At 70.4% G+C, this 113008-nt stretch carries 98 protein-coding genes and 1 riboswitch (2 of these 99 running past the window's edge); of the genes, 68 read left to right on the top strand and 30 right to left on the bottom strand.

Going from position 1 to position 113008, the window contains the following annotated elements; genetic code table 11:
* The 14 genes from ACNI65_RS14375 to ACNI65_RS14440 all read left to right on the top strand — a co-directional run.
* Window positions 1–759, top strand: partial view of a hypothetical protein gene (locus ACNI65_RS14375; protein ID WP_416757476.1) — the 3' portion only. It extends 456 nt beyond the left edge of the window; 759 of the gene's 1215 nt are visible here — the last part of the coding sequence; its start codon lies beyond the left edge, outside the window; its stop codon occupies window positions 757–759.
* Between the two features lie 115 nt (window positions 760–874).
* Window positions 875–1381, top strand: a complete 507-nt coding sequence (locus tag ACNI65_RS14380; protein ID WP_416757477.1) for a dihydrofolate reductase — start codon at window positions 875–877, stop codon at window positions 1379–1381.
* Window positions 1382–1408: 27 nt separating this feature from the next.
* A complete protein-coding gene (locus ACNI65_RS14385) occupies window positions 1409–1987 on the top strand; it encodes a DUF4337 domain-containing protein (protein ID WP_416757478.1) in 579 nt (192 codons plus the stop codon).
* A 175-nt stretch (window positions 1988–2162) separates the two neighbouring features.
* A complete protein-coding gene (locus ACNI65_RS14390; protein WP_416757479.1) occupies window positions 2163–3740 on the top strand; it encodes a hypothetical protein in 1578 nt (525 codons plus the stop codon).
* Between the two features lie 117 nt (window positions 3741–3857).
* The gene (locus ACNI65_RS14395) at window positions 3858–4391 is read left to right on the top strand and encodes a sigma-70 family RNA polymerase sigma factor (protein WP_416757481.1); all 534 of its coding nucleotides are present in this window, start codon (window positions 3858–3860) and stop codon (window positions 4389–4391) included.
* Window positions 4388–5377 (top strand): FecR domain-containing protein, encoded by a 990-nt coding sequence (locus ACNI65_RS14400; RefSeq protein ID WP_416757482.1) that lies wholly within the window; start codon window positions 4388–4390, stop codon window positions 5375–5377. The genes ACNI65_RS14395 and ACNI65_RS14400 overlap by 4 nt, the downstream gene beginning before the upstream one ends.
* Window positions 5378–5461: 84 nt before the next feature.
* Window positions 5462–7948 (top strand): TonB-dependent siderophore receptor, encoded by a 2487-nt coding sequence (locus ACNI65_RS14405; protein WP_416757483.1) that lies wholly within the window; start codon window positions 5462–5464, stop codon window positions 7946–7948.
* Window position 7949: 1 nt separating this feature from the next.
* Window positions 7950–8492: a sigma-70 family RNA polymerase sigma factor gene (locus ACNI65_RS14410; protein ID WP_416757484.1), complete on the top strand. Its 543-nt coding sequence runs from the start codon at window positions 7950–7952 to the stop codon at window positions 8490–8492.
* A 169-nt stretch (window positions 8493–8661) separates the two neighbouring features.
* Window positions 8662–10056: a lysine N(6)-hydroxylase/L-ornithine N(5)-oxygenase family protein gene (locus ACNI65_RS14415; protein WP_416757485.1), complete on the top strand. Its 1395-nt coding sequence runs from the start codon at window positions 8662–8664 to the stop codon at window positions 10054–10056.
* Complete coding sequence (locus ACNI65_RS14420) at window positions 10047–11291, top strand: MFS transporter (RefSeq protein WP_416757486.1); 1245 nt, start codon at window positions 10047–10049, stop codon at window positions 11289–11291. The genes ACNI65_RS14415 and ACNI65_RS14420 overlap by 10 nt, the downstream gene beginning before the upstream one ends.
* Window positions 11275–11871 (top strand): GNAT family N-acetyltransferase, encoded by a 597-nt coding sequence (locus ACNI65_RS14425; protein ID WP_416757487.1) that lies wholly within the window; start codon window positions 11275–11277, stop codon window positions 11869–11871. Before ACNI65_RS14420 ends, ACNI65_RS14425 begins: the two co-directional genes overlap by 17 nt.
* The gene (locus ACNI65_RS14430; protein WP_416757488.1) at window positions 11868–13763 is read left to right on the top strand and encodes an IucA/IucC family protein; all 1896 of its coding nucleotides are present in this window, start codon (window positions 11868–11870) and stop codon (window positions 13761–13763) included. Before ACNI65_RS14425 ends, ACNI65_RS14430 begins: the two co-directional genes overlap by 4 nt.
* Window positions 13764–13798: 35 nt before the next feature.
* Complete coding sequence (locus tag ACNI65_RS14435) at window positions 13799–14578, top strand: (2Fe-2S)-binding protein (RefSeq protein ID WP_416757490.1); 780 nt, start codon at window positions 13799–13801, stop codon at window positions 14576–14578.
* On the top strand, window positions 14575–15717 hold the full coding sequence (locus ACNI65_RS14440) for an aromatic ring-hydroxylating oxygenase subunit alpha (RefSeq protein WP_416757491.1): 1143 nt from the start codon (window positions 14575–14577) through the stop codon (window positions 15715–15717). Before ACNI65_RS14435 ends, ACNI65_RS14440 begins: the two co-directional genes overlap by 4 nt.
* A gap of 17 nt (window positions 15718–15734) precedes the next feature.
* Here the strand turns inward: ACNI65_RS14440 and ACNI65_RS14445 are convergent, their stop codons facing one another.
* On the bottom strand, window positions 15735–16634 hold the full coding sequence (locus ACNI65_RS14445; protein WP_416757492.1) for a LysR family transcriptional regulator: 900 nt from the start codon (window positions 16632–16634) through the stop codon (window positions 15735–15737).
* A 92-nt stretch (window positions 16635–16726) separates the two neighbouring features.
* Here ACNI65_RS14445 and ACNI65_RS14450 point away from each other — a divergent pair, with 92 nt between their 5' ends.
* Window positions 16727–18052, top strand: a complete 1326-nt coding sequence (locus ACNI65_RS14450) for an MFS transporter (RefSeq protein ID WP_416757494.1) — start codon at window positions 16727–16729, stop codon at window positions 18050–18052.
* A 64-nt stretch (window positions 18053–18116) separates the two neighbouring features.
* Here the strand turns inward: ACNI65_RS14450 and ACNI65_RS14455 are convergent, their stop codons facing one another.
* Window positions 18117–18914, bottom strand: coding sequence for a substrate-binding domain-containing protein (locus ACNI65_RS14455; RefSeq protein WP_416757496.1), 798 nt, complete (start codon window positions 18912–18914; stop codon window positions 18117–18119).
* A 220-nt stretch (window positions 18915–19134) separates the two neighbouring features.
* On the opposite strand from ACNI65_RS14455, the gene ACNI65_RS14460 reads away from it, so the two are divergent.
* The 3 genes from ACNI65_RS14460 to ACNI65_RS14470 all read left to right on the top strand — a co-directional run bounded on the left by ACNI65_RS14460 (window position 19135) and on the right by ACNI65_RS14470 (window position 22234).
* Entirely contained in the window at window positions 19135–19899 is a 765-nt protein-coding gene (locus ACNI65_RS14460; RefSeq protein WP_416757497.1) for an exodeoxyribonuclease III, read from the top strand.
* Between the two features lie 191 nt (window positions 19900–20090).
* Entirely contained in the window at window positions 20091–21536 is a 1446-nt protein-coding gene (locus tag ACNI65_RS14465) for a methyl-accepting chemotaxis protein (RefSeq protein ID WP_416757499.1), read from the top strand.
* 143 nt (window positions 21537–21679) lie between these two features.
* Window positions 21680–22234: a PaaI family thioesterase gene (locus ACNI65_RS14470; RefSeq protein WP_416757500.1), complete on the top strand. Its 555-nt coding sequence runs from the start codon at window positions 21680–21682 to the stop codon at window positions 22232–22234.
* Here ACNI65_RS14470 and ACNI65_RS14475 read toward each other — a convergent pair whose 3' ends face one another.
* Together ACNI65_RS14475 and edd are read right to left on the bottom strand one after the other, a co-directional pair.
* Window positions 22235–22870 carry a bifunctional 4-hydroxy-2-oxoglutarate aldolase/2-dehydro-3-deoxy-phosphogluconate aldolase gene (locus tag ACNI65_RS14475; RefSeq protein ID WP_416757501.1) on the bottom strand — a complete coding sequence of 212 codons (636 nt, stop codon included), beginning with the start codon at window positions 22868–22870 and terminating at the stop codon, window positions 22235–22237.
* Between the two features lie 49 nt (window positions 22871–22919).
* Window positions 22920–24740, bottom strand: coding sequence for a phosphogluconate dehydratase (edd, locus tag ACNI65_RS14480; protein WP_416757503.1), 1821 nt, complete (start codon window positions 24738–24740; stop codon window positions 22920–22922).
* A gap of 183 nt (window positions 24741–24923) precedes the next feature.
* Between edd and ACNI65_RS14485 the strand changes: the two genes are divergently transcribed.
* Entirely contained in the window at window positions 24924–25547 is a 624-nt protein-coding gene (locus ACNI65_RS14485) for a gamma-glutamylcyclotransferase (protein ID WP_416757504.1), read from the top strand.
* A gap of 148 nt (window positions 25548–25695) precedes the next feature.
* On the opposite strand, the gene ACNI65_RS14490 is transcribed toward ACNI65_RS14485, so the two are convergent.
* Window positions 25696–26340 carry a nucleotidyltransferase family protein gene (locus ACNI65_RS14490; protein WP_416757505.1) on the bottom strand — a complete coding sequence of 215 codons (645 nt, stop codon included), beginning with the start codon at window positions 26338–26340 and terminating at the stop codon, window positions 25696–25698.
* A gap of 156 nt (window positions 26341–26496) precedes the next feature.
* On the opposite strand from ACNI65_RS14490, the gene pdxH reads away from it, so the two are divergent.
* Window positions 26497–27132: a pyridoxamine 5'-phosphate oxidase gene (gene pdxH, locus ACNI65_RS14495; protein ID WP_416757507.1), complete on the top strand. Its 636-nt coding sequence runs from the start codon at window positions 26497–26499 to the stop codon at window positions 27130–27132.
* 18 nt (window positions 27133–27150) lie between these two features.
* Here the strand turns inward: pdxH and ACNI65_RS14500 are convergent, their stop codons facing one another.
* From ACNI65_RS14500 to ACNI65_RS14530, 7 genes are all read right to left on the bottom strand, one after another.
* Window positions 27151–29283, bottom strand: coding sequence for a TonB-dependent receptor (locus ACNI65_RS14500; protein ID WP_416757508.1), 2133 nt, complete (start codon window positions 29281–29283; stop codon window positions 27151–27153).
* A gap of 160 nt (window positions 29284–29443) precedes the next feature.
* Window positions 29444–29851 (bottom strand): hypothetical protein, encoded by a 408-nt coding sequence (locus tag ACNI65_RS14505; protein ID WP_416757510.1) that lies wholly within the window; start codon window positions 29849–29851, stop codon window positions 29444–29446.
* A gap of 30 nt (window positions 29852–29881) precedes the next feature.
* Window positions 29882–30427, bottom strand: coding sequence for a DUF3299 domain-containing protein (locus tag ACNI65_RS14510; RefSeq protein ID WP_416757512.1), 546 nt, complete (start codon window positions 30425–30427; stop codon window positions 29882–29884).
* A gap of 94 nt (window positions 30428–30521) precedes the next feature.
* The gene (locus ACNI65_RS14515) at window positions 30522–31781 is read right to left on the bottom strand and encodes an FtsX-like permease family protein (RefSeq protein ID WP_416757513.1); all 1260 of its coding nucleotides are present in this window, start codon (window positions 31779–31781) and stop codon (window positions 30522–30524) included.
* Window positions 31778–32575: an ABC transporter ATP-binding protein gene (locus tag ACNI65_RS14520; RefSeq protein ID WP_416757514.1), complete on the bottom strand. Its 798-nt coding sequence runs from the start codon at window positions 32573–32575 to the stop codon at window positions 31778–31780. The genes ACNI65_RS14515 and ACNI65_RS14520 overlap by 4 nt, the downstream gene beginning before the upstream one ends.
* The gene (msrA, locus tag ACNI65_RS14525; protein ID WP_416757515.1) at window positions 32575–33150 is read right to left on the bottom strand and encodes a peptide-methionine (S)-S-oxide reductase MsrA; all 576 of its coding nucleotides are present in this window, start codon (window positions 33148–33150) and stop codon (window positions 32575–32577) included. The genes ACNI65_RS14520 and msrA overlap by 1 nt, the downstream gene beginning before the upstream one ends.
* Window positions 33151–33246: 96 nt before the next feature.
* Complete coding sequence (locus tag ACNI65_RS14530; RefSeq protein WP_416757517.1) at window positions 33247–37257, bottom strand: DUF748 domain-containing protein; 4011 nt, start codon at window positions 37255–37257, stop codon at window positions 33247–33249.
* Between the two features lie 88 nt (window positions 37258–37345).
* Between ACNI65_RS14530 and ACNI65_RS14535 the strand changes: the two genes are divergently transcribed.
* On the top strand, window positions 37346–38119 hold the full coding sequence (locus ACNI65_RS14535) for a YdcF family protein (RefSeq protein ID WP_416757519.1): 774 nt from the start codon (window positions 37346–37348) through the stop codon (window positions 38117–38119).
* 235 nt (window positions 38120–38354) lie between these two features.
* Here ACNI65_RS14535 and ACNI65_RS14540 read toward each other — a convergent pair whose 3' ends face one another.
* Window positions 38355–39908 carry a UbiD family decarboxylase gene (locus ACNI65_RS14540; RefSeq protein WP_416757521.1) on the bottom strand — a complete coding sequence of 518 codons (1554 nt, stop codon included), beginning with the start codon at window positions 39906–39908 and terminating at the stop codon, window positions 38355–38357.
* 308 nt (window positions 39909–40216) lie between these two features.
* Here ACNI65_RS14540 and ACNI65_RS14545 point away from each other — a divergent pair, with 308 nt between their 5' ends.
* The 16 genes from ACNI65_RS14545 (at window position 40217) to eutC (ending at window position 56896) form a co-directional block, all read left to right on the top strand.
* A complete protein-coding gene (locus ACNI65_RS14545) occupies window positions 40217–41068 on the top strand; it encodes a transglycosylase SLT domain-containing protein (RefSeq protein WP_416757523.1) in 852 nt (283 codons plus the stop codon).
* Between the two features lie 152 nt (window positions 41069–41220).
* Window positions 41221–41367: riboswitch (ZMP/ZTP riboswitch) on the top strand.
* 84 nt (window positions 41368–41451) lie between these two features.
* On the top strand, window positions 41452–42702 hold the full coding sequence (gene glyA, locus ACNI65_RS14550) for a serine hydroxymethyltransferase (RefSeq protein WP_416757525.1): 1251 nt from the start codon (window positions 41452–41454) through the stop codon (window positions 42700–42702).
* Between the two features lie 16 nt (window positions 42703–42718).
* Window positions 42719–43162: a transcriptional regulator NrdR gene (gene nrdR, locus ACNI65_RS14555; RefSeq protein ID WP_183479216.1), complete on the top strand. Its 444-nt coding sequence runs from the start codon at window positions 42719–42721 to the stop codon at window positions 43160–43162.
* Window positions 43163–43331: 169 nt separating this feature from the next.
* Window positions 43332–43898, top strand: a complete 567-nt coding sequence (locus ACNI65_RS14560) for a pilus assembly FimT family protein (protein WP_416757527.1) — start codon at window positions 43332–43334, stop codon at window positions 43896–43898.
* Entirely contained in the window at window positions 43895–44353 is a 459-nt protein-coding gene (locus ACNI65_RS14565) for a type IV pilin protein (RefSeq protein WP_416757529.1), read from the top strand. The genes ACNI65_RS14560 and ACNI65_RS14565 overlap by 4 nt, the downstream gene beginning before the upstream one ends.
* 11 nt (window positions 44354–44364) lie before the next feature.
* Window positions 44365–45081, top strand: coding sequence for a PilW family protein (locus ACNI65_RS14570; protein WP_416757531.1), 717 nt, complete (start codon window positions 44365–44367; stop codon window positions 45079–45081).
* Window positions 45078–46256, top strand: coding sequence for a PilX N-terminal domain-containing pilus assembly protein (locus tag ACNI65_RS14575; RefSeq protein ID WP_416757533.1), 1179 nt, complete (start codon window positions 45078–45080; stop codon window positions 46254–46256). The genes ACNI65_RS14570 and ACNI65_RS14575 overlap by 4 nt, the downstream gene beginning before the upstream one ends.
* A complete protein-coding gene (locus ACNI65_RS14580; protein WP_416757534.1) occupies window positions 46253–46702 on the top strand; it encodes a prepilin-type N-terminal cleavage/methylation domain-containing protein in 450 nt (149 codons plus the stop codon). Before ACNI65_RS14575 ends, ACNI65_RS14580 begins: the two co-directional genes overlap by 4 nt.
* A gap of 10 nt (window positions 46703–46712) precedes the next feature.
* Window positions 46713–47945: a bifunctional diaminohydroxyphosphoribosylaminopyrimidine deaminase/5-amino-6-(5-phosphoribosylamino)uracil reductase RibD gene (ribD, locus tag ACNI65_RS14585; RefSeq protein WP_416757535.1), complete on the top strand. Its 1233-nt coding sequence runs from the start codon at window positions 46713–46715 to the stop codon at window positions 47943–47945.
* A gap of 47 nt (window positions 47946–47992) precedes the next feature.
* Complete coding sequence (gene ribBA, locus ACNI65_RS14590; RefSeq protein WP_416757537.1) at window positions 47993–49105, top strand: bifunctional 3,4-dihydroxy-2-butanone-4-phosphate synthase/GTP cyclohydrolase II; 1113 nt, start codon at window positions 47993–47995, stop codon at window positions 49103–49105.
* Window positions 49106–49117: 12 nt separating this feature from the next.
* Entirely contained in the window at window positions 49118–49582 is a 465-nt protein-coding gene (gene ribH, locus ACNI65_RS14595) for a 6,7-dimethyl-8-ribityllumazine synthase (RefSeq protein ID WP_416757538.1), read from the top strand.
* Entirely contained in the window at window positions 49579–50091 is a 513-nt protein-coding gene (nusB, locus tag ACNI65_RS14600) for a transcription antitermination factor NusB (RefSeq protein ID WP_416757540.1), read from the top strand. The genes ribH and nusB overlap by 4 nt, the downstream gene beginning before the upstream one ends.
* 326 nt (window positions 50092–50417) lie before the next feature.
* Window positions 50418–53963 (top strand): alpha-1,6-glucosidase domain-containing protein, encoded by a 3546-nt coding sequence (locus tag ACNI65_RS14605; protein ID WP_416757542.1) that lies wholly within the window; start codon window positions 50418–50420, stop codon window positions 53961–53963.
* Window positions 53964–53991: 28 nt separating this feature from the next.
* Window positions 53992–54609 carry a PEP-CTERM sorting domain-containing protein gene (locus tag ACNI65_RS14610; protein WP_416757543.1) on the top strand — a complete coding sequence of 206 codons (618 nt, stop codon included), beginning with the start codon at window positions 53992–53994 and terminating at the stop codon, window positions 54607–54609.
* Window positions 54610–54650: 41 nt separating this feature from the next.
* On the top strand, window positions 54651–56072 hold the full coding sequence (locus tag ACNI65_RS14615; RefSeq protein ID WP_416757544.1) for an ethanolamine ammonia-lyase subunit EutB: 1422 nt from the start codon (window positions 54651–54653) through the stop codon (window positions 56070–56072).
* Window positions 56069–56896: an ethanolamine ammonia-lyase subunit EutC gene (gene eutC, locus ACNI65_RS14620; RefSeq protein WP_416757546.1), complete on the top strand. Its 828-nt coding sequence runs from the start codon at window positions 56069–56071 to the stop codon at window positions 56894–56896. The genes ACNI65_RS14615 and eutC overlap by 4 nt, the downstream gene beginning before the upstream one ends.
* Before the next feature lie 3 nt (window positions 56897–56899).
* Here the strand turns inward: eutC and ACNI65_RS14625 are convergent, their stop codons facing one another.
* Both ACNI65_RS14625 and ACNI65_RS14630 read right to left on the bottom strand, forming a co-directional pair.
* Window positions 56900–57436: a hypothetical protein gene (locus tag ACNI65_RS14625; RefSeq protein ID WP_416757547.1), complete on the bottom strand. Its 537-nt coding sequence runs from the start codon at window positions 57434–57436 to the stop codon at window positions 56900–56902.
* Between the two features lie 3 nt (window positions 57437–57439).
* A complete protein-coding gene (locus ACNI65_RS14630; RefSeq protein WP_416757548.1) occupies window positions 57440–57715 on the bottom strand; it encodes a hypothetical protein in 276 nt (91 codons plus the stop codon).
* Window positions 57716–57833: 118 nt separating this feature from the next.
* Between ACNI65_RS14630 and ACNI65_RS14635 the strand changes: the two genes are divergently transcribed.
* Window positions 57834–58652, top strand: coding sequence for a hypothetical protein (locus ACNI65_RS14635; protein ID WP_416757550.1), 819 nt, complete (start codon window positions 57834–57836; stop codon window positions 58650–58652).
* Between the two features lie 8 nt (window positions 58653–58660).
* On the opposite strand, the gene ACNI65_RS14640 is transcribed toward ACNI65_RS14635, so the two are convergent.
* Window positions 58661–60349, bottom strand: coding sequence for a hypothetical protein (locus ACNI65_RS14640; RefSeq protein WP_416757552.1), 1689 nt, complete (start codon window positions 60347–60349; stop codon window positions 58661–58663).
* 179 nt (window positions 60350–60528) lie between these two features.
* On the opposite strand from ACNI65_RS14640, the gene ACNI65_RS14645 reads away from it, so the two are divergent.
* The 9 genes from ACNI65_RS14645 (at window position 60529) to tolA (ending at window position 66886) form a co-directional block, all read left to right on the top strand.
* Window positions 60529–60879: an ArsR/SmtB family transcription factor gene (locus tag ACNI65_RS14645; RefSeq protein ID WP_416757554.1), complete on the top strand. Its 351-nt coding sequence runs from the start codon at window positions 60529–60531 to the stop codon at window positions 60877–60879.
* A 29-nt stretch (window positions 60880–60908) separates the two neighbouring features.
* Window positions 60909–61412, top strand: coding sequence for an arsenate reductase ArsC (locus tag ACNI65_RS14650; protein ID WP_416757555.1), 504 nt, complete (start codon window positions 60909–60911; stop codon window positions 61410–61412).
* A 4-nt stretch (window positions 61413–61416) separates the two neighbouring features.
* Entirely contained in the window at window positions 61417–62145 is a 729-nt protein-coding gene (locus tag ACNI65_RS14655; RefSeq protein WP_416757556.1) for an aquaporin, read from the top strand.
* Window positions 62138–62920: an arsenical resistance protein ArsH gene (arsH, locus tag ACNI65_RS14660; RefSeq protein ID WP_416757558.1), complete on the top strand. Its 783-nt coding sequence runs from the start codon at window positions 62138–62140 to the stop codon at window positions 62918–62920. Before ACNI65_RS14655 ends, arsH begins: the two co-directional genes overlap by 8 nt.
* Window positions 62921–62993: 73 nt before the next feature.
* Window positions 62994–64196 (top strand): pyridoxal phosphate-dependent aminotransferase, encoded by a 1203-nt coding sequence (locus ACNI65_RS14665; RefSeq protein ID WP_416757559.1) that lies wholly within the window; start codon window positions 62994–62996, stop codon window positions 64194–64196.
* On the top strand, window positions 64193–64645 hold the full coding sequence (ybgC, locus tag ACNI65_RS14670; RefSeq protein ID WP_416757560.1) for a tol-pal system-associated acyl-CoA thioesterase: 453 nt from the start codon (window positions 64193–64195) through the stop codon (window positions 64643–64645). Before ACNI65_RS14665 ends, ybgC begins: the two co-directional genes overlap by 4 nt.
* A 143-nt stretch (window positions 64646–64788) precedes the next feature.
* Window positions 64789–65481 carry a protein TolQ gene (tolQ, locus tag ACNI65_RS14675; RefSeq protein WP_416757562.1) on the top strand — a complete coding sequence of 231 codons (693 nt, stop codon included), beginning with the start codon at window positions 64789–64791 and terminating at the stop codon, window positions 65479–65481.
* 15 nt (window positions 65482–65496) lie between these two features.
* A complete protein-coding gene (gene tolR / locus ACNI65_RS14680; RefSeq protein WP_416757563.1) occupies window positions 65497–65937 on the top strand; it encodes a protein TolR in 441 nt (146 codons plus the stop codon).
* A 22-nt stretch (window positions 65938–65959) separates the two neighbouring features.
* The gene (tolA, locus tag ACNI65_RS14685; protein WP_416757564.1) at window positions 65960–66886 is read left to right on the top strand and encodes a cell envelope integrity protein TolA; all 927 of its coding nucleotides are present in this window, start codon (window positions 65960–65962) and stop codon (window positions 66884–66886) included.
* A 67-nt stretch (window positions 66887–66953) separates the two neighbouring features.
* Here the strand turns inward: tolA and ACNI65_RS14690 are convergent, their stop codons facing one another.
* The 5 genes from ACNI65_RS14690 to pcp form a co-directional block, all read right to left on the bottom strand.
* Window positions 66954–67862, bottom strand: a complete 909-nt coding sequence (locus ACNI65_RS14690) for a hypothetical protein (RefSeq protein ID WP_416757565.1) — start codon at window positions 67860–67862, stop codon at window positions 66954–66956.
* A complete protein-coding gene (locus ACNI65_RS14695) occupies window positions 67849–68886 on the bottom strand; it encodes a DUF692 domain-containing protein (RefSeq protein WP_416757566.1) in 1038 nt (345 codons plus the stop codon). The genes ACNI65_RS14690 and ACNI65_RS14695 overlap by 14 nt, the downstream gene beginning before the upstream one ends.
* Entirely contained in the window at window positions 68883–69083 is a 201-nt protein-coding gene (locus tag ACNI65_RS14700) for a hypothetical protein (RefSeq protein WP_416757567.1), read from the bottom strand. Before ACNI65_RS14700 ends, ACNI65_RS14695 begins: the two co-directional genes overlap by 4 nt.
* Before the next feature lie 244 nt (window positions 69084–69327).
* Window positions 69328–70002, bottom strand: a complete 675-nt coding sequence (locus ACNI65_RS14705) for a LysE family translocator (protein WP_416757568.1) — start codon at window positions 70000–70002, stop codon at window positions 69328–69330.
* 108 nt (window positions 70003–70110) lie between these two features.
* Entirely contained in the window at window positions 70111–70749 is a 639-nt protein-coding gene (gene pcp / locus ACNI65_RS14710) for a pyroglutamyl-peptidase I (RefSeq protein ID WP_416757570.1), read from the bottom strand.
* A 160-nt stretch (window positions 70750–70909) separates the two neighbouring features.
* On the opposite strand from pcp, the gene ACNI65_RS14715 reads away from it, so the two are divergent.
* Complete coding sequence (locus ACNI65_RS14715) at window positions 70910–72889, top strand: M66 family metalloprotease (RefSeq protein WP_416757572.1); 1980 nt, start codon at window positions 70910–70912, stop codon at window positions 72887–72889.
* Between the two features lie 112 nt (window positions 72890–73001).
* A complete protein-coding gene (locus tag ACNI65_RS14720; protein ID WP_416757573.1) occupies window positions 73002–75542 on the top strand; it encodes an ATPase, T2SS/T4P/T4SS family in 2541 nt (846 codons plus the stop codon).
* Between the two features lie 56 nt (window positions 75543–75598).
* Here ACNI65_RS14720 and ACNI65_RS14725 read toward each other — a convergent pair whose 3' ends face one another.
* Together ACNI65_RS14725 and ACNI65_RS14730 are read right to left on the bottom strand one after the other, a co-directional pair.
* The gene (locus ACNI65_RS14725) at window positions 75599–76918 is read right to left on the bottom strand and encodes a 3-deoxy-D-manno-octulosonic acid transferase (RefSeq protein WP_416757574.1); all 1320 of its coding nucleotides are present in this window, start codon (window positions 76916–76918) and stop codon (window positions 75599–75601) included.
* Between the two features lie 7 nt (window positions 76919–76925).
* On the bottom strand, window positions 76926–78314 hold the full coding sequence (locus tag ACNI65_RS14730; protein ID WP_416757577.1) for a phosphomannomutase/phosphoglucomutase: 1389 nt from the start codon (window positions 78312–78314) through the stop codon (window positions 76926–76928).
* 319 nt (window positions 78315–78633) lie between these two features.
* On the opposite strand from ACNI65_RS14730, the gene ACNI65_RS14735 reads away from it, so the two are divergent.
* Genes ACNI65_RS14735 through ACNI65_RS14745 form a run of 3 tightly spaced genes read left to right on the top strand, consistent with a single transcriptional unit; the run spans window position 78634 to window position 81673 of the window.
* Window positions 78634–80211, top strand: coding sequence for a DNA-3-methyladenine glycosylase 2 family protein (locus ACNI65_RS14735; protein WP_416757579.1), 1578 nt, complete (start codon window positions 78634–78636; stop codon window positions 80209–80211).
* Window positions 80208–80789, top strand: a complete 582-nt coding sequence (locus ACNI65_RS14740; protein ID WP_416757580.1) for a methylated-DNA--[protein]-cysteine S-methyltransferase — start codon at window positions 80208–80210, stop codon at window positions 80787–80789. Before ACNI65_RS14735 ends, ACNI65_RS14740 begins: the two co-directional genes overlap by 4 nt.
* Window positions 80786–81673 (top strand): DMT family transporter, encoded by an 888-nt coding sequence (locus tag ACNI65_RS14745; protein ID WP_416757581.1) that lies wholly within the window; start codon window positions 80786–80788, stop codon window positions 81671–81673. The genes ACNI65_RS14740 and ACNI65_RS14745 overlap by 4 nt, the downstream gene beginning before the upstream one ends.
* Here the strand turns inward: ACNI65_RS14745 and ACNI65_RS14750 are convergent.
* Window positions 81639–82226 (bottom strand): TetR/AcrR family transcriptional regulator, encoded by a 588-nt coding sequence (locus ACNI65_RS14750; protein ID WP_416757582.1) that lies wholly within the window; start codon window positions 82224–82226, stop codon window positions 81639–81641. The two genes, ACNI65_RS14745 and ACNI65_RS14750, sit on opposite strands and share 35 nt — an antisense overlap.
* A gap of 149 nt (window positions 82227–82375) precedes the next feature.
* Between ACNI65_RS14750 and ACNI65_RS14755 the strand changes: the two genes are divergently transcribed.
* Complete coding sequence (locus tag ACNI65_RS14755) at window positions 82376–83659, top strand: MFS transporter (RefSeq protein WP_416757584.1); 1284 nt, start codon at window positions 82376–82378, stop codon at window positions 83657–83659.
* A 102-nt stretch (window positions 83660–83761) separates the two neighbouring features.
* Here the strand turns inward: ACNI65_RS14755 and ligA are convergent, their stop codons facing one another.
* On the bottom strand, window positions 83762–85876 hold the full coding sequence (gene ligA / locus ACNI65_RS14760; RefSeq protein ID WP_416757586.1) for an NAD-dependent DNA ligase LigA: 2115 nt from the start codon (window positions 85874–85876) through the stop codon (window positions 83762–83764).
* Between the two features lie 94 nt (window positions 85877–85970).
* Between ligA and ACNI65_RS14765 the strand changes: the two genes are divergently transcribed.
* The 8 genes from ACNI65_RS14765 to ACNI65_RS14800 all read left to right on the top strand — a co-directional run bounded on the left by ACNI65_RS14765 (window position 85971) and on the right by ACNI65_RS14800 (window position 94641).
* Window positions 85971–86603, top strand: coding sequence for a type II secretion system protein (locus ACNI65_RS14765; protein ID WP_416757588.1), 633 nt, complete (start codon window positions 85971–85973; stop codon window positions 86601–86603).
* A 9-nt stretch (window positions 86604–86612) separates the two neighbouring features.
* Complete coding sequence (locus ACNI65_RS14770) at window positions 86613–87032, top strand: toxin co-regulated pilus biosynthesis Q family protein (protein WP_416757589.1); 420 nt, start codon at window positions 86613–86615, stop codon at window positions 87030–87032.
* A gap of 80 nt (window positions 87033–87112) precedes the next feature.
* Window positions 87113–88705: a hypothetical protein gene (locus tag ACNI65_RS14775; protein WP_416757590.1), complete on the top strand. Its 1593-nt coding sequence runs from the start codon at window positions 87113–87115 to the stop codon at window positions 88703–88705.
* Window positions 88702–90285, top strand: a complete 1584-nt coding sequence (locus ACNI65_RS14780) for a hypothetical protein (protein ID WP_416757592.1) — start codon at window positions 88702–88704, stop codon at window positions 90283–90285. Before ACNI65_RS14775 ends, ACNI65_RS14780 begins: the two co-directional genes overlap by 4 nt.
* A 28-nt stretch (window positions 90286–90313) precedes the next feature.
* The gene (locus tag ACNI65_RS14785; RefSeq protein WP_416757594.1) at window positions 90314–91000 is read left to right on the top strand and encodes a hypothetical protein; all 687 of its coding nucleotides are present in this window, start codon (window positions 90314–90316) and stop codon (window positions 90998–91000) included.
* Entirely contained in the window at window positions 90997–92892 is a 1896-nt protein-coding gene (locus ACNI65_RS14790; protein ID WP_416757595.1) for a GspE/PulE family protein, read from the top strand. The genes ACNI65_RS14785 and ACNI65_RS14790 overlap by 4 nt, the downstream gene beginning before the upstream one ends.
* Before the next feature lie 82 nt (window positions 92893–92974).
* Window positions 92975–94051, top strand: a complete 1077-nt coding sequence (locus ACNI65_RS14795) for a hypothetical protein (RefSeq protein WP_416757596.1) — start codon at window positions 92975–92977, stop codon at window positions 94049–94051.
* Window positions 94048–94641, top strand: coding sequence for a lytic transglycosylase domain-containing protein (locus ACNI65_RS14800; protein WP_416757597.1), 594 nt, complete (start codon window positions 94048–94050; stop codon window positions 94639–94641). Before ACNI65_RS14795 ends, ACNI65_RS14800 begins: the two co-directional genes overlap by 4 nt.
* On the opposite strand, the gene ACNI65_RS14805 is transcribed toward ACNI65_RS14800, so the two are convergent.
* Window positions 94583–95911: a hemolysin family protein gene (locus ACNI65_RS14805; protein ID WP_416757599.1), complete on the bottom strand. Its 1329-nt coding sequence runs from the start codon at window positions 95909–95911 to the stop codon at window positions 94583–94585. The genes ACNI65_RS14800 and ACNI65_RS14805 overlap by 59 nt on opposite strands.
* 173 nt (window positions 95912–96084) lie before the next feature.
* Between ACNI65_RS14805 and ACNI65_RS14810 the strand changes: the two genes are divergently transcribed.
* Window positions 96085–99666: an ATP-binding protein gene (locus ACNI65_RS14810; protein WP_416757601.1), complete on the top strand. Its 3582-nt coding sequence runs from the start codon at window positions 96085–96087 to the stop codon at window positions 99664–99666.
* Here the strand turns inward: ACNI65_RS14810 and ligD are convergent.
* Both ligD and ACNI65_RS14820 read right to left on the bottom strand, forming a co-directional pair.
* A complete protein-coding gene (ligD, locus tag ACNI65_RS14815) occupies window positions 99644–102262 on the bottom strand; it encodes a DNA ligase D (protein ID WP_416757602.1) in 2619 nt (872 codons plus the stop codon). The two genes, ACNI65_RS14810 and ligD, sit on opposite strands and share 23 nt — an antisense overlap.
* A gap of 15 nt (window positions 102263–102277) precedes the next feature.
* Window positions 102278–103291, bottom strand: a complete 1014-nt coding sequence (locus ACNI65_RS14820) for a Ku protein (protein ID WP_416757603.1) — start codon at window positions 103289–103291, stop codon at window positions 102278–102280.
* Window positions 103292–103499: 208 nt separating this feature from the next.
* Here ACNI65_RS14820 and ACNI65_RS14825 point away from each other — a divergent pair, with 208 nt between their 5' ends.
* The gene (locus ACNI65_RS14825; protein WP_416763629.1) at window positions 103500–104201 is read left to right on the top strand and encodes a phosphoribosyltransferase; all 702 of its coding nucleotides are present in this window, start codon (window positions 103500–103502) and stop codon (window positions 104199–104201) included.
* 83 nt (window positions 104202–104284) lie between these two features.
* Here the strand turns inward: ACNI65_RS14825 and ACNI65_RS14830 are convergent, their stop codons facing one another.
* Together ACNI65_RS14830 and smc are read right to left on the bottom strand one after the other, a co-directional pair.
* Window positions 104285–105400, bottom strand: a complete 1116-nt coding sequence (locus ACNI65_RS14830) for a cell division protein FtsZ (RefSeq protein WP_416757604.1) — start codon at window positions 105398–105400, stop codon at window positions 104285–104287.
* 76 nt (window positions 105401–105476) lie between these two features.
* Window positions 105477–108989 (bottom strand): chromosome segregation protein SMC, encoded by a 3513-nt coding sequence (gene smc, locus ACNI65_RS14835; RefSeq protein ID WP_416757605.1) that lies wholly within the window; start codon window positions 108987–108989, stop codon window positions 105477–105479.
* Window positions 108990–109289: 300 nt separating this feature from the next.
* On the opposite strand from smc, the gene queF reads away from it, so the two are divergent.
* From queF to ACNI65_RS14860, 5 genes are all read left to right on the top strand, one after another.
* The gene (gene queF, locus ACNI65_RS14840) at window positions 109290–109721 is read left to right on the top strand and encodes a preQ(1) synthase (protein ID WP_067281975.1); all 432 of its coding nucleotides are present in this window, start codon (window positions 109290–109292) and stop codon (window positions 109719–109721) included.
* A 35-nt stretch (window positions 109722–109756) separates the two neighbouring features.
* Complete coding sequence (locus ACNI65_RS14845) at window positions 109757–110182, top strand: SET domain-containing protein (protein WP_416757607.1); 426 nt, start codon at window positions 109757–109759, stop codon at window positions 110180–110182.
* A 103-nt stretch (window positions 110183–110285) separates the two neighbouring features.
* Window positions 110286–111536, top strand: a complete 1251-nt coding sequence (dapC, locus tag ACNI65_RS14850) for a succinyldiaminopimelate transaminase (RefSeq protein WP_416757608.1) — start codon at window positions 110286–110288, stop codon at window positions 111534–111536.
* 95 nt (window positions 111537–111631) lie between these two features.
* Complete coding sequence (gene dapD / locus ACNI65_RS14855; protein ID WP_416757609.1) at window positions 111632–112450, top strand: 2,3,4,5-tetrahydropyridine-2,6-dicarboxylate N-succinyltransferase; 819 nt, start codon at window positions 111632–111634, stop codon at window positions 112448–112450.
* A 74-nt stretch (window positions 112451–112524) separates the two neighbouring features.
* Window positions 112525–113008, top strand: partial view of a PilT/PilU family type 4a pilus ATPase gene (locus ACNI65_RS14860; protein WP_416757611.1) — the start only. Its footprint extends 683 nt past the window's final position; 484 of the gene's 1167 nt are visible here — the first part of the coding sequence; its start codon is at window positions 112525–112527; its stop codon lies beyond the right edge, outside the window.

Here is a 113008-nt window from a genome sequence, read left to right on the forward strand (position 1 = left end):
CACATGGGCCTGTTCGTCAACAAGGACGCCTACGTGCTGTCCTCGCTGGACGATGCGATGGCCCGGCAGACCGCGGACTACGTGACGACGGCACGCGCGCGCATTGAACGGCTGCTGCGCGGCGTGGCGCAGTTCCCCGGTGGCCATCGCAGCATCCTGCTGGTGCTCGACGACGAGGACACCTACTACCGCTACGTCTCGATCTACTACCCGGATGGCGAGTTCTCCGTCTCCAGCGGCATGTTCATCAACGCCGGCTGCCCGCATTTCGTCGTCGTGCGCGGCCATCTCCAGCAGCTCGAGCCGGTCATCGCGCACGAGATGACGCATGCCGCGCTGGCCCACCTGCGCCTGCCGAGATGGCTGGACGAAGGGGTGGCGGTGAACACCGAGCGCCGTGTCGCCGGCGCGCAGGGCTCGCTCTACACGCCGCATGAGCTGCACGAGATGCACCGTCGGCACTGGAGCGCCGCGCGGATCCAGCAACTCTGGTCGGGCGAATCCTTCTTCCGGACCGACGACGGCACGATGCTGTCCTACGAGCTGGCCCGCATCATCGTGGAGCAGATGGCGCGGGATTGGGAAGGCTTCCTCGGTTTCCTGCGCGCGGCCCACGGCGCCGAGGACGCCGGCTTCGCCGCGGCGCGCGACACACTGGGCGTCGATCTCGGCGCCTTCGCTGCGGCGCTCGTGGAGGCCCCCTCCGACGAGGGATGGTCCCCCCAACCGGCGGCCTGGCGATCGCTCGAAACCGTCTGATCGATCCCCCGTTTCGTCACGTCCCTTCACACATCGCTTCACACGTCCTCGGGGCCGCCGCACGTAAACTCCCGCCCCTGCCCTTCTCACCGGCGCCCGCGCCGCGTCGACCGCCATGCCTCACCTCACCCTCATCGCCGCGCTGGACCGCGCGCGCGGCATCGGCCGCGACAACGCCCTGCTCGTGCGACTGCCCGAGGACATGGCGCGTTTCAAGGCGCTGACCCTCGGCCACACGGTCATCATGGGCCGCAAGACCTGGGACTCCATCCCCGAGAAGTTCCGCCCGCTGGTGCAACGCCGCAACCTCGTGCTGTCGCGCCAGCCAGGCCTGACCCTGCCCGGCGCGGAGGTCTTCAAGTCGCTCGACGCCGCGCTGACGGCCTGCTCGCCCGACGAGCGCGTCTTCGTCATGGGCGGCGCGCAGATCTACGCGCTCGCCCTGCCCCGCGCCGACGCGCTGGAACTGACCGAGATCGACGCGAGCTTCGACGCCGACGCCTTCTTCCCCGAGGCCGACGCCCGGGTCTTCGCCGAGGTCTCGCGCGAACACCACCACAGTCCCGCGGAACGCGGCCACGACTGGGGCTACGACTTCGTCCGCTACGAGCGCCTGCGCTGATCCCTTCCAGATTTCATCTTCGTTTCCATGTCCGGCAATCACTTCCACGTCCACGGCCCGCACGACCATGAGCTCGAGCACGCCGCCCATCACGAACCCAAGGGCCTGGCCGGCCAGCTGGCGGTGATCACCGCGGTGCTGGCCACGCTGGGCGCGTTCTTCTCGTACATGGGCGGCGCCACGCAGGCCAACGCGGGGCTCTTCAAGAACAACGCCGCGATCACCAAGACCGAGGCCGCCAACCGCTGGAACTACTTCCAGGCCAAGAGCAGCAAGCAGAACCTCGCGGAACTCGCGCTGGACCTGACGCCCAGCGACGAGCAGAAGGCCAAGTACCGCGAGAAGATCACCCGCTACGAGACCGAGAAGAACGAGATCAAGGCGCAGGCCGAGAAGCTCGAGGCCGAGTCCACCGCCTGGGACCACCGCAGCGACGAGCAGCTGCATCTGCATCACCGCTGGGCGCAGGCCACCACCGCGCTGCAGGTGGGCATCGCGCTCGCCGCCATCGCGCTGCTGACCAAGCGCCGCTGGATGGAATACGCGACGCTGGGCGCCGGCGCCCTGGGCATCGGCCTGGGCATCGCGGCCTGGCTGCATGTCTGAGCGGAGCGCCTGAGCGCCCGAGCGCCTGAACGTCGGCGCGTTTGGGGGGCCCCCTCCCCCTGATTGGGGAATCGCTCCCCTTCCTGGCTCAAGTTCGACCGGCGCCTGCCGATAGGACTGCCATCACCGCACGCCTTCAGAGCACGCGGGATAGGCCGCCAGGGAGGCGCTTCGCATGACCGTCATCACATCGGCAGGTTCCGGCCTGCTGGACCGACTCGCCGCCAGCCGCACGGCGATGAATCCCGCCACGGACCGAGGCCGCACCGGCTCGCGCGGGTATTCCGCGTTCGATGCCGCCGCAGCGGCGTCGGCGAACGCCAGCGCTTCGCCGCCGACACGTCTGACGCTGGGCGCCGGCGCGGCCGCGCCGAGTCCCGCGTATGAGGTCGCCGGGGGGGCCCTCGTCGTCAACCGGACCGACGCCCGCCATGCCCGCATCTGGGCGCAGCCCAAGCTCCAGGACGACGCCATCGGCGCGCTGATGTCGCGCAACCGGGATGCCTTCTCCTACCAATTGGCGGATCAGTGGCGCGGCCTCGGCGGCGCCTTGCTGACGAAGTTCGCCAGTTCGGGGGAGGCCTACACCCAGACGCTGGTGGACTCGATGTCGCTGGTGGGCGACCCGGTCGGACCGCCGCAACCGCCCGAGGAGCAGGCCCGCATCGATGCCGAGATGCAGGCGATGGAAGCCTCGCGCCTCGCCGGGGTCGGCGACTACGCCTCCACCGCCGGGCTCAAGCTCCAGACCCGCACCGGGCAGACGGTGGAGCTCAAGGTCACCGCGAACGCGGTGAGCAGCATCGGGTTGAAGGTCGAGATCGGCAGCACCGGCCAGCTCAGCGCGGCGGAGCGCGCGGCGGTGGCCAAGCTCGCCGACGGACTGGATCGCGCGCTCGAGGGCCTGGGCCAGGACGCCGCGACCGAGCTGGATCTCTCCGGCCTGATGTCCTATGACCGCGGCGTCTTCTCGAGCCTCGAGCTCAAGGCCAGGCATTCCCAGCCGGGGCATGTCGACTTCTCGCTGCGGCTGGACGACAGCAAGCAATCCTTCGCGCTCAAGAGCCAGGCGGGCGATCTCAAGCTCGACGTCGATGTGAAGACGCCGATGGCGTCGGCCAACGCGGCGCAGCGCCAATCGGCGCTCGACAAGGCGCTGCAGCGCATGGAAGCGGCGGGCGATCGCGGTCATGCGAACGCGACCCTGGTCGCGCAGATGAAGACCGCCTTCCAGTTCTTCCAGACACCGCCCGCCGACGATGACGCCAAGCCGGGCAAGAACGACAGGACCACCGCGATCTCCGCGCGCGATGCCGGCGCCGGCGCTCAACTGAGCGGCCTGGCCGATTTCGAAGCGAGCTTCGCCGGCGACACCTATCGGACCAACCGCTTCGGCGCGCACAAGGAGGGCGGTCACGCCGAATACAAGCTCAGCCAGAAGACCGCGCGACAGGACGCCGCCGATGGGGGGATGTCGATGCAGCAGACGGTGAGCGAGTCGCTGGACGCCAGCTACAAGCAGGCCCCCAACGGCGGGATGCTCCGCGTGGACCTGGGCCAGTACAGCAGCACCAGCATCAAGGACCGCAGCACCGTCACGACGCTGATCGATGCGAACTCGGAGCGCCTCACCCGCGTGTTGCGCAAGACCGACGAACAGCAGTTCAAGAGCTTCACCGAGATCGACAACTTCCGGCCGGTCTCGCACCGCGAATGGCCCTCCCAGCGCAGCGTCGTCGAACGCCTGCGCTGACCGCTCCCCCCCGGGCCCACGCAACGTATGACTTTTGATTGACCTGACCCCGCTGCTTGTGCGTAAATGAGAATAGTTTTTATTTATGAAAACCGGTCGCCAGCGTGAGCAGCCCCCATGCATGACACCCAGACCCTCCAACTCAGCGCCATCGGCCACCTCTACCGGGGCCATCACCAGTGGCTGGTGGGTTGGCTTCGTCGACGCCTCGGATGCCCGCATCACGCGGCGGATCTGGCGCAGGACACCTTCGCGCGCGTGCTGGTCCGGCGCGACGCGCTGACCTGGACCTCCGACCTGGGCGGCGGCAAGGCGCTGCTCAGCACGATCGCGCATGGGCTGATGGTCGACCACCTGCGCCGGGCCGCGCTGGAACGGGCCTTCCTGGAGGCCCTCTCCTACCTCTCGGACGATCAGGTGCCGTCGATCGAGCATCAGCAGGTGATGCTCGAGACGCTGGTGGAGGTCGACGCGGTGCTGCGCGACTTGCCGGCCAAGGTGCAGCAGGCCTTCCTGCTGTCGCAGATCGACGGACTCCCGTATCAACAGATCGCCCGCGAGCTGGACGTGTCGGTGAGCTCCGTGCAGCAGTACATGACCCGCGCGTTCAGTGCCTGCTTCCAGGCGAGGCAGGGCATGTCGCTGCAATGACGGGCGGCCGGCTCGCGTCTGACGAGTTGCCGCCCGCCGTCATCGAGGCGGCGGTGGGCTGGATGGTCCGGCTGAACTCCGGCGGCGCCACGCCGCAGGACCACCGCGCCTGCGAGCGCTGGCAGCGCGAACGACCCGAACACGCCCAGGCCTGGGACTCGCTGAACGCCTTCAGCCAACGGATGAAGACGCTGCCGCCCGCGCTCGCGCGCGGCACGCTGGCCGCGGCGCGCGAGTCCGGCCGCACGCCGCGCCGCCGGTCGGTGCTCAAGGGCGTGGCGCTGCTGGTCGGATCGGCGGGCGTCGGGCTCGCGGTGTCGTCCGATGGCGGCTGGTCGGGCCTGACGGCCTCGCATCGCACCGGTGTCGGCGAACGCCGACGCGTGGCACTGGCCGATGGCAGCGTGCTTCAAATGAATACCGCCACCGCGCTGGACGCCCGCATCGATGCGCGGACGCGATGCGTGTCGCTCTTCGCCGGCGAGGTCCTCGTCGAGTGCGCCCGCGACACCGCCACCGCGCCCGCCCGGCCCTTCGTCGTCCGCACGGCCCAAGGCTGGCTGCGGACGGACGTCGGGCGTTTCATCGTGAGACAACTCGCAGGGCGGACGAGCGTCCAGGCGCTCGAGGGCTGGGTGGAAGCGCAGCCGGCGATCGAGGGCAGCCCGCGACGCCGGCTCGGTCCCGGACAGCAATGGGACTTCGATGCCCGAGGCGCCGGCCCGGTCTCGGCGGCCGACGGCGCCGCGGGCGCCTGGGTCGACGGCCTGTTGGTCGCGCGGAACATGCCGCTGTCCGAGCTGGCCGCGGAGCTCTCGCGTTACCGCCGCGGCTGGTTGCGCTGCGACGAGGCCGTGGCCCGGCTGCGCATCTCGGGCGTGTTCCCGGTCGACGACCTGACGCGGGTGGTCGCGGCGATCCAGCGCACGCTGCCGGTGCGGGTCCGCTCGGTCACGCCTTGGTGGCTCACCCTGGAGCCGCGCTGAATCTTTTTTTTCGAGAGGACTGCAGTTTTCGGCGAGTCGTTCGGTTCACAGGAAAGCCCACCATTTTCTGAAGAAAGGTTTTCCATGACTGCCCGACGCCTGCGCGCCGCCGCCGCTTCCTCCCATTCGTCCCATTCCTCTCGCACCTCTTTCCAGCGCACGTCCTCGTCCGCCGCCAGCCTCGCGGCCTGCCTCGCGCTGTCGCTGGCCTGCGGCGCGGTGCTCGCGCAGACCCCCGCCAGCCGGCCCGCGACCCAGGCCACGCGCAGCTTCGACATCCCGCCCGGCCCGCTGGACCTGGCGCTCACCCGCCTGGCGCGCGCCTCGGGCATCCTGCTGTCCTTCGATCCCAAGCTCGTCGAGGGTCGCCAGAGCGCCGGACTGGTCGGCGCCTACACGGTCGAGGCCGGACTGCGCGGCCTGCTCGGCGACGCGCCCTTGAGGGCCGTGCCGCAGGCCGACGGCAGCTACGTCGTCGAACGCGCGCCGGCCGATGAGGCCGCGGCCGCGCCGCTGACCCAGCTCCCGGTGGTGCGCATCAAGGCGCGCACCGACCCGCTGATGACCGAGAAGACCGATCGTTACGGCGTGGTGGCCTCGAACAGCGCCACGCGGCTCGCGCTCTCGCCGCGCGAGACGCCGCAGTCCGTCACCGTCGTGACGCGCGCGCGCATGGACGACTTCGGGCTGCTCAACGCCAACGACGTGCTCGCGAGCACCACCGGCGTCTCGGTCGACGTCGTCGAGACCGACCGGACCTACTTCAACGCCCGGGGCTTCGACATCTCCAACTTCCAGGTGGACGGCGTCGGACTGCCCTTCACCAACGGCGACCAGCTCGGTGACATCGACACCGCGCTCTTCGATCGCGTCGAGGTGCTGCGCGGCGCCAACGGGCTGCTGTCGTCGACCGGCAATCCCGCCGCCACAGTGAACTACGTGCGCAAGCGGCCCACGTCCAGCTTCCAGGGCGCGGTCGGACTCACGCTGGGTTCCTGGAACAAGAAGCGCGTCGAGGGCGACGTATCGGGCCCGCTGAACGACGCCGGCACGCTGCGCGGCCGCGCCATCGTGATGGCCCAGCGCAACGAGTCCTTCATGGACAACTACGCGCTCAGCAAGAACCTGGCGGCCGGGCTGCTCGAGGCCTCGCTGTCGCCGCGCACGACGCTGACGCTCGGCCTGTCGCGCCAGGCCAATCGCCCCGAAGGCACGGCCTGGGGCGGCCTGCCGCTGAACTACGCCGACGGCTCGCCGACCGACTATCCGCGCTCGACCGCCGCGGCGCCGCGCTGGTCCCATTGGGACAACACCGACACGACCGGCTTCGTCGAGCTCGCACATGCGCTGGGCGGCGGCTGGAATGCCAAGGCCATGGCGAGCTACCGCACGCTGAAGGCCGACGGCAAGCTGTTCAGCATCTCGGGCGCGCTGCCCGATCGCACGACGGGCGCCGGCACGGAGAGCTGGCTGTCAACGCAGGTCACCGACGAGACCCAGAAGCTTTTCGACGCCAGCGCCTCCGGGCCCTTCGAGCTGCTCGGACGTCGGCACGACCTGGTCGTCGGCGTCAACACCGCGCGCGTGCACAACGAGGCGTCCTACCAGCGCGGCGCGGGCAACGGCACCGCGATCATCGCCCCCGACGGCTGGGGCAACTACCCCGAACCGGCGTGGAATGGCGGCACCGGCTCGGCGGACTTCGTCAACCGCCGCGAGTCGATCTACGCGCTCGCGCGTTTGAACCTGGCCGATCCGTGGAAGCTGCTGCTGGGTCTGAACCACACGCGCATGCGCAGCGAGGGCCTGGGCTTCCGCGCCGTGCCGCGCGTCTACAAGGAGACCGAGACGGTGCCCTACCTCGGCACCGTCGTCGACCTCGACGCGCATCACTCGCTGTACGCGAGCACCACGACGATCGTGAATCCGCAGACGCAGGTCGACGCCAACCAGGCGCTGCTCGGTCCGATCAAGGGCCGCAACGTCGAGCTCGGCGCCAAGGGCGAATGGATGAACGGCGAGCTCAACGGCTCGTTCGCGGTCTTCCGCACCACGCAGAACAACCTGGCCGAGTACGCCGGCTTCGATGCCGACGGCGGGTTCTCGTACTACCGCCGCATCGACGCGACGGCCAAGGGTTTCGAGCTCGAACTGTCGGGTCGCCTGAGCCCGGACTGGGACCTGAGCGCGGGCTACACGCAGCTGCGCATCGAGGACGCCACCGGTGCCGACGCGCGCACCTTCGTGCCGCGCCGCACGGCGCGCGTGTCCGCGCGTTACCGCGTGCCCGCCCTGCCCGCGCTCAAGCTGGGCGCGACGCTGCGCTGGCAGAGCGACATCCACCGCGTCAACGGCACGCAGACCGCGCCCGACGGTTCGGTCATCATCGCGCGCCAGTCCGCGTATGCCGTGCTGGGGCTGATGGCGCGCTACGACTTCAGCGACCGGCTGAGCGCGCACCTGCTGCTCAACAACGTCACCGACCGCAAGTATCTGGCCAGCCTCTACTGGGACCAGAGTCTGCTGGGCGCCGGGCGGAACGGACAACTCACGCTGAACTGGAAGCTCTGAGATGACGGCGTCGCAGCCGCCGTCCATGCAGCCGCCGTCCGCGCATCCGCTCATTGCCGACTTCATCGCCCACCGCCCGCTGCTCAAGCGCGCGGCGTGGCGCTGGATGGGCGATCGCGATCTCGCCGACGATGTGGTGCAGGAGGCCTACATGAAGCTAATGCAGGCCGCGCCGCCCGGGGGCGTGCAGCAGCCGGTCGCGTACTGCATGCGTGTCGTGCAGCACCTGTGCATCGACCATCTGCGCCGCCGCCAGACCGAGCAGCAACTGCTCGGCGCGGAGGACGAGGGCCTCGACCAGGAGTCCTCGACGGGCACGCCCGAGCACCAGGCCATCGGGCGGCAACTGCTGCAGTGCGTCGATCGATGCCTGCGCGGTCTGCCCGCGCGCACGCGCCAGGCCTTCGTGCTGCATCGCGTGCACGGCCACACGCAACAGGAAGTCGCGCAGCGGCTGGGCGTGTCGATCACGCTCGTGAACTTCATGGTGCAGGACGCCGCGCAGGCGCTGGCGCGTTGCCCGGACCTGCGCGCGAAGACCTGATGGCGTGATCGCGTGATCGCTTGATGTCGTGATGTCGTGATGACGTCCGCAATCCCCCTTCGCGCGGCAGTGCCACTGCCTAAATATTCGGTCGCGGGATTCGTCAGAGAGGGATGAGGCGCGGCCACCGGTCGCGCTCCCCACTCTCAGCGACTGGAAGGCGGCCACGATGCCTGGCAACGATCCCCGATCCAACGACGCCGAGGTCCTTGATGTCATCGGCATCGGCCTCGGTCCCTTCAACCTCAGCCTCGCCTGCCTGATGGCGCCGCTGGCGGACGCGGCCTCGCCGTGCCGCGCGCTGTTCCTCGACGGTCATGCCGAATTCAACTGGCATCCCGGCATGATGATCGAGGAGACCACGCTGCAGAACCCCTGCCTGGCCGATCTGGTCAGCCTCGCCGATCCCACCAGCGCGTACAGCTACCTCAACTACTGCAAGCACAGCGGCGAGATCTACTCGCACTACATCAACGGTCCGCACTTCATCACGCGCGAGGCCTTCAACCGCTATTGCCAGTGGGCCGCGAAGCGCCTGCCCAACGTGCGATTCGGGCATGAGGTCGTGGCCATCTCGCATCAGCCGCACGCCGTGGACACCGCGCCCTATCGCGTCCACGCGCGCCGCGCGGACGGCACGCGGGTCGAGTTCCTCGCGCGCAAGCTGGTGATCGGTGTCGGCGCGCAGCCCAGCCTGCCGGCCTGCTGCGAGGACAGCGCGCATGGCTACCTGCACACCTCGCGCTACCTGGAGCACAAGGCCCAGCTGCTGGACAAGCGCTCCGTGACCATCGTGGGCAGCGGCCAGAGCGCGGCGGAGGTCTGCCATGACCTGCTCAAGGAAGCCGCGCGGCGCGGCACCACGGTCAACTGGATCACGCGCTCGCCCTACTTCTTCCAGATGGAGACGACCCGGCTGACGCTGGAGATGTTCTCGCCGGACTACACCGACTACTTCTACGGTCTGCCCGAGGACCGCAAGGCCGCGGTGCTCGCCCGCCAGGACAGCCTCTACAAGGGCATCAACGCGCGGCTGATGGACGACATCTACCACCAGCTCGAGCGCGCCCGGCAGCGCCAGTCCTTCCAGGCCCACCTCGTGACGCAGTCGGAACTGCGCCACTGCCGATTCGACGCGGCCGCCGATCAGCACGTGCTGGAGTTCCATCGCACCGACACCGGCGAGGTCTTCGAGCACCACACCGACGGACTGATCTTCGCGACCGGCTATCGGCAACGCGTGCCGCGCTTCCTCGGCGGCATCGAGCATCGGCTGCGCTTCGACCGCCAGGGCCGCTACCAGCCCACGCGCGACTACGCGGTCGACGTCACCGGCGGTGAGGTCTTCGTCCAGAACGGCGGCCTGCACAGCCACGGCCTGAGCAACCCCGAGCTGGGCCTGGCCTGCTATCGCAACTCCTGCCTGATCCGCGCGCTGACCGGCGTGGAGCATTACCCCATCGAGACCGGCTTCGCGCTGCAGAGCTTCGGCGTGCCGCGCTCGCCGCTGTTCCGGCCGCTCGCGTCGGGCTCACACGCCACGCAGGACATCGCATGCGCCTGAGACACGGACTGATCCTGATGACGCTCTTCGCCGTCATCAGCGACGCGCTGCTGATCCCGTTCTATCCGCAGTTCTTCGCGGAGCGCTACGGACACGCGAGCCCGTGGCATGTCGGCGCCTACGTGGCCTTCATCTCCATCACGGTGATGTGCGTGTTCCCGCTGTGGGTGCGCGTGGCGCGGCGCTTCGAGACGCTGCACATCCTGCAGGTGACGCAGGGCATCGCGGCCGTGCTGTGCCTGGCCAGCTACTGGGCGCCCGGCCTGGTCAGCTACTGGGCGCTGTCGATGGCGATGTTCGCGTTCAAGAGCAGCTACCTGCTCAACTTCCCCTACCTGATGCGCACCGAGTCCGACGACACGCGCGGCGCCACGATCGGGCTGCTGTCGGTGACGGCGCACCTGGGCGTGGTGCTCGGCGCGGTCGCCGGCGGCGCGGTGATCGAGCAGTGGGGGGTGCGCGAATGCGTGCTGCTGATGGCGCTCGCGGATGTGGTGCAGATGCTGATCTGCACCTGGCTGATCCGCAGCCGGCGCATGGTGCCGGTGCTGGCCCAGGACGACGAGGCCCGCACCGCGCCGCGGCGATTCAGCCTCGCGGGCCATGCGCCCATCCTGAAGCTGGCCGTGGTGATGCTGCTCTTCGACTTCGGCGCGGCGCTGGCGCGTCCGTTCTTCTCGGTCTACTGGTCCGGCGTCAGCCCGTGGGGCGGCGAGATCGTGGCGGGCGCGGCCTTCGCGGTGCCCAAGATCGTGGCCGTGTGCGCGCTGCTCATCCATCGCTGGCTGACGCTGCCCGAGACGCATCCGACGCGCCGCACGCTCGCCAACCTCGTGCTCGGCGGACTGGGGCTGCTGCTGCAGGCCGTGCCCGACATGGCGACGATGCTGATCGGCCGCGTGCTGCTGGGCTGGGCGCTGTACCAGCTGGTCATCAACTTCGACGTGCAGCTCTACCAGCTCAGCACGCCCGATGACTTCGGCCGCGATTACGGCGTCATCAACATCTTCCAGAACTGCGGCGTGCTGCTCGCGTCGTTCACGGCCGGCTCGCTGGTCGCGACGCTGGGGCTGCGGGCGCCGTTCCTGGTGGCCGGCGCGGCCTTCCTGCTCGCGGCCGCGCTGTGGCTCTGGAGCTTCCCCCGCGCCCGCGCCGACGTCCACTCCGACGCCGACAAGCTGTCGACCCCGATCCCATCCGACCCGCAGGAGTCCACCCATGCATCCGTTGCCTGAATCCGCCGCCGTGGCGGCCACGGCCTACACCTCGCCCGGCGGCGTGGCGTTCCGGCGCCTGCGCATCCCGGAGGACATCCCCATGATCCACGGCTGGTTCCAGCAGCCGCAAGCGGCCTTCTGGTGCCTGCAAGGCGCCACCGTGGCGGACGTGCGCGAGCTCTACGTCGCGCTGCTCGAGAGCGGTTTCCGCGACGTGCACATCGGCGAGATCGATGGCGAGCCGGTCGTGCTCGCCGAGTCCTACGACCCGCGCTTCGACCAGCTCGCCGATCATTACGCGGTGCAGCCCGGCGACCTCGGCATGCACATCTGCGTGGCGCCGCCGCGCCGCGTCGTGCATGGCTTCTCGCGCCGCGTCTTCCAGGCCGTGATGGACCTGATGTTCGACGGCCTGGGCGCGACGCGCGTCGTCGTCGAGCCCGACCAGCACAACGAGCGCATCCACACGCTCAACAAGACCTTCGGCTTCGTCTACCGCGGCAACGTGCAGCTGCGCGAGAAGGTGGCGAGCCTCGCGCTGTGCACCCGCGCGGACTACCGCACCGCCCTGCAACACCTCCAGGAGATCCCCGCATGACCTCGACTTCCATTTCTGTGTCCGCTTCTGCTTCCGTCTCTGCCACCGTCGTCGACCATCTGAACCCCGAGGTCTGGCGCCAGGTCAACCGGCTGCTCGTGCGCAAGGCGCTGTCCGAGTACGCGCACGAGCGCATCGTCGAGCCTCGCCTCGATCCCGCGCGCGCCGCGCAGCGTCCGCTGCATCAGAGCTACGCGCTGGCCACGCCCGACGGCCACACGGTCTACCGCTTCGAGGCGCGGATCCTGGCGCTGAGCCATTGGGCCATCGCCGCCGACTCCATCGCCTGCGAGGCCGGCGGCATCAGCCGCGATGTCGACGCGCTGCGCTTCATGACGGACTTCAAGCAGGCCTTGGGCCTCAAGCCCGAGCAGCTGCCGATCTACCTCGACGAAATCTGCAGCACGCTCTACAGCAGCGCGTACAAGCGGATCAACACGACGCACGGCAGCCGCGCGCTGATCGACGAGACCGACTTCCAGGTGATCGAGACCTCGATGACCGAGGGCCATCCGGCCTTCGTCGCCAACAACGGCCGGCTCGGTTTCGATGGCGCTGACTACCGCGCCTACGCACCCGAGGCGGCCTCGCCCTTCCAGATCGTGTGGCTCGCCGTGCATCGTGACCAGGCGGCCTTCCACTGCGTGCCCGACCTCAGCTACGAGCAGCTGCTGCGCGAGGAGCTCGGCGACGAGACGCTCGCCGGCTACGACCGTCAGTTGCGCGCGCAGGGGCTGACGCCGGCGGACTACCTCGTCGTGCCCGCGCATCCCTGGCAATGGGCCAACAAGCTCTCGGTCGCCTTCGCGCCCTACGTCGCCCAGCGGCGCATCGTGTTCCTCGGCCTCAGCGAAGACCAGTACCTCGCGCAGCAATCGATCCGTACGATGTTCAACGTCAGCGCGCGGCACAAGCGCTACGTGAAGACCTCGCTGTCAATCCTGAACATGGGCTTCATGCGCGGGCTGTCGCCGTACTACATGTCGGGCACGCCGGCGATCAACCAGTGGATCAAGGAGCTGCTCGACCGCGACGACGAACTGCGCGCCAACGGCTTCACGATGCTGCGCGAGGTCGCCTCGATGGGCTTCCGCAACCATTACTACGAAGCGGCCATCGAGACGGACACGCCCTACAAGAAGATGTTCTCGGCGCTGTGGCGCGAGAACCCGCTGCCGCTGCTCAAGGACGGCGAGCGGCTCATGACGATGGCCGCGCTGCTGCACGTCGACCGCGACGGCGAAGCGCTGCTGCCAGCGCTGATCGAGGCCTCGGGACTGGGCGCCAAGGTCTGGCTCCAGCGCTACCTGCAGGCCTACCTGACGCCGCTGATCCACTGCTTCTACACGCACGACCTCGTGTTCATGCCGCACGGCGAGAACCTCATCCTCGTGCTGCAGGGCCACGTGCCGGTGCGCGTGCTGATGAAGGACATCGCCGAGGAGGCCGCGATCTTCAACACCGAGGCGCAGCTGCCGGAGAACATCCGGCGCCTGGTGATGGACTTCCCGGAGGACCTCAAGACGCTGGCCGTGTTCATCGACATCTTCGACGGCTTCTTCCGCTACATGAATGAGATCCTCGTCGAGCACGGCGTATGCGGCGAGCAGGACTTCTGGCGCGCGGTGGCGGACAACATCCGTCATTACCAGGACGAGCATCCGCAGCTGCGCGAGAAGTTCGCGCGCTACGACCTCTTCGCGCCGACCTTCCGGCAGTCCTGCCTGAACCGGCTGCAGATGGGCAACAACACGCAGATGATCAATCTGTCCGACCCGGCAGCCAACCTCAAGATCATCGGCACGCTGGACAACCCGCTGGCGCCGTTCGGGCCGAACGCAGCCGCCGCGGCGGCCCAGCCGCGATCAACGGCGATCGAGGTCGCATCCTGACACTCGACGCGTTCTTCGCGCAGGCACGCGCGATCGTGCCGTCGCTGCAGGGGCGGTGCGGAGTCGATGGCTCGGGACGCGCCGAGCGGGGGCTGCCCGCGGGCCTCGCCGCCGAAGAGCTCGTGGCGGCAATGCGGGCGAGCGAGCCCGCCGCTGGTCGCGCGTTCTGGGCGCTGCGCGCGTGGGCACGGCTCGTCTGGCAACCGACCTACGCCAGCGTCTTCGCGGTTGAACTCGCGGGCCGTGTGCTGTCGCTGGACGGGCTGCGATGGGAAGTCGATGTCGACGAGGCGGATGTGAGCGGCTTCATCGTGACAGCTCGCGGCCTCAACGGCATCGGACCGCGAGTGCTCCACCAGCCCTCACCCCAACCCCTCTCCCGCTTCGCGGGCGAGGGGCTTGCAGGCACGCGTCACGAGGAACGCAGGCGCGCGGCGGCGCAAGTGCTTGCGATGTCGTCGGCGCTGCTGACTGCCGTGCAGGCACAGCTGCCGCTGCATCCCAAGGCAGCGCGGCGGCTGCTGGCGGACTGCGTGCTGTCGGCGCTGCTGCGCGCACAGCCCATCACGCGGCTCGCGGACGAACAGGTGCGCGACCTCGGTGCCGACTGGCTGGCCCTGCTCGATGCGACCGGCGACAGCGACTACCTGGCCTTCCACACGGCGGCGGGCGACTCGCGCCTGGCGCTGGACCGCGGCGTGTGCTGTCTGGATGACCGCCGCGCCGGCGGTGAACTGTGCAACACCTGCCCGCGTCTGCCGCGCGCCGAACGGCTGCGGCGGCTCGGCGCCCAAGATCTTCGGAACTCCGCATGAACGACATCGTCCGACGCGCCCATCTGCTGTCCACCCAGCCGCAGCTGCCGGTGCAGGCCTATTTCGATGAAGCGCTCTTCCAGCGCGAGATGGCCATGTTCGAGCGCCAGGCGCCGCGCTACGTCGGCCATCGCCAGTGGGTGCCGGAGCCCGGCGACTGGCGCACGCTCGCGCACGAGGACAACGCGCGCGTGCTGGTGCATGGACGCGAGGGCGTGAAGCTGCTGTCCAACGTGTGCCGCCATCGTCAGGCGCTGATCCTCGGCGGCGAGCCGGGCGCGGTGACGAGCGGAACCTCGACGGGCAAGCTGTCGGCGCAGTCGGGCGGCCACATCGTGTGTCCGCTGCATCGCTGGACTTACAACGACACCGGTGAGCTGATCGGCGCGCCGCATTTCTCGCCGCAGCCCTGCGCGCATCTGCCGCGGTATGCGCTCAAGGAGTTCGATGGTGCGTTCTTCGAAGGCCCCCGCGATCCCGCGCGCGATCTGGCGGGTCTGTTCAAGCGGCCGGAGTTCGACTTCTCCGACTACGTGCTGGACCGCATCGAGACGCACACCTGCCGCTACAACTGGAAGACCTTCATCGAGGTCTACCTGGAGGATTACCACGTCGGTCCGTTCCATCCGGGGCTGGGCAGCTTCGTGACCTGCGACGACCTGGACTGGGAATTCGCCGAGCCGTTCAGCGTGCAGCGCGTCGGGGTGCATCGCGAGCTGGACTCGCCGGGATCGCCGATCTACCGGGCCTGGCACGAGAAGCTGCTGGCGTATCGCGGCGGCGTGCCGCCGAGTTTCGGCGCGATCTGGGTGACCTACTACCCGACGCACATGATCGAGCTCTACCCGCACGCGCTGGTGCGCTCGACGCTGCATCCGCGCGGCCCGCAGGAGACGCTCAACGTCACGGAGTTCTACTACCCCGAGGACATCGTCGCGTTCGAGCGCGAGTTCGTCGAGGCGCATCAGGCGGCGTACAACGAGACGGTGGTCGAGGACGACGAGATCGCCGAGCGCATGGACGCCGGACGCCGCGCGCTGTGCCGCCGCGGCACCACCGACGCCGGTCCCTATCAATCGCCGATGGAGGATGGGATGCGCCACTTCCACGAGTGGTATCGGTTGGCGATGGGGGGATAGCTGGTCCCGGCAGCCCTTCAAGGCGCGCGCAGGCCGCGTACCAGCATCTCCGCGAGCGCTGCGACGCGGGGCGACGGACGATGCCCCTTGCGTGAGATCAGACCCAGCGTCCGGCTGACCGACGGCCGCAGCAGCGGAACACCGACCAGTTCCCTGGGCGGCACCCCGGAGAGCGCCAGCCGAGGAATGGCGCTCACGCCAAGTCCCGCCCGCACCAGCGCCAGCGCGCCTTCCACGTGATTGACCTCCACATGGGTCGCGGGTCGCGCCTTGGCCTGCGCCGCGGCGTTGTCCAGCAACATGCGGTTGCCGCTGTCGGCGGCCAGCGTGATGAAACGCTCGTTCACCAGTTCATCCCATCCGACGCCTCGCTTCGTGGCCAGCGGATGCCGGGCCGGCACCGCGAGGACATAGCGCTCGTTCACGATGGCCGTGAAGTCGATGGAAGGCTCCTGCGCGCCGAGGAAGTTGAGGCCGAAGTCGGCCTGCCGCTCCACCACAGCCTTGAGCACCAGCGGCGCGCTCTGGTCGAGCAGCTTGATGCGCGTGTCGGGATAGGTCCTGGCGAATTCGGCGAGCACGGGCGGCAGCAGATGATTGGCCACGGACGGGATGCAGGCGATGGTCACCAGCCCCGCCCGCTGCACGGCGCGTTCGCCCACGCCGGAGATCGCTTGCTGAAGCGACGCCAGGGCCTCCCGCGCATGCGCCAGGAATTGCTCGCCCTCCTCGGTCAGACCCACGCGCCGCGTCGTGCGGTCGAACAGCCGGATGCCCAGCGCCGCCTCGATGCGGTCGATGCGGCGGCTGAGCGCCGAGGCCGAGATGAAGAGCGCCTCCGACGCGGCGCGAAAACTCATGCGCTCCGCCACCGCCACGAAGGCTTCCAGTTCGCCCAGATCGAAATTGATCCTCATGGCGCATCAATCATTCAGTTATTTGCACTTCCTTCAATGGTGACCGAAAAGGATGATGGCCGGCAAGGAGACTTCCACAACAAAGGTATGCCATGAGCTCTTACAGCGCCGTCCCCGGTCGGGTGCCCGCGTCCGCGCCCTCCACCCCGCCCCGCCTGCCACGGCGGGCCGCTCTCGGTGCGGTGCTCCGCGTCACCAGCGGCAACTTCCTGGAGATGTTCGACTTCTTCCTCTACGGCTTCTATGCCACCTACATCGCCCAGACCTTCTTCCCGAGCGACAGCGAGTACATCTCGCTGATGCTGACCTTCGTGACCTTCGGAGCGGGCTTCCTGATGCGCCCGCTGGGCGCCATCATCCTGGGCGCGTACATCGACAGGATCGGCCGCCGCCGGGGACTCGTGCTCACCCTGGCCATCATGGCCGCGGGCACGGTGCTGATCGCTTTCACCCCGTCGCACGCCGCCATCGGCGTGGCCGCGCCGGTCCTGGTGCTGATCGGCCGCCTGCTGCAGGGCTTCTCGGCGGGGGTGGAACTGGGCGGGGTCTCGGTCTACCTCTCGGAGATGGCCACACCCGGACGCAAGGGCTTCTACGTCAGCTGGCAATCGGCGAGTCAGCAGGCCGCCATCATGGTGGCCGCGGCGCTGGGATACGGCATCGGCCAATGGTTCAGCGCGGCGCAGATCAGCGACTGGGCCTGGCGCATCCCCTTCTTCATCGGCTCGCTCATCCTGCCTTTCGTCTTCCACATCCGCCGCTCGCTGGCGGAGACCGAGGCCTTCCTCGCGCGCAAGCACCACCCTTCGCTGCGCGAGATCGTGTCATCGATGGGTCGGAACTGGGCCCTGGTCGGCGCCGGGATGATGCTGGTGATCATGACCACGGTCTCGTTCTACCTGATCACCGTGTACACGCCCACCTTCGGCAAGTCGGTCCTGCACCTGTCGGCCACGAGCGCCCTGCTGGTGACCTTCTGCGTCGGTCTCTCGAATTTCATCTGGCTGCCCGTGATGGGCGCGGTGTCCGACCGGATCGGACGCTGGCCACTGCTGGTGACCTTCAGCCTGCTGGCCCTGTTCACGGCCTATCCGTCGCTGTCGTGGCTGGTGCACGCGCCGACCTTCGAGCGCATGCTGGCCGTGGAGCTATGGCTGTCGTTCCTCTACGCCAGCTACAACGCAGCCACGATCGTGGCGCTCACCGAGATCATGCCGCCCGAGGTGCGGACCACCGGCTTCTCGCTGGCCTACAGCCTGGCCACCGCGCTGTTCGGGGGTTTCACGCCGCTGGTGTCGACCTGGCTCATCGAGACGACCGGCGACAAGGCCGCGCCCGGCATCTGGCTGAGCGGCGCCGCGGCCTGCGGCCTGGCGGCGACGGTCCTGCTATATCGAGGCCTGGTCAAGGCCCGCTAGCCCGCCAGTCCGCCGCCGTCCGCCTCCTCGCCACCGCGAGGGGCGGGCGGGCGGCTGGAAAGTCTTACCGAGCGACCGGATGGAGGCCGCTGCCCTCGATGGCACCGGCGCTCTGCGCCGAGGACAGGTACTTGATGAAGGCCTCGGCCTGCATCCGCCGCTTGGAGCCGGTGACCACGGCGGCCGCGTACGGCGTGACCTTCTGGATCTCCGGCGGCAGCTCGCCGACGATGTCGATGCCCTTCACCGGCTGCAACTCGCTGCGTTGCTGGCAGCCGAAGGCCGCCTGGCGGCTCGCCACGATCTCTCCCACCGGGGTCGCCGGGATCTGACGGCCCTTGGCCTTGACCTCGCGCTCGATGCCCAGGCGCGCGAGCAGGGTGTGTTGGATGTACTCGCCGCTGGCGCTGTCCGACCAGGCGATGGACGGCGCGTCCAGGAAGGCCTGCTTCACCTTGGCGGTCGTGCCCAGGTCCGGGTGAGGCTCGCCGGCCGGCACCGCGCAGGCGATGAACGAACGGGCCAGGACCACCTTGGTGCTGCCGTCGACCAGCCCTTGGGCGATCAGCTGGTCCAGCGCGGACTCGACCATGACGAGCACATCCAGCGGCTCCCCCCGGGCGAGGCGGGCCGGGATGGCCTGTGCCGTGCGACCCATGGACGGTCCGAACTGTTGATCGACCTGCTGCGCCGGGAACTGGCTGCTGTACTGCGAGGCCAGCGTCTTGAAGGCCTCGGCGAACCCGCCGGAGGAGACGGCGACCAGCTTGTCGGCACACCAGGCCGGAGCGCTGAAGAGCGTCGTGGCGAGCAGCGCCGTGAGGAGCCGGCCGGGTCGGAGGGAGGAGCGGTTGGACTGCATGGAAGCCGTTCGTAGTGCAAAGACGACATGGTCGATCGACGCCACCGCTGCGTCCAGTGCAATGTTCTGAACTTTTATTGCGTATGGCGCAACGCTCCCCGTCGTCCCCTCGGTCCGGGCTGGCGCGCGCCCCTGACCCGGCGCTCTCCCCCGCCCAACCACCCCAGGGAGCCGACGCGGGATACTTGCGGCCGCGTTGAACCTCAGCAAGAGAAGAGTCATGAAATTCGCCACCTGGAACGTCAACTCCCTGGCCGTGCGCCTGCCGCAGCTGCTTGACTGGCTCAAGGCCAATCCCGTCGACGCGCTCGTGCTGCAGGAGACCAAGCTCACCGACGACAAGTTCCCCACCCTGGAGATCGGCGAGGCCGGTTATCAGGTCCAGTGGTTCGGACAGAAGACCTACAACGGCGTGGCCCTGCTCAGCCGCACCCCCGCGCTGGACGTCGTCAAGAACATCACCGGCTACGCCGACGAGCAGGCCCGCCTGATCGCCGGCACCGTGGGCGACGTGCGCGTCATCGGCGCCTACTTCCCCAATGGCCAGGCGCTGGACAGCGACAAGTTCGTCTACAAGATGGCCTGGCTGGACGGCCTGCGCGCCTACCTCGCTGACGAACTGAGCCGGCACGAGAAGCTCGTGCTGATGGGCGACTTCAACATCGCCCCTGAGGACCGCGACTGCTACGACCCGGCCGCGTTCGTCGGCCAGACCCACACCTCGCCGCAGGAACGCGCCCACTTCCAGGCGCTGCTCGACCTGGGCCTGACCGACGCCTACCGGATGTTCGAGCAGCCGCCCAAAAGCTACAGCTGGTGGGATTACCGGATGCTGGGCTTCCAGAAGAACAAGGGCCTGCGCATCGATCACATCCTCGTCAGCGCGGCGCTGAAGTCCCGCGTCACCGCCTGCACGATCGACCGCGCCATGCGCAAGCTGCCCAAGCCCAGCGATCACGCCCCGGTCATCGTCACCCTCGATTGACCCTCCCCCTTGTTCCACCCATCGGGCGGCCCTCGCGCGGGGGCCCTCGATCCGCGCGACTTCGTTCACGCGCCATCAGCACACCCTCACCTGGAGCGCAATCACTTGATCTTGCGCAAAGAGTGCTCGAACTGACTCATTGATGCTACGTCTTGATCCACGTCAAGACCTACCGTACAGGGGAAGCATCGATGAGAACCAATCTGCCGGTCACGCAACGGGAGTTCCCGTTTCCCGAGGGCCGCGCGCTGGTGTCCACCACCGACCTGCAGGGCCGCATCCAGCATTGCAACGACGTGTTCGTGGCGGTGAGCGGCTTCCGCCGCGAGGAGTTGATCGGCAAGGCCCACAACGTGATCCGGCATCCCGACATGCCGCCCGAGGCCTTCCGCGATCTCTGGGCGACCATCCAGGCGGGACGGCCGTGGTCGGGCATGGTCAAGAACCGCCGCAAGGACGGCGACCATTACTGGGTGCTGGCGAACGTGACGCCCTTGCTGCGCGGCGGCGAGCCCGCGGGCTACCTGTCGGTGCGCACCCAACCCACGCGCGAGCAGATCCGTGACGCCGAGGCGCTGTACGCGCGCATGACGGCGGCGATAGCCCATGGCGGTCCCGCCATCGCCTTGAGCCACGGCCGGGTCCGCGCATCGCTGTGGCGCCGCGCCGCGAGCGGCGTGCTCCGTGCCTTGCTTCCGGGTGCCGCGCGCGCCGAGCGCCGCGATGCGTTGCGTGTGGCCGAGCGGCTGGCCGCGGGCGAACTGGCCGTGCCGCTCGCCACCGCCTCGGGCCGGCACGACAGCCAGCCACGGCGCACGCCGCAAGGACCGCTCCAGCGCGCGCTCACGCAGCTGCGCGTCAACCTGCGGGCGCTGGTCTCGGACACCCAGCATGAGCTGGGCCAGATGCGCGCCGTGTCGGACGCGATCGCGCAGGGCAACCACGACCTCGCGCGCCGCACCGAGGCGCAGGCGGCCAACCTCGCCCAGACCGCCGGGAGCATGCGCCAGATCACCGACGAGGTCCGCGGCAATCGCGACGCGGCCCGGCGCGCGCGGGGCGTGGCCTCGGAGCTCGGCGACGCGGCGCGGCGCAGCGATGACAACGTCCGCTCGGTCAACGAGACGATGGCGGCGATCGCGCAGGCCTCGGCGCGCATCGGCGAGATCACGCAGCTGATCGAGGGCATCGCGTTCCAGACCAACCTGCTGGCCTTGAACGCCGCCGTCGAGGCCGCGCGCGCGGGCGATCACGGACGCGGTTTCGCGGTCGTCGCCGGCGAGGTGCGCGCGCTCGCGCAGCGCAGCACCGTGGCGGCGCGAGAGATCAAGCAGCTGATCGCCGCATCCGGCGAGAAGGTCGAGGCCGGCACACGTCAGACCGGCCAGGCGCGGCGCAGCATGGCCGACACGCTGTCTGCCGTGGAGCGCTTCGGCGGCGTCATCGAGGACATCGAGCGCAGCGCGCAGGCGCAGCTCGAGGACATCTCGCAGGTCTCGGACGCGGTGCGCCAGCTCGAGTCGATCACGCAGCAGAATGTCGCGATGGTCGAGGACCTGGCGCGATCGTCGGACCGCCTGCGCGGCCAGGCCGGTGAGGTCGCGGCGGCACTGGACGTCTTCCAGCTGGAGCGCTGAACGATCGGCGAGCGCGGACCGACGATCATCAGATCGCGGATCAGGGTTTTTTGATGCCGGTCGACATTGATACGTCGCTTCTGGGAACATCGCGCGCGGGGGGCCGAGCTCCCGATCGTGGACTTCCAGACAGGACAACGACAATGACTGCTGCAGCGAATCCGGCGCACGAGGACGTGCTTCATCAATGGATCGAGGAGGAGAAGGCGGTCCGGGCGAGGTTCCGTCCCGATCACGGCGTGGCCACGATGGCGGAGATCGCCGGGTTGAGCGGCCTGGAACAGATGCAGGCGATGATGGACGGCAAGCTCCCGCCGCCGCCCATCGCGCAGACGCTGGATTTCACGCTGATCAGCGTGCGCAAGGGCGAGGCGATCTTCCAGGGCACGCCCAAGTTCCGGCACTACAACCCGCTGGGCACCGTGCACGGCGGCTGGTACGCGACGCTGCTGGATTCCGCGTTGGGGTGCTCGGTGCACACGACGCTGGATCCGGGCCGCGGCTACACGACGCTGGAGTTGAAGGTCAACCTCGTGCGCGCGCTCAACGACAAGGTGCCACTGGTGCGCGCGATCGGCCGCACGCGGCACGTCGGCCGGCAGATGGCCACCGCCGAGGCCGACCTGGTCGGCCACGACGGGAAGCTGTATGCGCATGCGAGCACGACCTGCCTCGTGTTCGATCCGCCGAAGCGGTGATCAGGTCCGCAGCGCGCTCGCTTCCTTCGCCAGCTGCGTGATGCGGGCCCAGTCGCCCGCCTTCACCGCGTCGGCCGGGGTCAGCCACGAGCCGCCGCAGACCTTCACGTTGGAGAGCGCCAGGAAGTCCGGCGCCGTCTGCACCGTGATGCCGCCGGTGGGGCAGAACACCACATCGGGGAACGGGCCGGCCAGCGCCTTCAGCAGGTTCACGCCGCCCACCGCCGTGGCCGGGAACAACTTCAGGAACTTGTAGCCCGCGTCGCTGGCCATCATCACCTCGCTGGCCGTCGACACGCCCGGCAGCAGCGGCAGGAAATGCGCCTCGCAGGCGCTCGCCACGTCCTGCGTGAAGCCCGGGCTGACCGCGAAGCAGGCACCGGCCTCCTTCGCCGCGATGGCGTCCGCCGAGGTGCGCAGCGTGCCCGCGCCGACCAGCGCCTCGGGCACCTCCTTGGCGATCGCCGCGATCGCCGCCAGCGCTGCCGGCGTGCGCAGCGTCACCTCCAGCACCTTCACGCCGCCCGCGACCAGCGCGCGCGCCAGCGGTACCGCGTCCTCGACGCGATCAATCACGATCACCGGAATCACCGGGCCGTGCTCGGCCAGGCTCAAGGTGTCCTTGATGGAAGTCATGTGAGCTCCTCGTCTTCGAAACTGAAACCGTCCGACGCGTCCCGCAGCCTCACAGCCACGTGACCGCGCCCTCCTCCGCCGTCGTCACGTTGCGCCGCATGCCCGCGAACAGCTCGCGGCCCATGCCGGCGCCGTTGTCCAGCACCGCGTCGTCGGTGATCCGCGCCAGCTCGCGCCGATCCCATTCCGCCGCCGGCACCAGCGCCGTCAGCTCGCCGCTGTTGGCGCACACGCGCACCAGATCGCCATCGCGCAGCTTGGCCAGCGGTCCGCCGGACAGCGCCTCCGGGCTGACGTGGATCGCCGCCGGCACCTTGCCCGACGCGCCGCTCATGCGCCCGTCCGTGACCAGCGCCACCTTGAATCCCTTGCCCTGCAGCACCGCCAGCGGCGGCGTCAGCTTGTGCAGCTCCGGCATGCCGTTGGCCTGCGGGCCCTGGAAGCGCACGACGACGACGACATCGCGTTCCAGCTCGCCGGCCTTGAACGCGGCCTGCATCGCCTCCTGGCTGTCGAAGATGCGCGCCGGCGCCTCGACGGTGTGCCGGTCCTCCGGCACCGCCGAGACCTTGATCACCGCGCGGCCCAGGTTGCCCGCCAGCAGCTTGAGCCCGCCCGTCGGCGAGAACGGCGCCGCGACCGAGCGCACCACGGCCTCGTCGTTGCTGCGGGCCGGCAGGTCCTGCCAGGTCACCGAGCCGTCCTCGGCGCGGCGCGGCAGCCGGCCGAAGGCGTTCAGGTCCTGGCCCGACACCGAGGTCAGCACGTCGCCGTGCATCAGACCCGCGCCGACCAGCTCCTTGATGACGAAGCCCGGGCCGCCCGCGGCCTGGAACTGGTTCACGTCGGCGCTGCCGTTCGGATAGACCCGCGCCAGCAGCGGCACGACCGAGGACAGCTCCGAGAAATCGCTCCAGTCAATCAGGATGCCCGCCGAGCGCGCCACCGCGACCCAGTGGATCAGGTGGTTCGTCGAGCCGCCCGTGGCCAGCAGCGCGGCCATCGCGTTGACGATGGTGCGTTCGTCGACCATGCGGCCGATGGGTGTGTAGTCGCGCTGCGGGATGATCTTCAGCGCCTGGCGCACCGCCTCGCGGGTCAGCGACTCGCGCAGCCCGTCATGCGGGTGGACGAAGGCCGCGCCAGGCACGTGAAGGCCCATCGCCTCGAGCAGCATCTGGTTGCTGTTGGCCGTGCCGTAGAAGGTGCAGGTGCCCGCGCCGTGATAGGCCTGGGACTCGGCCTGCAGCAGCTCGTCGCGGCCGACCTTGCCCTGCGCGTAGAGCTCGCGCACCTTGGCCTTGTCGTTGTTGGACAGGCCCGAGCTCATCGGCCCGGCCGGCACGAACACGCAAGGCAGGTGGCCGAAGTGCAAGGCGCCGATCAGCAGCCCCGGCACGATCTTGTCGCAGATGCCCAGCAGCAGCGCCGCATCGAACACGTCGTGCGACAGCGCCACCGCCGTGCCCATCGCGATCGTGTCGCGCGAGAAGAGGCTCAGCTCCATGCCCGGCGTGCCCTGCGTCACGCCGTCGCACATCGCCGGCACGCCGCCGGCGACCTGCGCGGTCGCGCCCTGGCGGTGGACCTCGTCGCGGATCAGCGCGGGGTAGCCCTCGTAGGGCTGGTGCGCCGAGAGCATGTCGTTGTAGGCCGTGACGATGCCCAGGTGCGGGGCCTTCTCGGCCACGATGCGCAGCTTGTCATTGGCCGGCATCGCCGCCACCGCGTGCGCGACGTTCGCGCAGCCCAGGCGTTGGATGCCGCGCTGGCGGCCCGCCATGCGCTCGATCAGGTCCAGGTAACGCTCGCGCGAAGCGGCGCTGCGCGCCTTGATGCGCGCCGTGACGTCCAGAAGCGTCTTGTTCATGCCGACTGCCGATGTAACTCGGCCAGGGTTAGATTGGTAACCATATTACACGTCCCGGAGGTCAGACGACGCTCCAAGCGGCGTTTCCCGGGTACAAGCGGGTTACAGAAACAGGTTTGCCCCTCGCCCGGCGCGGCAGACCACATGCCCGCCCCGCCACGGTGCCTGTGGCAGCATTCCGCCATGAATCACGATCCCTTGGCCGGCGCGCGGCTGGAAGACCTTCCCGCGCACAGTCAAGCCCTGCTGTCGGTGGCCGAGCGCCAATGGGACCGCGAGCACGGGCTCATGATGTTCGCTTATGGCTCGCTCATGTGGAACCCCGGCTTCGAGCCCGCGCAGACGCTGGTGGCGAAGGTCCAGGGTTATCACCGCGCGCTGCGGCTGCGCTCACTGGTCAACCGCGGCAGCGCCGAGCAGCCCGGCCTGGTGATGACGCTGCTGTCCGGCGGCAGTTGCCGCGGGCTGCTCTACCGGGTCGAGCCCAGTGAGAGCGAGGCCACGCTGCGCCGGCTGTGGCTGCGGGAGATGGTCGTCGGGACCTACGTGCCGCGCTGGATCGATTGCCAGTGCGCGGACGGGCTGGGCGTGCGCAAGGCGCTGGCGTTCACGCTGTCGCGGCGCAGCCCGGGCTGGGCGGGCGAGCTGCCCGATGAGCACCTGCTGCACATCCTGCGTCACGCGCGTGGCCGGTACGGGACGACGCTGGATTACCTGGAACGCGCGGTCGCGAGCCTGCGCGAGCATGGGATCCGGGATCGGGCGCTGGAGCGGCAACTGGCGCTGGCTCGGCAGCACGGGCTCTGAACCTCGGGCCGCACTGCCACGGCCCTTGAAGCCCCTCGCCCGCGCAGCGGGAGAGGGGTTGGGGTGAGGGCTCGTGTGAGGGCACGGTGGCCTTCGAAGAGCCCTCACCCCCGCCCTCTCCCGCTTCGCGGGCGAGGGAGTTCCTCGATCACCCGATCGAGCGCAGGCTGGTGTCGCCGGCTCGGGGCATGGCGGGATCGATCTTCAGGCGCTGCAGGTCCTCGACGGTGTCCACGTCGATCAGCACACCTGGGTCGTCGACCTCCACGGCCTGGGCCGGATAGCGCGCGAGCAGGCGCCGCGCGCCCTCGTCGCCCTGCAGGCCGGTCAGCTCGGAGAAGAGCTCCGCGCTGAAGCCCACCGGGTGGCCGCGGCGGCCGCGATGCTGCGCGTAGGCGATCGGATCGCGTTCCAGGGCCTGCGCCACGGCGGCCAGCGTGCTGGCGCGCACCCGGGGCATGTCCGCAGGCAGGATCAGCCAGCCCGGCGCGTCCCCGGTCGCGGCGACACCCGCGGCGATCGAATGCCCCATGCCCAGCGGCGCGGGGCGGCCCAGCCGGTCCTGGTCCGGCAGCACCAGCATGTCGCGTGCGGCCACGTGGCGTCGGACCAGGGGCGCGAGCGCGGTCGAGGTCACCACCAGCATCGGCAGGCCCGAGGCCATCGTCTGGCGCAGCGTCAGCGCCAGCACCGATTCCCCGTCCAAGACCTGTTCCAGCTTGTGGCCCTCACCGCGAAAGCGCTGGCCGCGCCCTGCCGCGAGCACGACGACGGCGGGTCGTCGCTGATTCATGGGTACTTCCTTCTGGGTTGGTCCCGATCCCGACTGGGGCCGGCTTCTGCGGCGCGGCTCTCGATGTGGGCAAGCATGCCTGTGGGCTGAAATCGCTCCCACCCGGAGTTTCACGAGTGGGAGCTTTACTTAAGGATTCGCCCGATACTCCGAAAGATGGACAAACTCTCTGACCTTCGGAAGAGCTACGAACGCGACGAGCTCGACGAACACCTGGCCGCGAATGAGCCGCTGCGCCAGTTCCGCACCTGGTTCCAGCAGGCGCTGGACGCCAAGGTGCCCGAACCCAACGCGATGACCCTCGCCACCGTGGGGCCGGACGGCCGGCCGTCCACCCGCATCGTCCTGATCAAGGACATCGAGGAGCAAGGGCTGGTCTGGTACACGAACTACGACAGCCGCAAGGGCCGCGAGCTCGCGGAACACCCGTTCGCCGCGCTGCAGTTCCACTGGGTCGAGCTCGAGCGCGTCGTGCGCATCGAGGGCCGCGTCGAGCGGGTCGACGCGGCGCAGTCGGATGCGTACTTCGCGTCGCGGCCGCTGGACTCGCGGCTGGGCGCGTGGGCCTCGCCGCAGAGCCAGGTGATCTCGGGACGAGCGGTCCTGGTGGCCAACGCGGCGAAGGCGGCGGCCCAGCATGGGCTGAATCCGTCGAGACCGCCGCATTGGGGTGGATTCCGGCTGGTGCCGGAGCGCTGGGAGTTCTGGCAGGGGCGCAAGTCCCGGTTGCATGACAGGCTGGTGTATCGGCTGGACGGCGGGCAGTGGGTGCGGGAGCGGTTGGCCCCCTGACCACCACCCACCGTTCCATCAGAACTTGACCTGCACGCCGGCGAAGATGCTGCGGCCGGGCATCGGCGAGAGCTCACGGATGGTCTGCACGCTGCTGGCGTTGTAGGCCAGCTTGTTGGCCAGGTTGTCCAGCTTCACGTACCACATCGCGTCCAGCTTGCCGATGTCGAAGTGCCGCGCGATGTTCAGTCGCACGATCCCGTAACCCGCCGTAGGCGTGTCCAGCGCCGGCACGCGGTCCTGGCGCAACGCGCCCCGCAGCTCCGCCTGGATCAGCCACGGGCCGCGCTCGGCCTGCAGCGACACGCTCCCCCGCACCGGTGCCAGCCGCGGCAGCGCCTCGCCGGTGTCGCGGTTGGTCCCGCGCACCACATCCACGGTCGTGCCCAGCGTCAGCCCCCAGCCCGCCACCGACGGCAGCGGCTGACGGCCCTCGATCTCCACGCCACGCAGCCGCGCGCGCACGCCGCGGTACAGGTACTCGGGGAAGGACTCGATGCCGCCGTCCTCGCCGACCTCGTCGATGCTGCGCCCGCTCGCGTCCAGCGCGATGTAGTTGGCGAAGCGCGTCTGGTAGACCTGCACACTCCACTTCGCGTCGCCCTGCTTCCAATGCAGCCCGAGGTCGACCGCCTTGGCGCGCTCGAGGCCCAGGTTCACGTCGCCCACCTCGTAGGCGCCCGAGGCCACATGCACGCCGTTGGCGAAGAGCTCATAGAAGGTCGGCGCGCGCTGGCTGCTGCTCAGGTTGCTGGACACGCTGAAGCCGTTGCCCAGCTCATACGCCCCGCTCAGCGAGAAGCTCTTCGGGCTGAAGCGCCGCGTGAGCGGATCGCCGAAGCGCTCCTCATCGCCGCCGGTGGAGGCCACGTTCACGCGCTCGGCGCGCGCGCCGGCCTGCAGGCTCCACGGCCCGGAACGGAACTGCTCGATCAGGAACAGCGCGTTCGATCGCGTCTTCGTGCCGGGCACCAGCGCTTCCTCGCCCAGGGCGGAGAAGTCGCTCTGGTCCCACTGCCAGCCCAGCACGCCCTGCACCGAGCCCCACGCGCCCTGGACGGCCGTGTGCGTGGCCTCGACGCGGCCGTCCTTGCCGTCGGACTCGAAGACGGTGCCGATCTCGCCGCTGCCCTCGACTTCCTGGTGCTTGTAGCGGCTGCTGGCGAACTGCCAGGTCACACGCGCCAGGCCCGGCAGCGGATCGCGCCATTCGCCGGCGGTCGCGATGCGCTGACGCTGCATCTGGATGCGCACATCGGGTTCGACGGTCACGCCGTACTCGTTGTGATAGTCCTCGACCGACACACCCGCATAACCCTGCGAGAACAGCAGCGAGCCGCCCACCGCGCCGCTGCGGCCGTGGGCATCGGAGTTGCGCACATGGGTGCTCGATCCGTCTTCGTTGCTGAAGCGCGGGACGCGCTGATCGTCCGCGCGGCGGTCGGCTGCATCGACGTGCCACGCGAACGCGTTGCTGCCGCCGTCGAGCACCACGGCCCCGCCGCGTTCATTGGCCGCGCCGCCCAGGCGCAGCTCGGCCGCGCCGTTCAGGCCCGGCTGCGCGAGGCGCGGGATGCGGTTGTCGATCGCGTTGACGACACCGCCGATCGCGTTGCCGCCGTACTGCAACGCCGCAGCGCCGCGCAGCACCTCCACGCGCGTGAGCACCAGCGGATCCACCGGCAGCGCATGGTCGAAGCTCAGACTCGAGGCATCCACCGAGGCGCCGGAGTTGCTCAGCATGCGGACGCGATCGCCATCCAGGCCGCGCATCGTCGGGCGGTTGCTGTTGGGGCCGAAGTAGGTCGAACCGACGCCGGCCAGGCCGTCCAGCGTGTCGCCCAGGCTGGCGCCGCGCTTGAGCGTCAGCGCGTCGCCGCTGAGCGCCTGCACCGGCGCGGCCAGCTCACGCTGGCTCAGCGGATTGCCGGTGACGATGACCGCGTCGAGCTTGTGCTTGTGCGGCCGGGCGGCGCCGCCCGAGGCGGTGTCGGCGTTGGCCGTGGCATCGGCATTGGCATTGGCATTCGCGCCGGCATTGGCTGCTGAATCAGCGGCGGGCGCCTGCTGGGCCCAGACAGTGCTGGCGCCCATCGCCAGGGCGAGGGAGATCGGGGACAGGAGGAAAGGAGACAGGGGCTTCTTGGCCATGGGGACACTCTCGAGCGCCGGCGGTCGAGCACCGCGGCGCGATCAGATGCATTCGGGATCCCGCGTGCGCGAACGCCTGTGCCGGGCCGGCACCGGTCGCGCCGTCATGCGGCGGGCCGGCGTCCGGACCGGACGCGGAAAAGGGAAAAGGATCGAGGTGTCAGGCCTGCGGCGGACCGCGCGCGCCCTTGCGCCACAGCTGCGCGAGCATCGCGTCGTGCGGCTGGTCCACGCCGGCGGGGATGTCCGGCGCTTGAGCGGTCCAGGCGAAGGCCTGGACCATCGGGCCCAGCGCGTGGCTGAGCTGGTCGAGCAGTTGGCAGTCCGGCGTGCCGGCCGCATGGCCGAAGCTCAGCGAGGACGTGTCCTCGCCGGCCGCCTGCGCGAGCGCCGTCGAAACGGCGGCCGCGACGCGCGACGGATGTCCGCCCGAGCCGTGCAGGCTGCGGTGCACCAGCCCCAGCGCCTGGAAGCCCAACAGCGCCACGAGGCACAGCCAGATCCAGCCGCGCCAGCCGCGCCAGCCGCGATGCGGCCGGGTGCTGGTCAGGGCGGAGGAGCGCGTCATGGGCGTTCGATGAGGGGCTCGGCGTCGGGCTCAGCGCGCCGCGGGCGAGGCCGGCGTGGCTTGCGTGACGCGGTAGAACATGCCGTAGGGGTCGTCGTTGAGCACAGCCATCTGGCCCTCGACCGTGACGACGTCCAGCGTGTAGCGAACCGGCGTCTTGCTGCGGACCTCGACCAGCCCTTCCGGACCGGCGGGCACGCAGAACGAGCAGCTCGTCGGCACCGAGGACAGCAGGAAGTGACTCTGCTTGTCGCCCGGCTCCAGCGGCATCATGAAGCCCTGGACCTTGACCGTGCGCTTGTCCAGCGCGAGCACGCCGTTCGGGAAGCTCGGGATGACCTTGCTCTTGTCCGCCTTGACGGTGACCGAGGACAGCAGCCTCCAGCTGACGACGCCCTCCACTTCCTGCAGCGGCTTGAACGGGCTGCGCGGATCGTGATAACCGGGGCCCGAGCCCATCGCCATCGGCGCGGCCGTGGACGCTGCCTGCGCGCGGGCCGGCTCGCTGGCGAGCGTCAGCGCGGCCAGCGCCGCGGCGTTCAGCGCGATCAAGGCGAGGAAGGAACGAGCGGCCATCGGGTGATCGGTACGTGCGAGGTGGGTGGGACTGAGCGGAACCTGGCGTGAACGTAGCCTCAAGGCCACGTGAAGCCCGACATTGTGCACGGGTTCAGCGCGGCGTCTGCAGCAGCTCGGTGACGTCGAGCCGGTAACCGCGCCACGCCGGCCAGGCCGCGGCCAGCAGCGCCAGGCCCAATGCGAGCGCCGGCACCAGCGCCTCCCACGGCGACCACCACATGCCGGAGATCCGCACCGACTGCTGCTGCGCGAGCACCGCCCCGAGCGCCCCGGTCAGCGCATGCGCCAGCCCCAGCGCCAGCACCGTGGCCAGCGCGGCCAGCATCAGCGATTCCAGCGCGATCAGCCCCGCCACGCGCGCGGGCGTGGCGCCGAGCATGCGCAGCATGGCGAGGTCACCCTGGCGCTCGCGCACCGCGTGCAGCAGCGCCACCAGCACCGACAGCGCCGCCGCCAGCAGCAGCACCCCGCCGAAGCCGCGCAGCACGTCCACGCCGACTCCCACCATGCTCAGCAGCCGCGCGGTCTCCAGCGCCGGGACCGAGGCCTGCAGGCCGGCCTGCGCGTTGACCCAGCGCGGCAGCATCACCGCCGCCAGCGGGCTGCGATAACGCACGAGCACCATGCTCACCTCTCGGTCCTCGTGGGCCTCGTGGGCCTCATGGCCCTCCTGGCCCTCCTGGCCCTTGTGGTCCTCGTGGTCCTCATGAGCCCCGTGACCATGCGCGGCATGCGCCTCCCACACCGACGCGAGGTCGGTGAGGATCAATCGATCGACGACGCCGCCCGTGGGCGCGAGCACGCCGGTGACCTCATAGGCGTGCTCGTGCGCCTCGCCGCCACTGGCCAGGCCATGCGTGCCATGGAAGCGGTCGCCCGGTGTCAGCCCGGCCGTGCGCGCGACCTCGGCGCCCAGCACGGCCTGCATCGGCGCCGTCCAGCGCTGTCCCTGCGCGATCGTCAGCGCCTGCAGCTCGAGATAGGCCGGCGTCGTCCCGACGATGCGCGAGCCGCGGAAGCTGTCGCCCAGCGAGATCGGCACCGCCTGCGCCACCAGCGGCTGCGCGCGCAGCTGCGCGACGGTGGCCAGCGGGATGTTGCCGGTGGACTGGTCCAGGTGGAACACACCGGCCAGCAGGATCTGCATCGGGCTGCCCTTGGCGCCGACCACGAGGTCGATGCCGGCCAGGTCGCGCGTCAGGCCGCGCTCGAGCTGCTCGCTCACCAGCACGACGAAGCCGATCGCCGCCAGGCCCAGGCTCAGCAGCAGCAGGTTGAGCGCCGTGCCCATCGGACGCGCCCAGAGATACCGCCACGCCAGCCGCGGCAGGTTCAGCGCCGCGCGGCTCATGCGGTGGCTCCTTCGCCGGCGGCAGACGCGTTGCCGTTGCCGTTGCTGGCGCCGCTGCGATCGCGGCGATCGCTTTCATTGCCGTCATCTCGGCGCGGCAGTCGCAGGTGCCGCAACTCGGCCCAGCCGCCCCACGCGGCCTCGACCCGCGCATCGTGCGAGGCGATCACGAGACTCGCGCCCTGCTGCTCGACCGCGCGGCGCAGCAGCGCCAGCGTTGCGTCGCAGGCCTCGTCATCGAGGTTGGCGGTGGGTTCATCGGCGAGCACGAAACGCGGCGCACGCAGCAGCGCCCGCGCCAGCGCGACCCGCTGGGCCTGGCCCTGGCTGAGCGCATGCGGCCGGCGGTCCAGCAGCTCGGCGACGCCCAGCGCGGCCAGGACCTCCTCGATGCGCGCGCCGTCAGGCTTCAGCCCGGCGGCGACGTAAGGCAGCGCGAGGTTGTCGCGCACGGTGAGCGACGCGCTCAGGTGCAATCGTTGCGGCACGAAGCCCAGGCTCGCGCCGCGCCAGGCATCGCGCGCGGCCGGCGCGAGCGCGCCCACGTCCACGCCGTCCAGCAGCAGGCGGCCCGCGCTCGGCGTCAGCAGGCCCGCCATCAGCGCCAGCAGGGTGCTCTTGCCGCTGCCCGACGCGCCGCGCAGCAGCAGGTGTCCACCCGCGGGCAGGTCGAAGTCGGGGAAGCCCAGCGGCCGGTCGCTCGCGGCGTACCGATGCAGCAGCCCCTGCAGCGAGATCGCTGGCGCGCGGCTCCCACTGCCCTCGCTGCCGTCGCGGCCCTCCCCGCCCGTCATCAGCTCGCTGCCTCGTCCTTGATCAGGCTCTTGAACTTGAGCGCGAACTTGTCGACCTTGGGCGCGACGACGAACGCGCAATAGCCCTGCTCCGGATGCTGCGCGAAGTAGTCCTGGTGATAGGCCTCGGCGGGCCAGTAGTTCTGCTCGGGCTGGACCTCGGTGACGACCTTGCCGCCATGCGCGCGTTGCGCCTCGTCCAGCACCTGGCGGATCACGCCGAGCTGCTCCGGGCGCGAGTAGTAGATGCCCGAGCGGTATTGCGTGCCCACGTCCGCACCCTGGCGGTTCAGCGTCGTCGGATCGTGGATGGTGAAGAAGACCTGCAGCAGGTCCTCCAGGCTGACGGCGCTCGTGTCGAAGCGCACCCGCACGACTTCGTTGTGGCCGGTGCGGCCCGAGCAGACCTGCTCGTAGTTGGGCTGCACGGCCTCGCCGTTGGTATAGCCGGACTCGACCGAGCGCACGCCCTTCACGCGCAGGAACACGGCTTCCGTGCACCAGAAGCAGCCGCCGCCGAGCGTGATCAGGTCTTCACCGGGGGCAAGGGTCACAGGGTTGGGCGTGGTCGTCATGGCAAGTCCTCGTGGTTCCTAAGGCCGCTTCACATGCGGGCGGATCATCGGGCATCAAGGGCGCCCTGCCCGGTCCGGCGACCGTTCAGGACGCGCTCACTGTGCGCTCAGCGCCAAGTCGACGCGCGGCTGCCAGGGCTTGTCATCGTCGCGCTCGCGCCCATCGCCCTTCGCATGCAGCTTGGGCGAGGCGAGGAACATCCGCGCGTTGGGCACGCCGCGCGCGATCAGCGCGTCGCGCACCGCCACCGCCCGCTGCAGCGCCAGCTCGCGCAGTTGCTCGTCGGTGACGACGTAGCTGTCCATCAGCAGCGCGCGCATCTGCTCGGCCGGGATGTCCTTGCTCATCCCGATGAGGTTGCGCGGCTTGTTGGGCAGCTTGGCGTTGTCGTAGACCACCTTCAGCAGCCGCGCCCGCTGCGCGTCGTCCAGCACCACCGGCGCGGGCTCGGCGGAAGCGGTGAGGCCGGCGGGGACGGAAGCACCGGGGGCCGCGGGGCTCACCGCCGTGTTCGCCGTCGAGCTGACCGTCGAGCTCACCGCGGCCCGGCGCAACTCGCGGCGGCGCTCGGCCACCATCGCATCCTCGAGCCGGGCGGCCTGCGCCGCGCGGCGTTCACCCTCGGGGTCGACCCAGCCGGTGATGCTCAGCTGCAGCGAGGGCTTGTCGGTCAGCACCTTCGTCAACGGGTCGAGCTTCTTCGCGGCCTCCGCCTGCAGCGCGGCGGTGCCGGGCTGGAACTCGAGCTGGCTCATCTCCGCGCCGCCGCCGCCCGAGAGCAGCGAGAACGGCGCCGTCAGCGCCTTGCCCAGCAGGTTGAAGATGAGCTTGACCACCAGCCCGCCGACGCTGAACTCCGGATCGTTGAGCGAGCCGCTCACCGGCAGGTTCACGTCGATCACGCCGTTGCTGTCCTTGAGCAGCGCCACCGCCAGCTTCACCGGCAGCTTCGTGGCCGTGGGACTGTCGATCCGGTCGCCGAAGGTCAGCTGGTTCAGCACGATCTTGTTGTCGGCCTGCAGCCGGCCGCCGGGCTCGATCTCGTAATGCACCCGCGTGGACAGCTTGCCGCGCTCGATCGCGTAACCGGCGTACTTGCCGGCATAGGGCGACAGCGGCGCGAGCTCGATGTCGGTGGCGCTGGCGGTGATGTCCAGCGCCAGCGGCGCGCCGCTCGGATTCAATTGCCCGCTGATGTCCAGCAGCCCGGTGCCCTCGACCTTGCCGCGCAGCTGCAGCGGCGCCATCGCCGGAGAGCCCGCCGAGAACGCGCCCAACGTGCCGGTCAGCTCGCTGAGGTTGGCGCTGTAGTTGGGCTTGATGAAGCGGTCGTTGAAGTCGACCTTGCCGCCGTTCAGGCGCGTCTCGGCGATGCTGATGCGCAGCGGCGGTTCGCCGGCCGCCGCAGACGCTGCCGCCGACGGACCGGACGGCACCGGGGCCGAGGTCGCCCGCGCCACGGTCGTGGCCACCGGAGCCGACGCCGCAGGCGCACCGGCCACGGCCGCCACCGCCTGGCCCTGCTCGGTCTGATTCAGGTCGCGCAGGTTGAGCCGGCCTTGCTCGTTGATGATCAGCCGCGCGTAGAACTCGTCCAGCACCGCCTGCTGGATCTTGATGTCGGGCGCGCCGCCGGGCGCCAGCGCCAGTTGCCATCCGCCGAGCTTCAGTCCCTGCCAGCTCAGCAGGTCCTCGGCCGAGCGCCGGCGTCCCTCCTGCAGCCGCGCCTGGCGCAGGCGCAGGTCGGCGATCAGCAGGTCACCGCCCGCGCGCACCGACGGCCCCTTGGGCGTCTCGGTGAACTCGAGGTTGGCGCGCACGGTGCCCTCCGCGCGCTGCAGGTGGATGCCGATGGACGGATCCAGGTAGGGGTCCGCCCAGTGCAGCGGCAGGTGCTCCGCGCCCAGCCGTCCCGACACGCGCAGCGGCGCCAGCGCGAGCTGCCCGTCCCAGCGCAGCCGAGGCACCTCGCGCGCGTTGCGATTCTTCGCATCGGGGCGGCGCAGCGTGGCGCTGAGCTGCGTCGGCAGCGCCTTGCGCAGCTGGCGGCCGTCCCAGTCGATGCCCGAGACCTTCAGCGCCAGCTCCTGCACGCCGATGGGCCGTGCGGGTTCGTCGTCCAGCACATGGGTGGCGAGGTCCAGCAGCGTGGCTTCGCCGCCTTCCACGGCCACTTCGGCGATGCGGGCGGACCAGGGCGCTGCGGGGCCCGAAGCGGTGGCCGAAGTGGTGGTCGAAGCGGCGGCCGGCGGTGCCGTCGCGACCGGACGCTCCGGCGCATCCAGCGTCAGGCGATCGCCGCGCGCGGTCGGTGCGCCGCGATTCGCAGCACGGCCGCCTTGCCCGCCCTGCCCGCTTGCTCCGGCGGTCACGCTGCGCGGCGCCGTTCCCGTCCAGGCCTCCCAGCTCCAGCGCCCGGCCTTGTCGCGGCCGAGTTGCGCCTTGGGCGCGACCAGCGCGAGCCGGCCCGCGGTCAATTGATGCTGATCCAGCGCGACCTCGGCCTGGTTCAGCGTCACCTGCTTGAGCGCCAGCACCGCCGTCTTGCCGTCGCGCAGCTGAAGGCCGTCCAGGCTGAGCGCCTTCAGCGACAGCTTCAGGTTCTCGCCGTTCGGCCCGGCGCGCACCGCGCCCTGCGTGGCGAAGCTGCCCTGCACGGACAGCGGCGTCGCGGCCTTCAGGTACGGCGCGAGCCCCTCCAGGTCGAGGTCCTTCAAGGCCCAGTCGAGCGCGACACCCGCCGCACCCAGGCTGCCCTTGCCGCTGAGGCTGGCGGGGCCGGCGCTGGATTTGGCGCCGTTGGGGCCGACGGGGCCAAGTCTTGCGGCGATCTCCACCGGCGCGGCCTGGGCCGCGAGCGGCCAGCTCAGTCCGGACGCCTTGACCGCCAATGCGTCGACGGCCCACGACGCCGCGGGTCGCAACGTCTCATCGGTCCAGCCCACGCGGCCACCGTCCAGTACGAACTGCTTCACGCTGACGCGCCAGGGCGCGGAGGCGGACCCCGTGGTCGCCTTCGCCGCCGGCGCGACCGAGGCCGAGCCCATCTCCGGCAGCCACAGCCGCCCCTGGGTGTCGCGGCCCATCAGCAGCTCGGGCTGTCTGAGCGTGATCGCGCCCAGCTGCACCTGACGCTTGAGCGGCTGGACGTCGGCCAGGTCCACCGTGAGCGCCTGCCAGCGCAGCCAGTCCTCCCAGCCCGCGTCGGCGTCCCCGGCCGCGCCCGCGCGGCGCTGCAGGGACAGCTCGCGCACCGCGGCTCGCCCGCTGAGCTTCACTTCCGGCGCCTGCTTCGGCGCCTGTCTGAAATCGACCGTCAGCTGCGTGTCCACCAGCCCCTTGGCCAGCCGCATCGGCAAGGTCCGGGGCCAGTACGCGCGGTAGGCCGACAGGTCCAGCGCGTCGAGCTTGACCGTCATGCTCGCGTTGCGGGTGTCGGCGAAGGGCTGGGCCTGGCCCTCGCTCTGGAATCCGACACCATTGAGCCGGCCCGACAGGCGCGGCTGCACATGGACCTCCACGTCGGCGTCCAGCGTCGACAGGAAGGGAATGCCCAGCTGCAGCGACTTCAGCTCATGGACCATGCCCGCGGCGCGATCGTCCACGCGCAGCTCGCCGCCGGTGATCTCGATGTTGTAGAGCGCGGCCTCGGCTGGGCCGTCGTCCGCCGACGGCGGCGCCTTGGGCGCGGCGGCCAGCCGCGCGAGGATGTCGTCCAGGTCGGTCTTGCCCTCGGGCAGCAGCGCGACACGCACCGTGGGCTCGGTCACCGTCAGCGAGGACAACACCGGCGCCAAGTGCAGGATCGATCGTGGCGAGAGCACCGCGCGCAGTTGGCGGACCTCGAAGAGCGCCGGGGCCTGCGCCGTCGGACCGGCGATGCGCAAGCCGTCCAGCGTCAGCGCGAGCCGCCACGGCGTGAAGCTCGCCCGCTCCAGCGTCACCGCCCGCCCGAGCTGCTCCGACGCGAGGCGCGTGCCCGCGCGCTCGATCCACATCGGCAGCGCGACCCAGGCCACCATCAGCACCACGACCAGCGCCAGCACGAGGCCGACGATCGCGCGCAGCACGCGGCGGGGCCAGACGGGAAGAGCGGAGAAGAACACGGGCAAAGCCGGTGTGAAACCGGTCCAGTCGTCAAGGAAGCTGATTATGCTGGCGGGCCTCAACACCTGACACCGTCCCCGGCGACCGATGAACGACCTGATACACGCGGTCGCGGCCTTCCTGCTGCCGCCCACGGGCGCCTTCCCGCTGCTGTTGCTGGCCTGGTGGTGGCGTCAGCGCCATCGCTGGCTCGCCGGCTCGCTCTTCGCCATCGGGCTGCTCTCGGTGTGGGTCGGCTCGACCGAACTCGGCGCCACCTGGTTGCAGGATCGGCTGCTCGGCCGGCAGCACGCGGTCAACGTCGCCGCGCTCAAGCCCAAGCCGAATGAGGCGCCGGACGCGATGATCGTCGTGCTCGGCGCCGGCGCGCGCCGGCTCATGCCCGAGTACGGCAGCGCGCAGCTCAAGCCGTTGTCCATCGAGCGGCTCCGTTACGGCATCTGGCTGTCGCGCCAGACCGGCATCCCGGTGATGTTCACCGGCGGCGCCCCGCGCGCCATGCCCAATGAGGATTACACCGAAGCGGGCCTGGCGCAGCGCACCGCGGCGCTCGAATTCGGTTTCCGGCTGGCCGCGATCGAGGACCGTGCCACCGACACCCGCGAGAACGCGCAGTTCACCGCCGCGTTGCTGAAGGACCGTCCGGTCCGCCGCGTGGTCCTGGTCACCCACGACGTCCACATGCGCCGCGCGCTGCAGGCCTTCCGCCAGGCGCTTCCGCCCGAGGTGGAGATCATCCCCGCGCCGCTGGGCCTGCCGCTGCCCGGGTATGACTGGCGCGACCTGCTCCCCTCCCAGGACGGCATCGCGCGGGCGCGTTACCTGGGCTACGAATGGCTGGGCTACATCGCCGGACATTGAGGGTCCTCGACGGCTGGCGGCTCATGCCAGAACCCCAGAAGCAGAAACCCCTCCTCGCCGGGCAGCCCGGTCGGGAGGGGTGTGGCGGACCAGCCGCCTTTGGGGCTCCGCGGTTATCTGCCGCAGGGCTCCTGGCGCGCAGAGACTGCGCCAGAGGAAGTGCCGGAAAGGCCTGACAACCTTAGATGGGCCGTCCGGGCTATTCAAGCCGCGCCCCCTAGAAATCAGGGCATTCCTAGCCCCCGAACAAACGCTGATAGAGATCCGCCGCGCGGGTTTTCTGCTCCGCGGGCATCTCGATGATCCGGCCCCATTCGCGCGTGGTCTCGCCGGGCCACTTGTTGGTCGCGTCCAGGCCCATCTTGCCGCCCAGCCCGCTGACCGGCGACGCGAAGTCCAGGTAGTCGATCGGCGTGCCCTCGACCAGCGTCGTGTCGCGCACCGGGTCCATCCGCGTGGTGATCGCCCAGATCACGTCCTGCCAGCTGCGGATGTCCACATCCTCGTCCACGATCACGATGAACTTCGTGTACATGAACTGGCGCAGATAGCTCCACAGGCCGAACATCAGCCGCTTGGCGTGCCCCGGGTAGGCCTTCTTGATCGAGATCACCGCCATCCGGTAGCTGCAGCCCTCGGGCGGCAGATAGAAGTCGACGATCTCCGGGAATTGCTTCTGCAGGATAGGAACGAACACCTCGTTCAGCGCCACGCCCAGCACCGCCGGCTCGTCGGGCGGCTTGCCGGTGTAGGTCGAGTGGTAGATCGCGTTCTCGCGTTGCGTGATCCGGCTGACCTCGAAGACAGGGAACCAGTCCTGCTCGTTGTAGTAACCGGTGTGGTCGCCGTACGGGCCCTCCAGCGCGTGCAGATAGCCGCCCTTCTCCTTGAGCGGAATGCCGTCCTCGCTGTGGCCGGTGAACCCCGGCGCGGCCGGCGGGATGTGACCCTCCAGCACGATCTCGGACGTCGCCGGCACCTGCAGCATGCGGCCCGCCTCGCCCACGCTCGTGTCCGCGACCTCGGTGCGCGAGCCGCGCAGCAGGCCGGCGAACTGGTATTCGGAGAGCGTGTCCGGCACCGGCGTCACCGCGCCCAGCGTCGTGGCCGGGTCGGCACCCAGCGCGACCGCGATCGGGAAGGGCTGTCCCGGATTCGCGAGCGCGAAGTCGCGGAAATCGAGGGCACCGCCGCGGTGGGCCAGCCAGCGCATGATCAGCTGCTTCCGGCCGATCAGCTGCTGTCTATAGATACCGAGGTTCTGCCGCAGCCGGGGCTGAGCGATCGACTGCGGTCCGCGCGTCACCACCAGGCCCCAGGTCAGCAGCGGACCGATGTCGCCCGGCCAGCAGGTCTGGATAGGGAGCTGCTTCAGATCCACATCGTTTCCGTCAATGATCTGCGCTTGGCACAGCGGCTTCTTGACCAGCGACGGCTTCATGTCCCAGAGCGCCTTCGCCATCTGCGCCAGCTTGCCGACATCGCGCAGTCCGCGCGGCGGTTCCGGCTCCTTGAGGCTGGCCAGCAGGTGGCCGACCTCCCTCAATTGGGTGGTCGACTCGGCCCCCATGCCCAGCGCCACCCGTCTCGGGGTACCGAAGAGGTTGGCCAGCACCGGCATGCGGTGACCGGTGGGGCGCTCGAACAGCAGCGCGGGACCTTCCGCCCTCAGCACGAGGTCGCTCAGGGCTGTCATCTCCAGCACCGGCGACACGGGATCGGCCACGCGCCGGAGCTCGCCCATGCCCTCCAAAGCGCCCATAAAGTCACGCAGATCTCGGTACTTCATAACCAAAAGTATTTAAGAAGAAGGCCCATACCGTTGACGGGTTATTTTTGATCCATAGAATCGCGGCCTGCCCTGATCCCCAGGGTTATCCCGGTCTTCACCTTGGGATGGTGAAGCCGGTCCGCTGCCAATGGACGCTGGATCGCCCGTCAGCCGTCACAAGCGCCCGGAGCCCTCTGAGAGCCCTCCGAGCCGACGACGACGCCCGAACCGGCCCATTATCGCCACCCCCTGGCCCCTGTCCGGCGAGTGAACGCTTCATGCGGCTCGCCAGGCGGAAGACGGGTGTGGTCGGAGAAAGGAGTCGCATGACAGCGCGTTCGCATCTGCTATCCCTGCCCCGCCAGGCGCAAGCCGCCCTGGTGCTTTTCATCAAGGACATCGGCCAGGGTCTCCTGGTCGTCAGCCACAACACGCTCGCGCTGGTAGGCTTCGCCGTGGTCGCCGTCGGACTGGTCTTCGCCAGCCAGGCCGACCTGCGCCAGCAACTCGAAGGGCAGGTGCTCGGATGGCTCAACGCCCGTCATGAGGCCCGCGTCGAGGCGTCGGGCGACGTGCTCGCGCTGATGGCCGAGCCCGAGGCGATCACCCGCGCCACCGCGGTCGATCCCAAGGAGCTGACCCGCCAGCAGGCGCTGGTGGCCAACTACCTGGCCCGCCGCTACCGCGTCGCGCCGGAGCCCGTCAGCCGCCTGGTCAAGGAAGCCTGGGACGTCGGCCAGCGCGCCCGCGTGGAACCCACGCTGATCCTGTCGATCATGGCGATCGAGTCCGGATTCAACCCGTTCGCCCAGAGCGCCGTCGGCGCGCAGGGCCTGATGCAGGTCATGACGCGCGTGCATGACGACAAGTACGAGGCCTTCGGCGGCAACCTGGCCGCCTTCGACCCCGTGACCAACCTGCGCGTGGGCGTGCAGGTGCTCAAGGAATGCATCCAGCGCGCCGGCAGCCTCGAGGAAGGCCTGCGCCGTTACGTCGGCGCGGCCAACCTGCCCGACGACACCGGCTACGCCAGCCGCGTGCTGGCCGAGCAGGACCTGCTCAAGGCCGTGGTCCAGGGCCGCAACGTCAGCCCGTCCGCGCCGCGCCCCATCCGAGAGCCGGCGTCCGCGCCCGCCCCCACCGGCGAGCAGGTCGCCATGACGGCCGCGATGCGCTGATCGCGTCGTCGCGCTGCTCCTCCGAACGGGCCCCGCAAGGGCCCGTTTTTCATTGGCGAAGGCGATCCCGAGACGATCCGAGGCGATCCCGGAATGGGGGACGCGGCTTTGCCGGCGGCTGCGCCGTGCCCCGGTCCGGTGCGGCTACACTGCACGCTTCGCGCAACTGGCGATCAGGGCGCCCTGCCGGTGATGATTCCTTCACCGACCAGGCGTCGCCCGAGGTGGGTCACCACCGGGAAGCGCGAGCGGCTGGGAACGTCCCCCGGCTGTCCGTGCCGTTCGCCTGGGCCGCCGTCGTTCCGGTATCCAACGCCGCGTCGATCCTGACCGCGCCGTTGCGTCGCCGGCCGGGCGGCACCAACCCTTGAGCCGACATCATCATGTTTGACCGCACCCAACAGACCCTCGCCAACGTCGACGCCGAAGTCTTCGCCGCCATCCAGCAGGAAACCCGGCGCCAGGAAGACCACATCGAGCTGATCGCCTCGGAGAACTACACCTCGCCGGCCGTGATGGAGGCGCAGGGCAGCCAGCTGACCAACAAGTACGCCGAGGGCTATCCCGGCAAGCGCTACTACGGCGGCTGCGAATACGTGGACATCGTCGAGCAGCTGGCCATCGACCGCCTCAAGCAGCTCTACGGCGCCGAGTTCGCCAACGTGCAGCCCAACAGCGGCTCGCAGGCCAACCAGGGCGTGTTCTTCGCGCTGCTGCAGCCCGGCGACACCATCATGGGCATGAGCCTGGCCGAAGGCGGTCACCTGACCCACGGCATGGCGCTGAACATGAGCGGCAAGTGGTTCAACGTCATCTCCTACGGCCTGGACGCCAAGGAAGAGATCGACTACGACGCGATGGAAGCGCTGGCGCGCGAGAAGAAGCCCAAGCTGATCATCGCGGGCGCCTCGGCGTACTCGCTGCGCATCGACTTCGAGCGCTTCGGCAAGATCGCCAAGGAGATCGGCGCGTACTTCATGGTCGACATGGCGCATTACGCCGGCCTGATCGCCGCGGGCGTCTATCCCAACCCGCTGCCGCACGCCGACGTGGTGACGTCGACGACCCACAAGAGCCTGCGCGGCCCGCGCGGCGGCATCATCCTGACCAACGACGAGGCGATCGCCAAGAAGATCAACTCGGCGATCTTCCCCGGCATCCAGGGCGGTCCGCTGATGCACGTGATCGCCGGCAAGGCCGTCGCGTTCAAGGAAGCGCTGACGCCCGAGTTCAAGGCCTACCAGCAGCAGGTGGTGGCCAACGCCAAGGTGCTGGCCACGACGCTGATCGAGCGCGGCCTGCGCATCGTCTCCGGCGGCACGGACAGCCACGTGATGCTGGTGGACCTGCGCCCCAAGAACCTGACCGGCAAGGAAGCCGAGGCCATCCTGGGCGCCGCCCACATGACCTGCAACAAGAACGGCATCCCCAACGATCCGCAGAAGCCGATGGTGACCAGCGGCATCCGCCTGGGCACGCCGGCGATGACCACGCGCGGTTTCAAGGAAGAGCAGGTCCGCAAGACCGCGCACCTGATCGCCGACGTGCTGGACAACCCGCATGACGAGGCCAACCTGGCCCGCGTGCGCGACCAGGTGGCCGAGCTGACGCGTCAGTTCCCGGTCTACCGCTGAGCGGAGCCCGCGGCGCATGCGTTGCCCCTTCTGCGGTCACGGCGACACGCAGGTCTCCGAGACCCGGGAGTCCGACGAGGGCGACGTCGTGCGTCGCCGCCGCCGCTGCCAGTCCTGTGACAAGCGATTCACGACCTATGAGCGCGCGGAGATCGCGCTGCCCATGGTCGTGAAGAAGGACGGCACGCGGGCCGAGTTCGACATGGGCAAGCTGCGCGCGTCGATGACGCTGGCGCTGCGCAAGCGGCCCGTCAGCATCGAGCAGATCGACGCGGCGCTGGAGCGCATCCAGGAGAAGCTGCTGAGCAGTGGCGCGCGCGAGATCCCCTCGACCAAGCTGGGCGAGCACGTGATGCGCGAGCTCAAGCGCATCGACAAGGTCGCCTACGTGCGCTTCGCGTCGGTGTACCGCTCGTTCGAGGACGTCGACGAGTTCCGCCAGCTGATCCGGGACATCTGAGCGCCCGGCGTCGCTGAAGGCGCCGGATCTGGCGCCGAACCTGACGTCGTTGTCAGGTTCATCCCCCAAAGGCCGGCCCCCTTCAGCGGGCCGGTTCTTCCCACCTGAAGGCGAAGCGCCGCGAGGCGTGTCTCCCTAGAGTTCCTGGCAACTCTTCGGGAGATTCGTCGTGCCTTCTTTCCGTGATGTCGCCTCCACCTCGCCGGGCCACAGCCTGATCGAGATCCTCGTCTGCGTCGCCCTCGTGGCGGTGGTGACCCTGCTGGCCGGGCCCGACCTGCGCGACTGGCTCTGGCGACAGCGGCTGGACAACGCGGCGCGGGCGGTGCTCGGGGACCTGCAGCTCGCGCGCAGCGAGGCCATCCAAGGCGCGCGCAACGTGACGCTGCGATTCGGCGGCGACGAGTCCGGGCTGCTCGGCAGCGGCCGCTGCTACGTGCTGCACACCGGACCGCTGGGCGGCTGCGGCTGCCGCATGGACGCGCCGCCGCAATGCGGCCCGGGCGCGCAGGCCATCAAGCAGATGCGCTGGACACGCGAGCGCGGTCAGGCGGAGGTGCTGTCCAACGTCGGATCGATGCTGTTCAGCGGCCGGCAGGGCACCGTGTCGGTGGCCGGCACGGTGGAAGTGCACATGGCCGGCATCGGCTCGGTGCGGCATGTCGTGGGCATCACCGGCCGGGTGCGCAGCTGCACGCCCGATGCCGCGCTCAACCGCCTGCCGAGGTGCGCATGATCCGCAGCCCCTCCTCTGTCCTGAGCCGGAGCCGGAGCCGGGCGCGAGCGTTCTCGATGGTGGAGCTGCTCGCGGTGCTCGCGATCGTGGCCGTGCTGGCCGTGCTGACGCTGCCCACCTTCCGCGACCGCGTCCTGCAGGGCCGCCGCGCCGAGGCCCGCGACGCGCTGCTCGCGGTGCAGCTGGCGCAGGAACGTCATCGGGCCAGCCACCCGCGGTATGCCGATCGCCTCGAGCCACTCGATCGCCCCGCGACGACGCCCAGCAGCTTGTACCGGGTGCGCATCGTCCACGCCGATGCGACGAGTTACGCGATCGAGGCCAAGGCGCAGGGCAGCCAGGCCAGCGACCGGCGCTGTCGCGTGCTGGCCCTGCGCATGCAAGCGGGCGAGATCCAGCTGACCGCGTTCGACGATCGCGGCGCCGAGCAGGCCGACGCCTGCTGGCCACGGTGAGGGCCGTCCGCATGCGCCGACAACTTCCACCGCCCGCGCGGCGCTGCCTTCGCGGCTTCACGCTCGTCGAACTCATGACCGCGCTCGCGATCAGCCTGATGCTGATGTCCGGCGCCCTGGTGATGGCCGGCGTCCAGTTGGGCGAGCACCGCCGGCTTCAGTTGGAGACCCAGGTGCAGCAGGAGCTGCGCGGCACGGCCGAGCTGATGCTGCGGGACCTGCGTCGCGCCGCGTTCTGGGACCGCAGTCCGGAGGGCGTGTGGCGGCTGGACGGCCCCGCGCCCGAGCCCAATCCCTATGCGGACCTGATGCTCGAGGACGCCGGACAGCGCGTCTCCTACAGCTTCGCGCGAGACGGCAGCGTCCCCGGTGGCGACAGCGTCCGCGAGACCTCGGGCTTTCGGCTGAACGAGGGTCGGATCGACCAGCTCATCGCCGGACGTCACCAGCCGGTGACCGACCCGGCGCTGCTGCGGGTGCGCGACTTCGAGGTCCGCGTGTCATCGCTCAAGCGCGATCTGACCGACGTCTGCGGAAGCGGAAGCGGAAGCGGAGGCGGAAGCGGAGGCGGAAGCGGCTGCGGTGCCGGGCCCTGCGGCCCCGCGCTCCTGAGCCGCCAGGTCGAACTGATCCTCGACGCGGAGGCCGCCCACGACGCGCGCGTCCGCCATCGCCTGACCGTGCGCGGCCTGCTGCGCAACGTCGTCCTCACTGGAGCCTGTCGATGAACCCGCCCCGCCCTCCCCACACCCGTCCAGCCTGCAGCGCCCCGGCGCGCGGGCGTCCGGAGCGGCGCCGTCGGCAACGCGGCCTCGGCACCTTGGCGGTCTGCGCGGTCCTGCTCGGCGTCCTGGCGCTGGGCGCGGCCTGGGCCGCCCGCCAGTTGACGACGGCCCAACGCGTCTCGGCCAACGACCACCGCGCGGCGGTCGCCTTCGAGGTCGCCGAGGCGGGCTTGGCCTGGGCGGTGGCGATGCTCAATGCCGGACTGATCGACGACCACTGCCGATCCGCCTCCTCGGTGGGCGCCGCGGCGCCCCGGGACGCGACGGACTTCCGCCATCGATTCCTGCAACTCGGCGCCGACGGCCACTTCCGGGCACCACCGACGACGGGCGAGCCACCGGCTTGCGCCAACATCGCCCCACTGCGCTGGAGCTGTCGATGCGGACCCGGCGCGGATGCGGGTGCGCCCTCCGCCGGCATCGAGGGGACGCCCCCGTCGCCGCCGGATACGCAGGAGGGTCCGCGGGACCAGCCTCGGTTCAGCCTCCGCTTCGTTGACGCGGGCGCTCCGGGCCAGCTCACGCTGATCGCCCGTGGATGCAGCGACCGGCGGCGGGACTGTGACGACCTCAGCGAAGGCCCCGTCGGCCAGGCCGAGACCGCGCAGCACCTCGCGCTGCTCAGCGCGCTGCGCCGACCGCCGCCCACGGCCCTGGTCGAGGGGCCGGACAGCTTCTCGCAGCACTTCGGCATGCCGCCGGCGCGTTACCGCAGCCAGCCCGCGGTGACGCGCCTGCGCTGCCGGGACGACTGCGAGGCGGTCCTGGCCCAGGCGCTGGCGCGAGGCCGGCGACTGCTCTGGATCGAGGGCGATGCCCGGCTCGCGCGCTGGCCCGAGGGCGTGCTCGATGGCACCCCGCTGGTGCTGATCGTCGAGGGGCGGCTGGAGCTGTCCGCGCCCGGACATGCGCAAGGCCTGCTGTTCGCGCGCGACGGCATCACCTGGCACCCGCCCGCGAACCTGGGCAGCTCTTGGCGTGGGGCGCTGATCAGCGAGGGACGCATCGATCTCGCCAAGCAGGTCACGCCGACCCACGACGCCGCGGTGCTCTATCGCATCCACCGGCAGATGGGCAGCTACCTGCCGGTGCCCGGCGGCTGGACCTCGACGCGATGACACGCCCGAATCCGCCCCACCCGCGCGGGATCACCTTGATCGAGGTCCTGCTTGTCATGCTCCTGTTGGCCATGGGCGCGGCCGGACTGATGACGCTCCAGGTCCGGCTGCGAATGGCCGCCGATGCCAGCCGTCACCACGACCAGGGTCTGCGCCTGGCCCGCAATGAACTGGAACGCTGGCGCTGGCGACCAGAAGCCCCGGCCCCCGCGCTGACCTGGGAAGGGCCGGATGCCGTCTTCGACGCCGAGGGGCTGTCCGCGACCGACGCCGAGGCGCTCGCTCAGCCCGGCCCGGACTTGCTGCCGCTGCGCGCGGTCCATGTGCGCGTGGCATGGACCGGGCGCGACGGGGTACGGCGCTCGCTGTGGCTGGACACGCTGATGCCCCTGACCGATCCGGCCCTCTCGGGCGTCCTGATGCTCCCCTCGGAAGCCCCCCGCTAGACTGCGCGCCATGCCTGACGACACCGCTGACACCGCCAACATCGCCAACCTGGCCGACGCCGCATTCCCGGCCTGGTTCGCTTCTCCAGGTGCCCTCCGCTGCTCGGAGCGCGGCGCCTCACGCGACGCCTCTCGCGATGACCACTGGATGGCCGAGGCGGTCCGGCTCGCGGAACTCGGCATCGGCCTGACCGATCCCAATCCGCGCGTGGGCTGCGTGATCGTCGATGGCGAGGGCCGCGTGCTCGGGCAGGGCCATACGCAGCCGGCAGGCCAGGCGCACGCCGAGGTGATGGCGCTGCGTGACGCGCAGTCCCAGGGCCGGGATCCGCGCGGCGCCACCGCCTACGTGACGCTGGAACCCTGCGCCCACCACGGCCGGACGCCGCCCTGCTGCGATGCGTTGATTGCCGCGGGCATCGCACGGGTGGTCGTGGCGCTGGGCGATCCCAATCCGCTGGTCGCCGGCGAGGGCCTGGCCCGCATGCGCGCGGCGGGCATCGCCGCCGAGGTGCTGCCCGAGGACCATCCGTCGGCGGTTGCCGCCCGGGAACTCAACATCGGTTTCCTGCACCGGATGCGCACCGGCCGCCCCTTCGTGCGCATGAAGATCGCGGCATCGATCGACGGCCGGAGCGCGCTGGCCAACGGCGTCAGCCAATGGATCACCGGGCCGGACGCCCGCCGGGATGGCCATGCGTGGCGACGCCGCGCGGGCGCGGTGCTCACCGGCATCGGCACGGCCCGCGACGACGACCCGCGGCTGGACGTGCGGGAGGTCCCGACCACGCTGCAGCCGCGGCGCGTGCTCGTGGACTCCCGGCTGGAGCTTTTGCCGCAGGCCCGGCTGCTGGACCCGCCCGGCCAGTTGCTGATCTATCACTCGCTGGCGGCACCGGGCGAGCGCGGCGCGGCGCTGGTCGAGCGTGGCGCGGAACTGGTCTCGGTCGCCGATCCGGTCCGCGGCAAGGTCGACCTGGCCGCGGCGATCCTGGACCTGGGCCAGCGGCAGGTCAATGAACTGCACATCGAGGCCGGGTACAAGCTCAACGGGTCGCTGCTCAAGGCCGGGCTCGTGGACGAGCTGCTCGTCTATGTCGCGCCCAAGCTGCTCGGTGAAGGGCGCGGCATGGTGGACCTGGGCGGGCTGACCGCCCTGGATCAGGCGCCCGCGCTGCGGTGGGTGGATGTCCGGCCGGTGGGGGGCGACCTGCGCCTGAGGCTCAGACCGGTCCCGGCCTGAATCCCTGCCGCACCGCCTCCCGGGCCGCCCCGCCTACAATCGCGCCCATGCCTATTTCACCGATTCCCGAGCTGGTCGCCGAACTGGCGGCCGGCCGCATGGTCATCCTCGTGGACGAGGAAGACCGCGAGAACGAGGGGGACCTCGTGCTCGCCGCCGATCACGTCACGCCGGAAGCGATCAATTTCATGGCCAAGCACGGCCGCGGGCTGATCTGCCTGACGCTGACGCGCGAGCGCTGCGAACAGCTGCAGCTGCCCCCGATGGCCACGCGCAACGGCACCAAGCACGGCACGGCCTTCACCGTGTCCATCGAGGCCAAGACCGGCGTCACCACCGGCATCTCCGCGGCGGACCGCGCGCGCACCGTCCAGGCGGCGGTGGCCAAGGGCGCCGTCGCCACCGACCTCGTCCAGCCGGGTCACATCTTCCCGCTGCAGGCGCAGGACGGCGGCGTGCTGATGCGCGCCGGCCATACGGAAGCGGGCTGCGATCTCTCGCGCATGGCCGGCCTGACGCCCGCCGGCGTGATCTGCGAGATCATGAACGACGACGGCACGATGGCGCGTCTGCCGGACCTGGAGATCTTCGCCAAGGAACACGGTCTGAAGATCGGCACCATCGCCGACCTGATCGAGTACCGCAGCCGCAACGAATCGATCGTGCAGCGCATCGCGCAGCGTCCGCTGGAGACCCGCGAGGGCCGCTTCGAGTGCCACGTGTTCCGCGATCGCTCGAACAACGTGCACATGGCGCTGGCGCTGGGCGAGTGGCATCAGGACCAGGAAGTGCTGGTGCGGGTGCATGAGCCTTTCTCGGCGATGGACCTGCTGGACGCCGGCCGTTGCGGCCACAGCTGGCCGCTGCCGCAGGCGCTGGCGGCGATCCAGCGCGAGGGTTCGGGCGTGGCCGTGCTGCTGAACTGCGGCGAGGATGCCGATGCGCTGCTCGCGCGGCTGCAGCCCCCCGGTGCCGAGGAGCCCCGTCAGACGATGGACCTGCGCACCTACGGCGTGGGCGCGCAGATCCTGCGCGAGCTCGGCGTGCACAAGATGAAGCTGCTGGGCAGCCCGCGCCGCATGCCGAGCATGACCGGCTACGGACTGGAGGTCACCGGCTTCCAGGCGGCCCAGGTCGACGTCAACGACAAGAACTGCTGAGCCGAGGACCGCATGCAAGGATCTGACAAGGGTCAATCGACCCAGCTGGACGGACGCGGTCTGCGCGTGGGCATCGTCCAGGCGCGTTTCAACGACGCGTTGACGACGGCGCTGGCCAAGGCCTGCCTGGGCGAGCTCCAGCGGCTGGGCGTGCAGGACGCCGACATCCGTCACGTGACCGTGCCGGGCGCGCTGGAGGTGCCGGTGGCGCTGCAGGCGATGGCGTTCAGCGGCCGTTTCGACGCGCTGGTGGCGCTGGGCTGCATCATCCGCGGCGAGACCTACCACTTCGAACTGGTGGCCAACGAGAGCGGTGCCGGGGTCACGCGGTTGACGCTGGATCACCGTCTGCCGATCGCCAATGCGATCCTGACGGTCGAGAATGAAGAACAAGCCTGGGCCCGCGCCGAGGACAAGGGCCGCGATGCCGGAACGGTCGCCGTCGAGATGGCGCAGTTGCTGAAAGAACTCAAGTGAATACCAAGGACACCTCCTCCCCCGCCGGCAAGCCCGCGGCCAAGACCGGCGCGAAGCCGGGTGTGAAGAAGGCCCCGGCCAAGTCGGCCCGCCGCCGCTCGCGCGAGCACGCGCTGCAAGGCATCTATCAATGGCTGGTGACCGGTGACGACATCGGCGTGATCGACGCGCACACGCGCGAGCAGGACGGCTTCGAGAAAGCCGACCGCGGTCATTACGACAAGCTGTTCAATGGCGCGATCGAGGAAGCGGCGGATCTGGACGTGGTGCTGGCGCGCCATGCGGACCGCAAGACGACCGAGCTGTCGCCGATCGAGCACGCGATCCTGATGATCGGCGCGTACGAGCTGAAGAACTGCATCGACATCCCCTACAAGGTCGCGATCAACGAAGCGGTCGAGCTGGCGAAGTCCTTCGGCGGCACGGACGGTCACAAGTACGTCAACGGCGTGCTGGACCGCGCGGCGATCGATCTGCGTCCCGTCGAGGTCAAGGCCGCCCGCGGCTGATCCCTCCGCTCACCGCGCCCAGGGCCCGAGGCTTCACGCCTGCGGGCCCTTGTTTTTTGCGCGCCCCATCCTTTCTGAAGCAAAACTACAGCCGCAGACGCTTCAGACCGCCACAACCGACCTTCCTTGTCCCTTGCGATGTCCCTCAGACGGAGGACATGTAGCGATACTCCGGGCTTTCACCAGTCAAACATGTAGTTTTGCTTCACTAGCATCCGCCCACCTTGACGGAGGGCTCGGACATGCACGGTGGAGCGGATGTGGGGAGGCGCGGCGCGCGCCATGGTCTGAAGGCTCGCTTCGGCGCTTGGGGCCATGGGGTCCTCATGGCCCTCGCGGCCTTGATGTTCGGGATCGGCTTGAGCGCCTGCGGCGGGGGCGACACCGAGCTCGCGAAGGTCCAGTCCGCCCAGGCGGCGCAGCCTGCCGATGAGCACGGCGTGACCACGCTCACCACGGTGCCCGACGCCGCCGGCACCCGCGCCCGCACGGCCGCGGTCGCCTCGCCTGAAGCTCCCGCCACCTCGCTGCGCGTGCACTACCGCCGCTCCGATGGCAACGCCGCCGGCTGGCAGATCCACACCTGGGACGCAGCGCAGAGCCCCAACTGGAACGGCGGCTGGAACGCCGCCGGCAGCGACGACTTCGGCGTCTACTACGACGTGCCGCTCGCCGCGGGCAGCGGCACCGTGGGATTCCTCTTCCACAAGGGCGACGACAAGGACAACGGCGGCGCCGATCAGAGCCTCGTGCTGCAGTCCGGGGCCAACGAGGTCTGGCGCCTGCAAGGCGACGGCACCACCTACACGAGCAACCCGCTGGGTCAGCCCGCGCCCGACCTCACCACGGTGCGCGTCCACTACAAGCGCTTCGATGCCGGTTACGCGGCGTGGGGCCTGCACCTGTGGAACGGCAGCGGCCTGAACGCCGCCGCCCTGCCCGCTGGCGTCACCATCGACCAGTGGAGCCAGCCCGTCGCGTTCAGCGCGATGCCCGGCTACGCCGCAGGCACAGGCACCAACGGCGATGAGATCGTGTTCGACCTCCCCGTGCTCAATCCGCAAGGCGACGCGAGCCGCAAGGCCCTGGAGTTCATCATCCACGGCATGCCGCCCAACGAGAACAACAAGGACGGCCGCGACAACAACATCCGCGTCGAGTTCGGCGCGCTCACCGTGCAGAACCGCGTCGGCCACATCTGGCTGGTCGAGGGTGACGCCACCGTGTACACCGCCGCGCCCGACCTGCGCCAGGTCTCCAGCACCGACGCCCGCGCGGTGTGGCTCAACAAGACGCTGGTGAAGTGGCCGCGCATGGCGCCGGGCGCCAGCGTGCGGCTGTATCACTCGGCCACCGGGCAGATCAGCGTCAGCGCGGGCGCGGCGGTCAGCGGCGCCGACGGCTTCGTCGTGCTCGACACCTTCACCGGCTCGGTGCCCGAGGCCGACGCCACGCGATTCAAGTACGTCGCCAGCGGCGCGGTCTTCGCGGTGCGCGCGGCCGACATCGCGCGCCTGCCCGCGTTGCATCAGCAGCAGCTGGTGCTCGTCGAGGTCGATGCCGACGGCAAGGTGCGCAACGCCACGACCGCGCAGATCGCCGGCGCGCTCGACGATCTCTACGCCGCGGCCTACAACGTCCCCGACCTCGGCGCCGTCGTCGCCAACGGCTCGACGAACTTCAAGGTCTGGGCACCGACGGCGCAGAACGTGCAGCTCGTCCTGACGGCGCCGATCCCGGGATCGACGCTCACCCGCACCACCACGGAGCCCATGTCGCGCGATGCCGCGACCGGCGTCTGGCGCCTGACCAAGCCGGGCATCCTGCAGGGCGCGACCTACCGCTACGACGTGCAGGTCTTCGTCAAGGGCATCGGCCTGGTGCGGAACCTCGTGGCCGATCCGTACGCGCGCGGCGTCACGCTGGGGGGCCAGCAGAGCGTGGTGATGGACCTCGACGCGAGCGCGACCAAGCCCGCAGGCTGGGACGCGAGCGCCCCGCCCGCGACGGTCGCCGCGCCGTCGGACCTCAGCATCTACGAGCTTCATGTCCGCGACTTCTCGATCAACGACGCGACCGTGCCCGCGGCCCGCCGCGGCAAGTACCTGGCGTTCGCCGAGAGCGGCTCCAACGGCATGCGCCACCTGGGCGCGCTCGCGGCGGCGGGGCTGACCGACGTCCACCTGCTGCCGGCCTTCGACTTCGCCACGGTCAACGAGAAGACCTGCGTGACGCCCTCGCCTGCCGGCGCGCCCGACGGCGAGACTCAGCAGGCCGCGGTGGCCGCGAGCGCCGGCACGGACTGCTTCAACTGGGGCTACGACCCACAGCACTTCTCCACGCCCGAGGGCAGCTACTCGAGCAACGCGAGCGACCCGGTCGCCCGCGTCGTCGAGTTCCGCCGCATGGTGCAGGCGCTCAACGCGGCCGGGCTGCGCGTAGGCATGGACCTGGTCTACAACCACACGAGCTCGTCGGGTCAGAACGCGACCTCGGTGCTCGACAAGGTCGTGCCCAACTACTACTTCCGCTACAACGCCAGTGGCGGCATCGAGCGCTCGACCTGCTGCGAGAACACTGCCTCCGAGAACCTCATGATGGGCAAGCTCATGATCGACTCGGCGGTGATCTGGGCGCGGGACTACCGCATCAGCTCGCTGCGCTTCGACATCATGGGCCACCACCCGCGCGCGGTCATGGAGACGCTCAAGGCGCGTGTCGCGCAGGCCGCGGGCCGGCCGGTGCAGATCGTCGGCGAGGGCTGGAACTTCGGTGAGGTCGCCAACGGCGCGCGTTTCGTGCAGGCCGAGATGCTGTCGCTGAACGGCTCGGGCATCGGCAGCTTCAACCCGCTGATCCGCGACGCGGTGCGCGGCGGCGGATGCTGCGACTCGGGCGGCGCGCTGGCCGCCAACCAGGGCTACATCAACGGCTTCTTCTATGACGGCAACGGCGCCAACGCCGGCCAGACCCGCGGCGAGCTGATGTGGATGGCCGACCGCGTGCGCGCCTCGCTGGCGGGCTCCATCCGCAGCTTCTCGATGCAGACGAGCTGGGATGCGACGCTGCGCCTGGAGCAGATCGACGTCGGCGGCATTCCCGCGGGCTGGGTGCTGGAGCCGGGCGAGGTCGTCAACTACGTCGAGAACCACGACAACCTCACGCTCTTCGACAACAACGTCTTCCGCCTGCCCGTGGGCACGAGCCGCGAGGACCGCGCCCGCGTGCAGATCCTGGCCAGCGCGATCAACGCGTTCAGCCAGGGTGTGGCCTATTTCCATGCCGGCGGCGACACGCTGCGCAGCAAGTCGCTGGATCGCAACAGCTACGACAGTGGCGACTGGTTCAACCGGCTGGACTGGACCTACGCGGACAACAACTTCGCCGTGGGCCTGCCGCCGGCGCGCGACAACGGCGACAACTGGGCCTACGCGCGACCGCTGCTGGCCAACGCGGCGATCAAGCCGAGCGCGGCCGACATCGCCTGGACACGCGACGCCTTCCGCGACCTGCTGCGCATCCGCAAGAGCTCGACGCTGCTGCGCCTGCGCACCGCCGAGGACACCAAGGCGCGGCTGAGCTTCCTGAACACCGGGTCCTCGCAGGAGGCGACGGTGCTGGTGGGACGCCTGAACGGCGTCGGTTATGCGGGCGCCAATTTCGACGAGCTGGTCTACCTGATCAACGTCGACAAGTCCGCCCACACGCTGACGCTGCCCGCGCTGGCCGGCCACGCGCTCGTGCCGCATCCGGTGCATGCGACCGGCGCGGACGCCCGCGCGCGCCAGGCCAGTTTCGATCGCGCCACCGGCCGCTTCGAGCTGCCCGCGCGCACCGCCGTCGTCTTCGTCGTTCCCGCCTCTGCCCGCTGATCCACGGCCCCTGATGAAAGGCTCCACCATGCGCCACACTCTGCGCCACGCTCCCGCTCGTTCTGCCCTCGCCTCGCTGAAGGCCGCCAGCGCGATCGCCGCCGCCGCGCTGCTCACGGCGATCAGTCCCGCCGCCCTCGCCGCGCCCGTCGACATCGACGTGACCGGCGCGCAGAGCGTGGACCTGCTCGGCGATGCCGGCAATACCGTCTGGTTCGTCAACGTCGGCGCCAACGCGGTGCTGAACTCGCTGAGCTGGTCGGTGACGCTCGAGGCCTTCTCGCCCAGCGTGCTGTCGGAGATGCAGCTCAGCTTCGGCGACTCGAGCGGACTGGACCTGGTGAGCTTCCTCCCGGCCGATGGCGATTTCCACAGCAGTGTCGGCAGCTACGCGGGTTCGCTGGACCTGAGCGGCCTGGGTCTGGGCGTTGGCGCGGACGGGCTGCTGCGGCTTGAATTCAGCGAGGCCTTCAAGGACCTCGCGCCCGGCGTGGCCGATGGACGCTGGCTGTCCGGAACGCTGAGCTTCGATGTGACGCAGGTGTCGACGGTGCCAGAACCGGCGAGCCTGGCGCTCGCGCTGGCGGGTCTGGCGTTGATGGCGGGCGTGGGCGCCGCGGGCCGCCGGAGCTCCGCCGCGCGCTGATCGCCACATTCGCGCGGTAAGCTGGCCCGAAGGAGTTCACGATGAACGCTTCGGGAGCCCGGCCTTACGGCCATCGCATCGGTGCCGTCAGCCACCGTTTCGACAGCTTGCGCGAGTTGATGGCCAAGGCCACGCCGGAGCGTTCCGGCGACCGGCTGGCCGGCGTCGCGGCCGCCTCCGAGCAGGAACGCGCCGCGGCGCAGATGGCGCTGGCCGACCTGCCGCTGCGGACCTTCCTGTCCGAGGCCCTCGTGCCCTACGAGGACGACGAGGTCACGCGGCTGATCCTGGACACGCATGACGCGGCCGCCTTCGCCCCCATCGCGCACCTGACCGTCGGCGGCTGGCGCGAGTGGCTGCTGTCGGACGAGGCCGATACCGCCGCGCTCACCGCGCTCGCGCCGGGCATCACGCCCGAGATGGCGGCGGCGGTCTGCAAGCTCATGCGCCACCAGGACCTGATCCTCGTGTCGCGCAAGTGCTCGGTGGTGACCCGCTTCCGCGACACCCTGGGCCTGCCCGGCCGCCTGGCCACGCGGCTGCAGCCCAACCACCCCACCGACGACCCCAGCGGCATCGCCGCCAGCGTGCTGGACGGCCTGATGTACGGCAGCGGCGACGCGGTGCTCGGCATCAATCCCGCCACCGACAACGTCACGCAGGTCACGCAGCTGCTGCACCTGCTGGCCGATGTCATCGAGCGCTTCGAGATTCCCACGCAGAGCTGCGTGCTGACGCACGTCACCAACACGCTGCGCTGCATCGAGCGCGGCGCGCCGGTGGACCTGGTGTTCCAGTCCATCGGCGGCACGCAGGCCACCCATCGCGCCTTCGGCATCGACCTGCGGATGCTCGCCGAGGCCCGAGACGCGGCGCTGTCGCTGCAGCGAGGGGCGGTGTTCCCCGACGGCGAGCGCGGCCGCCACGTGATGTATTTCGAGACCGGTCAGGGCAGCGCGCTCTCGGCCAACGCGCATCACGGCTGCGACCAGCAGACACTGGAGGCACGCGCCTATGCGGTCGCCCGGCATTTCCAGCCGCTGCTGGTGAACACGGTGGTCGGCTTCATCGGGCCCGAGTACCTGTACGACGGCAAGCAGATCATCCGCGCGGGGCTGGAGGACCACTTCTGCGGGAAGCTGCTCGGATTGCCGATGGGCTGCGACATCTGCTACACGAATCACGCCGCGGCCGACCAGAACGACATGGACACCTTGCTCACGCTGCTCGGCGTGGCCGGCTGCAACTTCATCATGGGCGTGCCCGGCTCGGACGACGTGATGCTGAATTACCAGACGACCTCGTTCCACGACGCGCTGTACGCGCGGCGCGTGCTCGGCCTGCGGTCCGCGCCGGAGTTCGAGCGTTGGCTCGAGCGCATGCGGATCTCGATGCCCGGCGAGCCCGGCCGGCTCGTCGACGCGATGTCGCCGGTGTTCTCCGCCCTGCTGCCCTCGCCATGACCACGCATGACCACACCATGACCGCGCCGCTGATCGACAACCCCTGGCGCCTGCTGCGCCGTCACACGCCGGCACGCATCGGCCTGGGCCGTGCGGGCATCAGCCAGCCCACGTCGTCGCAGCTGGCCTTCCAGCTCGCCCATGCGCAGGCACGCGACGCGGTACATCGCGCGCTGGATCACGAGGGGCTCGCGGCGGCGCTGCAGTCGCAAGGGCTGACGACGCTGGACCTGCACAGCGCGGCGTCCGATCGCGCGGAGTACCTGCAACGGCCCGATCTCGGGCGTCAGCTAGACGCGCGCTCGACCGACCTGCTGCGCGGACTGTCAGACGAGTCACGTGTGGACGACGCGCCCGAGCTCGCGCTGATCGTGGCGGACGGCCTGTCGGCGTTGGCGGTGGAGCGACATGCGCCGGCGCTGATCGCCGAACTGCGCGGCGTGTTGCCGGCCGAGTGGCGCTGGGCGCCGGTCGCCATCGTCCGTCAGGCGCGGGTGGCGATCGGCGATCCCATCGGCGAGGCCCTCGGGGCGCGGCTCGCCGTGGTGCTCATCGGCGAGCGGCCCGGCTTGAGTTCTCCGGACAGCCTCGGGATCTATCTCACGTGGGACCCTCGGCGGGGCCGCGTCGACGCCGAGCGCAACTGCATCTCCAACGTGCGGCCCGAGGGCCTGTCGCCGGCACTCGCGGCGCGGCGCCTCGCCTGGCTGATGACGCAGGCGCGCACGCGCGGGCTGACCGGCGTCGCGCTCAAGGACGAAAGCGGCGCCGAGTCGCCAGTCATCGACACCGCGGAGACCTTCCGACTGCAGCGCGAGCCCTGAGGCTCAGCGGTTCAGCGCTTCGACGCCCGCGATCGGCGTGGACGACACCACCAGCACGCGCACGGGCTCGCAGAAGGAATCGCTGTTGGCGCTGAGCGCGGCGAGCAATGCCGGGACCGCAGCCGCTTGCGCTTCACGCACCATGAGCAGCGTCGGCCGACGCGGCCTGAAGGACGCCGCGGCATCGAGCGCCCCTTCTCGCCACCATCCGGCGTCCCAAGGATCCTGGGCGCGCGCGCGACCGCTCGTCAGGCACTCGCGGGCGAGAAGCGCCAGGCGCCAAGCCAAGCCTCGCAGCCGACCCAGGCGCACCAGCGCGTGACTGCCGTCCAGCGCGCAGGCGGCGTCATCGAGGCCCGCCTCGTCGGCCACTTGAGCCACGCGCAGAGGCTTCGACGGCGCGGGGCCCGTCGCGTAGGCACCCTCGAAGGCGTCCTCCTCGCACCAACGCCGCAGCGCGGCGCTCAGGGACGGATCAGGCGCAGCGCCCGTCTCGGGCGCGGCCATCAGCTCGACATCGAAACGACGCGGAAGGCGCACGCGTCAGCCTCCGCTGGCGCGTCCCGCGTTGGCCGAGCCCGCGCCCGGGGTCGGGCCCGGGGTCACGCCCGACGTCACGCCGATGGGGATCACGCGCACGCCGGAGGCCTTGGCGGCCGGCTCGGCCGGCGCGGTCCTGGCGCCGCCCATCGTGGGCAGGCGCACCTTCGAGAACATGTCCTCCGCGCCGACGTGCAGCCTGGACGCGAGGACCCAGCCCAGCACGGCCAGCAGGAGAGCCGCGAGGCCGGCGACGATCTTGACGGGAGCAACTTTCATGGTCGCGAAGTGTAGTCAGGCGCCGCGCCCCGGGTCCGGACGCGGCATCCATGGCTCTTTCGGGCCTCGGGATCTTCACCAGTGCCGGTACCCCTGACGCCGCGTAGGCTGCTTCGTCATGTCATCGATTCGTCACGTGGCGCCGCTAGGCGCACTGGTCCCCGACGCGCAAGTGCTGGCCTGGTGCCGCGCGCTGCGCGCGATCGCGGTGCTCAATGTCGGGGTGTGGATGAGCGTCGCGCTGCTCGGTCCCGCGCGCGGTGGGCTCGCCCATCTGCAGCTCGCGCTGTCGGGTGTCTACGTGCTGGTCTGCGCGTATCGATCGCTGTTCCCGCGCGTGGACCTGGAACGGCTGGTCGTCGTGGACACGCCGCTGTCGAGCATCTTCCTGGGCCGCACCGCGGCGACGATCGCGGAGATCTGCTTCGCGCTCCAGCTCGGCCTGCTCGTGCATCAGCTCGCCGCGCATGCCGGACTGCCGAGCGTGCAACGCGCCGCGTGGGCGGTGCCGCTGTTCATGATCGTCGCGCAGGGTTTCTGCTGGCACAGCGTGCTCACGCTCAACCACATCACGCAGGCGGTGGAGTCCTCGTTGTGGGCCGCGGGCTTCGCCTGGATGGCGGTGCTGCTGGGCTTCATCGCGTTCAACAGCTCGGGCTGGGTGCAGGGGCTCGCGCTCGCGGGCGTGCTCGGCGCGATGGCCTTCGTCGCCTACGTGCTGACGGTCGACGTCCCGATGTACTGCCGCCGTTATCGCGACGGCCGCGCCAGCGGTCGCGTCTACCTGCGCCTGGACGAAGGCGCGCGCGATGCGTGGCGCCGCCGCGTGCACAGCGGCAGCTGGTCCGCGTGGAGGGCCGATGCGCTGTGGCTCACGCCCTACTTCAGCGTCGGCGTGTGGGTGAGCATCGCGATGACGCTGGTGCCCGCGGCCTGAACGTCGTCTCACTTCTCGAGGTCGTAGCTCCCGGTGCCGACGAAGACGCTGCGCCGGTTCGCATCGACGGGGAAGCTCAGCAGCCGCTCCTGGTGGCCGTCGTCGTAGTCGAGCGTGATCACGTAGCCATCGAGTTGATATCGACCTCGGCGGCTCGCGCCGTCGTCGATCTTGCGCGTGCCGCTGGACACGCCGACGTCGCCGGTCCCGGTGCCGACCGTGCTGCTGCTGGTGCGGGTGCTGCCCGAGCCGTCCCCCGTCGACGAGCCGGAGATCACCGTGCCCGTGATGGCCTGCAGGCTGCCGGTGCTGGACAAGGCGTGGAAGCTGCGCTCGAAGCGGCCATCGGGCGTGAAGCGGATGCCGCGCGTCGAGGACGTGCCGCCGGTGACCATGCTGCCGTTGAAGGCCGAGCGGCTGAAGTTGCCCTGCAGCCGCGTGTCCTTGGGCCAGGCCTTCACCGCGACATGCGGCTCGCGTTTCCACTCGCCCACGGGCCGGCCGTCGTCGTCCTGCGCCTGCATCTCGTAGCCGCCCGCGACCGCGCGCCAGCGGCCCCATTGCTGAGGCTCCAGCCGCCGCGACGCGGCGACGTCGAGCTGATCCGGCGGCATCTCGGTGCGTCGATAGACGCTGCCGTCGCGCAGCAGGAACAGCACGTCCTCCTCCCAGCGTGTGCCCCCGATCGAGTTGGCCCGACCGTGGACGACGATGGCGGCGAGGTCCTTGTCGGCCAGCCCGCGGCCCGGCGCGCTGGACACGCGCATCAGCGGCACCTCCACGCGCGCCAGCGGCGTCTGCGGCAGCGGTGACGGTGTGAGGCCCGACGGATCGGTGACCAGCGCGGCGTGGCCCAGGTCCATCGACAGCCGGTTCAGCGAGGTGACCACGCCGCGCAGCACGATCTCGCGGCCGACCCAGGCCTCGGCGTTGAACTTGAGGTGGATGGGCTGAGGCGCGGCGCGCTCGCCTTGCACCCACTCGAGCCGGAAGTTCTCGGGCCGCTTCCAGTCGCGCGCGACGCGGCCCTTGACGTAGACGGTCCCCATCCGGCGCTGCGCGGCTTCGTCCGACAGCGCCAGCCACTGCCCGCGCTGCTCGGTCAGCGCGATGACCTGCGTGGGCATCAGCACCGGGCCACGCGCGGGCTCGGCGACGACGGGCAGCGGGGTGATCGGCATCACGAGGTTGGTCTGCAGGAGCGCGCGCGCCACCGCGCCCGCTTGCGGATACCGGGTGCCGACGTCCATGCCCGCGCTCGGGAAACCGCGGGCGAGCTCGGCGCAAGACTGCGCCGCGTTGGGATCGGCGAGCAGCTTGCGCCGCAGCGGATCGGCGATCTTCTCCCACGGCGGATCGCTGCTGTTGCGCTGCATGACGCGGGTCAGCAGGACGCGCATCGTCGGGAGGTCCTGGCGCACGCGCCAGGCGCTCCATGCGTCGCGCGCCGCGACCGCGGTCGGCGCGCCGAGTTCCAGGCAGGCCTCGACGCTGGCCTCGGACATCACGTCCAGCGTGACCGCCTCGACCAGTTGCCGCATCGCGGCGGGGTCGGTGGCGAGCGCGCGGCCGTCTGGCGCGGCGTGGGCGCTGGAGATCCAGGGGGAGATCGCCGATACCGCGGTGATGGCGGTGATGGCGGTGATGGCGGTGATGGCGGAGAAGGCCCACGCGGGCCGCAAGCAACGAAAACGCATGCCGTCGACGGCCGGGGAGGCCAAGTCCGGGAAGCCGCCATCCTGCCCTCCCACGGCCCTGGCGGCCACGGCCAAGACGGGGAAGCGGCGGCAGGGGACGGCGGGGGACTTGACCACCGGTTGGGGTCTTCGCTCGCCCGGTCTTGTCGATCATTACAAGTTTTGTTGTAATGTCCGGTATGGACAAGACTTCAGCCCTGGCCGCGCTAGGCGCGCTCGCGCACCCGATCCGCCTGGATGCGTTCCGCGCACTGGTGGTGGCTGGCGAGGCCGGCCTCACGCCCGGGGTGCTCGTCGAGCGGCTGGGCGTGCCTTACGCCAAGCTGGGCTTCCACCTGAAGGACCTGGTCGCGGCCGGGCTGGTGGTGTCGGCGCCCTCGGGCCGCAACGTCATCTACCGCGCGGTCTACCCGCAGATGAACGCGCTGTTGGGCTTCCTCACCGACAACTGCTGCGAAGGCGCCGCCTGCGCCATCGAACCGGCGCCGGCCACGCCTGCCTCGCCCACTGCCTCCTGCTGCGGCTGCTGAGCCCCGATTTCCCCTTGGACTTCTCGCCCATGACGACACACGTGCTCATCCTCTGCACCCACAACTCCGCGCGCAGCGTGCTCAGCGAGGGCATGCTCAACCACTGGGCGCGGCGATTGGGCCAGGACCTCCAGGCCCACAGCGCGGGCAGCGCGCCCAGCGGCCGGATCAATGCCTTCGCGGTGGAGGCGCTGCAAGGCGCCGGCATCGACACCACGGGCTATCGCAGCAAGAGCTGGGACGAGTTCACCTCGCCCGACGCACCGCCGCTGTCCCTCGTGATCACCGTGTGCGACAGCGCCGCGGCGGAGCAATGCCCCGTGTTCTTCGGCGGCTCAGGCCAGCCGGTGAAGGTGCATTGGGGCTATCCGGATCCGTCCAACGCCGACGGCGGCGACGAGGGCAAGCGTCGCGCGTTCGAGCTGACCCGTCAGGCGATCGGCTACCGCATGCTGCAACTGGCGAGCCTGCCGTTCGCGTCGATGAGCCAGGCCGACCTTCGGCAGGCGCTCGCCGAGATCGCCCGAAGCTGATCCGATGACGCTTCCTCGCAAACTGCTGGCCGAGCTGCTAGGCACCGCGCTGCTGCTGGCGATCGTGATCGGTTCCGGCGTGATGGCGGAGCGCCTGTCGGGCGGCAACACCGCGATCGCGCTGCTGGCCAACACGCTTGCGACGGTGGGCGGCCTGTACGTGCTGATCGAGGTGTTCGGGCCCGTCAGCGGCGCGCACTTCAATCCGGCCGTCAGTGTCGTGATGGCAGCGCGCGGCGCGCTGCCCCGGCCCGCGCTGATGCCCTACATCGCCGCCCAGTTGCTGGGCGCCGTGCTGGGCGCCTGGCTGGCCCATGCGATGTTCGACATGACCCTCGTGCAGCTGTCGACGAAGGTGCGCGGCGGCACGGGCCAATGGGTCGCGGAAGGCGTCGCCACCTTCGGCCTGCTGCTGGTGATCCTTCGGGCACCGAGCTCGCGCGTGGCGGCGATGGTCGCGGCCTACATCGGCGCGGCCTACTGGTTCACGTCGTCGACCTCCTTCGCCAATCCCGCCGCGGTCCTGGGCCGACTCTTCAGCGACAGCTTCGCCGGTATCGCCCCGGCGAGCGCACCCGCCTTCGTCGCGGTGGAGCTGATTGGCGCAGCGCTGGCCGCCGGCGTGCATCGTCTGCTGTCCGAGGCAACACCCGGCCCCGCATTGCCTGCCACCTTGCCGGCATCGGTCGCTTCCCTGTCTTCCACCCAACCGGATGCCTCCCACCATGTCTGAACCCCTCTTCCCCGACGCGAGCTTTCCCGCGCTGGATCCGGCGCTGCTGGAGATCCCGTCGCTGGACCGTCTGACGGTGCCGGCCCCGTCCCGGCATTCGCCGCGCATCCTCATGCTGTACGGCTCGTTGCGCGAGCGTTCCTACAGCCGGCTGTTGACCTTCGAGGCCGCGCGGCTGCTCGAGGCGATGGGCGCGGAGGTCCGGATCTTCGATCCGTCCGGCCTGCCCCTGCCGGACGACGCGCCCGACTCTCATCCCAAGGTGCGCGAGCTGCGCGAACTGGCCACGTGGTCGGAGGGCATGGTCTGGTGCTCGCCGGAGCGCCACGGCGCGATGACCGGGATCATGAAGACGCAGATCGACTGGATCCCGCTGAGCTCGGGCTCGGTGCGGCCGACGCAGGGCAAGACGCTCGCGGTGATGCAGGTCTCGGGCGGATCGCAGTCGTTCAACGCCGTCAACCAGATGCGCGTGCTCGGGCGCTGGATGCGCATGCTGACCATCCCCAACCAGTCCTCGGTCGCCAAGGCATTCTCCGAATTCACCGAGGAAGGCCGGATGAAGCCCTCGTCCTTCTATGACCGCGTGGTCGACGTGATGGAGGAGCTCGTCAAGTTCACGCTGCTCACCCGCGACCTGGGTCCGCAACTGCTGAGCCGCTACAGCGAGCGCAAGGAGAGCGCGGCAGAGCTGGCCAAGCGGGTTGATCTCCCGGCCGCCACGGGTTGCGCGCCTAAGGCGGGCAAGACCGGCGCGGCGCGCTGCTGCGGTTGAGGTCAAACCGGTCACCGCGGGACGGATCGCGGACGAAACCTAGAATGTCATCCGCACTCCCAAGCCCCCACCGATGAGACTTGCCAATCGCGTTCAGGCCATTGATCCCTTCTACGTCATGGAATGCGCCAAGCGGGCCGACGAGATCGCCCGCTCCGCGGTCTGCGATCCGGCCCAGGGCGGCCGGCCCATGATCTACCTGAACATCGGCGAGCCCGACTTCGGTGCCAGCCCCGCCGTGCGCGACGCCGCCGCCCGCTTCACCGCCGCCGGCCGCATCCCCTACACCCAGGCCAACGGCACCCGCGCGCTGCGCGAGCGCGTCGCCGACTGGTATCGCCAGACCCAGCATCTGGCCATCCACCCCGACCGCATCGTCATCACCGCCGGCGCCTCGGCCGCGCTGCAGCTCGCCTGCCTCGCCCTCTTCCAGGCCGGCGACGAGGTGCTGATGCCCGACCCCAGCTACCCCTGCAACCGGCACTTCGTCGCCGCGGTCGACGCCACGCCCGTGCTGATCCCCTCCTCGCCCGAGGACCGCTTCCAGCTCAGCCTCGCGCATCTGCAGTCGCGCTGGACCGAACGCAGCCGCGGCGTGCTGCTGGCCTCGCCCAGCAACCCGACCGGCACGTCGATCGCCCCGGAGGAACTCGCCCGGCTGCACGCCTTCGTGCGCGAGCGCGGCGGCGTCACCATCGTCGACGAGATCTACCAGCCGCTCAGCTACGACAACCGCTACGCGCGCAGCGCGCTGGCGCTCGGCGATGACGTCGTCTCGATCAACAGCTTCTCCAAGTACTTCGGCATGACCGGCTGGCGCCTGGGCTGGCTGGTGCTGCCCGAACCCATGGTCGGCGCCGTCGAGAAGCTTGCGCAGAACCTCTACATCTGCCCCTCCACCATCGCGCAGCAGGCCGCGCTGGCCTGCTTCGAGCCCGACTCCATCGACGAGTACGAACGCCGCCGCGAGGAACTGCGCCGTCGCCGCGACCTGGTCGTGCCCGCGCTCGAGGCCATGGGCCTGCCCGTGCCGGTGCTCCCCGACGGCGCCTTCTACGCCTGGGCCGACGCGTCGGGCACGGGCCTCGGCAGCTGGGACCTGTGCATGGACCTGATGCAGCACGCGCAGGTCGCGCTCACGCCCGGCCGCGACTTCGGCCCCGCCTTCGGCGAACGCTTCCTGCGCCTGTCGTTCTCCTCGAGCATGGACGACCTGCGCGAGGCGCTCGACCGCGTGCGCGCGCGGCTCGATCAACTGAAGGCCCGCGCCGCATGACCGCCGACCCGTCCGCCTTCCAGCATGAATTGCGCGTGTACTGGGAAGACACCGACGCTGGCGGCGTCGTCTTCTACGCCAACTACCTGAAGTTCATGGAACGCGCCCGCACCGAGTGGCTGCGCGCGATGGGCTTCGAGCAGGAGACCATGCGCCGTGACGAGGGCCTGATGTTCGTCGTCAGCGACACCGCGCTGCGCTACCTCGCCCCGGCGCGGCTGGACGACTGGCTGCGCGTGAGCGTCGTGCCCGCGGAGATCGGCCGCGCCAGCCTCACCATCGACCAGCAGGTCTGGCGCGGCGAGCAGCTGCTGACCCAGGGCCGCATCCGCATCGGTTGCGTCGATGCGCGCAGCTTGAAACCCGCGCGCATCCCGGCACGCATCCTGCAGGCGCTGCCGCCCGAGGGCGCCGCGGCCGCCGGAACGGTTGCGCCTGCGCACCGCTGACACGCTTCTTTGCATGAAGCTGGCCCGCCAATTGCCGACGAAGCCGCCAGACTTGTCACAATTCCGGCTTCGCTGAAAGCTCGACCGCAGTTCCACGCCGGTTCCCGCCAGGAACCGCCCCGCGATCCCCGTTTGCCGATCCCATGAACCAAGACCTCTCCATCATTTCCCTGATCGCCCACGCCAGCCTCACCGTGCAGCTGGTGATCGCCGCGCTGCTGCTGGTGTCGCTCGCGAGCTGGAGCGTGATCTTCAGCAAGCTGATCGCGCTGGGCCGCATCAAGGCGCGCAACGAGGGCTTCGAGCAGGAGTTCTGGTCCGGCAAGAACCTGAACGACCTCTACAACAGCGTTTCCAACCGCCCCGACGGCGCCCCGCTGGAGCGCATCTTCGCCTCGGGCATGCGCGAGTTCCTCAAGCTGCGCGAGAAGCGCGTCGTGGACGCCGGCCAGCTGCTGGACGGCGCCCGCCGCGCCATGCGCGCGAGCTTCCAGCGCGAGCTCGACGCGATGGAATCGCACCTGTCCTTCCTGGCGTCGGTGGGTTCGGTGTCGCCCTACGTGGGGCTGTTCGGCACCATCTGGGGGATCATGCATGCCTTCGTCGGCCTGTCCAACCTGACCCAGGTCACGCTGGCCACCGTGGCCCCCGGCATCGCCGAGGCGCTGGTGGCCACGGCCATCGGCCTGTTCGCCGCCATCCCCGCGGTGCTGGCCTACAACCGCTTCGCGCGTCAGATCGACCGCAACGCGATCACGCTGGAGACCTTCATCGAGGAGTTCTCCAACATCCTGCAGCGCAACGCCGGCCAGCCCGCGCCGGCCGCGCAGCGCTGATCCGGAGCGCCGCCCATGCCCGCGATGTCCTCCCGCGGCGGTTCTCGCCGCCGCACGATGAACGAGATCAACATGGTCCCGTTCATCGACGTCATGCTGGTGCTGCTGATCATCTTCATGGTCAGCGCGCCGCTCATCACCACCGGCGTGGTCGACCTGCCCAGCGTCGGCACCGCCAAGACCCAGCCCCAGCACGTGATCCAGGTGATCGTGGGCACCGACGAGCAGCTCAAGATCAAGCTCGACGGCGACCAGGATCCCTCCCCGGTGCCGCTCAAGGCGCTGGCCGCCCGCGTCAAGGACGCCCAGAAGGGCGACGCGGCCACGCCCGTGGTGATCTCCGCCGACCGCAACGTGAAGTACGAGGCCGTCGTCAAGACGATGGACGTGCTGCAGCGCGCGGGCATCCAGCGCGTCGGGCTGGCCGTGAAGAACGGCGCCCCGGCCGACCGTTGAGCGCGCGAGGCACTTCCCCACGATGAGCAACGCGACGACCGGCGCCATGGGCCTGGCTTCCCGCTTCCACCCCGACCGCGACCCGCTGCGGCCGCCGCCCGCGCCCGGCCTGGGCCGCGGATTCAGCTTCGCCATCGTGGCGCACATCCTGCTGGTGGTCGCGCTGAGCGCGGGCGTCAGCTGGCGCTCCACGCCGGTGCCGGCGATGGAGGCGGAACTGTGGTCCGCCGTGCCGCAGGCCGCCGCCCCCAAGGAACAACTCCCCACCGAGCCGCAACCCGAGCCGCCCAAGCCCCAGCCCGAGCCGCCCAAGCCCGCGCAGCCCACGCCGCAGGAGGTCCAGGCCCAGCGCGACGCGGACATCGCCATCGCCAAGGCCAAGGAACGCAAGCTCAAGGAAGAGAAGGAGCAGCGCGAGGCCGAGGACAAGCGCAAGCTCGAGCAGCGCAAGAAGGACGAGGCCGACCAGAAGGAACGCGATCGCAAGGCCAAGGAAGAGCAGGCGAAGAAGGACGACGCGAAGGAGAAGCAGGACAAGGCCAAGGCCGACAAGGCCCGCAAGGACTCCGAAGCCCGCGCCGAGGCGCAGCGTCAGGAGAACCTGCGGCGCATCCAGGGCATGGCCGGCGCCTCGGGCGGACCGTCCTCGACGGGGACGGCGCTCAAGAGCTCGGGGCCGTCCTCGAACTACGCAGGCCGCGTGATGCGGGCAGTGAAGGACCGCCTCAACTTCGACGTCTCGAGCATCGTGGGCAACCCGGTCACCGAGGTCGACGTCCGCTGCGCCCCCGACGGCCGCGTGCTGTCGGCCCGGGTGATCAAGTCCGGCGGCGTCGAGGCCTACGACGACGCCGTGACGCGCGCGATCCTGGGGGTGGAGCGTCTGCCGCTGGACACGGACGGCCGAGTGCCCTCGCAGATGATCCTGGCCTTCCGTCCGAAGGACTGACGCGGCCGATCCACGAGGCCAGCGTCAACGAGGCCGGCGTCAACGGGCCAGCGTCAACGGCCCAGCGTCAACGACGCAGGCCGGGCAGCGACCAGCCTTCGTGCGGGGCGCCGGTCGCCACGGCCATCTCGACGCTCTCGACCCGGGCCAGCCACCCACGCGCCACCGCGGTCGAGAGCCAGTCGGCGAAGTCGAAACCCGGACCGGACTCGCGCAGCGCGTGCTCCAGGTCCATGCCGCCGAGCAGCGCCTCGCACCAGCGCCAGGTCGCATCGTCCAAGGCCTGGACGCGACCCGACCAGGCATCGCGCCAGATCAGCAATCCGGCCACGTCCCGCTCGCACGGCCTCGCGTGCCGGTCGGCCTCCGCGTCGATGGCGGTCCCGGTGTCCGGAGAAGTCAGCGCGCGTCGATCCGCCTCGTCCAGGTCCTCGCCGCGATGCAGCGAGACCTGCTCGGCCAGCACCAGGCGCACCGCGCCGGCCGGCAGGCGGCCGAGCAACGCCAGCGAGCTCAGATCCGGCACGTTGACGTCCTGCCGTGACACGGCATGCAGCGCCCACTCGATCCGGGCCAGCGCCAGCCAGCCCGCAGGCACGACCGCCGGACCCGCGGCGTCGAGGCGGTCGATCAGCGCCTCGCCCCAGTCCCCGAGATCACCGTGCGACGGCGGTTGTCCACGCCAGCAGGCCCAGGCCAGCGCGGCGAAACTTCCAGGCCGCGCGGTTTCCATGTGCCGGCGCAACCGCGGATAGACCGCGCTGAGCGCCCGGTCCGCCACCGCGCAGGCATGGGCGCGGTGGACCCGCAGCGCCTGGCTCAGGCCGCCCGCGATGCCCGGCAGCGCCTGCAATCCGGGCGGCGCGAGCGATGCGGGATCCGCGCCCGGTTCGGCCAGCACGGCATCAACCAGTTGCGATTGGCGCAGCAGCAGGTCGTAGCGACCCGCCAGATCCTCGAATTCATTCATCGGCATGGCCGACCTCCACGGAGTCGCCCGATGCGGACGAGGGGCTGCGCCGGACGCGGCGCGACTGACGGCCGGGTTGACGGCCCGGATCACGGCCCGGATCACGGCCCGGGCGCGCCGGCGGCGGCGCGATCTGTTCCCGCGCGAACGCGGATTGCGTGTCGCGGGCTCGCGCGACTTCCGCGGTCAGCGCGGCCACGCCGGGCAGCGTCTGATCCCATTCGATGAGCGTGGGCCGGGCGCCGATGCGGCCCAGCGCCTCGCGATACAAGGCCCAGACCGGCTCACCAACCGGACCGCCGTGGTCATCGATCACGATGCCGTCGAGCCGGGCATGCCCGGCGAGGTGGTATTGCCCCACCGCGGCCGCGTCGATCCGCTCGAGCCAGGCGACACTCGCGGCGATCGCGGCGTCCTCGTCCTGGCCTCGGTTGAGCGCGTTGACCACCAGATGATTCAGATCCACCAGCAACCCGCATCCGGTGCGCGCGGCCAGGGTGTTGAGGAACTCGGGCTCGGGCAGGTCGTCCTCGTCCCAGCAGAGATAGGCGCCGAGGTTCTCGACGAGGATCTGCCGGCCCAGCGTCTGCTGCGCCGCATCCACCTGGGCGGCCAGCACGTCCAGGCCGAGCGCGGTGAAGGGGATCGGCAATTGCGCGTGGGCGTGCATCGGCTGCTGGTGCCGCAGCACCCGGCAGAAACCGGCATGATCCGACACCAGGCCGGGCCGCACCGCTTCCACCAGCGCGCGCACGCGCCGCAGGTGCTGCCAGTCGATGCCGGCGGCGGAGCCCAGACCCAGCCCGACGCCATGCAGGCTCACCGGCATGCGCTGCGCGGCCTCGACCAGCAAGGCCCGGGCGTGGCTGTCGGGCGCGAGGAAGTTCTCGGTGTGGACCTCGATGAAATCGAACCCGTCGCCGGCCCGCGCCATCGCGGACGCATGCAAGGCTTCCTGCAAGGCCGCTTGCAAGGTCGGTTCCCAGGCGATGCCCACGGCGACCGGCCACAAGCTGGAGCGGGCCGTCATCCCTTGGCCTCGGGCACCGGCCACCGCGTCTCGGCCGCTGTCGACGCATCCGCCAAGGTCGCGCATCCCTGCGTCAGGACCGGCAACGGGCCTCGCGTGCCGCCGGCCCGTCGGGCGCGTGCGGCGGTGGCGCCGGAGGCCGGAACCGCCGACAAGGCGGCCGTCAGCGCGGCGAGTACGAGGCAGCGAATGGTCATGCGAACAGCTCCGAGGGATGGGATCGGGCCCCGCGATGGGGAGCCCGGACGCCCGGCGGTCGCCGTCCGATCGGAGGGCCGCCAAGCATGGGGCCCTCAGTTGGGCTACCCGCATCCCGCGCAGCCGCCTGCGGCCGTGCGTTGACTTCGATCAAGCACGCTGGCGCGCAACGGAGAACCCGTCCGCGAGTTCGCTCCGGCGCCTCACCGCTGGCGCCGGCAGAGGGAACCGATCAGCGCGTGTTCACAGCGGCGTTCCGCCTGGCGTCACGAACTGCGCCCAGGCCTGCCACGCGGTGTAGAGCGCCGTCAGCCACAACAGCGCGCCCACCGCGCGCAGCAACCAGCGCTGACGACGCAGGCCGGCGGCGGTCGAGCTTCCCAGCCGCCGCCGGCCACCTGCCGCCAGCCAGGCCAGTCCGCCGTACACGGCGATCTGCGTGGCCGCGGTCACGAGCCCGATCACGCCGAGCTGCCAGACCAGGCCGCCGCGTTCCGGATGCACGAACTGCGGCAGCACGGCCAGGCTGAACAGGTAGGCCTTGGGATTGAGCAGGTTGGTCAGCATCGCGCCGAAGAAGGCGGATCGCGGACGAGTGCCGCCAGTGGCGGCGCCTCCGCTGGCCTGGGTGGCCGGCTCGGCGCGCATCAGCCCCCACCCCAGCCACGCGAGGTAGACCGCGCCGGCGACCAGCATCGCGGTGAAGGCGCCCGGCAGCGCCTTGAGCAGCAGCGCCAGCCCCATCGCGCCCATCGTCAGGTGACACAGCGCGCCGGCGACCACGCCGCCCAGCGCCGCCAGGCCGGTCCGCAGTCCGCCGGTCAGGCTGTGTCCGACGACGAAGGCCATGTCCATGCCCGGGATCAGCACGATGCCCAGCACCAGCGCGAAATACAGCGTCAACTCGGCGGGGGTCATGGCGTCTCCTCGTTCTGATGTGAGGAGGCGCAGCGTAGGCGCGCGTGCTGTCAGCCCGCGACAGGAGCGTCAGGCAGCCGCTTCAGACAGAAGCGTTCCGCGGGAGCTTCAATCCAGCTGCCCGCCGACGGCGCGGATCTCCTGGGCGGTCAGCGCCACCTGCAGCACCAGCCGCGTCGCGTCGATCAAGGTGGACAGCGGCAGGCTCGGCGCGCCCGCATGGCGCGCGGCCTGCTCGGGCAGGTAGGGAATGTGCATGAAGCCGCTGCGCACGTGCTGGCCGTCGAGCCGGTGCTGCAGCCCGTAGAACAGGTGATTGCAGACGAAGGTGCCCGCCGTCTGCGACACCGACGCCGGGTAGCCCGCCTCGCGCAGCGCGGCCACGATCGCCTTGATCGGCAGCGTCGAGAAGAACGCCGCCGGTCCGCTCGCGATGACGGGCTCATCCACCGGCTGCGCGCCCGCGTTGTCAGGGATGCGCGCGTCGTCGACGTTGATCGCCACGCGCTCGAGCGAGAGGTCGCAGCGCCCGCCCGCCTGACCGATCGCCAGCACCGCCACCGGTTTCACGCGGGCCAGCGCCTCGTTCAGCCGGCGCAGCGCCTCGCCGAACACGCAGGGCAGTTGCACCGCGACGACCCGCGCGCCGCCGATGGCCTCGCCATTGAGCGCGCGCGCCAGTTCCCACGAGGGATTGATATGTTCCCCGCCGAAAGGCTCGAAGCCGGTCACCAGCACGTTCTTCATGGCGGCGAGTCTAGCGGCCCGTCCCCGCGTGTCTGGCGTGCCCGCATTCACCGCCGCTTACATGCCTTACCTGAATGAGGCGGAAATACCCCCTCGAATGAGCGTCATCCGGGCGCTCTGCGGAGAGACTGCGCGCCTTGCGATTTTTCTCTCCCGATCCATGTCCGCGCCTGACCTGCTGCTCCGCCCTCCCCGTCACCGCACCCTGACCCGGGCGATCGCCATCGGCTGGACCGCCGCCGCGCTGCTGGGCGCCTGCGGCGGCGACGGCGGCGCGGGTGACGACGCCGCCAATGGCGCCGGGTCCGGCACGGGCGGCGGCAGCGGTCAGCCGCTCGGCGTGCTCGCCATCCAGCGCCTGGAACTCGCCCAGACCCACGTGCTGCCCGACGGCGCGCGATCCTGGTCGCCTCCCACGCCGGCCAATGCCTCCGAGACGCTGCACCTGGTCGGCGGACGCGAGGCGCTGGCGCTGGTGCGCCTGTCCGCGGCGAACGCGGACCGGCCGGTGCTGGAGGCGCTCGCTGACGGGCAGTCGCTGGGCACGGTGCCCCTGAACCCACCGTCGCAACTGCCGCCCACGGAAGCGTCCGGTCCCGCCTATGGCGACGACCTGTACAGCGCGACGGTGCCCGCGGCCTGGCTGCGGCCGGGCCTCACGCTGCGCGCGAAGGCCGCCAACTACCAGGCCGGCGAGGCACGTGCGGTGGAGGTCGGCGCGGACATGCCCTTCACGGTCCGCGTGCTGCCCTTCTATCTGTTCGGCGCGACCGAGGCCAACACCGCGCGCCCCTTGAGCGTGACCGGCGCGCCGCCCGCCGACGCGGTCACCGAGATGTACGCCAAGTGGCCCGTGGCCAAGCTCGACGCGGTGAACCATCCGGCCCGCCTGGTGCAGTGGCCGGCGCTGGTGATCCCGCCGCGCAGCGACGCCAATGGACAAGCGCAGCCGGCCTACATCGCCCGCTCGGCCAACGATTACAAGGACGGCTTCGCCGGCCTGGCCGGCGTGCTGGGCACGCTGGGCGCGCTGCGCAATGCCAATGGCGAAGGCGCGCTGCCGGTGCAGTACTACGCCCCGCTGCTGGCGCTGGACGGCGCGGGCAAGTACCGCGGACCGGGCGGCGGCCTGGGCGGCGGCAGCGACGGCGCGGGCGATGAGCTCTACGCCGGCATCTTCATCCACGAGCAGGGCCACGCCTTCGGCCTGCCGCATGTCGGCGAGGCCTACGACGACGGCCGCTATCCCTACGCCTGGGGCAGCCTGAACGGCTCGACCTGGGGCTACGACGGGCAGCGCAAGCAGTTGCTCGCGCCGTTCGTGCCGGCCACCGCGTCGCGCTACGCCAACTGCAAGACCGACACCTTCGGCGGCAAGCTGCGCACGCTGGACAACACCGGCCGTTGCGTCAAGCAGGACCCGATGCAGAGCGGCTCCGGCGACCAGGCCTCGGGGTACCGCTACGCGACCTTCTCGGACTACAGCACCGCCGTGATGCAGCGCTACTTCGAAGGCAAGACCAGCGTGGACAGCAAGGGCGTGCACACGCCGGGCAGCCGGCTGGTCGCCGACGCGAGCTTCGCGTCCGGCTACAAGCAGTGGGACACCGTGGACAAGCGCTGGGTCGAGGCGCCGATCACGACGACATCCAACGGCCTCTGGGGTCTGGACCGCGGTCTGCCCCAGCAGCGCGACGTGCCGGTGGTCGCCATCGTGCTGACCATCAGCAACGCCAACACTCCGGGCATCACGCAGATCGACCCGCCGCTGAGCTTCACGGGCAACCTGCTGCGCGGATTCGATCCGACCGTCGCCGCCGACCGCGCGGCCTTCGTGCCCGACACCTCGGCCAATGCCTGGTACTGCCGCAACGGCGGCTGCGACTTCACGTTGCGCCTGACCTACGCGGACGGCAGCGTGCGCCATCGCTTGCTGCAGGGCGGATTCCGCCCGTTCAATCAGGCCCGTGGCACGCCTGACGCCAGCACGCGTGATCCGCTCCACGGCGCGAGCTTCCGGCGCTTCGCGGTCCAGGTGCCCGGCGACAAGCGGCTGACGAAGGTCGAGCTGCTGGACACGCCGTTGGCCTGGGAAGGTCTGCCGGCACAGCCGCGCGTGATGGCGGAACGCGCGCTCTGAGGTCCGGGCGGGCACGCCACCTGCTTATCCGGGTAGTGGGCACTCTCCAAACGGGTTAATCTCCCGTCCCAAGACTGCCCAGACACAGAATTTCCCCTGTGGAGACCGCCCGATGACCGACCCGTCCGTGCCGCTGCAATGGCCTCATGCCCAGCCGGAGAATGCTCCGGCTGAAGCGGCACCGCAGTTCGAATGGCCGACACCGCCCTTCGCCGCCTACCCCCGTCCCCGGCCCCAGCGTGAACCGCAGGCTTGCGAGATCCTCGGCCTGAACGGGAGCCGCACCGTCGGCAAGGTGATCCTGATGGTGCCCTCGGAGCGGCTGGCGCAGGTCGTCGTGCCGCCGGCGCGCAACGCGATGCCGCTGAAGTTCTCGCAGTTCAAGGCGCTCAAGCTGCTGCACGCGATCGAGGTCCCGCCGCGCGATCCGGCCACCGCCGACGATCCGATGACGCTGGACCAGCGCCCGCGCAGCGAGTTCCGCCTCGTGTACCAGGGCGGCGAGGAGCAGAAGGGCTCGACGATCGGCCATCACGAGACGGAGCTGGGCCTGTTCCTGTTCCCGCCGGTCAGCGACACCAGCGACTGGGTGCGCTGCATGTTCGTGCCGCGCGAGGTGCTCGTGAGCTTCGAGGTCGGCGAGCGCATCGGCGACCTGCTGGTGCGTCAGCAGGTGGTGACGCAGGCGCAGGTCGACGACGCCGCCAACGAGCAGCGCGAGCTGCGCGACCGGCGCGTGGGCGACATCCTGGTGGCGCAGCACATCGTCACGGCCGAGCAGTTGATGGCCGCGATCGACCAGCAGGCCAAGATGCCGATGGTGCGCATCGGCGAGGCGCTGCTGGCGCTGGATCTGATCACGCAGGCGCAGCTCGACGAGGCGCTGGCGCAGCAGAAGCAGGACCGCTCGGTGCCGCTGGGCGAGCTGCTCGTGCGCAAGGGCATCGTCACGCGCGCGCAGCTGCAATCGGCGCTGGCGCGCAAGATGGGCTATCCGCTGGTGGACGCGGACAACTTCGCCATCGAGCCCGACGCGGTGCGCAAGCTGCCGTTCTCCGTGGCCAAGCGGCTGGAGGTGCTCCCGCTGGTGCTGCGCGATGGCCGGCTCATCGTGGCGATGGAGGACCCGACGCGGCGTGACTGCATCGACGAGGTTGAGTTCATCACGCAGCTCAAGGTCGTGCCCGCGCTGGCGCGGCTGGGCTCGCTGGCCTTCGCGATTCCCACGGCCTACGAGCGCTACAGCGGTCAGCCGCTGCCCACCGGCGGCCTGGGCGGCCTGCCGGCGCTGTCGATGGATTTCGAGCTCGACACCTCCGACAAGCTGATCGAGACGCTGGAACGCGAGGGCCAGGAGCAGGTCGCGCGCGAGGCGGCGCGCGAGGAGGAGAAGGACCGCCAGATCGAGCAGAGCGACAACTCGCTGGTCCGGCTGATCAACACGATGATCATCGACGCGCACAACCAGAACGTGTCGGACATCCACATCGAGACCTATCCGGGCAAGGAGAAGGTCAAGATCCGCTTCCGCAAGGACGGCGTGCTGCAGCCCCACCTGGAACTGCCGCACACCTACCGCAGCGCGCTGATCGCGCGGATCAAGATCATGTGCGACCTCGACATCTCCGAGCGCCGCAAGCCGCAGGACGGCAAGATCAATTTCGCCAAGTTCTCCGAGCGCCACAAGATCGAGCTGCGCGTGGCCACCATCCCGACCAACAACGGGCTGGAGGACGTGGTGATGCGGATCCTGGCCTCGGCCAAGCCGATCCCGATGGAGAAGCTGGGCTTCTCCGAGCGCAACCTCAAGGAATTGAAGGCGGCGTCCGAGCGGCCTTACGGCATGGTGCTGTGCGTGGGTCCGACCGGCTCGGGCAAGACGACGACGCTGCACTCGGTGCTGGCCAACATCAACACGCCGGAGCGCAAGATCTGGACGGCCGAGGACCCGGTGGAAATCACGCAGGCCGGGCTGCGGCAGGTCCAGGTGAATCCCAAGATCGACTGGACCTTCGCCAAGGCGCTGCGCGCCTTCCTGCGCGCGGACCCGGACGTGATCATGGTCGGTGAGATCCGGGACGAGGAAACAGCGGAGATCGCCGTGGAGGCGTCGCTGACGGGCCACCTGGTGCTGTCCACGCTGCACACCAACAGCGCGCCGGAAACGGTCACGCGCCTGCTGGACATGGGCATGGACCCGTTCAACTTCGCCGACTCGCTGCTGGCGGTGCTGGCGCAGCGTCTCGTGCGCCGGATCTGCCCGTCGTGCCGCAAGTCCGAGGCGATGTCCGAGACGACGCTCAACGAGCTGCTGGACGACTACCTGCACGTGTTCTCCGCGGAGAACCGGCCCTCGCGCGAATCGGTGCTGGCGGAATGGCAGGGGCTGTACGGTCAGCCCAACCTGCTGCAGTACCACTCGCCGGGTTGCGAGAAGTGCGACCACACCGGCTTCAAGGGCCGCGCGGGCCTGCATGAGCTGCTGACCGTGTCGCGTCCCATCCGCCGCCTGATCCAGACTGGCGGCCGCGCGGAGGAGCTGATGCATCTGTCGATGTCCGAAGGCATGCGCACGCTGCGTCAGGACGGCATCGCCAAGGTCCTGCAAGGTGTGACCACGCTGGGCGAGGTCCGGTCGACGAGCAATCAGTAGCGGCCCTCAGCGGCCCTCAGCTGCTGCCATCGCCCATCAGCGGCCGGCAACGCCCATCAGCGGCGGGTGTCGGCCAGCGCCAGGATCGGCGCGGCCATCCGCGCCGCCGCGCCGCGATGCGCCGCGGCGAAGGCTGTGGCCGCGGCGGACATCGCGTCGCGCTCGGCCGGGCGGGTCAGCAGACCCAGCGCCTCATCCAGCGCGCGCGGCAGGTCCTCGACCCGGCGCGACGCGCCCGCCTGCAGCGACAGCTCGGCCGCCTCCGCGAAGTTGAACGTGTGCGGGCCCATGAACAGCGGCACGCCGCAGGCCGCGGTCTCGATCAGGTTCTGCCCGCCGAGCTTCTCGAAGCTGCCGCCGAGCAGCGCCACGTCGGCCAGCCCGTAGTACAGCGCCATCTCGCGCATCGAATCGCCCAGCCACACGTCCGCCACGCCCGCGCTCAATGGCGGCGTGGCGATCTCGCTGGTGCCGAAGGCGCTGCGGCGCGCCACCGTCAGGCCGGCCCCGGTGACCAGCGCGGCGATCTCGTCGAAGCGCTGCGGATGCCGCGGCACGATCAGCAGCAGCGGTGAACCCGCGCGCGCCCTCGCCTCGCCCGCCTGCTGCCAGGCGGCCAGCATCGCGGCCTCCTCGCCCTCACGCGACACCGCGAGCATCACCACGGGCCGATTCAGCCCCGCGCGCCAGGCGCGGCCCCGCGCCAGCAAGGCCTCGTCGGGCTGAAGATCAAACTTGAGATTGCCGCACACGCGCACGTCCGCCACGCCGGCCTGACGCAGGCGATCGGCGTCCTCGGTCGTCTGCGCGAGCGCCAGACGCAGGCTGCGCGCCGCGGGTGCGAGCAGCGCCTTGAACTTCTCGCCACGACGCAGGCTGCGCGCGGACAGGCGCGCGTTGGCCAGCACCATCGGCACGCCGGCCTTCAGCGCCTCGTGCTGCACGTTGGGCCAGATCTCGGTTTCCATCAGCACGCCGACCGCGGGCCGCGTGCGTCGCAGGAATCGGCGCACCGCGCCCGGTGTGTCGAAGGGCAGCCAGCGCTGCGTGTCGCCATCGCGCAGCAACGCGCGACCGGCCTCGCGGCCCGTCGCGGTCGTGTGCGTGAGCAGCAGCCGCATCCCGGGCCGCTCCGCGCGGAGCCGGTCGATGAGCGCGGCGGCGGCGCGGGTCTCGCCCAGCGACACCGCATGCACCCAGATTGATCCCGGCGCGATCGACGCGCCGAAGCCGAATCGTTCGGCCGGATGCGCCGCGTAGAGCGGCTCCTGACGGCCGCGCAGGAACAGGCGCAGCGCGTAGGCCGGCGACGCGAGCCTCAGCAGCGTGCTGAAGACACCGCGCGCCAGGCGCTCCTTGAACGAATCGGCGGACAAGGAACGATCAATGGCCGGACGTGAACGTGATGTCGGCCTTCACGCGCTTGAGCTGGGCCAGCACTTCCTTCTGGATGCGCTCCAGCGCTTCCTGCGTGTGGCCCTCGAAGCGCAGCACCAGCACCGGCGTCGTGTTGGACGCGCGCACCAGGCCGAAGCCGTCGTCGTATTCCACGCGGATGCCGTCGATCGTGATGATCTCCTTGGCATTGGGGAACTCGGCGATCTCCTTGAGCTTGGCCACGACCTCGTGGTGCTCGCCTTCCTTGCAGGGGACGTTCAGCTCGGGCGTGTTGACGCTGTTGGGCAGGTCGTTGAGGACCTTGGACGGATCGTCGCTGCGCGACAGGATCTCGAGCATGCGCGCGGCGGTGTACATCGCGTCGTCGAAGCCGTACCAGCGCTCGGCGAAGAAGATGTGGCCCGAGAGCTCGCCGGCCAGCGGCGCACCGGTTTCCTTGAGCTTGGCCTTGGCCAGCGAGTGGCCCGTCATCCACATCAGCGGCTTGCCGCCGTGCTCGCGGATCCACGGGGCCAGGCGCTGCGTGCACTTGACGTCGAAGATGATCTCCGAGCCGGGCAGGCGCTTGAGGATGTCCGCGGCGATCAGCATGATCTGGCGGTCCGGCATGATCATCGTGCCGTCCTTGGTGACGATGCCCAGGCGGTCGCCGTCGCCGTCGAAGGCCAGTCCGAGCTCGGCGTCGGTCGCGTGCACGATGCGCTTGAGGTCCTCGAGGTTCTCGGGGCGCGAGGGATCCGGATGGTGGTTCGGGAAGTCGCCGTCGACCTTGGAGAAGATGTCGACGACCTCGCAACCCAGCGCGCGGAGGATCGCGGGCGCGGTGGCGCCGGGGATGCCGTTGCCGCTGTCCACGACGATCTTCATCGGGCGCGAGAGCTTGGCGTCGGACACGATGCGATGCGTGTATTCGGCGGTGATGTCCATCGAGGCGACGCGGCCGTTGCCGGTGGCGTAGTCCTCGGCCTCGATGCGGCGCTTCAGGTCCTGGATCTGCTCGCCGTAGACGGCGGCGCCCTTGAGGACCATCTTGAAGCCGTTGTAGTCCTTGGGGTTGTGGGACCCGGTGACCTGGATGCCGGAGTGGCAGCCGTGCTTGCCGCGGGTGGCCGCGACGTAATAGAGCATGGGGGTGGTGACGGCGCCGACGTCGACGACGTCGAGGCCGGTGGACTTGAGGCCGCGGATGAGGGCGGCGACGAGGGAGGGGCCGGAGACGCGTCCATCGCGGCCGACGGCGACGGCCGTCTCGCCGAGCTTCAGGGCTTCGGTGCCGAAGGCCTTGCCGAGGTGTTCGGCGAGGGTTTCGTCCAGCGTCGTGCCGACGACACCGCGGATGTCATAGGCCTTGAAGATGGATGCGTGAACTTGCATGGGCTTCCTTGAGACGTGGTGGTTTCCAAAACTGGGGCGCATTGTAGGCAGGCGTCCTGTGACAGCCGTGTAACCCCCCGCACGCAGGCAATTCGCGGGCCAGCCTCCCTCCTCGACGAAGTCTCGTAGGGAGCGTCTCGGAGGGAGCAGCCCAGGGCCCCTTTCCGGAAGTAGAGGGGTGAATTGGATGGCCGGGGCGGCCATCCAAGAGAGGACATGGAGGAAAGGGGCCCTGGGCGGATCCCGACTGCTCGGTGCATGCAGGGAGATGTCCGAAAACGGCGAGATCGATAGGGAGCGGACTCCTATGATTCGTCGCATGGACTTCCTGCTTGACCCTGAACATTGCTACCCGGCGCTGCTGGCGAGGGATGCCCGATTTGACGGGCAGTGGTTTGTCGGCGTGACGTCGACGGGGGTGTATTGCCGGCCGATCTGCCGGGTGCGTGCGCCGCGGCGGGAGAACTGCCGGTTCTTCCCGAGCGCGAGTTTGGCGGAGGCGGCGCGTTTCCGTCCGTGCCTGAAGTGCCGCCCTGAACTGGCGCCTGCTGCACGACCGTGGAGCACGATGGATGCGGCGGCGGTGCTGGCGCGGGAGGCCGCGCGTTGGCTGGATGAATGCGCGCCGGAGGAGGCGTCGTTGCCGGCGCTGGCGGCGCACCTGGGCGTGAGCGAGCGGCATGTGCGTCGCGTCTTCACGGCGGAGCATGGGGTGGCGCCGCTGCAGTATCTGCAGACGCGTCGCCTGCTGCTGGCCAAGCAGTTGTTGACGGACACGCGGCTGCCGATCGCGGAGGTAGCGCTGGCGGCGGGGTTCTCGAGCTTGCGGCGTTTCAACGCGGCGTTCCAGGAGCATTACCGGCTGAGCCCGACGGCACTGCGCAAGGGCGGTGCCGAGTCCGGCGACGAGGGCCGCCCGGGCGCGCACGCACTGGAGACGGCCGAGCTCCGACTGGACTTGCGCCCGCCGCTGCTGGGCGCGGAGATGCTGCGTTTCCTGGCGGCGCGCGCGGTGCCAGGTGTTGAATGTGTCGACATCGAGCGCTTGTCGTTGTCGCGCAGCGTGCGGCTGACGCGGCTGGGCCAGGCCGATGTGCTGGGCTGGGTCTCGCTGCGGCTGAGCCCGGATGGCGCCGAGCGTCCGCAGGTGCGACTCTCGCTGAGCCCTTCGCTGTGGCCGGCGATCGCGACGCTGATGCCCCGGCTGCGCCGCTGGCTGGACCTGGACGCGGACCCGCAGGCCATCGCCGCGGCGCTGGGCGAGGTCCTCGGTCCGACGGCGCTGGGCTTGCGGCTGCCGGGATCGCTGGACCGTTTCGAGCTCGCGATCCGCGCGGTGCTCGGTCAGCAGGTCACCGTCGCGGCCGCGCGCACCCTGGCCACGCGATTGATCGCGCGTTTCGGCGAACCGCTGCCGGACGGAGCCGGCGCGCCCCCGGGCGTCACGCATGTGTTCCCGGCACCGGCCACGCTGGCCGCCGCCACCGTCGACGACATCGCCTCGCTGGGCATGCCCGCGCGCCGCGCGCAGGCCTTGATCCACCTGGCGCAGCAATGGCCCACGCTGGCCTTCGCTCAAGGGCGAGGCACGGTGGAGGCGGCCATCGCGGAGCTCGCCGCCCTGCCCGGCCTGGGGCCTTGGACGGCGCATTACATGCTGATGCGCGGCTGGAGCTGGCCCGACGCCTACCTGCCAGGCGATGTCGTGCTGAAGCAATGCCTGGAGGAACGCGCCGGCGGCCCGCTGCGTCCGCGCGAGTTGATCGAGGCCGCCGCGCATTTCGCGCCTTATCGGAGCTACGCCGTGCTGCAGCTGTGGCGCGAGGCGGCGCTCAAACCCAAGCTCAATCCCAAGCTGAAGACCGATCTCAAGACCGTGAAGGGACTGCCGTCATGACCCCGACATTCACCGCCTGGACCGAGACCGACACCCCGCTCGGCCGCCTGCTGATCGCCCGCAATGCGGAGGGCCTGTCCGGGCTCTGGTTCGAGGACCAGAAGTACCACCCGGGTCCGCTCGCCGCGCCGCGCGATGACGACGATGCGCTGCTGCGCGGCGTGGTGGACGCGATGAAGGCCTACTTCGCCGGCCAGGCCACCGCGCTCCCGCCGATGTCGCCGTCGGGCACGGCCTTCCAGCAGGCGGTGTGGCGCGCGCTGCTGGACATCCCCGCGGGCAGGACCGTGACCTATGGCGAGCTCGCGACCCGGCTCGGCCGGCCCGAAGCGGTGCGCGCGGTCGCGGCGGCGGTGGGCCGCAATCCGGTCTCGGTGCTGATCCCGTGCCACCGCGTGCTCGGCGCCGACGGCAGCCTCACCGGTTATGCCGGCGGCCTGCATCGCAAAGAGGCCCTACTGACAATCGAAGGTGGACTCCCCGCTACGCTTCGCCCCTCGCCGTCCCGCTCCGGGCCTCGGCGTCACGACAACAAGGCGGGCTCCCGGTCCGCTCAGAACACAAGGGTGAACGCGTGAAGCGAAGCGATCTGATCGAACTGCTGGTGCTGGCCGCCATCTGGGGCGCCTCATTCCTGTTCATGCGGCTGGCCGCGCCCGAGTTCGGCGCGGTGGCCACGGCCGCCGTGCGCGTGGCCGGCGCGTCGCTGTTCCTGATTCCGCTGTTGGGCCTGCGCGAGGGCCTCGGCGACCTGCGCACCCATTGGAAGGGTCTGCTGCTGGTGGGCTTCCTCAACAGCGCCTTCCCGTTCGCGCTGTTCAGCTACGCCGCGCTGTCGATCAACGCCGGCCTGTCCAGCATCCTCAACGCGACCACGCCGATGTGGGGCGCGCTGGTGGCCTGGGCCTGGTTCGGGCAACGGCTCGATGGCTCGCGCCTGCTGGGCCTGGCGCTGGGGTTCGCCGGCGTGGTGCTGCTGGCCTGGGACAAGGCCTCGTTCAAGGCGGGCGGCAGCGGTTTCGCGATCGTCGCCTGCCTGGTGGCCGCGCTGAGCTACGGCATCGCCGCCAGCGCCACCAAGCGCTACCTCACCGGCGCGAGCCCGCTGGCGGTGGCCACGGGCAGTCAGTTCGCCGCCGCGCTGCTGCTGGCCGCGCCGGCCTGGATGCTGCGCCCCGCCGCGATGCCCAGCGGCCATGCCTGGGGCGCGGTCGCGCTGCTGGCGCTGCTGTGCACCGGCATCGCCTACATCCTGTTCTTCCGCCTGATGAAGCGCGTGGGGCCGACCAACACAATCTCGGTGACCTTCCTGATCCCGGTCTTCGGCCTGCTGTGGGGCTGGACCTTCCTGGGCGAGACGCTCAGCGGCTCGATGGCCGCCGGGTGCCTGGTCGTGCTGCTGGGCACGGCGCTGGCGGTGGGCGTGCTCAAGTTCCCGTCGACGAAGCCAGCGACGTCCTGAGGATCCGGTCCGACAGCGCGGGCGCTTCGTCCGCGCAGGCCCGCGCCAGGATCAGGCCGCCGACCATCGTCGTGAGCAGGCCGATCGCGCGGGCCTCGTCCTGGGGCGTCGGGTCGTCGACGACGCTGCCGTCGGGCCGATGCGTGGCGAGTTCGCGCACATAGGCCGCGATGCCCTCGCCCATCGATGCGGCCAGCAGGCCACCCTCGCGCGCGGCGTCCACGCCCAGGGCCGCCATCGGGCAGCCGGCGCCCGGCGCGTCGCGGTGCGCGGCGCTGAAGTAGCGCTTGAGGAAGGGGCCGAGGTCGCCGCCGTGTTTGGCGAGCTGCGCGCTCAAGCGCGACATCGAGGCCTGGAAGGCGACATCGCAAGCCTCGGCCGCGAGTTCCTCCTTGGACGCGAAGCGTCCGTAGAAACCGCCGTGCGTGAAGCCGGCTTCTCGCGAGATCTCCGACAGACCGACGCCCGCGATGCCGCGCTCGCGGTACAGCTTGGCGGCGGCGTCCACCAGGGCCTGGCGGTTGGCGGCGGATTGCTCTTTGGTGACTTTCATGATGGACGCCATTGTAGGAAGCGCCGCGATCGACGCCGAATCGGATGCCATGCTTTTGAGTAGGGGCATCATCAAATCCGAAGGTCGCGGCAGGAGATCCCGATACGATGCCGGCCATCATCAAAACTGATCGCTGACCGCGCCACCGCATGCTCGCCGCCGCCCTGTCCCTCCGCATGACCCGCCGGGGTCTCCACTTCAGCTGGGTGATCGCCGGGCTGACCTTCCTAACGATGCTGTTCATGTCGGCCGCGCTGGGACTGCCCGGCGCGATGCTGCAGCCGCTGGCGCAGGAGTTCGGCTGGACCACCAGCCAGATCTCCTCGGCGCTCGCGCTGCGCTTCGCGCTGTTCGGGTTGATGGGGCCGTTCGCGGCCGTGCTGATGGAGCGCTTCGGCGTGCGAGCCGTCGTGAGCGTCGCGCTGGGCCTGGTGGGCGGCGGCATGCTGCTGGCGGGCGCGGTGACGCAGCTCTGGCACCTGGTCGTGCTGTGGGGCGTGGTGCTGGGGCTGGGCAGCGGGATGACCGCGCTGGTGCTGGGCGCGATCGTGTCCAACCGCTGGTTCGCGACCCGCAAGGGGCTGATCATGGGCATCCTGACCGCCAGCGCGGCCACGGGCCAGCTGATCTGCCTGCCCATCGCCGCCTGGATGATCGAGCGCTGGGGATGGCGCGCGCCGCTGCTGCCGCTGGCGGTGCTGTGCCTGGCGGTGATGAGCCTGGTGTTGCTGTTCATGCGCGACCGGCCGTCGGACGTGGGCCTGGCGCCGTATGGGGCGGAGCCGGTGTCGAAATCAGCAGCAACAGCAGCAGCAGCGGCCGCGCCTGTCACGTGGCGCACGCCCTTCGTCGCGCTGCGCGACGCGTCCACGCAGCCGACCTTCTGGCTGCTGTTCGGCACCTTCTTCATCTGCGGGCTGTCGACCAACGGCCTGGTGCAGACACATTTCATCTCGCTGTGCGGAGACTACGGCCTGGCGGCGGTGCCCGCGGCCTCGGTGCTCGCGATGATGGGCCTGTTCGACTTCATCGGCACGATCGCCTCGGGCTGGCTCAGCGACCGCTACGACGCGCGCAAGCTGCTGTGCTGGTATTACGCGCTGCGCGGGCTGTCGCTGATGTGGCTGCCCCATGCGGAGTTCACGCTGTACGGGCTCTCGCTGTTCGCGGTGTTCTATGGGCTGGACTGGATCGCCACCGTGCCGCCGACGGTGCGCCTGACCGCGGAGCGCTTCGGCGCGGCGCGCGTGGGGATGGTGTTCGGGTGGATCTTCGCGGGCCATCAGATCGGCGCGGCCGTCGCGGCTTATGGTGCGGGACTCAGCCGCAGCCTGCTGCTGAGCTACGCGCCCGCGCTCTACGTCGCGGGCGCGGCTTGCCTGATCGCAGCGGGCATGGCGATGGTCATCCGGCGCAAGACCGTGGCCGTTTGAAGAGCCCTCACCCCCCGCCCTCTCCCGCTGCGCGGGCGAGGGAGCAAATGCGGCCCCTCGCCCGCGCAGCGGGAGAGGGGTGGGGGTGAGGGCTCGAGGCAGTTACTCGGTCGCGGCAAGCAGGGCTTGCAGCCCGGCCTCGTCGAGGATGGTGAGGCCCAGCTCGCGCGCCTTGTCCAGCTTGGAGCCAGCCTCCTCGCCCGCGATCAGGTAGCTCGTCTTCTTCGACACCGACCCGCTGACCTTGCCGCCCGCGGCCTCGATCAACTCCTTGGCCTCATCCCGCGACAGCGTCGGCAGCGTGCCCGTGAGCACCAGCGTCTTGCCCGCCAGCGGCTGCGGTCCTGCCGGCGCCGCCGCGGCACCATCGCTCTCCGGGAAGCTCACGCCCGCGGCGATCAACTGCTCCACCACCTCCCGGTTGTGCGCCTCCGCGAAGAACGCCGCGATGCTGCGCGCCACGATCGGCCCCACGTCCTTCACCGCGAGCAACTGCTCCTCGGTCGCCGACATCAGCGCGTCCATCCGGCCGAAATGTTTGGCCAGGTCCTTGGCCGTCGTCTCGCCCACCTGCCGGATGCCCAGCGCGAAGAGGAAGCGCGCCAGCGTCGTGTGCTTGCTCTTCTCCAGCGCGTCGATCAGGTTGAGCGCGCTGCGGTCACCCATGCGCTCCAGCGCGGTGAGCTTGGCCACGCCCAGCTTGTACAGCCCGGGCAGGCTGGTGACGATGCCGCCATCCACGAGCTGATCCACGAGCTTGTCGCCCAGGCCCTCGATGTCCATCGCGCGCCGGCCGGCGAAATGCAGCAGCGCCTGCTTGCGCTGCGCCGGGCAGAAGATGCCGCCGGTGCAGCGGAACTCGATGTTGCCGGGCTCGCGCGCCACGTCGCTGCCGCAGACCGGGCAATGCCGGGGCATGCGGAAGTTGGGCACATACGCCGCGCGCGCCGCGTCGACCTTGCCCACCACCTCCGGGATCACATCGCCGGCGCGGCGGATGATGACCTGGTCGCCCACGCGGATGCCCTTGCGGCGCATCTCGAAGAGGTTGTGCAGCGTCGCGTTGCTCACCGTCGTGCCGCCGACGAAGACCGGCTCCAGCTTGGCCACCGGCGTCAGCTTGCCGGTGCGGCCGACCTGGATGTCGATGCGGTCGAGCTTCGTCACCTGCTCCTGCGCCGGGTACTTGTGCGCCACCGCCCAGCGCGGCTCGCGCGACACGAAACCCAGCCGCCGCTGCAGCTCGCGGCTGTTGACCTTGTAGACGACGCCATCGATGTCGAACGGCAGCGCGTCGCGCTTCTCGCCGATCTCGCGATGGAAGGCCACGAGCCCCGCGGCTCCGCGCACCACCGCGCGGTCGGCGTTGACGGGCAGCCCGTAGCTGCCCAGCGCGTCGATCATCGCGCCGTGCGTGGCGGGAATGTCCCAGCCTTGCGTCTCGCCGATGCCGTAGGCGAAGAAGCTCAGCGGACGCTGACGCACCAGCGCCGGGTCGAGCTGGCGGATTGCGCCCGCGGCCGTGTTGCGCGGGTTCACGAAGGTCTTCTCGTTGGCCGCGCGCTGACGCTCGTTGAGCGCCTCGAAATCGTCGCGCCGCATGTAGACCTCGCCGCGCACCTCGAGCACCGCCGCCTTCGCGCCGTCGCCGGTGAGCCGCAACGGGATCTGCGAGATCGTGCGCACGTTCTGCGTGACGTCCTCGCCGGTCTCGCCGTTGCCGCGCGTGGCGGCCTGCACCAGCACGCCGCGTTCATACCGCAGGTTGATCGCGAGCCCGTCGAACTTCAGCTCCGCGGCGTACTCCACCGGCGCGGCCTGCTCGCCCAGATCGAGCTCGCGACGCACGCGCGCATCGAAGTTCTCCGCGCCGCTGGCCTCGGTGTCGGTCTCGGTCCGGATGGACAGCATCGGCACCACGTGCCGCACCGGATCGAACACGTCCAGCACCGCGCCCCCGACGCGCTGGGTCGGTGAATCGGGCGTTCGCAGCGCCGGATGCGCGGCCTCGATCGCCTGCAGCTCCTGGAACAGCTGGTCGTATGCCGCGTCGGGCAGGGACGGCGTGTCCAGCACGTAATACAGGTGGGCGTGATGGTGCAGCTGATCGCGCAGCTCGGCGGCGCGCGCGGCGGCCTGATCAGCGGTCAGCGAGGCCGCCGCGCTGGCGGCGGCAGCAGCGGAGACGGTAGCGGTGGCGGGCGTCGAGGAAGTCATGCGCGCATTGTGGCGCAGCCCTACTGAGCCGCCCGCTGGTCACGGCCGGCAACGTCCCTCTGTTCTCGAATGGCATTTGCAGGAGCCCCGTTCCATGTCCCGTCCCCTGACCGCCCTCGCCTCACGCGCGAATCCGCGACACCTGCGCCGCCGATCCTCGCGCGGCGTTACCCTGCTGGAACTGCTGATCGGCGTGGGCGTCATCATCGTGATCACCGTCGGCGTGCTGATGGGCGTGCGCAGCCTCAACGCGCAGCTCGACCGGTCCGCGCTGCTGCGCCACGCGCCGCAGATCCACGCCAACCTCAGCGCCTACGGGGTGCTGGACGCCACGACCACCACGACCCTCACCACCCAGGCGGCGATCGACCTGAACGCCTTCCCCTCGGACCTCGTCAGCGGCAGCTCGGTGAGCAACGCCTTCGGCGGACAGACCTTCGTGACCGGACTGGCAACGGCGGCGCAAGGCATCGCGGCAGGCGGCGCGTATGTCCTGTCCTTCACCGGCATTCCCGCCTCGCAATGCGCCGGCGTCGCCCGCGGACTCTCCGCGCTCGCGGATGCGGCGTGGGTCGCCCCGAACACGACGACCGCCCAACCGACCGGCTTGCCCGACCCGTCGACCGCGGTCCGGGAGGTCGGCAAGCCCCTGGACCGCGCCAAGCTCACCACCCAGTGCGCGGCGGGTGGCGGCGCGCTGGAGATCCACGTGTTGATGAAGCGCTGATCTCCCGACATGCGCATCTTCCCTTGTCTCGCCGCGCTCGTGCTGGCCCTGCTGCCACGCGCCTCGCCGGCCGGTGCCGACGCTGACATCGGCGCCGGCATCCCACCGTCCCCCTTCGGCGCCGGCAGCTCCATCGCCGGCGCCTCAGACGCCAGCGCCTCCTCCGCCTGGACCTTCAGCCGCGACGACGTCTCGGTGCGTCAGGCCTTGCAGCGCTGGGCGGTCGACGCCGGATGGCAGCTGGTCTGGGACATCGACCGGGACTTCCCCATCGAGGCCGAGGTCACGTTGCGCGGCGACTTCCTCGACGCCATCGCCCAGGCGATGGCCGTGCTGCGCGACACCGACTATCCGGTGCAGGCGCGCGTGCAGTCGACGGCCCGCATCGTGCGCATCGCGCGGTATCTGCCCGAGGGGGTGCGCCAATGACGCGGCGCTGGACACGCGGGGCGCGGCGCCTTGGCGCGACTGCCTGGCGCTCAGCCCGCCTGGCCAGCCTGGCGGGGGCGTTGGCCGGCTGCGCCCTGCCGGCCGCGCGCGACACCTCGCAAGCGCATCAGGCCTTGTTCGATCGCGCGGCCGAGTGGCAGGCGAGGATGCGTCAGGACGCGGCCCCGCCACCGCTGGTCGTGCCCGATCCGCTGCCGCGATTCGCGAGCCGCTCCATCGCGCTGCGCCACGACGAGCGCCTGCCCGCCCACCTGGCCCGCCTGCGCCTGCACGCGCCCGGACGGCTCACGCTGCCGGCCGCGGCGGAGCTGATCTCGCGGGCGATCGGGCTGCCGGTGATCATGACGCCCGACGCGCTGCACAACGCCGCCGACTACGCGCCCGGCGCGGTGTCGCGGCCGCCTCTGGACCTCGCGGCGGCCTCGCCCGAGGACACCGCCGCGTGGCGGGAGGCGGCACGCGCGGGCGCGACGCGGCTCGACATCTCCGCGGTGGAGCATCGCCACACCGTGGAGATCAACCATCACGGCCCCTTGCGTGTCCTGCTCGACCGCATCGCCGCGCAGGCGGGCCTCCAATGGGCATACACCGGCGGGCGCATCGTCTTCTCGCGGGTCATCACGCGCGCGATCGCGCTGAAGGCGCTGCCGGGTGGCCTGGACACCAACCAGTCGCTGGAAGTGATGGGCGTGGGCGACACCTCGGGCGGCGGATCGGCCAAGGTCGGGACCAGCGCGGTGAGCGACCTCTGGGCCGGCCTGCCCGACGCGCTCAAGCCGATGCTCTCGCCGATGGCGGCGCTGCACGTCGACGCCCGCGCGGGCCTCGTCACCGTGACCGACGCGGCGTTCAACGTCGAGCGCGTGCAGGACTACCTCGACGCGCTCAACACCACCGCGCTGCGCCAGGTGCTGCTGGAGATCGAGGTCCTGCAGGTCAGCTTCAACGACGAGTTCAGCAACGGCATCGACTGGCGCGCGATGCTGGGCCGCCTGGACGCGGGCAACCGGCTGCAGCTCACCGCCCCCGCCGCGCTCGGCCCGATCAGCGGTGGCGCCGCCGGCGCGCTGAGCTTCGTGCTGGGGCCGTCGTCCTCGCGCGACTCGCCCAGCGAGTGGGTCGCCAAGGCCTTGCAGGAGTACGGCCGGGTCTCCACCGCGTACTCGGCCGTCGTCACCACCACCAATCGCATGCCGGTGCCGCTGGGGGCGTTGCAGACGCGCTCCTATGTCCAGCGCAGCACGGCCGCGACGGTCAACCCGACCAACGGCCTGATCACCCCCGGCGCGCTGGAGCCCGGCAAGCTGTCCACCGGCCTCGGCCTGACGGTGCTGCCGGTGATCCTCGATTCCCACCTGGTGCTACTGCAGACCGCGCTGCAGGTGAGCGAGCTGCGCCAGCTGCGCGCCTTCACCAGCGGCAGCGGGATCACGGCGCAGTCGGTGCAGTTGCCTGAGACGCTGAGCTTCAGCACCTTGCAGCGCATCAGCGTGCCGGCCGGACGCACGCTGGTGCTGGCTGGTTTCGAGCGCGAGCAGGCGCAGCTCGACGACGCGGACATCGTGCGCGGCGTGTTCCCGCTGGCGCGCCGCGGAGCGCGCTCCAAGCAGGGCACGGTCGTGTTGATCACACCGCGTCTGCCGCAACCATGAGCGTGATCCCGCACGACCGCGCGCCCTCGATCGGCTTGGCGCGATGGGCCGGCAGGAGCTTCGCCTTCGGCCTGGACTGGCGGCCACTCGCCGACCCGACGCTCTCCTCGCACGAGCTCGCCCGCGCCCATGTCGAGGGCTATCGATGGACGGTCCGGCTCCCCGGGGGCGATCTGTTCGGGCTTGCGCGTCACGTCCCTGCCAGATCCCCCAGATCGCCCCTGGGATGGCGGCGCGCGCATGCCGCGGTGCCCTTGCTGATCAGCCGATGGGCGGAGCACGGCGCCGAGGCCTGCCTGATCGCGCTCGATGCCGACGCCGGTGCTGATGGCAATGGCAAGGGCAAGGGCAAGGGCGACGTCGACGGGACTGTCGCAGGCGCGGGCCGCGTGGCCTTCGTCGGGCTGATGGACTGCCGCCCGGTGCCCGGCTTTGATCGGGTGCTGCCCGACCTCGATGCCGCCCTCGCCGTGCTGCAGGAGTTCCGCGACATGCATCCCGGCGAGCCGGTGCGCGTCGCGAGCCACCTGCCCGGGCATGCCGTCATCGGCGCCGCGTTGACGCCGATGCTCTCGACGCTGTTCAGCCAGCCCGACGCCGACTCGCGGCTGAGGCCCCTGCGCACGCGCGCCTGGTACTGGCGCGTGGCGACGGTGGGCGTGGTGGCGCTCGCGGCACTGGGCGGACTCGGCAGCATCGCGGTGTCGCGGATGCTGGAGCGCGAGGCCCGCGCGACGGAGGCCGCCGCGCAGGCCCGTCATCGGGCCATGCTTGCCGCGCGCGCGTCGCCGGCCCAGCGCGCGGCCGACCGCGAACGCCGTCTCGCGGGCTGGCTCGCGATGTCGGCGCCACCGGGGCCGGCACTGCTGGACCGTTGGCGGACCGCGATCGCCGCGTTGCCGCTGAGCCGCGCGGGATGGACGCTGCAACGCGTGGCGTGCGAGCCGATCCACGGCTGCCTGGCCACGTGGTCCCGGCATCACGGCAACCTCGCGCGCTTCGACACCGCGATCAACGCCGCGATCGAGGGCCGGAACGACCCGCGAGACCCGCGCCTGCGCCCCTCGCTGTCCACCTCCTCCGCGGCGGACGCGGAACTGCTCGGCGCTTCGCTGCAGACCCTGCTCCCCGACACGGCCCGGCACGACGAGGACGCCCGCTCAACGTCAACGTCAACGTCAACGTCAACGTCAACGTCAACGACATCGACATCGACATCGGTATCAGCCAAGACATCCACACCGAGGACCTCGCCGCTGCGCCCGGACCAGCTCCCGCTGCTGCGCGATGCGCTCAATGGCTGGGGCAGTCATCTGCAGGACCTGGCGACAGTGGGCGCGGGGCAAGCCGTGTTGAAGCGTCTGCCGACGCCCGATGCCGATGGCTCGACGCCGCCGGCGGCCGATGGCGCACTCGAGGTCGAACGATTCACCTGGCGCTGGCAGGACGGCGTGTGGTCGCTGCCACTGGTCGATCCGCCGGCCCATGTGGTCGTGGACGCCCTCACCCTCACTCTCGGCTCTTCGCAGGTCAGTTATGAACTTTCCGGATCGCTGTTCGCGCTTGGCGCGCGGTATTGACGCCATGGATGGCCGACGTCCAAGGCCCTTGGCCGGCTCGATCGTCCTCGCGATCGCGGCATGCCTGCTCGCCCCGTGCTCGACCGTGGCATCGACCTCGGCTCCGACCACCCGCAGCGGCGGCGATGGCGATGCCGATGCCGACGGCAGCGAAGCCTTGAACCTGCGTCAGCTCGTCGACGCCGCGCGGCGGGTCAAGGCCGCGGAACTGGACCAGGCCGCCGCGCGCCTGATGCCGGAGGCTGTCCAGGGCCGGAACAAGTCCGCGAGCCCGCGCCGTCGCGCGGAGCCGGGCCTCGATGGCGAGCTCGACTTGCCGCGCCTGTGGGCGCTGCATTCGGTCGCGGATCGCTGGCAGGCCGAGATCGTCCACGAGGGCCGCGTCCGGGTCATCGACGACATCAGCGCGCCGACCGCGCGCCTGGGTCCGTGGCGGGTGATCGCGCTGCGCGAGCAAGGCTTGCTGCTGACCCGCGCCGGCGGCGGCGGACCCCGGTCAGCGCGCACGCTGCTGCTGATTCCCCCCGCCCAAGGTGGACTGGCGTCCGGACAGGGGGTGGCCCCGATGGCCCCAGCCGCACCGGCCGGCCTCCACCCGGTGCGCCTCGCGGCACACGAGGCGCTGTCGATGCCCACGGCGGCCGAGGACGACGCGGTGCGTCGCGCCGCGTCCCTGCCGTCATCGCCTCACGCGACACCTGACTCGCCACGATGAACCGCCGTGACGACGGTCCCATCGCTCGCCGCGCGGACCTGCCCCCCTTCGAGCGCGTCCTGACACCGGTGGGCCCGGAGACATCGGTGGAATCGGCGTCAGGGGCGTCCGCGGCGCTCGCCCCCTGGCCCGTGCCCACGCGCAAGCGTGATCGACTGATCGCGCTTGCGTTGACCGGGGAGCGTTTCCTCGTCGTCTCCACCGCCGACGAGGTCCATCGTCCCGACTGGTATCGCCTGGTGGAGACCGGCAAGACGCGCGGCTTGCGCTATGCGGGTCACCTCAGCGCCGAGCCGGCGGTGCTCGCCGCGCTGCTCGCCGAGGCCGCCGAACAGGCACGGATGTCGGCGCTGTCCGGCGCCATCGCGGGTGCCGCGGACGCGGACCCGTCCGCGGCGCCGGCCGAGCTCTCGCCCGACGAGCGCCACAGCGCCGCGGCCGCGCGCGACCTCGAGGCGATGCTCGCGGACTCCACGCCGCTCGAGTGGTTCCGCGCGGTGATCCAGCGTTGCCGGTTGGCCGGTGCCAGCGACCTGCACCTGGAACTGCGCGGCCCGGTCGCGCTGGCCCGCGTGCGCCTGGACGGCCGCATGCGCGTGCTGGGCCGCTATCCGTCGCGGGTGGCACTCGACGGGATCTCCGCCGCCTACACCATGCTGGCCGAGGAGCGCTCGCGCACCGAGGTCGCCTTCAACGGCGGCGTTCCGCAGGCCGCGATGATCCCGCTCGCGCTGCCCGGCCAGCGGCTGACGCTGCGTTATCAAAGCCATCCCGCGGTCGGCGGCCTGGACGTCGTGATCCGCCTGCTGCGCGCCAGCGCAGCCCCGCCCCCTGCCGGCGCGGCGGGCTCGTCCGGCCCCGGCGCGCCGGCGGCGCGGCCGCGCACGCTGGGCTCACTGGGCTTCACGCCCTGGCAGGCCGATCGGCTGCGCCAGGGCCTGGCCTCGGCCTGGGGTGGCGTCTTCGTGGCGGGCGTCACCGGGTCCGGCAAGACGACCACGCTGAACACGATGATGGCGATGCTCGCCCGCGAAGGCTCACGCAAGCTCTTCACCATCGAGGACCCGGTCGAGTACGAAACGCCCGGCGTCAGCCACCTGTCCATCCAGCGCGGCGCGGCCGGCGGCGCTGATCCCTTTCACGGCGCGATGCTGGCCTTCCTGCGCATGGATCCGGACGTGGGCCTGTTCGGCGAGATCCGCGACGCCCTGTCCGCCTCGATGGCCCAGGCCGCCATCCAGACCGGCCACAAGATCCTGTCCACCGTGCATGCGACCTCGGCGATGGGCATCGTGGGTCGCCTGTCCTCCCGGCTGATCGGTCTGTCGCGCGAGGACTTGTGCGATCCCGAGTTCCTCTCCGCGCTGGTCTACCAGGTGTTGATGCCGATCAACTGCCCGCACTGTCAACGGCCGGCCGAGACCGTGATGAGTGCGGATGACCTGCAGGTGTACCGCGTGGGTTTCGGACTGGACACCGCGAAGATTCGCTGCGCGAGTGAGCAAGGCTGCACGCACTGCCGGCGTCCCGGCATCGACTATGGCCAGGTCCCGCCCGAGGGTGCCCCCGCGGACGGGACCGACGCCGAACCGGCCGAGGATCTTCCGCCCGAGGGCCGATTCGGCACCGCCGGGGTGAAGGTCGGCGCCGAGGTCCTGGTCCCGGACCTGCGCCTGCTGGACCTGCTGCGGCAGGGCCGCGACGCGGAGGCCCGGCGCCACTGGCGAGGGCGCCGGGTCGCGCCCTTCTCCGAACCGGACATGGACGGCAAGGACGCGTGGGGGCATGTGCTGTACGACGTGGCCCACGGGCGCGTCGATCCTTTCCACTTCGAGCGGACCTTCGGCAGCGCCGCGCTGCTGGCCAAGATGCTCGCTGACGATGCGACCTGATGCGACCTGATGCGACCTGATGCGAACTGAGGCGACCTGCAGCGACCCGATCCGGGTCCGGCCGCCATGAACTGAACTGCCGATGATTGTCCCGATCGACTGGTTGCTGGAGCGCTCCGCCGCCCGCCGGCTGCGCCGCCGGCGCGGCGACTTCTATTACGACCTCGCCTCGGCGCTGGAAGACCGCGTCCCGCTGTTCACCGTGCTGCGCAAGCTCGAGGCGCGCGCCCGCCGGCGCTCGCGGGGCGACAGCCTGCTGTACCGCCGCATGCTGCGCGCGGCCATGGGCGGATCGCTCGCGCGCGCGCTGCACGGCGTGGTGCCGCCCTCGGAGCTGCTGATGATCGACGCGCTGCAGGGCGGCGGCGACGAGCGTCTGGCGCAAGGGCTGCATTTCCTGTCCGGCACCGTGGAGAAGGTGGACGGCATGTTCCGCGCGGTGCGCAAGGCCGTGGCCTATCCGGCGCTGCTGCTCGGTGCGATGACCGCGATGCTGACGGTGTTCTCGCTGCACGCGGTGCCGGTGCTGGCCAACCTCATCGACCCCGAGCGCTGGCCGCCGCTGGGCCAGGCGCTGTACGCGGTGGCCTGGGCCGTCCGGCACCACGGCCTGGCGCTCGCGGCGGCCGTGCTCGGCGCTCTTGGCGGCCTGGCCTGGCTGCTGCCGCGCTGGCAGGGCCCCGTGCGGCGCCGGCTGGACCGGCATCCGCCGTTCAGCCTCTACCGGGACTTCTCCGGCGCGATGCTGGTGATCTCGCTGTCCTCGCTGATGCGCACCGGCGTGTCGCTGCGGGCCTCGCTGGAACGGGCCGGCCGCTTCAGCGCGCCGTGGATGCGCTGGCATCTCAACGAGGTGCTGGCCCGTCTGTCGTCGCGGGAATCCGCCCATTTCGGCCGCGCCTTCGCCACGGGGGTGCTGAGCCCGGCGATGGAGGAACGCGTGCAGGACGCCTCGGAGCGGCGCGATCCCGTGGCCGCGTTCGTGCGCATCGGCGTCGGCTCGATCGACCGGATGCAGCTGGCCATCGCCGATTCCGCGAATCGCCTCAACGGACTGCTGCTGATCGCCGCGGCGCTGCTGCTGGTGTTCCTGCTGGGCGGGTTCATGAGCACCGTCATGGAGGCGCAGAACCACCTGCAGTCGGAGATGGGCGCATGAGTCGCCCCGCCCTTCGCGGCTTGCGCCGCTGGATCCCGCGCCTGGCCGGGGCGCTGCTCGCGGCCCTGGCGATCGGGCCCGTCATCGCGACGGCGCAGCCCCTGTCCCCGCAGCGCCTCGAGGCCTGCTTCGCGTTCGCGGGCCATCGCTACGGGGTGGCGCCGCTGCTGCTCCAGGCGATCGCGCAGCAGGAATCCGGCATGAACCCGCACGCCGTGAATCGCAATGCCAACGGGACGACGGACCTCGGGCTGATGCAGATCAACTCGTCCTGGCTGCCGACGCTGGCGCGCCATGGTGTCACCGAGGCCGACCTGCGCGTGCCCTGCGCCAACATCCTGGTCGGCGCCTGGATCCTGGGCAGCAACTTCCGCGAGATGGGCCGCACCGTCGAGGCGCTGGGCGCCTACAACGCCAAGGATCCAGCGAAGCGCCTGGCCTATGCGCGTCAGGTGCTGGGGCGCTATGTCGCGCTGCGCGAAGGCCGGGAAGGGGGCGCGGACCTCCCTGTCCCCAGGCGCCGCGAACCGGTCACTCCGCCGCCGCGCTCGCCCGCCCGCCGCTCGACGTCGCCGCCGCCACGGGGGTGATCATCACCTGGTCGACGCGATGGCTGTCGACGTCCACCACCTCGAAGCGCCAGCCGTGCCATTCGACGACGTCGGTGCGCTTGGGGATGCGGCGCAGCATCACCATCAGGAACCCGGCCAGCGTGTCGTACTGGCCGTGATGCGGGAAATCGTCCACGCCCAGCGCGCGCTGCACATCGGGAATCGGCGTGATGCCGTCGGCCAGGAAGCTGCCGTCCTCGCGGCGGATGATCTGCTGCTCCTCCTCGTCGGTGGAGACCAGCGAGCCCATCACCGTGCTCATCACGTCGTTCAGCGTGATCACGCCGACGACCAGCGAGTACTCGTTGACGATGACCGCGAAGTCCTCATGCGCCTGGCGGAACTGGGTCAGCATCTCGGCGAGCGTCAACCGGTCCGGGACGATCAGCACCTTCTTGATCAGCGCCGGCTCGGCGCGCAGCGAGATCACCTCGCCGCGCAGCACGCGCTGGAACAGGTCGGTGGCATCGACGTAACCGACAACCTGGTCGATCTCGTCGTCGCAGACCAGGTAGGTCGAGTGCGGCGAGTCCGCGATGCGCGTGCGCACCAGCGCCTCGTCGTCGTCCAGCGAGAAGTACACGACCCGCTCGCGCGAGGTCATCGACGACTCGACGGTCCGGGTGTCGAGCTCGAAGACGTTCTCGATGACCTGCTGCTCCGCCGCGGCCACGACGCCGGCCTGATGGCCCGCGGCGGCCAGCGCCAGGATGTCGTCGTGCGTGATCGTGTTGTCCGGCGTCACCGGGCGGCCCATCAACCGCAGCAGGCCGTCCGCGACCAGGCTCAGCAGCCAGGCGATCGGACGCAGCACCAGCGTCAGGAACAGCATCGTCCGGATCAGCGCCATCGCGACGCGCTCGGGCTCGTTCATCGACAGGCGTTTGGGCAGCAGGTCGGCCAGCACCACGAACAGCGTGGTCACACAGGCGAAGGACAGCCCGAAGGCCACGCGCTGGGCGGTGTCGACATCGATGAGCGGCCGCAGCAGCGCCTCGAAATGGGGCGTCAGCGCGCCCTCCCCGACCACGCCCGCCAGGATGGCCAGCGTGTTCACGCCGAGCTGCACGACGGTGAAGTAGTAACCGGGCTGTTCCTGGACCTTCAGCACCTGCGCGGCGCGTGCGTCCCCTTCGTCTGCCAGTTGCCGCAGCTTGAGCCGCCGGGATGCGGCCAAGGACAGTTCCGCCATCGAGAAGAACGCGCTGGCAAGGATCAGCAGGAAGATGAGGAACAGGCTGGAACTCAAGGAGGCTTTCGGAACTCGGAGGCCTGTCAGTGTAGCGGCGGCCCTTCGGCGGACACGAAACCGGCAAATTCGACACCGATGACGGTGCCGTGGGCCCGGGCCGATGCGGGTGCGCGGCTTGCTTGGGGCCGCATAGACTCCGCCAATCCAGGCCCAGACACGGAACCCCGACGATGCCCCGCCTGCCCGAGCGACGCAACGATGCGTCCAACTCTGACTCGCTGCCCGTGCCCCCGCCGCCGCCCCGACGCCGTCATTTCCTGGACGGGGGCGGCGAGATGGGCGAACGCATGCGCGCGCTGGACTGGACCACGACCCCGCTGGGGCCGCCCGACGGCTGGCCCCGCTCGCTCAAGACGGTCGTGCGGATGATGCTGGACTCCCGCTACGCGATGTGGATGGCGTGGGGCCCGGAGATGATCTTCTTCTGCAACGACGCCTACCTGCCCACGCTGGGCCTGAAGCGCGAATGGGCTCTGGGCGCGCGCTCGTCCCGCGTCTGGGAAGAGGTCTGGGATGCCGCCTACAGCCGCATCCGCCACGTGCGCACCACCGCCGAGGCCACGTGGGACGAGGGTTTGCTGCTGTACCTCGAGCGCAGCGGCTTTCGCGAGGAGACGTATCACACGTTCTCCTACAGCCCCGTCTATGACGACGAGCTGCAGGTGGACGGCATGTTGTGCGTGGTCACCGAGGTCACGGACCGGGTGATCGGCGAGCGCCGGCTGCGCGTGCTGCGCGATCTCGCCGCGCGCACCGTCGGCGCGGAAGACGCCGCGGACTGCGCGCGCCGCGTCTGCGAGGTGCTGTCGGAGTACCCGCTGGACCTGCCCTTCGCCACGCTGTATCTCTCCGATCCGGGCACCCACACCGCCCATCGCGCCTGCTGCACGGGCGAGAAGCACCGCGATGCGCTCGCCAGCCCGGACGCCGGTGCGAGCGGCGTGACCAGCGCCAGGGACGTGGCGGCACAGTTCCCGGACCGGCTCTCGCTCGCCGATCCGCCCGATGGGTGGCCGCTGCGCGAGTTGATGGACGGCGGTGCCCTGGCCGACCTGCCCTCGCTGGCGGCATTGGACATCTCGCTGTCCCTGCCGCCCTGGCCCGAGGCCCTGGACCGCGCCATCGTGCTGCCGCTGCGCAGCGCGGGCAAGGAGCCCGCGGGCTTCCTGGTCGCCGGCGTGAGCCCGCGCCGGCCGCTGGACGAGGACTATCGCGCGTTCCTGACGCTGGTGGCCGGACAGGCGGCCGCGGCACTGGCCGACGCGTCCGCCTACGAGGCCGAACGCAAGCGCGCCGAGTCGCTCGCCGAGCTGGATCGCGCCAAGACCGTCTTCTTCTCCAACATCAGCCACGAGTTCCGCACGCCGCTCACGTTGATGCTGGGGCCGCTGGAGGAGCTGGTGACCGGCCCCGAGCTCGGCGGACCGACGCGTGACCGCATCGCGCTGGTGCTGCGCAATGCCACCCGGCTGCAGCGGCTGGTCAACACGCTGCTGGATTTCTCCCGCATCGAGGCCGGCCGCGCGCAGGCGCACTACGAATCGACCGACCTCGCCGCGCTGACGCGCGATCTGGCGAGCACCTTCCGCTCGGCGATGGAACGCGCCGGCCTGGCCTTCGAGGTGGACTGCCCACCGCTGGCTGAGCCGGCCTTCGTCGACCGGGAGATGTGGGAAAAGATCGTCCTGAACCTGCTGTCCAACGCCTTCAAGTTCACGATGCGCGGTCAGGTCACGGTGCGCCTGCGCGCGTCGGGCCACGGGCCGCGACTGGCCGTGCTGGAAGTCGCCGACACCGGCGGCGGCATCCCCGCGGACGAATTGCCGCGCGTCTTCGAGCGCTTCCATCGCGTGGCCGGGGCGCAGGGTCGCACCCATGAGGGCTCGGGGATCGGACTGGCGCTGGTGCAGGAACTGGTGCGGCTGCACGGCGGCCACATCGAGGCCGCCAGCGTGCATGGCGAAGGCGCGCTCTTCCGCGTGACGATGCCGCTGGGCCATGCGCACCTGCCGGCTGAGCGCGTCGAGCGGCCCCTGTCGCCGAGTCCCGCGGGTGCGGTGGTGGCCACCCCGGGCACGGCGAGCACGCTGGGCGCGCGCGCCTTCGTCGAGGAGGCCTTGCGCTGGCTGCCGATGCCGGAGCTCTCGCGCGAACCGCCGACGGAGCGCGTCGATGCGAGCGTGTGGCCGGCGTCGGATCAGCGCTTCGCCGCGACCTTCGGCGCCCGCGTGCTGGTGGCCGACGACAACGCGGACATGCGCGCCTACCTGCGCGACCTGCTCGCGCCGTTCTACTCGGTGACGCTGGCCGCCGACGGACTGCAGGCGCTGGAGGCCGCGCGCCGTGAGCCGCCCGATGTCGTGCTGAGCGACGTCATGATGCCCAGGCTCGACGGCCTGTCGCTGCTGGCGGCGCTGCGCGGCGATGCGCGGCTGGGCGGCGTGCCGGTGGTGCTGCTGTCGGCACGCGCCGGCGAGGAGGCCCGCATCGAGGGGCTGGACGCCGGCGCCGACGACTACATGATCAAGCCCTTCTCGTCGCGCGAGCTGCTGGCGCGGCTGGGCGCGCTGCTGGAGCTGCGGCGCATGCGGCAAGCCGCCGAGGCGGCCTTCCGCGTGCGCACCGAGCAGTTCGAGACGCTGATCAATGCGGCGCCGATGGGCGTGTTCCTGGTCGAGGCGGTCGACGGCGCACTGCGCATCCGCGAGGCCAATCCGACCGCGCGGGCCACCTTCGGCGATCCGCCCGAGCTGCTGGGCATGCGTTTCGACGCGCTCGTGGAGCGGCAATGGGGCCATCCGCTCGCGGACCAGATCGTGGCGCTGTTCCAGCGCACCCTGCTCACCGGCGAGCCGTATCACACGCCCGAGTTCATCCAGGAGCGCACCGACCTGGGCATCACCGAGGCCTACGAGTGGCAGATCAGCCGCCTCCCGCTGGCCAACGGCGAGCCCGGCGTCGTCTGCTACTACCGCGAGATCTCCGCCCATCTCAAGGCGCGGCGGCGGCTGGAGGCGGCCGATCGGCAGAAGGACCAGTTCCTCGCGATGCTCGCGCATGAGCTGCGCAACCCGATCGCCCCGATCCGCAGCGCGGGCGACGTGCTTGGCCGATTGGGCCTTCGCGACGAACGCGCGACCAAGATGGTCGACATCATCCGGCGCCAGGTCGAGACGCTCACGCGCCTCGTCGATGACCTGCTGGACGTGTCGCGCATCACGCAGGGCCGCGTCGAGCTGCAACCGCGCTCGCTGCTGCTGTCCGAGGTGATCGCGCAGGCCGTGGAGACCGCGGAGCCGCTGATGCGCGAGCGGCTGCATCACTTCTCGGTCACCGCGTCGCCGCGTCCGCTGCGTGTCTGGGGCGACCTGGCGCGCCTGGTGCAATGCGTGGCCAACCTGCTGACCAATGCCGCGAAGTACACCGATCCGCAGGGCCACATCCAGCTCGCGCTGAGCGAGGAAGCCTCGCCCGATGGCGGCCCGGGCACCGCGCTGATCGCCGTCAGCGACGACGGCATCGGCATTCCGCCGGGCCTTCAGGCAACGATGTTCGATCTGTGCGTGCAGGGTGATCGCGCGCTCGACCGCTCCCAGGGCGGTCTGGGCATCGGCCTCTCGCTCGTCAAGCAGTTGGTCGCGATGCACGGCGGCAGCGTGCTGGCGCGCAGCGACGGCGCGGGACACGGCGCGCGCTTCGAGCTGCGCCTGCCGCTTCAGGTCGACGCGCTCAAGCCAGTCCCAGCAGCTTGAGCCCGCGCGAGAGCGTCTGCCGCGAGCCGGCGTAGTCGTGCCAGGGATCGGTCTTGAGGAAGCTGAGGCGGTCGCGCGCGTTGGCCAGCGTCCACTGGTCGCCACGCCGGACCTCGCCCAGCTCGTCCCAGTCGATGGGCATGGACACGCCAAGCCCCGGCCGCGCGCGCACCGAGAACGCGCAGGCGGTGGTCTGGCCCTCGCCGTTGCGCAGGTAGTCCGGGAAGATCTTGCCCACGCGGTTCTTCGGCCCGCTCTTGGCCGAGAACTTCTTCGGGAAGGTCTCGGCCAGATGCTTCACGACGGCCTGGCTGAAGGCCTTGGCCGTGGCGTGATCGTGGCGGCGCGCCAGCGGCACCACGACGTGCAGGCCCTTGCCGCCGCTGGTCTTGAGCCAGCACTGCAGCCCCAGTTCCTTCAGTAGCGCGCGGGTGATGCGGGCGGCCTCGGCCACCGCGGGGAAAGCGACGCCCTCGCCCGGGTCAAGGTCGATGATGAAGCGGTCGGCGCGGTCCAGGCGGTCCTGCTGCGCGTTCCAGGTGTGGAACTCGATGGCGTTCATCTGCGTGAACTGCAGCAGCGTCGCGGGATCGGGGATCACGATCAGCGCATCGGCCTCGACATGCTTCTGGAAGAAGAGCTGCCCGTCGATGCCATCGGGCGCGCGCACGATCGCCACCGGCCGGTGGCCCAGGTGCGGCTGCATCCACTCGACGACGCTCTCGTAGTAGCGCACCAACTCGATCTTCGTGTGGCCCGTCGACGGGTCGATGACGCGATCCGGATGCGTGATGCGGAGCTGGCCCGCGGAGGCCTCCGACTGCTTGATCGGCGGCTTGGCCTTGGCCTTGGCCTTGGGCTTGGACTTGGCCTTGGGCGTGCTCGCGGCGGCCGGTGTCCGGACCTTCTCGGCGGGTTGAGCCGACTCGCGTCCGACGTCCTCCGGCGCCTTGTCCTCGCGCTCGCCCTGGAAGGACGCGTGCCGGATGTGGCCTTCGGGCGTCCACTCGGCGAAGGCGACCTCGACGACACGCTTCGGCTTCACCCAGTGCGTCGCGCCGCCCGCGCGCCCGGTCATCCGGGCCCAGTGACTGCGCGCGATGGTCGCCTCGTCGAAGTGCGGCGTCTTGACCTCGAGCGCGGACAGGCGCTTGTGGAGCTCGCCCGCGAGCTGCAGCGACCAGCCCGTGCCGACGCGTCCCGCGTAGCGCAGCTCGCCGTCCTCGTAATAGCCCAGCAGCAGGCTGCCCAGCGCCTTGGCGCCATCGGAGCGATCGGTGAAGCCGACGACGACGAACTCCTGCCGCTGCTGGCATTTCAGCTTGACCCACGCGTCGCTGCGCCTCGAGACATATGCGCTGTCAGGGCGTTTGAGGATCAGCCCTTCCAGCCGCATCTGGCAGGCGGCGGCGAGCATCTCGTCGGGCGGCACGGCGAAGTCCTCGCTGAAGCGAAGCACGCCGGGGTTTTCGTCGTCGCCGTCATCGTCGGCCATCAACGCCCGCAGCACCGCGCGACGCTCGATGAGCGGCACCTCGCGCAGGTCGTGCCCGTTGAGGAAGGGCACATCGAAGAGGAAGTAAACGATGTCCTCGTGCCGCGTGCGCTTCGGATGACCGATCGCGTTCTGCAGCAGGTTGAAGTCGGGCGCGCCGTCCTCGCGCAGCACGACGATCTCGCCGTCCAGCCACGCGTTGTCCAGGCCGAGCTCGCCGAGCGCGGCGGCGAGAGCCGGCAGCCGCTCGGTCCAGTCGTTGCCACCGCGCGTGATCAAGCGAGCCTTGCCCTTGTCGATGCGCGCCATCAGCCGATAACCGTCGAACTTGGCCTCGGCGATCCAGTCGCCCGGCGGCGTCGCGGTCACCAGTGTCGCCAGTTGCGGAGCGAGCTCCGCGGGCAGCCTGGACTTGCGGGCGCGGCTCAGGTCGGGGCCCTGCGCCGGTGCCGCCGGCTCAGCCGCGTCCGCCTTCGCTGCCTGGGCGCGGTCCTCCGCGAAGCCCAACGGCTGCTGGATGACGCTGTCGGGCAATGCGAGGGTGACGTCGTAATCGGCATGCGCGCGCTCGAGCCCGTCGTGCTTCTTGATCAGCAGCCACTGCTCGCGCTTGGACGCATCGCGCGAGGTCCGGATCAACTGCCACAGGCCGGCGAGCTTCTGCCCGCGCAGCCGGAAGACGAGCTTGCCGTCCCGCAACCCTTGGGCCGGATCGCCTTCGGGTTCCCAGGTGCCGTTGTCCCAGACGATGACCTCGCCCGCGCCGTACTGCTTGGGCGGGATCGTGCCCTCGAAGCCGCCGTAGGACAGCGGATGGTCCTCGACATGGATCGCCATGCGGCGCTCCTTCGGGTCGTAGGACGGCCCCTTGGGCACGGCCCAGCTGAGCAGCACGCCGTCGAGCTCGAGGCGGAAGTCGTAATGCAGGTGGCTGGCCCAGTGCTTCTGGATGACGAAGGACAGCGCCTGGGTCCGGCTCGCCTTGCCGGCATTCGCGGGGCGCCTCGCGTGCGCGGGCCGCTCGTCGGGCTCGGGCGTGAGGCGGAAGTCCCGCTTCTGGCGATAGCGGGTCAGCGGGTCGTGGCGCGGCGCGGTGGGCATGGGTCGCGCGCGGACTCAGGCCGCCTTCTTCTTCGACTTCCCGCCCAGGCTGCGCCTGAGCAGCTCGGTCAGGTCGACGACGTTGGCGCTGTCGCCGCCGGTCTCCGGCGAGGACTCGAGCGGCGTGACCGTCTCGGTGTCGCCGGCCTCGACCTTGCGGGCGATGAGGCCGCGGATCGCGGCGGTGAACTCGTCGTGATAGTCCTCGGGGTGCCAGTCGGTGCTCATCTCATCGATGAGCTGGCGGGCCATCTGGAGCTCGCTGGCCTTGAAGCCGTGCGCGGACTTGCCCTCGGCGGGCAGGTTCAGGTCGTCGCAGGGGCGGATCTCGTTGGCCCAGCGCAGCAGGCCGATCATCAGCGCGGGGCCCGCGGGCAGCAGCGCGGCCAGGTGTTCCTTGCTGTGGATCACGAGCCGCGCGATGGCGATCAGGCCGGCGTCGGACATCGCCTCGCGCAGCAGTGCGTAGACCTTGCCGGCCTTGCCGATGGGCTCGAGGTAGTACGGCTTCTCCAGGTAGACGAAGGAGACCTGCGTGGCGGGCACGAAGGTCTCGATGGCCAGCGTCTGCGTGGTGGTCGGATAGGCCTTGCGGATCTCGTCGTCGGACACGAGCACGTAGTCGCCGTTGTCCTGCTTGACGCCCTTGACGATGTGCGTCTTGTCGATGTCCTTGCCGGTGCGCTTGTTGATGCGCTTGTAGCCCACCGGATCCATCGAGCGCTTGTCCAGCCAGTCGAAGTCCACGCGCTGGTCGCGCGACGCGGGATACAGCGCGACAGGCACGTGCAGCAGGCCGAAGCTGATGGCGCCCTTCCAGATCGCGCGCCGCGCGGCAGGGGCGTCGTCGCTGTCGCCGCGTGCGCTCGATTCAGCGGGCTTCGCCTTGGACTTCGCCCGCGAGGCCGGCCGCGCGTGATCGGCGTTGGAGGCTCGCGCGTGCGCAGCGGCGCGGCGCGGCGGCGGCTTGCGCGTGCCGCGTCCGGAGGAGGCGGAGGAGCTGGAGGAAGAGGCAGTGCGGCTGGGCATGCGGACCTCGGCGTCGACGGTCGATCGGACCTGATGGTCGGCAATCGACGCGCCCGCGGCCGTCGGCGTGGTGCGGCCAGGGCCGTCTGAGCGCGGACACCCGGCGGGCATCCGCCTTGCTCCATTCGAGGGATAGCCACCTCGCGCGAGCGCGTCCATCATGACTGCGGAGACCCACGCCATGCCGCCCGCCCTGCCGCTTCAGGATATGCCGGATCCGGCGCCGGAGACCCCCGCGCACGCACCGGTCGAGCGGGACGAGGCGCGCTTCGCGGACCGTCGCGACGCGGGCCGGGTGCTGGCCGGGCGCCTGTCGTCGTACGCGCATCGCGACGACGTGCTGGTGTTGGCCCTGCCGCGCGGGGGCGTGCCGGTCGGGGCGGAAGTGGCTCGCGCGCTCGGCGTGCCGCTGGACATCCTCGTGGTCCGCAAGCTGGGCCTGCCGGGCCAGCCCGAGTACGCCATGGGGGCGATCGCGATGGGAGACGTGCGTGTGCTCAACACGCAGGTCATCCAGCAGCTGGCGCTGAGCTATTCCGCGATCGATCTGGTGACGCGGGCGGAGATACGCGAGCTGCATCGCCGCGAGAAGCTGTACCGCGGCGATCGGGCGATGCCCGTGGTGGAGGGGCGTGTGCTGATCCTCGTCGATGACGGCATGGCGACCGGCGCGTCAATGCGGGCGGCGGTGCAGGCGCTACGCGATCTGCATCCGGCACGCATCGTGGTGGCTGTGCCGGTGTCGTCGCCACAGACCTGCCATCTGCTCACGCAGGACGCCGATGAGGTCATCTGCGCGCGCACGCCCGAGCGCTTCCGCTCCGTGGGGCAGTGGTACGAGCGCTTCGAGCAGACCTCGGATGAGGAAGTGCGGCGGGTGTTGGCGGAGTCGCTGGTGTCTTCCAACTGACGTACTGCAACCGCCGCTGGCCCTCACCCCTGCCCTCTCCCGCAAGCGGGAGAGGGAGTCATGCAGCCCCTCAGCCCTGGCCTTTAGCTGAACAGGCGCCGGGCGACCGCGCTGCCGGCGGCGAGGTCGCGCGCGGCCAGGGACTTGTAGAGCTCCGCCAGTTCCTGCCCGATCGACTGGAACGCGTGCAGGTTCAGGATCTGGTTGCGGTCGTCGCAGATGTCGGCCTCGAAGTCCCGCGCCAGTCCGCGCGCCGACTCCTGCCAGGTCGCGAACGGCTCCAGCGACTCCGGCGTCTGCAGCACGTCCAGTGACAGCGTCAGCTCCCGCAGCGACGACGCCTGCGGGTCGTCGGCCAATGCCGCCTGCGCATCGAAGTTCAGCGTCAGCAACGGGGGCGCGCCCTCCTCGCTCGACGGCAGCACCAGCCGGCCCGGCATCGCGCCCGGCAGGAAGCCGTGGCGCAACGCCCCCTGCTGCACGAAGCCCAGCGTCCACGCCGCGCCACGCGCCTTCAGCACGATCGCCAGCTGCGCGTCATGCCCCGCGGCGAACTGGTCCAGCTCGCGCGCCCGGCCCACCACGTCCAGCATGTCCGGGAACTCCGGCATCGCGCCGATCCCGTCGGCGAAGGCCTGGATCTTCTGCACGAACTCGGAATACTCGATCTCGTTGAGCGCGCCGCTGCGGTTGGCCATCTGCAGCCCCGCCTGGAACTCGCCATAACGCTGCCCCGGATGCGGCAGTTCCCACTCGCCGCTGTCGGCGTTCAGGCCTTCGATCTGGAAGGGCTTGGTCCCCGCGCGCCGGCTGCCCGGCAACTGCGACAGCGCCATCTCGCCGCTCACCGGCGATTCGGGCGTCAGCGTGGCGATCGCGTCGATCAACGCGTCGATCCGCGTCGAGGCCTTGCGCGTGCGCGCCACCGCCGGGACCGACTCGTCCAGCGTGCGCAGGTCCATCGCGCCCAGGTCCACGGGCATTTCCTGCGTCTGGCCATCCAGCGTGATCGTCGGCCCGCTCGCGGGCGCGCCATTGGCGCCCAGGCTCGGCTCCTGCCGATCCCCCGCCGGCACGATCGGCTCGGCGCGCCGCGGGCCCGCCTTGCGCGCGCTCCACCAGCCCTGCGCCAGCAGGCCCACCAGCACCACGCCGCCCAGCGCGGCCAACAGCGTCGTCAGGTTCCAGTCCGTCGTCATCGCGTATTTGCTCCTGCGGCCCCGCGCGCCTCGTGCCCCACCTGGGCCGCACGCATCGCGATCGCCGTCATCATCCTCATTGCTCGGCCATCGCCAGCGCGGATTCCATGTCCACCGCCACGATGCGCGACACGCCCTGCTCCTGCATCGTCACGCCGATCAGCTGCTTGGCCATCTCCATGGCGATCTTGTTGTGCGAGATGAACAGGAACTGCGTGATCTTGCTCATCTCCGACACCAGCCGCGCATACCGCTCGGTGTTGGCGTCGTCCAGCGGCGCGTCCACCTCGTCCAGCAGGCAGAACGGCGCCGGGTTCAGCTGGAAGATCGCGAACACCAGCGCGATCGCCGTCAGCGCCTTCTCGCCGCCCGACAGCAGGTGAATCGTCGAGTTCTTCTTGCCCGGCGGCTGCGCCATCACCTGCACGCCCGCATCCAGGATCTCGTCGCCCGTCATCACCAGCCTGGCCTGGCCGCCGCCGAACAGGCTCGGGAACATGCGCCCGAAATGCTCGTTGACCTGCGTGAAGGTCGCGCCCAGCAGATCGCGCGTCTCCAGGTCGATCTTGTGGATCGCGTCCTCCAGCGTCGTGATCGCCGTGGTCAGGTCCGCGAACTGCGAATCGAGGAAGGTCTTGCGCTCGCGCGCCGCCCCCAGCTCATCCAGCGCGGCCAGGTTGACCGCGCCCAGCGCCGCGATGTCGCGGTTGATGCGATCGATCTCGCTCTGCAACCCGTGCAGCTTCACGCCGCCTTCCTCGATGCCCTTGCCCAGGGCCTCCAGGTCGACGTTCTGCGCCACGAGTTGCTCCAGGAACTGCTGCCCGCCCAGCGCCGCGGCCTGCTCGTCGAGCTGCAGCCGCGTGATGCGCTCGCGCAGCGGATCGAGCGCGCGCTCGATCGTCATGCGCTGCTCCTCGCTGCGCTTCAGGCGCTGGCTCAGGTCGTCGTAGTTCGCCCGCACCAGGGCCAGCGCCTGCTCGCGCTCCATCTTGAGCGCCAGCGCGTCCTGCAGCCCGGCCTGCGCCGCGGCGTCATCGAGCTCGGCGCGCTCCTGCGCCATGTTCTGCACGGTCTGCTCGTTGACCTGCACCTGCTGGCGCGAGGTCTCGATGCTGCGATGCAGCTCGCCGCGCTTGGCCGCCAGCGCGCGGGCGCTGTAGACCGCCTCCTGCGCGCGGCGCTCCAGCACGCGCTGATGCTCGCGTGCCTCGGCGAGCTTGCGCTCGGCGCCGATCACGGATTCGTCCAGCTCGGCGTGTTTCTCCTGCGTGGTCGCGAGCTGCAGGTCGAGCTCCTCGAAACGCGCCTCGCCTTCCATGCGGCGCTCCATCAGCGCCTCGGTCTGCGCGTCGATCTCGCCGAGCTCCTCGTCGAGCTGCGTGCGCCGCGCCACGGCCGCCTCTGTCTGCTGCGCCAGGCGCAGCAGCTCGACCTGCAGCTGATGCGCGCGGGCCTGCGTCTCGGCGGCCTCGCGGCGCACCACGGCCAGGCGCTGCGAGGCGTCGGTGTAGAGCGCCTCGGCGCGCACGGCCTGGGCGCGCGCCTCGTCGGCGATCAGCGTCTGCGCGCGCTGCTCGCGGTCCAGGTTCTCGATCTCCTGCGCGCGGGCCAGCAGGCCGGCGGTCTCCGAGTCCGGCGCGTAGAAGCTCACCGCGAACTGGCTCACCGCGTGGCCGTCGCGGGTCATGATCAGCTCGCCGTGACCGAGCTTGGGCCGCTGCGCCAGCGCGTCCGCGATGGACTCCGCCGTGTAGATGCCCTCGAGCCAGTCGTTCATCAGCGCCTTCAGCCCGCTGGACTCGAGCTTGAGCAGGTCGCTCAGCGGCGCCAGCGCGCGGTGCGTGTTGGCGATTTCGCCGCTGGGCAGCGAGTAGAACGCCAGCCGCGCCGGCGGCGGATCGGACGCGAAGGCCTGCACCGTCTCGAGCCGGCCCACGGACAGCGCGCCCATGCGCTCGCGCATCGCGGCCTCGAGGGCGTTCTCCCAGCCCGGCGTGATGTGCAGCTGCGTCCACAGGCCCTTGACGTCCTGCAAGCCGTGCTTGGCCAGCCAGGGCTTGAGCTTGCCCTCGGTCTGCACCTTCTCCTGCAGCGCGCGCAGCGCGGTGAGGCGCGCGACGATGTCGGTCAGCCGCGCGGCCTGCTGCTGCGATTCCTGCTGCGCGTGCTGGCGCGCCTCATCAGCCGCGGGCGCCGCCTCGGCCAGCTCGGCCAGTCGCGCGTCGGCGACGGCCTGTTGCTCGTCGGCCGCCACGGACAGCCGCTTCACCTCGTCGAGCTTGTCGTGTTGCGGCGCGGCCAGCCCCTGGCGTTCCTGCGCGAGGCGCTCGCGGCGGCCGCGCAAGCCCTTGAGCTGCTCGTCGACGCTGCGGCTCTCGGCGGCCAGCACCTGGATCTGCTGCTGCACCTGCGTGACCTGCGTGCGCTGCTCGTTGGCGCGGGCCTGCGCGGCGCGCACCTGGTCCTCGACCTCGGGCAGCTTCATCGCCTGATCCTCCGCCTGCGCGGCGAGGATCTCGCTCTGTTCCTCGGCCTGCGCGATCTGCGTGGCGACGTCGTCCAGCTCCAGTTGCGCCTGCTCGGCGCGTTCCTGCCATTGCTGGTTCTGCGCCTGCAGCTCGACGAGCCGCTGCTCCAGCCGCTGGCGTCCCTCGACGACGTAGCGGATGCGCTCCTCGAGCCGGCTGACCTCCATCTGCGCCTCGGCCATGCGGCCCTGCGCGGCGTGCAGCTCGTCGCCGGCGCCGTAATGCGCCTGGCGGATGGTCTCGAGCTCGGCCTCGAGCTGACGCAGCTCGGCCATCTTGGCCTCGAGCGCGACGACCGCCTCGGCGTGCTCGACCTTCACCCGCGTGGCCTCGCCGGCCGCGTCGCGGTGCTTGAGGAACCACAGCTGATGCAGCTTGAGCGTGCCCTGATCCTGCAGGTAGCGGTAGTTCGCGGCGACCTCGGCCTGGCGCTCGAGCTTCTCCAGGTTGTTGTTGAGCTCGCGCAGGATGTCCTCGACGCGCGTCAGGTTCTCGCGCGTGTCCTTGAGGCGGTTCTCGGTCTCGCGGCGGCGCTCCTTGTACTTGGAGACGCCCGCGGCTTCCTCGAGGAACATGCGCAGTTCCTCGGGCTTGGATTCGATGATCCGGCTGATCGTGCCCTGGCCGATGATGGCGTAGGCGCGCGGCCCCAGACCCGTGCCGAGGAACACGTCCTGCACGTCGCGACGGCGTACCGGCTGGTTGTTGATGAAGTAGCTGGACGTGCCGTCACGCGTGAGCACGCGCTTGACGGCGATCTCGGTGAACTGGTTCCACTGGCCGCCGGCGCGCGCGCTGGTGTTGTCGAACACCAGTTCCACGCTGGAGCGGCTCGCCGGCTTGCGGTTGCCCGAGCCGTTGAAGATCACGTCCTGCATGGACTCGCCGCGCAGCTCGCTGGCCTTGCTTTCGCCCAGCACCCAGCGCACCGCGTCCATGATGTTGGACTTGCCGCAGCCGTTGGGGCCGACCACGCCGACCAGCTGACCAGGCAGCTGGAAGGTGGTCGGATCGGCAAAGGACTTGAAGCCCGAGAGCTTGATCGAGTTCAGTCGCATCGGGTGGGATCCGCGGGCCGACGCGGCCTTGGCGTGATCTAAGCCTTTGATTTGATTGTGGAAACGCCCCTTGACGGGGCGCTCGATTCGCGGCGGATGATACCATCGCGCCCTTCGTCCTTTCCCCCTTGCCCCATGGCCAAGAACACCTCCGCCAAGGCCACCGCGCCCACGTCCACCGCCAAGACTCCGAAGGCCTCCAAGGCGCTGAAGTTCGTCGAGCCCATCAAGGCGACCCCGGTGGCCAAGGCAGCGAAGGCCTCGAAGGCGGACACCGCCGTCGCGCCCAAGATGCGCGAGATGCCGCCCAACCCGCCGAGCCGCCCGAGCAAGGAGATCCACGTCTTCCCCAATCCGGCGCCGGAGCGGGACTACGTCATCCAGTTCCAGATCCCCGAGTTCACCTGCCACTGCCCGCTGACGGGCCAGCCGGACTTCGCGCACTTCACGATCGACATGATCGCGGACCAGTACTGCGTCGAGCTCAAGAGCCTGAAGATGTACTTCTGGAGCTACCGCGACGAAGGCGCGTTCCACGAGAAGGTGACCAACACCATCCTCGAGGACATCGTGAAGGTCACCAACCCGCGCTTCATCCGCATCACGGCCAAGTGGTACGTGCGCGGCGGCATCTACACGAACGTCGTGACCGAGCACCGCAAGAAGGGCTGGAAGCCGCTGCCCGCCGTGGACCTGCCGGCCCACGGTTTCGAGACCGGCCTGCTGCGTTGATCGGCTGAGCTGCTGAGCCGACCGCGCCCGCGCCGATGGCCCTTGCCTACGACAGCGCCACGCAGTTCGTGGCGGTCGCGCTCAAGCGCAGCCGCATCGATGGCTACGGCGTGTTCGCGGCTGAGGCCATCCCCGCCGGCACGCGGCTGGGCCTGCTGACCGGCGAGTCGATCACCGTGGCCGAGGCGCGTCGCCGAGCGCAGGAGAGCCGCCGGCTGATGCTGGTGGAGCTGTCGCCGGCGCGCGCGATCGACGCGAGCCGGTCACAAGACGCGATGCGGTTCACGAATCACAGTTGCCGGCCCAATGCCCGCATCCAGGTCGAGGACGGCGAGGTGAGTTTCTTCGCGCTCCAGGACCTGCAGCCGGGCGACGAGATCACCGTCGACTACGGCGTGACCCATCACGAGGGCCGCCTGCCCTGCCGATGCGGCGCGACAGGTTGTCGAGGGGCGCTTTAAGGGGCGCCGAGGGTTTTCGCCGTCATTCGCCGTCATTCGCGGTGAACCCAGCGTTGTCCAGTGAAGGAAGGCCGCCGCGAGGCGCCCACCTATGATTCCGCGCATGAGCCCCACCCCCGCTTCATCCCCGGTCGCTCCTCCGGTCAACCCACGACTGGCGCTGCTGAACCCCTACCCGTTCGAGCGGCTGCGCGCCCTGACCCAGGGCATCGTCCCCAACCCCGACTACCGGCCCATCTCGCTGGGCATCGGCGAGCCCAAGCATCCCGCGCCCCGGCTGGTCGAGGACGCGCTGATGGCCAACATGAAGGGGCTGTCCAGCTATCCCGCCACCGCCGGCGACACCCGCTTGCGCGAATCGATCGCGGGCTGGCTGCAGCGCCGCTACGCGCTGAGCCTGGACCCCGCCACGCAGATCCTGCCGGTCAACGGCTCGCGTGAGGCGCTGTTCGCGCTCGCCCAGGTCGTCATCGACCCGAGCCGCCCCGGCGCCACCGTCGTCTGCCCCAATCCGTTTTATCAGATCTACGAGGGCGCGGCGCTGCTGGCCGGCGCCACCCCCGCCTTCGCCAACTCCGACCCCGCGCGCAACTTCGCCGCGGACTGGTCCCAGATCGACGAGGCGACCTGGTCCCGCACCCAGCTGCTCTACGTGTGCTCGCCCGGCAACCCGACCGGCGCGGTGATGCCGCTGTCGGAATGGAAGACGCTGTTCGAGCTGAGCGACCGCCACGGCTTCGTGATCGCCTCCGACGAGTGCTACTCCGAGATCTATTTCCGCGACGGCCCCGACGCCGCGCCGCTGTCGGGCCTGCAGGCCGCCGCCCAGCTCGGCCGGCCGGACTTCCGCAACCTGATCGCGTTCACCAGCCTGTCCAAGCGCTCCAACGTGCCGGGCATGCGCTCGGGCTTCGTCGCCGGCGACGCCGCGTGGATCAAGCGCTTCCTGCTGTACCGGACCTACCACGGCTCGGCCATGAGCCCGCTGATCCAGGCCGCCAGCATCGCCGCCTGGGACGACGAGGACCACGTCGTGGCCAACCGCGCGCAGTACCGCGCCAAGTTCGCCGCGGTCACGCCGCTGCTGGCCGAGGTGCTCGACGTCGCCCTGCCGGACGCGGGTTTCTACCTGTGGGCGGCCGTGCCAGACGGTAACGATATTGGCTTCGCCCAGGGCCTGCTCGCTCAATACAATGTCGGCGTCCTGCCCGGCAGCCTGCTGGCCCGTGACGCCCACGGCCTCAACCCGGGCGCCGGCCGCATCCGCCTGGCCCTGGTGGCCGAACAGGCCGAATGCCTCGAAGCCGCCCACCGCATCGTCTCCTACGTGAAGCAATCCAAGACGCCGGCCTGATCCGGACTGCCGATCCGACCTTCAGATCCGCCTGATCCCGCCCGCCCGATCCGCTTCACCGCCTCCGAACTCCTTTCCCCGAACCGATCCGCACCATGACGCAAGACCTGCAATCCATCATCGACCTGGCCTGGGAAGGCCGTGCCAACCTGACCTCGGCCAACAGCCCGGAAGTCCGCGCCGCCGTGGACGACGTGCTGGCCCGCCTGGACGCCGGCACGCTGCGCGTGGCCGAGCGCAAGGCCGTCGGCGAGTGGACCGTGCATCAATGGGTCAAGAAGGCCGTGCTGCTGTCCTTCCGCCTGAACGACAACCGTCAGATGGGCGCCGGCGACATGACCTTCTTCGACAAGGTCCCGACCAAGTTCGGCGGCATGAGCGATGAGGCGCTGCGCGCCACCGGCGTGCGCGTCGTGCCGCCGGCCGTCGCCCGCCGCGGCAGCTTCATGGCGAAGAACGTCGTGCTGATGCCGTCCTACGTGAACATCGGCGCCTACGTCGACGAGGGCACGATGGTCGACACCTGGGCCACCGTCGGTTCCTGCGCGCAGATCGGCAAGAACGTCCACCTGTCGGGCGGCGTGGGCATCGGCGGCGTGCTGGAACCCCTGCAGGCCAACCCGACCATCATCGAGGACAACTGCTTCATCGGCGCCCGCTCGGAGATCGTCGAGGGCGTGATCGTCGAGGAGAACTCGGTGATCTCGATGGGCGTGTACATCGGCCAAAGCACCCCCATCTACGACCGCGAGACCGACACCGTGTCCTACGGCCGCGTGCCCGCGGGCTCCGTCGTCATCAGCGGCAGCCTGCCCAAGAACGACAAGTACAGCCTGTACGCCGCGATCATCGTGAAGAAGGTCGACGCGGGCACCCGCGCCAAGACCTCGATCAACGACCTGCTGCGCGCCTGAGCGGCGCAGACCGCGACCGGCGACCGGCGAACGACCCACCGTCTGAAGAAGAGCATCCCACCGGAGGAGACCGCATGAGCACGGGAAACATGGAGCGCATCCTGCGCCTGATGGCCGAGAAAGGCGCGTCCGACACCTACCTGTCGGCCAACATGCCGGTGCTGATCAGGATCAACGGGCAGATGCTCCAGTTGTCGGACCAGCTGCTGACGCCGGCGCAGCCGCGCGCGCTGATCTCCGAGGTCATCGACCCGCAGCACCTGTCGGAGCTCGACACCAACGGCGAGCTCAACATGGCGGTCTCCATCCCCAAGGTGGGCAGCTTCCGGCTCTCGGGCTTCCGTCAGCGCGGCTCGATCGCGGCGGTGTTCCGCCACATCCCGCACGTGATCCCGACGCTGGACAGCCTGGGCCTGCCACCCATCCTGGGCAAGCTGATCACCGAGAAGCGCGGTCTGATCCTGATGGTCGGCGCGACCGGCACCGGCAAGAGCACCACGCTCGCGTCGATGCTGGAGCACCGCAACCAGACGATGACCGGCCACATCCTCACCATCG

Source organism: Roseateles sp. So40a, from assembly GCF_048081605.1.
GTDB lineage: Bacteria > Pseudomonadota > Gammaproteobacteria > Burkholderiales > Burkholderiaceae_C > Roseateles.

What these genes read in the sequence shown, in the direction of transcription:
- ACNI65_RS14580 (WP_416757534.1), top strand. Translation starts at nt 46,253, where the DNA reads ATGACACGCCCGAATCCGCCCCACCCGCGCGGGATCACCTTGATCGAG.
- ACNI65_RS14445 (WP_416757492.1), bottom strand. Translation starts at nt 16,634, where the DNA reads ATGAGGATCAATTTCGATCTGGGCGAACTGGAAGCCTTCGTGGCGGTG.
- ACNI65_RS14730 (WP_416757577.1), bottom strand. Translation starts at nt 78,314, where the DNA reads ATGCAAGTTCACGCATCCATCTTCAAGGCCTATGACATCCGCGGTGTC.
- ACNI65_RS14400 (WP_416757482.1), top strand. Translation starts at nt 4,388, where the DNA reads ATGACGGGCGGCCGGCTCGCGTCTGACGAGTTGCCGCCCGCCGTCATC.
- ACNI65_RS14450 (WP_416757494.1), top strand. Translation starts at nt 16,727, where the DNA reads ATGAGCTCTTACAGCGCCGTCCCCGGTCGGGTGCCCGCGTCCGCGCCC.
- ACNI65_RS14395 (WP_416757481.1), top strand. Translation starts at nt 3,858, where the DNA reads ATGCATGACACCCAGACCCTCCAACTCAGCGCCATCGGCCACCTCTAC.
- ACNI65_RS14425 (WP_416757487.1), top strand. Translation starts at nt 11,275, where the DNA reads ATGCATCCGTTGCCTGAATCCGCCGCCGTGGCGGCCACGGCCTACACC.
- ACNI65_RS14820 (WP_416757603.1), bottom strand. Translation starts at nt 103,291, where the DNA reads ATGCCCAGCCGCACTGCCTCTTCCTCCAGCTCCTCCGCCTCCTCCGGA.
- glyA (WP_416757525.1), top strand. Translation starts at nt 41,452, where the DNA reads ATGTTTGACCGCACCCAACAGACCCTCGCCAACGTCGACGCCGAAGTC.
- tolQ (WP_416757562.1), top strand. Translation starts at nt 64,789, where the DNA reads ATGAACCAAGACCTCTCCATCATTTCCCTGATCGCCCACGCCAGCCTC.
- tolR (WP_416757563.1), top strand. Translation starts at nt 65,497, where the DNA reads ATGCCCGCGATGTCCTCCCGCGGCGGTTCTCGCCGCCGCACGATGAAC.
- ACNI65_RS14515 (WP_416757513.1), bottom strand. Translation starts at nt 31,781, where the DNA reads ATGAGCCGCGCGGCGCTGAACCTGCCGCGGCTGGCGTGGCGGTATCTC.
- ACNI65_RS14475 (WP_416757501.1), bottom strand. Translation starts at nt 22,870, where the DNA reads ATGACTTCCATCAAGGACACCTTGAGCCTGGCCGAGCACGGCCCGGTG.
- ACNI65_RS14390 (WP_416757479.1), top strand. Translation starts at nt 2,163, where the DNA reads ATGACCGTCATCACATCGGCAGGTTCCGGCCTGCTGGACCGACTCGCC.
- nrdR (WP_183479216.1), top strand. Translation starts at nt 42,719, where the DNA reads ATGCGTTGCCCCTTCTGCGGTCACGGCGACACGCAGGTCTCCGAGACC.
- ACNI65_RS14485 (WP_416757504.1), top strand. Translation starts at nt 24,924, where the DNA reads ATGAATCACGATCCCTTGGCCGGCGCGCGGCTGGAAGACCTTCCCGCG.
- ACNI65_RS14440 (WP_416757491.1), top strand. Translation starts at nt 14,575, where the DNA reads ATGAACGACATCGTCCGACGCGCCCATCTGCTGTCCACCCAGCCGCAG.
- ACNI65_RS14490 (WP_416757505.1), bottom strand. Translation starts at nt 26,340, where the DNA reads ATGAATCAGCGACGACCCGCCGTCGTCGTGCTCGCGGCAGGGCGCGGC.
- ligD (WP_416757602.1), bottom strand. Translation starts at nt 102,262, where the DNA reads ATGCCCACCGCGCCGCGCCACGACCCGCTGACCCGCTATCGCCAGAAG.
- smc (WP_416757605.1), bottom strand. Translation starts at nt 108,989, where the DNA reads ATGCGACTGAACTCGATCAAGCTCTCGGGCTTCAAGTCCTTTGCCGAT.
- ACNI65_RS14755 (WP_416757584.1), top strand. Translation starts at nt 82,376, where the DNA reads ATGCTCGCCGCCGCCCTGTCCCTCCGCATGACCCGCCGGGGTCTCCAC.
- ACNI65_RS14420 (WP_416757486.1), top strand. Translation starts at nt 10,047, where the DNA reads ATGCGCCTGAGACACGGACTGATCCTGATGACGCTCTTCGCCGTCATC.
- ACNI65_RS14545 (WP_416757523.1), top strand. Translation starts at nt 40,217, where the DNA reads ATGACAGCGCGTTCGCATCTGCTATCCCTGCCCCGCCAGGCGCAAGCC.
- ligA (WP_416757586.1), bottom strand. Translation starts at nt 85,876, where the DNA reads ATGACTTCCTCGACGCCCGCCACCGCTACCGTCTCCGCTGCTGCCGCC.
- pdxH (WP_416757507.1), top strand. Translation starts at nt 26,497, where the DNA reads ATGGACAAACTCTCTGACCTTCGGAAGAGCTACGAACGCGACGAGCTC.
- ACNI65_RS14455 (WP_416757496.1), bottom strand. Translation starts at nt 18,914, where the DNA reads ATGCAGTCCAACCGCTCCTCCCTCCGACCCGGCCGGCTCCTCACGGCG.
- ACNI65_RS14415 (WP_416757485.1), top strand. Translation starts at nt 8,662, where the DNA reads ATGCCTGGCAACGATCCCCGATCCAACGACGCCGAGGTCCTTGATGTC.
- ACNI65_RS14430 (WP_416757488.1), top strand. Translation starts at nt 11,868, where the DNA reads ATGACCTCGACTTCCATTTCTGTGTCCGCTTCTGCTTCCGTCTCTGCC.
- ACNI65_RS14780 (WP_416757592.1), top strand. Translation starts at nt 88,702, where the DNA reads ATGAGCGTGATCCCGCACGACCGCGCGCCCTCGATCGGCTTGGCGCGA.
- ACNI65_RS14650 (WP_416757555.1), top strand. Translation starts at nt 60,909, where the DNA reads ATGACGACACACGTGCTCATCCTCTGCACCCACAACTCCGCGCGCAGC.
- ACNI65_RS14410 (WP_416757484.1), top strand. Translation starts at nt 7,950, where the DNA reads ATGACGGCGTCGCAGCCGCCGTCCATGCAGCCGCCGTCCGCGCATCCG.
- ACNI65_RS14665 (WP_416757559.1), top strand. Translation starts at nt 62,994, where the DNA reads ATGAGACTTGCCAATCGCGTTCAGGCCATTGATCCCTTCTACGTCATG.
- ACNI65_RS14500 (WP_416757508.1), bottom strand. Translation starts at nt 29,283, where the DNA reads ATGGCCAAGAAGCCCCTGTCTCCTTTCCTCCTGTCCCCGATCTCCCTC.
- ACNI65_RS14790 (WP_416757595.1), top strand. Translation starts at nt 90,997, where the DNA reads ATGAACCGCCGTGACGACGGTCCCATCGCTCGCCGCGCGGACCTGCCC.
- ACNI65_RS14770 (WP_416757589.1), top strand. Translation starts at nt 86,613, where the DNA reads ATGCGCATCTTCCCTTGTCTCGCCGCGCTCGTGCTGGCCCTGCTGCCA.
- ACNI65_RS14615 (WP_416757544.1), top strand. Translation starts at nt 54,651, where the DNA reads ATGAACGCTTCGGGAGCCCGGCCTTACGGCCATCGCATCGGTGCCGTC.
- ribH (WP_416757538.1), top strand. Translation starts at nt 49,118, where the DNA reads ATGCAAGGATCTGACAAGGGTCAATCGACCCAGCTGGACGGACGCGGT.
- ACNI65_RS14720 (WP_416757573.1), top strand. Translation starts at nt 73,002, where the DNA reads ATGACCGACCCGTCCGTGCCGCTGCAATGGCCTCATGCCCAGCCGGAG.
- ACNI65_RS14740 (WP_416757580.1), top strand. Translation starts at nt 80,208, where the DNA reads ATGACCCCGACATTCACCGCCTGGACCGAGACCGACACCCCGCTCGGC.
- ribD (WP_416757535.1), top strand. Translation starts at nt 46,713, where the DNA reads ATGCCTGACGACACCGCTGACACCGCCAACATCGCCAACCTGGCCGAC.
- ACNI65_RS14845 (WP_416757607.1), top strand. Translation starts at nt 109,757, where the DNA reads ATGGCCCTTGCCTACGACAGCGCCACGCAGTTCGTGGCGGTCGCGCTC.
- queF (WP_067281975.1), top strand. Translation starts at nt 109,290, where the DNA reads ATGCCGCCCAACCCGCCGAGCCGCCCGAGCAAGGAGATCCACGTCTTC.
- ACNI65_RS14575 (WP_416757533.1), top strand. Translation starts at nt 45,078, where the DNA reads ATGAACCCGCCCCGCCCTCCCCACACCCGTCCAGCCTGCAGCGCCCCG.
- ACNI65_RS14825 (WP_416763629.1), top strand. Translation starts at nt 103,500, where the DNA reads ATGCCGGATCCGGCGCCGGAGACCCCCGCGCACGCACCGGTCGAGCGG.
- ACNI65_RS14540 (WP_416757521.1), bottom strand. Translation starts at nt 39,908, where the DNA reads ATGAAGTACCGAGATCTGCGTGACTTTATGGGCGCTTTGGAGGGCATG.
- ACNI65_RS14460 (WP_416757497.1), top strand. Translation starts at nt 19,135, where the DNA reads ATGAAATTCGCCACCTGGAACGTCAACTCCCTGGCCGTGCGCCTGCCG.
- ACNI65_RS14700 (WP_416757567.1), bottom strand. Translation starts at nt 69,083, where the DNA reads ATGACCATTCGCTGCCTCGTACTCGCCGCGCTGACGGCCGCCTTGTCG.
- ACNI65_RS14570 (WP_416757531.1), top strand. Translation starts at nt 44,365, where the DNA reads ATGCGCCGACAACTTCCACCGCCCGCGCGGCGCTGCCTTCGCGGCTTC.
- msrA (WP_416757515.1), bottom strand. Translation starts at nt 33,150, where the DNA reads ATGACGACCACGCCCAACCCTGTGACCCTTGCCCCCGGTGAAGACCTG.
- ybgC (WP_416757560.1), top strand. Translation starts at nt 64,193, where the DNA reads ATGACCGCCGACCCGTCCGCCTTCCAGCATGAATTGCGCGTGTACTGG.
- ACNI65_RS14735 (WP_416757579.1), top strand. Translation starts at nt 78,634, where the DNA reads ATGGACTTCCTGCTTGACCCTGAACATTGCTACCCGGCGCTGCTGGCG.
- ACNI65_RS14605 (WP_416757542.1), top strand. Translation starts at nt 50,418, where the DNA reads ATGGCCCTCGCGGCCTTGATGTTCGGGATCGGCTTGAGCGCCTGCGGC.
- ribBA (WP_416757537.1), top strand. Translation starts at nt 47,993, where the DNA reads ATGCCTATTTCACCGATTCCCGAGCTGGTCGCCGAACTGGCGGCCGGC.
- ACNI65_RS14565 (WP_416757529.1), top strand. Translation starts at nt 43,895, where the DNA reads ATGATCCGCAGCCCCTCCTCTGTCCTGAGCCGGAGCCGGAGCCGGGCG.
- tolA (WP_416757564.1), top strand. Translation starts at nt 65,960, where the DNA reads ATGAGCAACGCGACGACCGGCGCCATGGGCCTGGCTTCCCGCTTCCAC.
- ACNI65_RS14750 (WP_416757582.1), bottom strand. Translation starts at nt 82,226, where the DNA reads ATGAAAGTCACCAAAGAGCAATCCGCCGCCAACCGCCAGGCCCTGGTG.
- ACNI65_RS14800 (WP_416757597.1), top strand. Translation starts at nt 94,048, where the DNA reads ATGAGTCGCCCCGCCCTTCGCGGCTTGCGCCGCTGGATCCCGCGCCTG.
- ACNI65_RS14465 (WP_416757499.1), top strand. Translation starts at nt 20,091, where the DNA reads ATGAGAACCAATCTGCCGGTCACGCAACGGGAGTTCCCGTTTCCCGAG.
- ACNI65_RS14635 (WP_416757550.1), top strand. Translation starts at nt 57,834, where the DNA reads ATGTCATCGATTCGTCACGTGGCGCCGCTAGGCGCACTGGTCCCCGAC.
- ACNI65_RS14655 (WP_416757556.1), top strand. Translation starts at nt 61,417, where the DNA reads ATGACGCTTCCTCGCAAACTGCTGGCCGAGCTGCTAGGCACCGCGCTG.
- ACNI65_RS14715 (WP_416757572.1), top strand. Translation starts at nt 70,910, where the DNA reads ATGTCCGCGCCTGACCTGCTGCTCCGCCCTCCCCGTCACCGCACCCTG.
- ACNI65_RS14405 (WP_416757483.1), top strand. Translation starts at nt 5,462, where the DNA reads ATGACTGCCCGACGCCTGCGCGCCGCCGCCGCTTCCTCCCATTCGTCC.
- ACNI65_RS14830 (WP_416757604.1), bottom strand. Translation starts at nt 105,400, where the DNA reads ATGACGACGGACTGGAACCTGACGACGCTGTTGGCCGCGCTGGGCGGC.
- ACNI65_RS14510 (WP_416757512.1), bottom strand. Translation starts at nt 30,427, where the DNA reads ATGGCCGCTCGTTCCTTCCTCGCCTTGATCGCGCTGAACGCCGCGGCG.
- ACNI65_RS14505 (WP_416757510.1), bottom strand. Translation starts at nt 29,851, where the DNA reads ATGACGCGCTCCTCCGCCCTGACCAGCACCCGGCCGCATCGCGGCTGG.
- ACNI65_RS14640 (WP_416757552.1), bottom strand. Translation starts at nt 60,349, where the DNA reads ATGCGTTTTCGTTGCTTGCGGCCCGCGTGGGCCTTCTCCGCCATCACC.
- pcp (WP_416757570.1), bottom strand. Translation starts at nt 70,749, where the DNA reads ATGAAGAACGTGCTGGTGACCGGCTTCGAGCCTTTCGGCGGGGAACAT.
- edd (WP_416757503.1), bottom strand. Translation starts at nt 24,740, where the DNA reads ATGAACAAGACGCTTCTGGACGTCACGGCGCGCATCAAGGCGCGCAGC.
- ACNI65_RS14520 (WP_416757514.1), bottom strand. Translation starts at nt 32,575, where the DNA reads ATGACGGGCGGGGAGGGCCGCGACGGCAGCGAGGGCAGTGGGAGCCGC.
- ACNI65_RS14470 (WP_416757500.1), top strand. Translation starts at nt 21,680, where the DNA reads ATGACTGCTGCAGCGAATCCGGCGCACGAGGACGTGCTTCATCAATGG.
- ACNI65_RS14385 (WP_416757478.1), top strand. Translation starts at nt 1,409, where the DNA reads ATGTCCGGCAATCACTTCCACGTCCACGGCCCGCACGACCATGAGCTC.
- ACNI65_RS14690 (WP_416757565.1), bottom strand. Translation starts at nt 67,862, where the DNA reads ATGCCGATGAATGAATTCGAGGATCTGGCGGGTCGCTACGACCTGCTG.
- arsH (WP_416757558.1), top strand. Translation starts at nt 62,138, where the DNA reads ATGTCTGAACCCCTCTTCCCCGACGCGAGCTTTCCCGCGCTGGATCCG.
- ACNI65_RS14630 (WP_416757548.1), bottom strand. Translation starts at nt 57,715, where the DNA reads ATGAAAGTTGCTCCCGTCAAGATCGTCGCCGGCCTCGCGGCTCTCCTG.
- dapD (WP_416757609.1), top strand. Translation starts at nt 111,632, where the DNA reads ATGACGCAAGACCTGCAATCCATCATCGACCTGGCCTGGGAAGGCCGT.
- dapC (WP_416757608.1), top strand. Translation starts at nt 110,286, where the DNA reads ATGAGCCCCACCCCCGCTTCATCCCCGGTCGCTCCTCCGGTCAACCCA.
- ACNI65_RS14695 (WP_416757566.1), bottom strand. Translation starts at nt 68,886, where the DNA reads ATGACGGCCCGCTCCAGCTTGTGGCCGGTCGCCGTGGGCATCGCCTGG.
- ACNI65_RS14380 (WP_416757477.1), top strand. Translation starts at nt 875, where the DNA reads ATGCCTCACCTCACCCTCATCGCCGCGCTGGACCGCGCGCGCGGCATC.
- ACNI65_RS14610 (WP_416757543.1), top strand. Translation starts at nt 53,992, where the DNA reads ATGCGCCACACTCTGCGCCACGCTCCCGCTCGTTCTGCCCTCGCCTCG.
- ACNI65_RS14645 (WP_416757554.1), top strand. Translation starts at nt 60,529, where the DNA reads ATGGACAAGACTTCAGCCCTGGCCGCGCTAGGCGCGCTCGCGCACCCG.
- ACNI65_RS14765 (WP_416757588.1), top strand. Translation starts at nt 85,971, where the DNA reads ATGTCCCGTCCCCTGACCGCCCTCGCCTCACGCGCGAATCCGCGACAC.
- ACNI65_RS14795 (WP_416757596.1), top strand. Translation starts at nt 92,975, where the DNA reads ATGATTGTCCCGATCGACTGGTTGCTGGAGCGCTCCGCCGCCCGCCGG.
- ACNI65_RS14810 (WP_416757601.1), top strand. Translation starts at nt 96,085, where the DNA reads ATGCCCCGCCTGCCCGAGCGACGCAACGATGCGTCCAACTCTGACTCG.
- ACNI65_RS14705 (WP_416757568.1), bottom strand. Translation starts at nt 70,002, where the DNA reads ATGACCCCCGCCGAGTTGACGCTGTATTTCGCGCTGGTGCTGGGCATC.
- ACNI65_RS14535 (WP_416757519.1), top strand. Translation starts at nt 37,346, where the DNA reads ATGAACGACCTGATACACGCGGTCGCGGCCTTCCTGCTGCCGCCCACG.
- eutC (WP_416757546.1), top strand. Translation starts at nt 56,069, where the DNA reads ATGACCACGCATGACCACACCATGACCGCGCCGCTGATCGACAACCCC.